This window comes from Amycolatopsis arida (genome assembly GCF_900115565.1).
GTDB lineage: Bacteria > Actinomycetota > Actinomycetes > Mycobacteriales > Pseudonocardiaceae > Yuhushiella > Yuhushiella arida.
Genome location: NZ_FOWW01000001.1, coordinates 1 through 112888, shown reverse-complemented (window position 1 = coordinate 112888; position 112888 = coordinate 1). Strand labels below are relative to the sequence as shown.

At 71.1% G+C, this 112888-nt stretch carries 124 protein-coding genes (1 of these 124 cut by a window edge); 69 read left to right on the top strand and 55 right to left on the bottom strand.

From position 1 onward, the window contains the following. The 4 genes in view from pucD to BM051_RS00575 are tightly spaced (each overlapping or abutting the next) and all read right to left on the bottom strand, a layout consistent with a single transcriptional unit that may run on beyond the window. Window positions 1-68, bottom strand: partial view of a xanthine dehydrogenase subunit D gene (pucD, locus tag BM051_RS00590; RefSeq protein ID WP_092526280.1) — the start only. 2263 nt of this gene lie to the left of the window's left edge; 68 of the gene's 2331 nt are visible here — the first part of the coding sequence; the start codon lies at window positions 66-68; the stop codon falls past the left edge of the window. Next, window positions 65-1417 (bottom strand): 8-oxoguanine deaminase, encoded by a 1353-nt coding sequence (locus BM051_RS00585; protein WP_092526277.1) that lies wholly within the window; start codon window positions 1415-1417, stop codon window positions 65-67. The genes pucD and BM051_RS00585 overlap by 4 nt, the downstream gene beginning before the upstream one ends. Further along, window positions 1414-1923 (bottom strand): (2Fe-2S)-binding protein, encoded by a 510-nt coding sequence (locus tag BM051_RS00580; protein ID WP_092526274.1) that lies wholly within the window; start codon window positions 1921-1923, stop codon window positions 1414-1416. Before BM051_RS00580 ends, BM051_RS00585 begins: the two co-directional genes overlap by 4 nt. Further along, window positions 1914-2801 (bottom strand): FAD binding domain-containing protein, encoded by an 888-nt coding sequence (locus BM051_RS00575; RefSeq protein WP_092526271.1) that lies wholly within the window; start codon window positions 2799-2801, stop codon window positions 1914-1916. Before BM051_RS00575 ends, BM051_RS00580 begins: the two co-directional genes overlap by 10 nt. Before the next feature lie 149 nt (window positions 2802-2950). Here BM051_RS00575 and BM051_RS00570 point away from each other — a divergent pair, with 149 nt between their 5' ends. Further along, window positions 2951-4480: a PucR family transcriptional regulator gene (locus BM051_RS00570; RefSeq protein ID WP_092526267.1), complete on the top strand. Its 1530-nt coding sequence runs from the start codon at window positions 2951-2953 to the stop codon at window positions 4478-4480. 290 nt (window positions 4481-4770) lie between these two features. On the opposite strand, the gene BM051_RS00565 is transcribed toward BM051_RS00570, so the two are convergent. Beyond that, window positions 4771-6009: a DUF6986 family protein gene (locus tag BM051_RS00565; RefSeq protein ID WP_092526264.1), complete on the bottom strand. Its 1239-nt coding sequence runs from the start codon at window positions 6007-6009 to the stop codon at window positions 4771-4773. 4 nt (window positions 6010-6013) lie between these two features. Beyond that, window positions 6014-7591: a malate synthase A gene (gene aceB / locus BM051_RS00560; protein ID WP_092526261.1), complete on the bottom strand. Its 1578-nt coding sequence runs from the start codon at window positions 7589-7591 to the stop codon at window positions 6014-6016. A 143-nt stretch (window positions 7592-7734) separates the two neighbouring features. On the opposite strand from aceB, the gene BM051_RS00555 reads away from it, so the two are divergent. Further along, on the top strand, window positions 7735-8517 hold the full coding sequence (locus BM051_RS00555) for an IclR family transcriptional regulator (RefSeq protein ID WP_092526258.1): 783 nt from the start codon (window positions 7735-7737) through the stop codon (window positions 8515-8517). Window positions 8518-8621: 104 nt separating this feature from the next. On the opposite strand, the gene ftsY is transcribed toward BM051_RS00555, so the two are convergent. After that, on the bottom strand, window positions 8622-10007 hold the full coding sequence (ftsY, locus tag BM051_RS00550) for a signal recognition particle-docking protein FtsY (RefSeq protein ID WP_092526255.1): 1386 nt from the start codon (window positions 10005-10007) through the stop codon (window positions 8622-8624). Window positions 10008-10170: 163 nt separating this feature from the next. Here ftsY and BM051_RS00545 point away from each other — a divergent pair, with 163 nt between their 5' ends. Then, on the top strand, window positions 10171-11397 hold the full coding sequence (locus tag BM051_RS00545; RefSeq protein WP_424923243.1) for an anhydro-N-acetylmuramic acid kinase: 1227 nt from the start codon (window positions 10171-10173) through the stop codon (window positions 11395-11397). Between the two features lie 9 nt (window positions 11398-11406). Further along, the gene (locus BM051_RS00540; protein WP_092526253.1) at window positions 11407-12915 is read left to right on the top strand and encodes a sodium:solute symporter; all 1509 of its coding nucleotides are present in this window, start codon (window positions 11407-11409) and stop codon (window positions 12913-12915) included. 116 nt (window positions 12916-13031) lie between these two features. On the opposite strand, the gene BM051_RS28860 is transcribed toward BM051_RS00540, so the two are convergent. From BM051_RS28860 to BM051_RS00530, 3 genes are all read right to left on the bottom strand, one after another. Further along, a complete protein-coding gene (locus BM051_RS28860) occupies window positions 13032-13178 on the bottom strand; it encodes a hypothetical protein (protein WP_166677600.1) in 147 nt (48 codons plus the stop codon). Between the two features lie 41 nt (window positions 13179-13219). Further along, the gene (locus BM051_RS00535; RefSeq protein ID WP_134045951.1) at window positions 13220-13426 is read right to left on the bottom strand and encodes a hypothetical protein; all 207 of its coding nucleotides are present in this window, start codon (window positions 13424-13426) and stop codon (window positions 13220-13222) included. A 145-nt stretch (window positions 13427-13571) separates the two neighbouring features. After that, a complete protein-coding gene (locus tag BM051_RS00530; RefSeq protein ID WP_134045949.1) occupies window positions 13572-14018 on the bottom strand; it encodes a hypothetical protein in 447 nt (148 codons plus the stop codon). 197 nt (window positions 14019-14215) lie between these two features. On the opposite strand from BM051_RS00530, the gene BM051_RS00525 reads away from it, so the two are divergent. The 9 genes from BM051_RS00525 to BM051_RS00495 all read left to right on the top strand — a co-directional run bounded on the left by BM051_RS00525 (window position 14216) and on the right by BM051_RS00495 (window position 20401). After that, entirely contained in the window at window positions 14216-14527 is a 312-nt protein-coding gene (locus BM051_RS00525; protein ID WP_092526244.1) for a helix-turn-helix domain-containing protein, read from the top strand. A gap of 20 nt (window positions 14528-14547) precedes the next feature. Continuing rightward, on the top strand, window positions 14548-14715 hold the full coding sequence (locus tag BM051_RS28855) for a hypothetical protein (RefSeq protein ID WP_166677599.1): 168 nt from the start codon (window positions 14548-14550) through the stop codon (window positions 14713-14715). Window positions 14716-15056: 341 nt separating this feature from the next. Next, complete coding sequence (locus BM051_RS00520; protein WP_092526241.1) at window positions 15057-15314, top strand: hypothetical protein; 258 nt, start codon at window positions 15057-15059, stop codon at window positions 15312-15314. A gap of 541 nt (window positions 15315-15855) precedes the next feature. Next, on the top strand, window positions 15856-16932 hold the full coding sequence (locus BM051_RS00515) for a YqaJ viral recombinase family nuclease (RefSeq protein ID WP_341770759.1): 1077 nt from the start codon (window positions 15856-15858) through the stop codon (window positions 16930-16932). Beyond that, window positions 16929-17765 carry a recombinase RecT gene (locus BM051_RS28850; RefSeq protein WP_243859356.1) on the top strand — a complete coding sequence of 279 codons (837 nt, stop codon included), beginning with the start codon at window positions 16929-16931 and terminating at the stop codon, window positions 17763-17765. Before BM051_RS00515 ends, BM051_RS28850 begins: the two co-directional genes overlap by 4 nt. A gap of 232 nt (window positions 17766-17997) precedes the next feature. Then, the gene (locus BM051_RS28260; RefSeq protein ID WP_134045946.1) at window positions 17998-18810 is read left to right on the top strand and encodes a hypothetical protein; all 813 of its coding nucleotides are present in this window, start codon (window positions 17998-18000) and stop codon (window positions 18808-18810) included. 95 nt (window positions 18811-18905) lie between these two features. Then, the gene (locus BM051_RS00500) at window positions 18906-19316 is read left to right on the top strand and encodes a hypothetical protein (protein ID WP_134045944.1); all 411 of its coding nucleotides are present in this window, start codon (window positions 18906-18908) and stop codon (window positions 19314-19316) included. Between the two features lie 97 nt (window positions 19317-19413). Further along, window positions 19414-19587, top strand: coding sequence for a hypothetical protein (locus tag BM051_RS28845; RefSeq protein ID WP_166677597.1), 174 nt, complete (start codon window positions 19414-19416; stop codon window positions 19585-19587). Further along, the gene (locus BM051_RS00495; RefSeq protein WP_134045942.1) at window positions 19580-20401 is read left to right on the top strand and encodes a hypothetical protein; all 822 of its coding nucleotides are present in this window, start codon (window positions 19580-19582) and stop codon (window positions 20399-20401) included. The genes BM051_RS28845 and BM051_RS00495 overlap by 8 nt, the downstream gene beginning before the upstream one ends. Window positions 20402-20459: 58 nt before the next feature. On the opposite strand, the gene BM051_RS00490 is transcribed toward BM051_RS00495, so the two are convergent. From BM051_RS00490 to BM051_RS00460, 7 genes are all read right to left on the bottom strand, one after another. Beyond that, window positions 20460-20870 carry a hypothetical protein gene (locus tag BM051_RS00490; RefSeq protein ID WP_092526229.1) on the bottom strand — a complete coding sequence of 137 codons (411 nt, stop codon included), beginning with the start codon at window positions 20868-20870 and terminating at the stop codon, window positions 20460-20462. Then, window positions 20870-21271, bottom strand: coding sequence for a helix-turn-helix domain-containing protein (locus tag BM051_RS29525; RefSeq protein WP_092526226.1), 402 nt, complete (start codon window positions 21269-21271; stop codon window positions 20870-20872). The genes BM051_RS00490 and BM051_RS29525 overlap by 1 nt, the downstream gene beginning before the upstream one ends. 105 nt (window positions 21272-21376) lie before the next feature. Continuing rightward, on the bottom strand, window positions 21377-21796 hold the full coding sequence (locus BM051_RS00480) for a hypothetical protein (RefSeq protein ID WP_092526224.1): 420 nt from the start codon (window positions 21794-21796) through the stop codon (window positions 21377-21379). Beyond that, on the bottom strand, window positions 21793-22230 hold the full coding sequence (locus BM051_RS00475) for a hypothetical protein (RefSeq protein WP_092526221.1): 438 nt from the start codon (window positions 22228-22230) through the stop codon (window positions 21793-21795). The genes BM051_RS00480 and BM051_RS00475 overlap by 4 nt, the downstream gene beginning before the upstream one ends. Next, complete coding sequence (locus BM051_RS00470) at window positions 22227-22463, bottom strand: hypothetical protein (RefSeq protein ID WP_134045938.1); 237 nt, start codon at window positions 22461-22463, stop codon at window positions 22227-22229. Before BM051_RS00470 ends, BM051_RS00475 begins: the two co-directional genes overlap by 4 nt. Then, entirely contained in the window at window positions 22460-22645 is a 186-nt protein-coding gene (locus BM051_RS00465; protein ID WP_134045936.1) for a hypothetical protein, read from the bottom strand. The genes BM051_RS00470 and BM051_RS00465 overlap by 4 nt, the downstream gene beginning before the upstream one ends. A 163-nt stretch (window positions 22646-22808) precedes the next feature. Further along, window positions 22809-23159: a hypothetical protein gene (locus BM051_RS00460; protein ID WP_092526212.1), complete on the bottom strand. Its 351-nt coding sequence runs from the start codon at window positions 23157-23159 to the stop codon at window positions 22809-22811. 274 nt (window positions 23160-23433) lie between these two features. On the opposite strand from BM051_RS00460, the gene BM051_RS00455 reads away from it, so the two are divergent. From BM051_RS00455 to BM051_RS00440, 3 genes are all read left to right on the top strand, one after another. Next, the gene (locus BM051_RS00455; RefSeq protein WP_092526208.1) at window positions 23434-24564 is read left to right on the top strand and encodes a DUF932 domain-containing protein; all 1131 of its coding nucleotides are present in this window, start codon (window positions 23434-23436) and stop codon (window positions 24562-24564) included. Between the two features lie 739 nt (window positions 24565-25303). Beyond that, complete coding sequence (locus BM051_RS00445) at window positions 25304-26041, top strand: adenine nucleotide alpha hydrolase family protein (RefSeq protein ID WP_208325854.1); 738 nt, start codon at window positions 25304-25306, stop codon at window positions 26039-26041. Next, window positions 26028-26414, top strand: a complete 387-nt coding sequence (locus tag BM051_RS00440; protein ID WP_092526205.1) for a hypothetical protein — start codon at window positions 26028-26030, stop codon at window positions 26412-26414. The genes BM051_RS00445 and BM051_RS00440 overlap by 14 nt, the downstream gene beginning before the upstream one ends. A 669-nt stretch (window positions 26415-27083) precedes the next feature. On the opposite strand, the gene BM051_RS00435 is transcribed toward BM051_RS00440, so the two are convergent. Next, window positions 27084-27389, bottom strand: coding sequence for a PadR family transcriptional regulator (locus BM051_RS00435; protein WP_092526202.1), 306 nt, complete (start codon window positions 27387-27389; stop codon window positions 27084-27086). Window positions 27390-27406: 17 nt separating this feature from the next. Between BM051_RS00435 and BM051_RS00430 the strand changes: the two genes are divergently transcribed. Both BM051_RS00430 and BM051_RS00425 read left to right on the top strand, forming a co-directional pair. Further along, a complete protein-coding gene (locus BM051_RS00430; RefSeq protein WP_243859271.1) occupies window positions 27407-27967 on the top strand; it encodes a phage terminase small subunit P27 family in 561 nt (186 codons plus the stop codon). Further along, window positions 27927-29618 (top strand): terminase large subunit, encoded by a 1692-nt coding sequence (locus tag BM051_RS00425; protein ID WP_243859270.1) that lies wholly within the window; start codon window positions 27927-27929, stop codon window positions 29616-29618. Before BM051_RS00430 ends, BM051_RS00425 begins: the two co-directional genes overlap by 41 nt. Before the next feature lies 1 nt (window position 29619). On the opposite strand, the gene BM051_RS28255 is transcribed toward BM051_RS00425, so the two are convergent. Beyond that, on the bottom strand, window positions 29620-30195 hold the full coding sequence (locus tag BM051_RS28255) for a hypothetical protein (protein WP_134045934.1): 576 nt from the start codon (window positions 30193-30195) through the stop codon (window positions 29620-29622). Window positions 30196-30239: 44 nt separating this feature from the next. Here BM051_RS28255 and BM051_RS00415 point away from each other — a divergent pair, with 44 nt between their 5' ends. The 9 genes from BM051_RS00415 to BM051_RS00375 all read left to right on the top strand — a co-directional run bounded on the left by BM051_RS00415 (window position 30240) and on the right by BM051_RS00375 (window position 36240). Further along, window positions 30240-31691: a phage portal protein gene (locus tag BM051_RS00415; protein ID WP_092526194.1), complete on the top strand. Its 1452-nt coding sequence runs from the start codon at window positions 30240-30242 to the stop codon at window positions 31689-31691. A 155-nt stretch (window positions 31692-31846) separates the two neighbouring features. Further along, window positions 31847-32824: a VG15 protein gene (locus tag BM051_RS00410; protein WP_134045932.1), complete on the top strand. Its 978-nt coding sequence runs from the start codon at window positions 31847-31849 to the stop codon at window positions 32822-32824. 88 nt (window positions 32825-32912) lie between these two features. After that, complete coding sequence (locus tag BM051_RS00405) at window positions 32913-33566, top strand: hypothetical protein (protein WP_092526188.1); 654 nt, start codon at window positions 32913-32915, stop codon at window positions 33564-33566. A 44-nt stretch (window positions 33567-33610) separates the two neighbouring features. Then, window positions 33611-34600, top strand: coding sequence for an SU10 major capsid protein (locus BM051_RS00400; RefSeq protein WP_092526182.1), 990 nt, complete (start codon window positions 33611-33613; stop codon window positions 34598-34600). Continuing rightward, window positions 34597-34824 carry a hypothetical protein gene (locus tag BM051_RS00395; RefSeq protein WP_243859268.1) on the top strand — a complete coding sequence of 76 codons (228 nt, stop codon included), beginning with the start codon at window positions 34597-34599 and terminating at the stop codon, window positions 34822-34824. The genes BM051_RS00400 and BM051_RS00395 overlap by 4 nt, the downstream gene beginning before the upstream one ends. A 1-nt stretch (window position 34825) precedes the next feature. Continuing rightward, on the top strand, window positions 34826-35188 hold the full coding sequence (locus BM051_RS00390; RefSeq protein ID WP_092526176.1) for a hypothetical protein: 363 nt from the start codon (window positions 34826-34828) through the stop codon (window positions 35186-35188). Next, on the top strand, window positions 35185-35520 hold the full coding sequence (locus tag BM051_RS00385) for a hypothetical protein (RefSeq protein WP_092526173.1): 336 nt from the start codon (window positions 35185-35187) through the stop codon (window positions 35518-35520). The genes BM051_RS00390 and BM051_RS00385 overlap by 4 nt, the downstream gene beginning before the upstream one ends. Next, on the top strand, window positions 35520-35837 hold the full coding sequence (locus BM051_RS00380; RefSeq protein WP_092526170.1) for a hypothetical protein: 318 nt from the start codon (window positions 35520-35522) through the stop codon (window positions 35835-35837). The genes BM051_RS00385 and BM051_RS00380 overlap by 1 nt, the downstream gene beginning before the upstream one ends. Window positions 35838-35847: 10 nt before the next feature. Beyond that, window positions 35848-36240, top strand: coding sequence for a phage tail termination protein (locus tag BM051_RS00375; RefSeq protein WP_424923242.1), 393 nt, complete (start codon window positions 35848-35850; stop codon window positions 36238-36240). Here BM051_RS00375 and BM051_RS28250 read toward each other — a convergent pair. Continuing rightward, window positions 36218-36832: a hypothetical protein gene (locus tag BM051_RS28250; protein ID WP_134045930.1), complete on the bottom strand. Its 615-nt coding sequence runs from the start codon at window positions 36830-36832 to the stop codon at window positions 36218-36220. The genes BM051_RS00375 and BM051_RS28250 overlap by 23 nt on opposite strands. 62 nt (window positions 36833-36894) lie before the next feature. Here BM051_RS28250 and BM051_RS00365 point away from each other — a divergent pair, with 62 nt between their 5' ends. From BM051_RS00365 to BM051_RS00300, 15 genes are all read left to right on the top strand, one after another. Next, the gene (locus BM051_RS00365; protein ID WP_092526161.1) at window positions 36895-37587 is read left to right on the top strand and encodes a phage tail tube protein; all 693 of its coding nucleotides are present in this window, start codon (window positions 36895-36897) and stop codon (window positions 37585-37587) included. An 88-nt stretch (window positions 37588-37675) separates the two neighbouring features. Next, the gene (locus BM051_RS00360; protein WP_092526158.1) at window positions 37676-37861 is read left to right on the top strand and encodes a hypothetical protein; all 186 of its coding nucleotides are present in this window, start codon (window positions 37676-37678) and stop codon (window positions 37859-37861) included. A 130-nt stretch (window positions 37862-37991) separates the two neighbouring features. Further along, window positions 37992-38183 carry a hypothetical protein gene (locus BM051_RS00355; RefSeq protein ID WP_092526155.1) on the top strand — a complete coding sequence of 64 codons (192 nt, stop codon included), beginning with the start codon at window positions 37992-37994 and terminating at the stop codon, window positions 38181-38183. Between the two features lie 98 nt (window positions 38184-38281). Continuing rightward, window positions 38282-38626 (top strand): hypothetical protein, encoded by a 345-nt coding sequence (locus tag BM051_RS00350; RefSeq protein WP_092526152.1) that lies wholly within the window; start codon window positions 38282-38284, stop codon window positions 38624-38626. A 106-nt stretch (window positions 38627-38732) separates the two neighbouring features. Next, window positions 38733-43334, top strand: coding sequence for an aggregation-promoting factor C-terminal-like domain-containing protein (locus tag BM051_RS00345; RefSeq protein ID WP_134045928.1), 4602 nt, complete (start codon window positions 38733-38735; stop codon window positions 43332-43334). Between the two features lie 13 nt (window positions 43335-43347). Further along, entirely contained in the window at window positions 43348-44295 is a 948-nt protein-coding gene (locus BM051_RS00340; protein WP_166677596.1) for a phage tail family protein, read from the top strand. A gap of 35 nt (window positions 44296-44330) precedes the next feature. Then, window positions 44331-44669, top strand: a complete 339-nt coding sequence (locus BM051_RS00335; RefSeq protein ID WP_092526143.1) for a hypothetical protein — start codon at window positions 44331-44333, stop codon at window positions 44667-44669. Between the two features lie 2 nt (window positions 44670-44671). Continuing rightward, window positions 44672-45865, top strand: a complete 1194-nt coding sequence (locus BM051_RS00330) for a hypothetical protein (protein ID WP_092526140.1) — start codon at window positions 44672-44674, stop codon at window positions 45863-45865. After that, the gene (locus BM051_RS00325) at window positions 45865-47001 is read left to right on the top strand and encodes a hypothetical protein (RefSeq protein ID WP_092526137.1); all 1137 of its coding nucleotides are present in this window, start codon (window positions 45865-45867) and stop codon (window positions 46999-47001) included. The genes BM051_RS00330 and BM051_RS00325 overlap by 1 nt, the downstream gene beginning before the upstream one ends. Then, entirely contained in the window at window positions 47001-47534 is a 534-nt protein-coding gene (locus tag BM051_RS00320) for a hypothetical protein (protein ID WP_092526133.1), read from the top strand. Before BM051_RS00325 ends, BM051_RS00320 begins: the two co-directional genes overlap by 1 nt. 82 nt (window positions 47535-47616) lie before the next feature. After that, window positions 47617-47877, top strand: coding sequence for a hypothetical protein (locus tag BM051_RS00315; protein ID WP_092526130.1), 261 nt, complete (start codon window positions 47617-47619; stop codon window positions 47875-47877). Then, window positions 47870-48385 carry a hypothetical protein gene (locus BM051_RS00310; RefSeq protein ID WP_092526127.1) on the top strand — a complete coding sequence of 172 codons (516 nt, stop codon included), beginning with the start codon at window positions 47870-47872 and terminating at the stop codon, window positions 48383-48385. The genes BM051_RS00315 and BM051_RS00310 overlap by 8 nt, the downstream gene beginning before the upstream one ends. Before the next feature lie 12 nt (window positions 48386-48397). Next, a complete protein-coding gene (locus tag BM051_RS28840; protein WP_166677595.1) occupies window positions 48398-48544 on the top strand; it encodes a hypothetical protein in 147 nt (48 codons plus the stop codon). Further along, complete coding sequence (locus BM051_RS00305) at window positions 48545-49207, top strand: peptidoglycan-binding domain-containing protein (protein ID WP_208325852.1); 663 nt, start codon at window positions 48545-48547, stop codon at window positions 49205-49207. Window positions 49208-49212: 5 nt separating this feature from the next. Beyond that, the gene (locus BM051_RS00300; RefSeq protein ID WP_092526124.1) at window positions 49213-49527 is read left to right on the top strand and encodes a hypothetical protein; all 315 of its coding nucleotides are present in this window, start codon (window positions 49213-49215) and stop codon (window positions 49525-49527) included. Window positions 49528-49598: 71 nt separating this feature from the next. Here the strand turns inward: BM051_RS00300 and BM051_RS00295 are convergent, their stop codons facing one another. The 3 genes from BM051_RS00295 to BM051_RS00285 are packed head-to-tail and all read right to left on the bottom strand — an operon-like array spanning window position 49599 to window position 50800. After that, window positions 49599-49886, bottom strand: coding sequence for a recombinase family protein (locus BM051_RS00295; protein ID WP_166677594.1), 288 nt, complete (start codon window positions 49884-49886; stop codon window positions 49599-49601). Between the two features lie 53 nt (window positions 49887-49939). Continuing rightward, the gene (locus BM051_RS00290) at window positions 49940-50383 is read right to left on the bottom strand and encodes a histone-like nucleoid-structuring protein Lsr2 (protein WP_092526118.1); all 444 of its coding nucleotides are present in this window, start codon (window positions 50381-50383) and stop codon (window positions 49940-49942) included. 15 nt (window positions 50384-50398) lie between these two features. Next, a complete protein-coding gene (locus BM051_RS00285) occupies window positions 50399-50800 on the bottom strand; it encodes a hypothetical protein (protein WP_134045926.1) in 402 nt (133 codons plus the stop codon). A gap of 289 nt (window positions 50801-51089) precedes the next feature. On the opposite strand from BM051_RS00285, the gene BM051_RS00280 reads away from it, so the two are divergent. The 8 genes from BM051_RS00280 to BM051_RS00250 all read left to right on the top strand — a co-directional run bounded on the left by BM051_RS00280 (window position 51090) and on the right by BM051_RS00250 (window position 56304). Further along, the gene (locus tag BM051_RS00280; protein ID WP_134045924.1) at window positions 51090-52301 is read left to right on the top strand and encodes a helix-turn-helix domain-containing protein; all 1212 of its coding nucleotides are present in this window, start codon (window positions 51090-51092) and stop codon (window positions 52299-52301) included. A gap of 615 nt (window positions 52302-52916) precedes the next feature. After that, on the top strand, window positions 52917-53321 hold the full coding sequence (locus tag BM051_RS28835; RefSeq protein WP_177216870.1) for a hypothetical protein: 405 nt from the start codon (window positions 52917-52919) through the stop codon (window positions 53319-53321). Then, a complete protein-coding gene (locus BM051_RS30565) occupies window positions 53318-53851 on the top strand; it encodes a RapZ C-terminal domain-containing protein (protein WP_424923241.1) in 534 nt (177 codons plus the stop codon). The genes BM051_RS28835 and BM051_RS30565 overlap by 4 nt, the downstream gene beginning before the upstream one ends. A 3-nt stretch (window positions 53852-53854) precedes the next feature. Next, on the top strand, window positions 53855-54166 hold the full coding sequence (locus tag BM051_RS00270; protein WP_092526109.1) for a helix-turn-helix domain-containing protein: 312 nt from the start codon (window positions 53855-53857) through the stop codon (window positions 54164-54166). Window positions 54167-54309: 143 nt separating this feature from the next. Beyond that, the gene (locus tag BM051_RS00265) at window positions 54310-54834 is read left to right on the top strand and encodes a hypothetical protein (RefSeq protein ID WP_092526107.1); all 525 of its coding nucleotides are present in this window, start codon (window positions 54310-54312) and stop codon (window positions 54832-54834) included. Between the two features lie 44 nt (window positions 54835-54878). After that, window positions 54879-55133 carry a hypothetical protein gene (locus BM051_RS00260; RefSeq protein ID WP_092526104.1) on the top strand — a complete coding sequence of 85 codons (255 nt, stop codon included), beginning with the start codon at window positions 54879-54881 and terminating at the stop codon, window positions 55131-55133. Continuing rightward, the gene (locus BM051_RS00255) at window positions 55130-55888 is read left to right on the top strand and encodes a DddA-like double-stranded DNA deaminase toxin (protein ID WP_092526101.1); all 759 of its coding nucleotides are present in this window, start codon (window positions 55130-55132) and stop codon (window positions 55886-55888) included. The genes BM051_RS00260 and BM051_RS00255 overlap by 4 nt, the downstream gene beginning before the upstream one ends. Next, the gene (locus BM051_RS00250; RefSeq protein ID WP_092526098.1) at window positions 55885-56304 is read left to right on the top strand and encodes an Imm1 family immunity protein; all 420 of its coding nucleotides are present in this window, start codon (window positions 55885-55887) and stop codon (window positions 56302-56304) included. Before BM051_RS00255 ends, BM051_RS00250 begins: the two co-directional genes overlap by 4 nt. Before the next feature lie 63 nt (window positions 56305-56367). Here the strand turns inward: BM051_RS00250 and BM051_RS28245 are convergent, their stop codons facing one another. From BM051_RS28245 to BM051_RS28825, 6 genes are all read right to left on the bottom strand, one after another. Further along, on the bottom strand, window positions 56368-56580 hold the full coding sequence (locus BM051_RS28245) for a hypothetical protein (RefSeq protein ID WP_134045922.1): 213 nt from the start codon (window positions 56578-56580) through the stop codon (window positions 56368-56370). 278 nt (window positions 56581-56858) lie between these two features. Continuing rightward, window positions 56859-58367: a recombinase family protein gene (locus tag BM051_RS00245; protein WP_166677591.1), complete on the bottom strand. Its 1509-nt coding sequence runs from the start codon at window positions 58365-58367 to the stop codon at window positions 56859-56861. 75 nt (window positions 58368-58442) lie between these two features. Next, window positions 58443-58790 carry a VOC family protein gene (locus BM051_RS00240; RefSeq protein ID WP_092526092.1) on the bottom strand — a complete coding sequence of 116 codons (348 nt, stop codon included), beginning with the start codon at window positions 58788-58790 and terminating at the stop codon, window positions 58443-58445. A gap of 76 nt (window positions 58791-58866) precedes the next feature. Then, entirely contained in the window at window positions 58867-62466 is a 3600-nt protein-coding gene (smc, locus tag BM051_RS00235) for a chromosome segregation protein SMC (RefSeq protein ID WP_092526089.1), read from the bottom strand. Window positions 62467-62612: 146 nt separating this feature from the next. Then, window positions 62613-62900: an acylphosphatase gene (locus BM051_RS00230; protein ID WP_092526086.1), complete on the bottom strand. Its 288-nt coding sequence runs from the start codon at window positions 62898-62900 to the stop codon at window positions 62613-62615. Continuing rightward, a complete protein-coding gene (locus tag BM051_RS28825) occupies window positions 62897-63055 on the bottom strand; it encodes a hypothetical protein (RefSeq protein WP_166677590.1) in 159 nt (52 codons plus the stop codon). The genes BM051_RS00230 and BM051_RS28825 overlap by 4 nt, the downstream gene beginning before the upstream one ends. A gap of 118 nt (window positions 63056-63173) precedes the next feature. Here BM051_RS28825 and BM051_RS28820 point away from each other — a divergent pair, with 118 nt between their 5' ends. Continuing rightward, entirely contained in the window at window positions 63174-63782 is a 609-nt protein-coding gene (locus BM051_RS28820) for a hypothetical protein (protein WP_166677589.1), read from the top strand. 7 nt (window positions 63783-63789) lie between these two features. On the opposite strand, the gene BM051_RS00220 is transcribed toward BM051_RS28820, so the two are convergent. From BM051_RS00220 to kdpF, 7 genes are all read right to left on the bottom strand, one after another. Continuing rightward, window positions 63790-64584 carry a hypothetical protein gene (locus BM051_RS00220; protein ID WP_243859267.1) on the bottom strand — a complete coding sequence of 265 codons (795 nt, stop codon included), beginning with the start codon at window positions 64582-64584 and terminating at the stop codon, window positions 63790-63792. A gap of 109 nt (window positions 64585-64693) precedes the next feature. Beyond that, window positions 64694-65407: a response regulator gene (locus BM051_RS00215; RefSeq protein WP_092526080.1), complete on the bottom strand. Its 714-nt coding sequence runs from the start codon at window positions 65405-65407 to the stop codon at window positions 64694-64696. Next, a complete protein-coding gene (locus BM051_RS00210) occupies window positions 65404-68031 on the bottom strand; it encodes a sensor histidine kinase (RefSeq protein ID WP_166677588.1) in 2628 nt (875 codons plus the stop codon). The genes BM051_RS00215 and BM051_RS00210 overlap by 4 nt, the downstream gene beginning before the upstream one ends. Window positions 68032-68079: 48 nt before the next feature. Next, window positions 68080-68664 carry a potassium-transporting ATPase subunit C gene (locus BM051_RS00205; protein WP_092528297.1) on the bottom strand — a complete coding sequence of 195 codons (585 nt, stop codon included), beginning with the start codon at window positions 68662-68664 and terminating at the stop codon, window positions 68080-68082. 17 nt (window positions 68665-68681) lie between these two features. Then, window positions 68682-70772: a potassium-transporting ATPase subunit KdpB gene (gene kdpB, locus BM051_RS00200; RefSeq protein WP_092526074.1), complete on the bottom strand. Its 2091-nt coding sequence runs from the start codon at window positions 70770-70772 to the stop codon at window positions 68682-68684. Further along, window positions 70772-72436, bottom strand: a complete 1665-nt coding sequence (kdpA, locus tag BM051_RS00195) for a potassium-transporting ATPase subunit KdpA (RefSeq protein WP_092526071.1) — start codon at window positions 72434-72436, stop codon at window positions 70772-70774. The genes kdpB and kdpA overlap by 1 nt, the downstream gene beginning before the upstream one ends. Window positions 72437-72482: 46 nt before the next feature. After that, the gene (kdpF, locus tag BM051_RS28240) at window positions 72483-72581 is read right to left on the bottom strand and encodes a K(+)-transporting ATPase subunit F (RefSeq protein ID WP_134045920.1); all 99 of its coding nucleotides are present in this window, start codon (window positions 72579-72581) and stop codon (window positions 72483-72485) included. A 407-nt stretch (window positions 72582-72988) separates the two neighbouring features. On the opposite strand from kdpF, the gene asnB reads away from it, so the two are divergent. The 3 genes from asnB to BM051_RS00175 all read left to right on the top strand — a co-directional run bounded on the left by asnB (window position 72989) and on the right by BM051_RS00175 (window position 76967). Continuing rightward, complete coding sequence (asnB, locus tag BM051_RS00185; protein WP_092526065.1) at window positions 72989-74830, top strand: asparagine synthase (glutamine-hydrolyzing); 1842 nt, start codon at window positions 72989-72991, stop codon at window positions 74828-74830. A 173-nt stretch (window positions 74831-75003) separates the two neighbouring features. Then, window positions 75004-76302, top strand: a complete 1299-nt coding sequence (locus BM051_RS00180) for an ROK family protein (RefSeq protein ID WP_092526062.1) — start codon at window positions 75004-75006, stop codon at window positions 76300-76302. A gap of 146 nt (window positions 76303-76448) precedes the next feature. Continuing rightward, on the top strand, window positions 76449-76967 hold the full coding sequence (locus tag BM051_RS00175; RefSeq protein ID WP_092526060.1) for a YflT domain-containing protein: 519 nt from the start codon (window positions 76449-76451) through the stop codon (window positions 76965-76967). 60 nt (window positions 76968-77027) lie between these two features. On the opposite strand, the gene BM051_RS00170 is transcribed toward BM051_RS00175, so the two are convergent. From BM051_RS00170 to rsmD, 10 genes are all read right to left on the bottom strand, one after another. Continuing rightward, window positions 77028-78146, bottom strand: coding sequence for a DUF1700 domain-containing protein (locus BM051_RS00170; protein WP_092526057.1), 1119 nt, complete (start codon window positions 78144-78146; stop codon window positions 77028-77030). Next, window positions 78143-78466, bottom strand: coding sequence for a PadR family transcriptional regulator (locus BM051_RS00165; RefSeq protein WP_092526054.1), 324 nt, complete (start codon window positions 78464-78466; stop codon window positions 78143-78145). The genes BM051_RS00170 and BM051_RS00165 overlap by 4 nt, the downstream gene beginning before the upstream one ends. A gap of 177 nt (window positions 78467-78643) precedes the next feature. Continuing rightward, window positions 78644-79513, bottom strand: coding sequence for a bifunctional DNA-formamidopyrimidine glycosylase/DNA-(apurinic or apyrimidinic site) lyase (mutM, locus tag BM051_RS00160; RefSeq protein WP_092526051.1), 870 nt, complete (start codon window positions 79511-79513; stop codon window positions 78644-78646). Next, window positions 79506-80261 carry a ribonuclease III gene (gene rnc, locus BM051_RS00155; RefSeq protein ID WP_092526048.1) on the bottom strand — a complete coding sequence of 252 codons (756 nt, stop codon included), beginning with the start codon at window positions 80259-80261 and terminating at the stop codon, window positions 79506-79508. The genes mutM and rnc overlap by 8 nt, the downstream gene beginning before the upstream one ends. A 13-nt stretch (window positions 80262-80274) precedes the next feature. Beyond that, window positions 80275-80457, bottom strand: a complete 183-nt coding sequence (rpmF, locus tag BM051_RS00150; RefSeq protein WP_092526045.1) for a 50S ribosomal protein L32 — start codon at window positions 80455-80457, stop codon at window positions 80275-80277. A gap of 90 nt (window positions 80458-80547) precedes the next feature. Beyond that, complete coding sequence (locus tag BM051_RS00145; RefSeq protein WP_092526042.1) at window positions 80548-81150, bottom strand: YceD family protein; 603 nt, start codon at window positions 81148-81150, stop codon at window positions 80548-80550. A gap of 161 nt (window positions 81151-81311) precedes the next feature. Beyond that, a complete protein-coding gene (locus BM051_RS00140) occupies window positions 81312-82034 on the bottom strand; it encodes a flotillin family protein (protein ID WP_092526039.1) in 723 nt (240 codons plus the stop codon). A gap of 155 nt (window positions 82035-82189) precedes the next feature. Further along, window positions 82190-82624, bottom strand: coding sequence for a guanyl-specific ribonuclease (locus BM051_RS00135; RefSeq protein WP_092526036.1), 435 nt, complete (start codon window positions 82622-82624; stop codon window positions 82190-82192). 91 nt (window positions 82625-82715) lie between these two features. Beyond that, complete coding sequence (coaD, locus tag BM051_RS00130) at window positions 82716-83198, bottom strand: pantetheine-phosphate adenylyltransferase (protein WP_092526033.1); 483 nt, start codon at window positions 83196-83198, stop codon at window positions 82716-82718. Between the two features lie 90 nt (window positions 83199-83288). Then, on the bottom strand, window positions 83289-83843 hold the full coding sequence (gene rsmD / locus BM051_RS00125; protein WP_177216869.1) for a 16S rRNA (guanine(966)-N(2))-methyltransferase RsmD: 555 nt from the start codon (window positions 83841-83843) through the stop codon (window positions 83289-83291). Between the two features lie 167 nt (window positions 83844-84010). Between rsmD and BM051_RS00120 the strand changes: the two genes are divergently transcribed. Both BM051_RS00120 and BM051_RS00115 read left to right on the top strand, forming a co-directional pair. Further along, complete coding sequence (locus tag BM051_RS00120) at window positions 84011-86173, top strand: HelD family protein (protein ID WP_092526030.1); 2163 nt, start codon at window positions 84011-84013, stop codon at window positions 86171-86173. Between the two features lie 195 nt (window positions 86174-86368). Beyond that, window positions 86369-87367: an LLM class flavin-dependent oxidoreductase gene (locus tag BM051_RS00115; RefSeq protein WP_208325851.1), complete on the top strand. Its 999-nt coding sequence runs from the start codon at window positions 86369-86371 to the stop codon at window positions 87365-87367. Window positions 87368-87449: 82 nt separating this feature from the next. Here the strand turns inward: BM051_RS00115 and BM051_RS00110 are convergent, their stop codons facing one another. Next, the gene (locus tag BM051_RS00110) at window positions 87450-88442 is read right to left on the bottom strand and encodes an RCC1 domain-containing protein (protein WP_092526027.1); all 993 of its coding nucleotides are present in this window, start codon (window positions 88440-88442) and stop codon (window positions 87450-87452) included. Between the two features lie 433 nt (window positions 88443-88875). On the opposite strand from BM051_RS00110, the gene BM051_RS00105 reads away from it, so the two are divergent. Both BM051_RS00105 and BM051_RS00100 read left to right on the top strand, forming a co-directional pair. Continuing rightward, window positions 88876-89535: a DUF6801 domain-containing protein gene (locus BM051_RS00105; RefSeq protein ID WP_134045918.1), complete on the top strand. Its 660-nt coding sequence runs from the start codon at window positions 88876-88878 to the stop codon at window positions 89533-89535. Window positions 89536-89665: 130 nt separating this feature from the next. Further along, on the top strand, window positions 89666-91090 hold the full coding sequence (locus BM051_RS00100; protein ID WP_092526021.1) for a DUF6801 domain-containing protein: 1425 nt from the start codon (window positions 89666-89668) through the stop codon (window positions 91088-91090). A gap of 71 nt (window positions 91091-91161) precedes the next feature. Here the strand turns inward: BM051_RS00100 and BM051_RS00095 are convergent, their stop codons facing one another. Beyond that, a complete protein-coding gene (locus BM051_RS00095; RefSeq protein ID WP_092526018.1) occupies window positions 91162-91761 on the bottom strand; it encodes a hypothetical protein in 600 nt (199 codons plus the stop codon). 463 nt (window positions 91762-92224) lie between these two features. Between BM051_RS00095 and BM051_RS00090 the strand changes: the two genes are divergently transcribed. Genes BM051_RS00090 through BM051_RS00045 form a run of 10 tightly spaced genes read left to right on the top strand, consistent with a single transcriptional unit; the run spans window position 92225 to window position 101715 of the window. Further along, entirely contained in the window at window positions 92225-93016 is a 792-nt protein-coding gene (locus tag BM051_RS00090; RefSeq protein WP_092526016.1) for an MlaE family ABC transporter permease, read from the top strand. Window positions 93017-93020: 4 nt separating this feature from the next. Continuing rightward, window positions 93021-93869 carry an MlaE family ABC transporter permease gene (locus tag BM051_RS00085; RefSeq protein WP_092526013.1) on the top strand — a complete coding sequence of 283 codons (849 nt, stop codon included), beginning with the start codon at window positions 93021-93023 and terminating at the stop codon, window positions 93867-93869. Next, window positions 93866-95164 carry an MCE family protein gene (locus tag BM051_RS00080; protein ID WP_092526010.1) on the top strand — a complete coding sequence of 433 codons (1299 nt, stop codon included), beginning with the start codon at window positions 93866-93868 and terminating at the stop codon, window positions 95162-95164. The genes BM051_RS00085 and BM051_RS00080 overlap by 4 nt, the downstream gene beginning before the upstream one ends. After that, entirely contained in the window at window positions 95161-96168 is a 1008-nt protein-coding gene (locus BM051_RS00075) for an MCE family protein (RefSeq protein ID WP_092526007.1), read from the top strand. Before BM051_RS00080 ends, BM051_RS00075 begins: the two co-directional genes overlap by 4 nt. Then, window positions 96165-97151 carry an MCE family protein gene (locus tag BM051_RS00070; RefSeq protein ID WP_092526004.1) on the top strand — a complete coding sequence of 329 codons (987 nt, stop codon included), beginning with the start codon at window positions 96165-96167 and terminating at the stop codon, window positions 97149-97151. Before BM051_RS00075 ends, BM051_RS00070 begins: the two co-directional genes overlap by 4 nt. Next, the gene (locus BM051_RS00065; RefSeq protein WP_092528291.1) at window positions 97148-98278 is read left to right on the top strand and encodes an MCE family protein; all 1131 of its coding nucleotides are present in this window, start codon (window positions 97148-97150) and stop codon (window positions 98276-98278) included. Before BM051_RS00070 ends, BM051_RS00065 begins: the two co-directional genes overlap by 4 nt. Further along, window positions 98275-99342, top strand: coding sequence for an MCE family protein (locus BM051_RS00060; protein WP_092528289.1), 1068 nt, complete (start codon window positions 98275-98277; stop codon window positions 99340-99342). The genes BM051_RS00065 and BM051_RS00060 overlap by 4 nt, the downstream gene beginning before the upstream one ends. Next, the gene (locus BM051_RS00055; RefSeq protein WP_092526001.1) at window positions 99342-100550 is read left to right on the top strand and encodes an MCE family protein; all 1209 of its coding nucleotides are present in this window, start codon (window positions 99342-99344) and stop codon (window positions 100548-100550) included. The genes BM051_RS00060 and BM051_RS00055 overlap by 1 nt, the downstream gene beginning before the upstream one ends. Further along, window positions 100535-101044, top strand: a complete 510-nt coding sequence (locus BM051_RS00050) for a hypothetical protein (protein ID WP_092525998.1) — start codon at window positions 100535-100537, stop codon at window positions 101042-101044. Before BM051_RS00055 ends, BM051_RS00050 begins: the two co-directional genes overlap by 16 nt. Further along, a complete protein-coding gene (locus BM051_RS00045) occupies window positions 101041-101715 on the top strand; it encodes a hypothetical protein (RefSeq protein ID WP_243859266.1) in 675 nt (224 codons plus the stop codon). The genes BM051_RS00050 and BM051_RS00045 overlap by 4 nt, the downstream gene beginning before the upstream one ends. A gap of 44 nt (window positions 101716-101759) precedes the next feature. Here the strand turns inward: BM051_RS00045 and BM051_RS28235 are convergent, their stop codons facing one another. The 4 genes from BM051_RS28235 to BM051_RS00030 form a co-directional block, all read right to left on the bottom strand. After that, on the bottom strand, window positions 101760-102299 hold the full coding sequence (locus BM051_RS28235; protein ID WP_134045915.1) for a hypothetical protein: 540 nt from the start codon (window positions 102297-102299) through the stop codon (window positions 101760-101762). A gap of 1234 nt (window positions 102300-103533) precedes the next feature. Further along, window positions 103534-104820: a PucR-like N-terminal domain-containing protein gene (locus BM051_RS00040; protein WP_092525995.1), complete on the bottom strand. Its 1287-nt coding sequence runs from the start codon at window positions 104818-104820 to the stop codon at window positions 103534-103536. A gap of 197 nt (window positions 104821-105017) precedes the next feature. Next, window positions 105018-106580 (bottom strand): adenylate/guanylate cyclase domain-containing protein, encoded by a 1563-nt coding sequence (locus BM051_RS00035; RefSeq protein ID WP_092528285.1) that lies wholly within the window; start codon window positions 106578-106580, stop codon window positions 105018-105020. 34 nt (window positions 106581-106614) lie between these two features. After that, a complete protein-coding gene (locus tag BM051_RS00030; protein WP_092525992.1) occupies window positions 106615-109989 on the bottom strand; it encodes a pyruvate carboxylase in 3375 nt (1124 codons plus the stop codon). Between the two features lie 400 nt (window positions 109990-110389). On the opposite strand from BM051_RS00030, the gene BM051_RS00025 reads away from it, so the two are divergent. After that, window positions 110390-110980: a TetR/AcrR family transcriptional regulator gene (locus tag BM051_RS00025; RefSeq protein WP_177216868.1), complete on the top strand. Its 591-nt coding sequence runs from the start codon at window positions 110390-110392 to the stop codon at window positions 110978-110980. 38 nt (window positions 110981-111018) lie between these two features. Here the strand turns inward: BM051_RS00025 and BM051_RS00020 are convergent, their stop codons facing one another. The 3 genes from BM051_RS00020 to BM051_RS00005 form a co-directional block, all read right to left on the bottom strand. After that, the gene (locus BM051_RS00020) at window positions 111019-111789 is read right to left on the bottom strand and encodes a GNAT family N-acetyltransferase (RefSeq protein ID WP_092525986.1); all 771 of its coding nucleotides are present in this window, start codon (window positions 111787-111789) and stop codon (window positions 111019-111021) included. A gap of 524 nt (window positions 111790-112313) precedes the next feature. Further along, on the bottom strand, window positions 112314-112529 hold the full coding sequence (locus BM051_RS00010) for a DUF378 domain-containing protein (protein WP_092525983.1): 216 nt from the start codon (window positions 112527-112529) through the stop codon (window positions 112314-112316). Window positions 112530-112565: 36 nt separating this feature from the next. Continuing rightward, a partial coding sequence (locus BM051_RS00005) for a DUF1259 domain-containing protein (protein ID WP_143095715.1) occupies window positions 112566-112888 on the bottom strand: 323 nt, incomplete at its 5' end.

Below are 112888 nucleotides of genomic sequence, written 5' to 3'. Positions count from 1 at the left end.
TGCGGGCTGGCGCCGACGCCACCGGCGGTGGTCGGCGCGGTGCGGTCGGTGCGGGTGGGTGCGCTCATCGGGTCTCCTCGGTCAGCCGGGCGCTCGCGGCGCGCAGGTCACGGGCGACGGCGGTGACGTCGGCGGTGCGCAGCTCCCCGTCCGCCACCACCGTCTCGCCACCGACCAGCAACAACGCCAGCTCGGGCTGGGGGCCCAGCACGAGCGCGGCGACCGGGTCGGCGATGCCGGCGTGCGCGAGGCCGTCCAGCCGCCACACGGCGAGGTCGGCGAGCTTGCCGGGTTCGAGCGAGCCGAGCTCGCCCTCGCGGCCGAGGCACCGGGCCCCGCCCATGGTGCCCAGCCACAGCGCCTCGCGGACCGCCAGCGCGGTGGGCCCGCCCCGCTGGCGGGCCTGCAGCAGGGCCTGGTGCAGCTCCTCGACCAGGCCGCCGGACTCGTTGGAGGCGGCGCCGTCGACACCGAGCCCGACCGGGGCACCGGTGTCGAGCAGTTCCCGCACGGGGGCGATGCCGGTGCCGAGCCGCCCGTTGGACGTCGGGCAGTGCGCCGCGCCGGTGCCGGTGGCACCGAGCCGGCCGATCGCGGCGGGAGCGAGGTGCACGGTGTGCGCGAGCCAGACGTCGTCGCCGAGCCAGCCGAGCTTGTCGGCGTACTCGGCGGGTGTGCAGCCCACCTCGGCCAGGCACTGGCGCTCCTCGTCCAGCGTCTCGGCGAGGTGGGTGTGCAGCCGCACGCCGCGGCGGCGGGCCAGCTCGGCGGCGCCGGTCATCAGCCGCTCGGTGACGGAGAACGGCGAGCACGGACCGACCGCGATCCGCACCCGCGCGTTGGCCGCCGGGTCGTGGTGGGCGTCGATGGCCGCCTCGGTGCCGAGCAGCGCCGCCTCGGTGTCCTCCACCAGGTTGTCCGGGGGCAGCCCGCCGGCGGACTCGCCGCGGTCCATCGAGCCGCGGACGAGGTGCAACCGCGGGCCGACCCGCTCCGCCGCGTCGACCAGGGCGGCGACCTGGTCACCGCCATCGGCCGGGAACACGTAGTGGTGGTCGGCCACGGTGGTGCAGCCGGTCAGCGCGAGCCGGGCGAGGCCGGCGGTGGCGGCGGCCGCGGTGACCTCGGCGTCCAGCCGCCGCCACACCGGGTAGAGCGCCACCAGCCACTGGAACAGCGTGGCGTCGGCGGCGAGGCCGCGGCTGGCCCACTGGTAGAGGTGGTGGTGGGTGTTCACCAGGCCGGGGGTGACCAGGCAGCCGCGCGCGTCGACCAGCCGGTCGGCCGCGCCCTCGTACGGCCCCGGCCCGACGGCGACGATCCGCTCGCCCTCGACCACCACGTGCCCGGTGACGTGCTCGGTGCCCGCGGCGTCCATCGTGGACACCGCGGCGTTGGTGACGGCGAGCCGGCTCATCCGGTGGCCCCTGCCGACTCGGACTCGGACCCGGACTCGGACTCGCCCCGCCGCTCGGCGGCCAGCCGGACGGCGTCGAGGATGTTCTCGTAGCCGGTGCACCGGCAGAGGTTGCCGGCCAGCGCCTCGCGGATCTCCTCGTCCGCCGGCCGCGGCACACGCTGGAGCAGGTCGTGCGCGGCGACCACCAGGCCGGGCGTGCAGAACCCGCACTGCACGGCGCCGGCGTCGACGAACGACTGCTGCACCGGGTCGAGCCGGTTGCCGTCGGCGAGGCCCTCGACGGTACGCACCTCGCGACCCTCCGCCTGCCCCGCGGCGACCAGGCACGAGCACACCGGCGTGCCGTCGAGGTAGACCGTGCAGGACCCACACTCCCCCTGCTCGCAGGCGTTCTTCGAGCCGGGGAGACCGAGCCGCTCGCGGAGCAGGAACAGCAGGCTCTCGCCCTCCCACACGTCGTCGGCCTGCCGGCGCTCGCCGTTCACGGTGACGTTCACGCGCACGTGCGCTCACCTTCCTTCCGGTAGTCGGCCCACACCCACGTCAGCGTGCGGCGGGCGAGCACGGACAGCGCGTGGCGGCGGTAGGCCGCGGTCCCGCGCACGTCGTCGATGGGGCTGGCCGCGTCGGCGACCAGCTCGCCGAACCGGCGGCGGACCGAGTCCCGCGGTGGCACTCGCGAGTCCCACAGCCCGGCGTCGGTCAGCTCCGCGGCGAGGAACCGCTCCGCCTCCGGAGCCCGGCGCGGGGTGGGCGCCGCCGAGCCGACCGCGGCACCGACCGCGCGGCGCACCGGGTCGAGCGCGACCGCGAACGAGCACACCGCGATCACCATGGCGTTGCGGGTGCCGATCTTGGCGAACTGCTGCGGGCCCGCCGCGGCGGGCAGGTGCACGGCGACGATCAACTCGTCCGGCTCCAGCGCGTGGCGCTTGACCCCCACGTAGAACTCGTCGGCCGGGATGAACCGGGGGCCGCGGGCGGCGGAGGCGACCTCCACCCTGGCGCCGGTCGCCAGCAGCACCGGCGCGGTGTCGCCGGCGGGTGAGGCGGCGCCGAGGTTGCCACCGACCGTGCCCCGGTTGCGGATCTGCGGCGAGCCGACGGTGCGCGAGGCGATGGCCAGGCCCGGCAGCGGTCCACCCAGCTCCTCGATCAGTCGGGTGTACGACACCGCCGCGCCGAGCCGGACGGTGTCGCCGTCGCGGGACCACTCGGCCAGCTCGGTCACCCGGTTCAGGTCGAGCAGCGCGGCCGGGCGGTGCTTGTCGAAGTTCAGCTCGACCATGACGTCGGTGCCGCCGGCGATGGGCACGGCGTCGGGCCGCTCGGCCTTGAGGGCGAGCGCGTCGGCGAGTGTGGTCGGGCGGAGGAAGTCCACCGGTGCTCCCTGGTGTCGCGGTCCGGTCGTGTTCTGGGGTGTGTCCTGGAGCACAAGTAGACACAGCGGGTGGCCGCACCGGCAACGGCGCCGACCCATGAAACCCGGGGCCGCCACGAGCACCGATTTTGTGTTTTCCTACAAGCACGATGACGCTGGTGAAATCGCTGCTCGCGATCCCCGAGCTCCGGCTGCGGCTGCGCACCGGTGCGGGGCGGCTGGACCGCGCGGTCAGCCGGGTCTACGGCACCGAGCTGCCCGACCCGAGTCGCTACCTCTCGCCCGGGGAGCTGGTGCTCAGCGGGCTGCTGTGGTGGCGCGGCCCCGCCGACGCCGAGCCGTTCGTCGCCGCGCTCGCGGCCGCGGACGCCGCGGCGCTGGCCGCCTCCGGCGCCGACACCGGCGGCATCCCGCCCGAGCTGGTCGAGGCCTGCGAGCGGCACGGCATCCCGCTGCTGGAGGTGCCGCCGGACCTGTCGTTCGCGGTGGTCACCGAGCGGATCATCCTCGAGCTGGCCGCGGACCGGGACACCACGTCGGAGGCGCGCAAGCGGCTGCTGGCCGCGGCGGCGGAGCGGGATCCGCTGCCGGCGCTGCTCCGGCACGGCGTGGCCGAGCTGGGCGCGCCGTGCGCGGTGGCCACCGGCGCGGGCCGGGTCGTCGCGCACGGCGGACCCGCACCGGAGGCGCCACGCGAGCTGGCCGAGCGGTTCCTCCGTGGCGGGTGCCGGGCGACGGTGCACGGTGGGGTCACCCTGCTCCCGGTCGGTGAGCGGGCGCTGGTGCCCTGGCTGTTGGTGGTGGGCGCCGACCGGGCGGGCTGGCCGGCGGGGCGGCAGGCGGTGGCCGAGGAGCTGGCCGGGCTGGTGGAGCTGGCCCGGGCGCGGGCCGGTGAGCTGCGCAGGGCCGCCGACCGGGTGGCCGAGCCGCTGCTCCGGTTGGTCGGCGGCGGCACCGCCGGCGAGGCCGAGCTGGCCGGGGCGCTCGGCGCGGCCGGGCTGCCGGCGGGCGCGCGGCTGCGGGTGGTGCTGGCCAGGGCCACCGGGTCCCCGCCGGGGCTGGCCGCCGAGCTGCTCACCGAGGTGCTGGCCGACCACCCCGGCCGGGCCGTCGTCGGCGAGGTCGGCACGGAGACCTGGGCGCTGGTGGACGCCCGCGAGTGGCCGGCCGGCTGGGCGGCGGCCGCGGCGAGCGCACTGTCCACGCTGGAACCGGCGCTGGCGGCCGACCGGGTGCTGCTGGGCATCGGCGGCCCGAGCACGGTGAGCGGGCTGCGCGGGGCGAGCGAGGAGGCCCGGCACGCGCTCGGCGTCGCGGCCCGCCGGGGGGACCGGATCGCCGTGGTGTCCGGCGACCAGATCGGCGCGCACCACCTGCTGCTCGCCGGCGCCCCGGACGAGCTGCGATCGTCGCTGCGGCAGCGGATCCTCGGCCCGCTGCTGGCCTACGACGAGGCGCAGCACGGCGACCTGGTGCGCACCGTGCGGGTGTTCCTGGAATGCTCCGGCTCGCCCGCCGCGGCGGCGAAGGCGCTGCACGTGCACGTCAACACGCTGCGGTACCGGATCGCCAGGGCCGGCGAGCTGCTTGGGCTCGATCTCACCGACTTCATCAACCAGGTGGACGTCTATCTCGCGCTGTGCGTGGAAGCCGACACCCACCAACCACGCCGGCCCTAGTCGAGAGTCCTGACAACGCGGCGCGCGGGGACCTGGCGGAAGATGTCAAGGCCGAGGTGTGGGCCGCCTTGGTTCTCCCCCGTCCCCTTCGTCCTTGCCGGCCTGTGCGGGGTGGGGCTCGGGTCCAGGGTGAGCGAAGCGAATCGCGCAGCGACGCCGAAGGCGCCCTTGAGGCGAGCCCCACCCCGTAACACACTGCCGGCCCAGAAGGGGGCGGGGGTGCACCCGAAGCCTCGAGGCTCATCCCGCCGCGCCGCGGCCGAAGAACCGACCACATCGAGCTCGCTCGGCTAGTCCTCCCGTCGGGCCAGACGGTCCAAACCGGACCGGTTCAGGTCGCTCGCCGTGGCCATCTCGGCCTCGGTGAGCGCCCCGCAGTCCAGGCCGCGGCACAGGTAGCGGGCCAGCGCCTGCGCCGTCGCCGGCTCGTCCAGCACCGCGCTGTCCGACCCGGCCCCGGCCGTGCTGGCCACGTAGGCCCGGAGCCGGTCGGCGGCCGCGGCGAAGCCCTCGCGGAAGAAGGCGTAGGTCGCGGCGAACCGGCTGGGCAGCTGGTGCGGGTGTAGGTCCCAGCCCTGGTAGAGACCGTGGGCCAGGGACCGGCGGATCAACCGTTGGTGCTCGGCCCACGCGGCGGCGATCACCGCGGAATCGCCGACCGGCAGCCGGTTGGTGGAGCCGTCGGACACCCGCACGCCCCTGCCGGCGGCGGCGAGCAGCATCACCTGCCGGGCGAAGTCGGCGGCGGGGTGGTCCATGCTCTGGTACGCCGCGCTGATGCCGAGGCCGGCGCTGTAGTCGTAGGTGCCGTAGTGCAGCCCGGCGCAGCGCCCGGCCGCTGCGGCGACGATCCGCGGCACGGCCACCGTGCCGTCGGCGTCGAGCACCGACTGGGGCGTCTCCACCTGCACCTCGAACCGCAGGGTCCCCGCCGGGAGGCGGTGCGCCGACTCCAGCTCGGCCAACACCTCAACCGCCGCCTCGACCTGCTCGACCGCGGTGACCTTCGGCAGGGTCACCACGAACCCCCGCGGCAGGCCGCCGGACTCGAGCACCGTGCCGAGGAACAGGTCGAGGGTCCGCAGGCCGCGCCGCCGGGTCGCCCGTTCCAGGCTCTTGAACCGGATGCCGACGAACGGCGGCGCCGTGCCGGCGGCGACCAGCTCGGCCACCGCGCGCGCGGCGCCCGCCGCGGTGGCGTCCTCCTCGGCGTCCCGGCGGTGGCCGTAGCCGTCCTCGAAGTCGATCCGCAGGTCCTCGATCGGCTCGGCCCGCAGCTTGGCCCGGACCCGCTCGGCCACGTCCGGGGTCATCTCCAGCGCGGCGCCGTGCTCCTCCTCGACCGCGCGCGCCCGCGCGCCCCACTCCTCCACCAGCCCCGCGGAGAACCGGTCGGCCGGCACGTACACGGTGTGCACCGGCTGCCGGCCGACCGGCTCACCGGGGTAGGTCGCCGCGACCCGTGCGTCCGCCGCCGCGAGCCGCGCGTCGACGCGGGCGTAGACCTCCTCCGGAAGCCGGTTGGTCACGCGGTCAGCTGATCCGCTCGTAGGCCGGCAGGGTCAGGAAGTCGACGAACCGCTCGGCCAGCGCGACCTCCTCGAACAGCTCGACGGCCGGTTCCAGCAGCTCGGCCGGCACCTGCCCGTCCAGCTCCTTGCGCACCTCGTCGATCATGGTCCGGACCAGCTCGGCGGTGACCCTCTCCCCGGTGTCGAGCTCGACGCCGTTGTGCACCCACTGCCAGATCTGCGAGCGGGAGATCTCCGCGGTGGCGGCGTCCTCCATCAGGTTGTGGATCGCCGCGGCGCCGTTGCCGCCCAGCCAGGACGCGATGTAGCGGATCCCGACGTCCACCGCGCCTCGAAGGCCGGCCGCGGTGGCCCGCCCCTCGGTGGCGGCGACGTCGAGCAGCTGGTCGGCGGTCACCGACACGTCCTCGCGGGTGCGGGCGAGCTGGTTCGGCTCGTCGCCGAGCACCCGGTCGAACTCCTCCTGGCACACCGGCACCAGGTCCGGGTGGGCCACCCAGGAGCCGTCGAAGCCGTCGCCGGCCTCGCGCGACTTGTCCTCGTGCACCTTGGCCAGCGCCTTCTCGGTGACCTCGGGGTCGCGCCGGTTCGGGATGAACGCCGCCATCCCGCCGATGGCGAACGCGCCGCGCTTGTGGCAGGTGCGCACCAGCAGCTCGGTGTAGGCCCGCATGAACGGCGCGGTCATCGTCACCGCGTTGCGGTCGGGGAGCACGAACCGGCTGCCGGCGTCGCGGAAGTACTTGATGACGCTGAACAGGTAGTCCCAGCGGCCGGCGTTGAGCCCGGAGGCGTGCTCGCGCAGCTCGTAGAGGATCTCCTCCATCTCGAACGCCGCGGGGATGGTCTCGATCAGCACGGTGGCCCGGACGGTGCCGTGCGGGATGCCCAGCCGCTGCTCGGCCCAGGTGAAGACGTCGTTCCACAGCCTCGCCTCGAGGTGGCTCTCCATCTTCGGCAGGTAGTAGAACGGGCCCTCGCCGCGCGAGGCGAGGAAGGCGGCGTTGTGGAAGAAGTGCAGGCCGAAGTCCACCAACGCGCCGACGGCGTCCCGGTCGCCGATCCGCAGGTGACGCTCGGGGAGGTGCCAGCCGCGCGGGCGGACCACGACCGTGGGGTGCGGGATGTCGCTGCGCAGCTGGTAGGTCTTCTCCGCGGTCCGCAGCTCGATCGTCCTGCGCGCGGCCTCGTAGAGGTTGACCTGCCCGGAGACGACGTTGCGCCAGTGCGGGGTGTTGGCGTCCTCGAGGTCGGCCAGCCAGACCTTGGCGCCCGAGTTGAGCGCGTTGATGGTCATCTTGCGGTCGGTCGGGCCGGTGATCTCCACCCGGCGATCGCGCAGCGCGGCGGGAGCCTCGGCGACCCGCCACTCCGACTCCCGGATCTCGCGGGTCTCCGGCAGGAAGTCCAGCCGGCCGGTGCGGGCGGCCTCCTCGCGCCGCCGGGTGCGCGCCTGGAGCAGCTCGTCGCGCCGGGCGGCGAACTCGTCGTGCAGGTCGCCGACGAACCGCAGCGCCTCCGGCGTCAGAATCTCGTCGCCACGCTCGACGGACTCGCCGAGCACCTGAACATCGGACATGCGAACACCCCAAAATAACGTCCATACGGTTTTACATCTCGGACTATAGTTTCTGCATAGCGGAAGCTCAACGTGAGCGAGCGGACCCTCGCCGCGGGGTCCCGGAGAACAGGGCCGAGCAGGGCGGACGAGAGGAGCCGGCGGTGGCGCCGCGGAAGGACGGTCGGGACGGAAGCGGGGGCGTGCAGTCCCTGCAACGGGCCTTCGAGCTGCTGGAACACCTCGCCGACACCGGTGGGGAGGCGAGCCTGTCCGAGCTGGCGGCCTCCTCCGGGCTGCCGATGCCGACGATCCACCGGCTGATCCGCACCCTGGTCGCGCTCGGCTACGTGCGGCAGAACGCCAACCGGCGGTACGCGCTCGGCGCGCGGCTGATCCGGCTCGGCGAGAACGCGAGCCTGCAGTTCGGCACGTGGGCCCGGCCGCTGCTCACCGAGCTGGTGGACGAGGTCGGGGAGACGGCCAACCTCGCCGTGCTGGAGCGCGACGAGGTGGTGTACGTCGCGCAGGTGCCCTCCCGCCACTCGATGCGGATGTTCACCGAGGTGGGGCGGCGGCTGCTGCCGCACGGCACCGGCGTGGGCAAGGCGATCCTCGCCACCCTGCCCCCCGAGGAGGTGCGCGCGCTGCTGGCCAGGACCGGCATGCCGGCCTACACCGAGCACACGGTCACCGACCCCGACGCGTTCCTCCGGCACCTGGCCACGATCGCCGAGCAGGGCTACGCGCTGGACGAGAGCGAGCAGGAGCTCGGGGTGCGCTGCGTCGCCGTGGTGATCGAGGGCTCGCCCACCCCGGCGGCGATCTCGGTGTCCGGCCCGGAGGGACGGCTCACCAAGGAGGCGGTGGACCGGATCGCGCCCGCGGTGCGCCGCGTCGCCGGCGCCCTGTCCGCCCAGCTGGACGCCCGCGGCCTCAGCGCCTGACCCGGCGTGTCCGCGCTCCACGTCCGCGTGTTGGCGTCGCACGGCGCGAACACGGTGACGCGGACGGCGAACACGTGCGCACAGGGCGCGGACACAGCAGGGTGTCAGGTGAGGAGGGCGTCGACGAAGGCTTCGGGCTCGAAGGGGGCCAGGTGGTCGGGGCCCTCGCCGAGGCCGACCAGCTTCACCGGCACGCCCAACTCCCGCTGCACCTGGAAGACGATGCCGCCCTTGGCGGTGCCGTCGAGCTTGGTGAGCACGATCCCGGTGACGTCCACGACCTCGCCGAACACCCGCGCCTGGGCCAGCCCGTTCTGCCCGGTGGTGGCGTCGAGCACCAGCAGCACCTCGTCCACCTCGGCCTGCTTCTCCACGACGCGCTTGACCTTGCCCAGCTCGTCCATCAGGCCGGTCTTGGTGTGCAGCCGCCCCGCGGTGTCCACCAACACGGCGTCCACCCCGGTGTCCACCCCGCGCTTGACCGCGTCGAACGCCACCGCGGCCGGGTCGGCACCCTCCTTGCCGCGCACGACCTCCGCGCCGACCCGCTCGGCCCAGGTCTGCAGCTGGTCGGCGGCGGCGGCGCGGAAGGTGTCGGCCGCACCGAGCAGCACCTGCCGGCCCTGCGCGACCAGCACCCTGGCGAGCTTGCCGGTGGTGGTGGTCTTGCCGGTGCCGTTCACCCCGACCACGAGCACCACGGCCGGGCGCTGCTGGCCGTCGACCGTGTGCGGCAGCGCGCGCACCGACCGGTCGGTGTCCCGGCCGAGCGCGTCGGTGAGCACCTCGCGCAGCAGCGACCGGGCCTGGTCGGCGGTGCGCACGCCACGGGCGGACAGCTCGGCGCGCAGCCGGTCGACGATCTCCGTGGTGGTGGCGGCCCCGAGGTCAGCGACCAGCAGGGTGTCCTCCACCTCCTGCCACGAGTCCTCGTCCAGGTCGCCGGCGCCGAGCAGGCCGAGCAGGCCCTGCCCGAGGCTGGAGCGCGACTTGGCCAGCCGGCCGCGCAACCGCTCGATCCGCCCGGCCGCCGGCTCGATCTCGGCCAGCTCCGGCGGCGCGGGCTCCGGGGTGACCGGCTCGGGCACCGCCTGCACCGGCTCGGGTCGCTCGGGCTCGGTCAGCGCCTCGGGCGCCTCGGGCGCGGGCTCGGGGCGAGCGGCCCGCTCGTCGGGGAGCCGGACGTCCACGATGCCGCGCCGTGGGGCGTCCCTCGGCACGGCGGCATCGTCGCCGACGCCGGGCTCGCCGTCGGTCTCGGTGCGCTCCCCGGCGGGGTGCGGTGCCTCCGGAGCCGGCTTCTCCCCACTGGGGGCGAGGGCTATCCCACCGCCGGCCTGGTAGCCACCGCCCTTCGGCGGGCCGGCGGGCCGTTCCCGCTCGGCGAGGCTGATCTTGCGCCGGCGGGCGAGGAACAGCCCGGCCACGAGCGCGGCCACCAGCACGACGACCGCGACGACGACGATCCAGAACCAGACGTTGGTCGACACACCGTCATCCTCGCATCCGACCAGGGCCCGACCCCGGGCCGGGGCGTACCCCGCGTGATCACCCGGACCGCGACGCGTGAAAGTTGCACGCCGGAGAACTCGGTTCGGACAAAAATAAACGAGATGCCTTGCGTCACAGTCCCGCGTGGACTAGACCACTGGCGTGGCGAACTCCTCGACCGCCGTACGTGTGCTGGGCCTGCTGTCCGGTACCTCGATGGACGGCATCGACGTGGCCGTCGCCGACCTGCGGCCCGGCGGTGGCAACCCCGATGAGCTGGTGCTCACCCCGATCGGCCACCTCGAGCTGCCCTACCCCGAGCGGCTGCGCGCCGACCTGGTGGCCGCGCTGCCCCCGGCGCCGTGCACCGCCGAGCGACTCACCCGACTGGACACCGGGGTCGGGCAGGCGTTCGCCGAGGCGGCCGCGGCCGGGCTGGACCGGCTCGCCGGCGGGTCCGCCGACCTGGTGGCCTCACTCGGGCAGACGATCTTCCACTGGGTCGAGGACGGCAGGGCCCGGGGCACCCTGCAGCTGGGCCAGCCAGCGTGGATCGCCGAGCGCACCGGGCTGCCGGTGGTCGCCGACCTGCGCGCCCGCGACGTCGCCGCCGGCGGCCACGGCGCCCCGCTGGCCAGCACCCTCGACGCCCTGTGGCTGCGCGCGCTGGCCCGCGAGAACGCCGCGCCGGCCGCCGCGCTGAACATCGGCGGCATCGCCAACATCACCGTCGTCCCCCCGGACGGCCTCGTCCTGGCCTACGACACCGGTCCCGGCAACGCCCTGCTGGACCTCGCGGCCGCACAGGTGACCGGCGGGGCGCAGACCAACGACGTCGACGGCGCCCTCGCCGCCCGTGGCACCGTCCGCGAGGATCTGCTGGCCCGGCTGCTCGAGGACCCCTACTACTCCGCGCCGCCGCCGAAGTCCACCGGCAAGGAGCACTTCCACGCCGAGCACCTGCGGGCCGCGCTCGCCGGGCTGCCCGAACCCGAGGGAGCCGACCTGCTGGCCACCCTCACCGAGCTGACCGCGGTCACCATCGCGCGGGAGTGCCACCGGCACGGCGTGCGCACGGTGGTCGGCTCCGGCGGCGGCATGGCCAACCCGGCGCTGCGCCGGGCGCTGACCCGCCGGCTCACCGGCGGCACGCTGACCACCAGCGACGAGCTCGGCCTCCCCGGCGGCGCCAAGGAGGCCTACCTCACCGCCGTGCTCGGCTGGCTCACCTGGCACGGCCTTCCGGCCAACGTGCCCGCGGCGACGGGGGCGCGTGGGTCCCGGCTGCTGGGCAGCATCACCCCCGGCGCGGGGCCGCTGGCCCTGCCCGAACCCCGAAGGACGCCGATCAGCCGCTTGCGGGTAGCGGCGGAGACCGATTACCGGTAGGAGATATCAATGCGCGCACTCGACCTCGCGATCATCGCGGTCTTCCTGGTGGGCACACCGCTGCTCGGCGTCGCGCTCAGCGGCAAGCAGAAGACGTCCAACGACTACTTCGTCGGCAGCCGGCAGATCCCGTGGTGGGCGGTCACCTTCTCGGTGGTGGCCACGGAGACCTCCACACTGACGGTGATCAGCGTGCCGACGGTGGCCTACCTCGGCAACGTGACCTACCTGCAGCTGGCCATCGGCTACCTGATCGGCCGCGTGCTGGTGGCGTTCGTGCTGCTGCCGAAGTACTACGCCGGCGAGCTGGTCAGCGCCTACGGCTTCCTCGGCAAGCGCTTCGGCACGAGCATGCAGGGCACCGCCTCGGTGACCTTCCTGCTCACCCGGCTGCTCGCGGACGGTGTCCGGCTGTTCGCCACCGCGATCCCGGTCAAGGTCATGCTGGCGGCGTTCGGGATCGACGCGTCGTACTGGATGATCGTCGCGGCGATCGCGCTGGTCGCGGTGATCTACACCTACCTTGGCGGCATCCGCGCGGTGATCTGGGTGGACGTCGTGCAGATGGGCATCTACATCCTCGGCGCGGTGTTCGCCGTGCTCATTCTCGCCGGGAAGCTGCCGGACGGCTGGCTCGGCGCGGCGTTCGACGCCGGCAAGTTCCAGCTGTTCGACTTCTCCTCCGGCATCCTGACCTCGCAGTACGCGTTCATCACCGCGGTGGTCGGCGGCGCGCTGTTCGCGATGGCCTCGCACGGCGCCGACCAGCTGATGGTGCAGCGCCTGCTGGCCTGCCGGAACGTGCGGGACAGCCAGAAGGCGGTCATCGCCAGCGGTGTGGTGGTGTTCTTCCAGTTCGCGCTGTTCCTGGTGGTCGGGGCCATGCTGTGGGCGTTCTACCGCGGCGTCGCGCCGGCCGACATGGGCATGGCGTCGAAGGACGAGCTGTTCCCCACGTTCATCGTCAACGAGCTGCCGTCGGGACTGTCCGGGCTGCTGGTCGCCGGCATCCTGGCCGCGGCGATGAGCACGATCTCGTCGTCGCTGAACTCGCTGTCCACCTCGACCGTGAGCGACCTGTACCGCCGGTTCACCAAGCGCACCCTCCCCGATGCCACCGTGCTCAGCCACGCGAAGGTGTGGACGCTGGTCTGGGCCGGGGTGTTCGTGCTGTTCGCCTCGATGTTCACCACCACGGACCAGCCGGTGGTCGAGGTGGGGCTGACCATCGCGAGCTACACGTACGGCGCGCTGCTCGGCTCGTTCTTCCTCGGCATCCTGGTGAAGCGGGCCCGGCAGCTGGACGCGATCGTGGCGTTCCTGTGCACCATCGTCGTGAACGCGGTGTTCATCCTCGGCGTCGAGTTCACAGTGGACGGTGAGCAGAAGCCGCTGGCCTTCCCGTGGTACGTCCCGCTCGGCGTGGTGGTGACGCTGGTCATCGGCGGGCTGCTGTCACTGCGCCACCGCACCGACGACCCGACCCCCGAGGAGGCGGCCGCGGCCAAGGCGGCGTGAGTCCCACGGTCGGCTGACGGGATCCGGCGGCCACCTCGCTCGGCGCGGGGTGGCCGCCGGATCCGCGTTCGGTGGCGGGCCCGCCGGCGTCGTGCTCGGTCCGGGGGTTCGGTGGCTCAGTCCCCGGTGGGCACGCGCTCGGCGGCGCTGCGGAGCACGCAGAACTCGTTGCCCTCCGCAAGTGTCGACTTGTGACACATTTCCACTCCCGGGTTGTCGCTGACGCGGAAGTCGTTGTGCGACAGGGCTTTCGCGTCGTTCAACAGACTCTACCGTCGGTCCGAACAGGCCGTTTGGGGCCGAGCTATGCGCTGGCGGCTGGGCCATCGGAGTCTGCCTTCTGGCGTTCGGCGATCTTCCGGACCAGCGCTGCGCGCACGTAGGCGTCGATCTTCCAGCTCGGTATCGAGTGGTCGGCCAGCACCTCGTGCGGGCCTTGCTCGCGGAGCCGGATCATGATCACCTGGCATCCGTCCAGATCGACTCTCGTCACGGTGTACTCATCGGTCACCCGTACGGCCTCCCCCATACCAGTGAACGGTCTACGGCCTGTCTTCGGCCGACGACCAGCGGTAACCCCCAACTGGACGGTAATGGTGGGACGACCGCCCTACCACTCGGTTACGTCTGGTGGCGCGGGCGTCTAGATGCTGCCTCTAAGCAACTTCGTCGGGTGAGACGCCCGGATCCTTCCGCACGACAACGCGCAGGTCAGGCGCCTTCTGCAGGTAGTCAAGCAGGTCGTCGGACGTCTCGTCGTCCGGCGTGATCATGATCCAGCGTTCACCCGGTTGGCCCTGTAGTTCGGGGCCGGTATCACCCTTATGGACGCGCGCCTGCTTGACCTGGACTTCGACCTCGTTACGCGGGCGTAGGCCGAGCGACTCCAGAGCGGCTGCGGCCACGACGTCCGGGTCGACTTCGAGCGCCGCAGCGAGACCGAGGATCGTCTTCGTTCGCGGGAAGTCCTGGAGCGGCTTGTTCGCGAGGTAGAACAGGCCGGTGGGGACGGGCGCCCCCTTCTTCCGCGCACGGTCGGTCAGCTCTCGCCAGCTCAGGCCGTCTCGCTCCTTGACCATGTAGATCAACTCGCTGAGATCCACGGCACCGCCCCCGACCTGACTCATACGACAGGAATTAAAGCACGTTTAACTGAGCGTAGCCGTTGACCTGGGTGTTGAAACGAATTTAACGTTGAGGGCAGGCAAGATCGCCCGGCGCTGACCAGGACGGACGGCACGGGTGCCCGGCAAGGGGTCCGTGCGGCTCGTCCTGTTCGATCACCCACAGGAGTTACCTCGTGCCCACTTACGTGCGAGCGTGCAACACTCGCGCACTCCGCGAGCTGGTCGAGGCCACCGGTCGGCACGCCGACGTTGCGTTCCGCGCAGGCATCTCACCGGTGCGGCTGAGTCAGGTCCTCAACGGCGCGGCGCCCGTGATTCCGCTCCAGCAGGCCGCCAAGCTCGAAGACGTTCTCGGCGTCCCGCACGGCACGTTCTTCGTGCTGGATGACCCGGCTGCCAGCCCCGAGCTGATCGGCCCGTACCTGGCCAGCGCGGAGTCCGACCAGGGCAATGAGGGTGACGACGATTCAACGGGGGCGGCGTGACAGGCCGGTCCCCGGGCCGAGTGGTTCTGTCCGACGCCGACTTGGAGCGGCTGGGGATCAGCCGCGAGATCGCCGACTACGTTGCCGATCTTGCTGACGAGCACGGCGCGTTCACACCGGCGCAGCGTGATCGCTTGGTCGTTCTGCTGCGTCCCGATTCTGCTGAGGACCTGGCCCATGGCGCCTAGCGGACCAGGGAGCTGGCCGGCGTGTGCCCCGACTTCTCGCCGGCCGGCTTCCACCTTCAACACCGACAGGGGGAGCGTAACGATGACAGCTCGACAGGCTGAGCGGCTCGTCCGCGACGTGCGGTTTCGTTCCGAGTCCGGGCGGGCCGGGTGATGGCGACCCGTCTACTGGCTCCTGTGCCGACTGGGCGGCACGCCCGGCTGACCCAGGTCGATCGGCTCCGCCGCGCTCTGCGTCGGCTAGCGGCAGCGGTGCGCCCCCTTCCCCGAGCGGTGGCCGGTCTGGTCACCGCGGGCGCGTGCCTGTGCTTCGCGGCCGGCTTCGCGATGGGAGCTCTGCTGTGAACGACGCGCAGACCGAGAAGGACTCGATGACCGCGCAGCGACCCGCCGAGCAGGGTACCGACGCCGCCGAGCAGGAACAGCCGACGACCTCCGCGCTGCTGCGACCGCATCCGGACACGCCGATCTTCAACGAGACCTGGGACGCGCTGCGCGACCGACTCCCGACGTTGGCCAACGAGGAGCCTGCGGGCAGCCCGGAGACCGGCGACGAGACCGAGGACGATTCCGACCGCGGTGGCGGTGAGCAGGACTGACCGCGACACGACGACGGATTCGACGGCGCACGCACGACTGCCCGGGCGGCTGCGGGCGCCAGGTGCAGCCCGCCTTCTTCGCGTGCCGTACCTGCTGGCAGCGGCTACCAGCGTCGCATCGTCAGGCCATCACGGCAGCGAACAAGCGGAACACCACGGCGCACTCGGTCGCGATGTACGACGCGCACGAGTGGTACCGCGCCAATCCCCTACCCGTTCGGCCCGGTGATGCGTGAGTGCCCGCCGCCTTCTACCACTTCACCTGTGCCCACTGTGCCCCCGGGATCGAGCGAAGCGGCACCCTGCGGCCTCACCTACACCCGATGCTCGGTGCGGCGCTGGTGTGGCTGACCGACCTCGCCACGCCGGACCGGTGGAGCCTGGGCCTGACCTCGAACTGGATCACCTGTGATCGAACGGCTGTTCGGGTCTCCGTCCAACCGGACCCGGCCATCCTGCGATGGTCCGACTGGGCACGACAGCACAGGGTGCCACGCTGCCTGGCCGAGCTGCTGGAAGACGGAGGACGCCCTGACCACTGGTGGGTAAGCGAATCCTCCCTCCCGATCAGCACCATCACCAACACCCCCTCTCCACGTCCAGCGCGGAGGCGGCCGTGACCCCGGGCGCGACCGCTACGCCGGTGGTGCTGCCGGCCGGCGCTGATCGTGACCGTTGGGAGCGTGCTCGTGCCGCGGGGCTCGGCGGCTCCGATGTGGCTACCGCCTGCGGGTTGAACCCGTGGCGGACCCCGTTCCAGCTCTGGCTGGAGAAGACCGGCCGCGTCGGTGCCGCCGAGTTCGACGCCACCGCGGTCGAGCGGCTCCGCTGGGGTCAGATCCTGGAACCGGTGCTGTTACGAGAGTGGGACGACCAGCACCCGGAGTACATCCTGACCGGCGGCGCCGGCATCTACGCCGACCGCGACCACCCCTGGATGCTCGGCAACGTCGATGGACTGGCCTGGGACTACTCCGGAGCGTTGGCCGGTGTCGTGGAGGTCAAGACCGGCGGCCACCGCGCCTGCGCCGAGTGGGCCGACGACCACGTGCCGATCCACTACGTCTGCCAGGCCCAGTGGTACCTGCGGCTGCTCGACGCGCCCCGCGCGTTCGTCGTCGCGCTACTGGACACCAACACCTACCTCGAACGGGTCATCGAGCGCGACGACGACCTCATCGCCGACCTCGTGGACGCCGCAGCCGAGTTCTGGGGCTACGTCCAGCGGGACGATCCGCCACCGGCCGACGCCTCCGATACCACACGCCGCGCGCTGGCGCGCTGGCCCGCCATGCCGGGCGAGACGGTGGAGTTGGACCCGCTGTGGCACAAACACCTCGCCCGCCGCCGCGAGCTGAGCGAGCAGATCAAGGCGCTGGAGGTCGAGCGAGCCGGGATCGACAACCGGCTGCGGGCCGCGATGGGACCGGCCGAGCAAGCGCACCTCAACGGCCACCGGGTGGCCAGCCACAAGGCGCCATCGAAGCCGGTCCGCTCACTGGACTACGTCCGGCTCGCAGCGGAGCACCCGGACCTCTACGCCACCTACGTCATCGAGCGGCCCGCCGGCCGCCGCCTCACGTTCTCCACCCCAACAGCCGGGAGGGATCAGGCATAAGCAATGCCACCACCAAAGCCGCGCTCGCCCAGCGCAAGACCGCCAGCAGCGGCGACAGTGCCGATCTCCGCCAGCTCATCGAGCGGCAGAAGCCCGAGATCGCCCGGGCCTTGCACGGCACCGCCCTCAACCCGGAACGCTTCACCCGCGTCGCCCTGACCGTCATCCGGCAGAGCGCCGACCTGCAGCGGTGCCGCCCCGAATCACTGCTCGGCGCGCTGATGACCTCCGCGCAGCTCGGCCTGGAGCCCGGCCCGCTCGGTGAGGCATACCTCGTCCCCTACGGCGATCAGGTGACCTTCATCCCCGGCTACCGCGGCCTGATCAAGCTCGCCTGGCAGTCCGGGCAACTCCGCCACATCTCCGCTCGCGTCGTCCACGAGGGCGACCGCTTCTCCTACTCCTACGGCCTGCACCCGGACCTGATCCACCAGCCGACCCGTGGTGACCGCGGGCCGATCACCGATGTCTACGCTGCCGCCACCCTGATCGACGGCGGCGTGGAGTTCGAGGTGCTCGACGTTGCCACGGTCGAGACCATCCGCGCTCGCTCGCGCGCCGGCCGCAAGGGGCCGTGGGTGACCGACTGGGAGGCGATGGCCCGCAAGACGGCCATACGCCAACTCGCGAAGTGGCTGCCAATGGCCACCGTGATGTCCCGCGCGATCGCCGCCGAAGGCACGGTCCGCACCGACCTCGACGCCGACGCGCTCGATGACCTCACCGCCGACCCCGGCCCCGAGGTCCTCGACGCCGATCCGGCCTGGGACGGCCCGGAGCCGCCCGGCGACCAAGCCCGAAACCAAGAACCCACGACGCAGGGAGACGCATGACCAGCACCCGCAGCCAGGCTCCGGCTCAGCACGCGGCGCCGCTGGGCTGTACGCCGCCGCTGCATGCCCGCTAACCCGCACACCCACGCATCCTGACGGGGAAAGGCTCTCAGTGCCCCGTATCCGCACGATCAAGCCGAGCTTCTTCCGCTCCGAGGACGTCGCCGCGCTGCCGTTCCGGGCTCGCCTGACCTGGATCGGCCTGTGGACCCACGCCGACGACGCCGGTCGCGTGAAGGACAACGCTCGGCTGATCAAGGGCGACATCTGGCCGCTGGACGACGTGTCCCTGGCCGACATCGAGCAAGACCTGGAAACGCTGGCCGCCCACGGGCGCATCGTGCGCTACCACGTGGGCGGCCGGCGGTATCTGGAGATCGTCGGCTGGCACGACCACCAGAGCATCCAGAAACCCACTCCGTCGAAGATCCCACCGGTGTCCGAGGGCACCCCATTACCCGTCCCGGACCCGCCGGAGAGGGGTCTAGGAAGCGTCTCGGACCCCGACGGGAGGGCTCCGGTAGCCCTACCGGAGAAACCAGCCAGTTATCCACACTCCGCAGGTAGCGAACCTCCGGTAGCCCTACCGGCAGCCTCCCCGACGACTACCGCGGGGAAAGGAAAGGAAGGGAAAGGAAGGGAAGGGAGCGCGCGCACGCGCGCGAGCACCCGCGCGGACCCTGGCAACTCCGAGCAGCGCCCACCCGACCGCTGCGTCGACCACGAGGACGACCCCGCCCCACCACCCTGCGGTGTCTGCGCCCGAGCCCGCGAAGCCGCCCAGCGCTGGGACGCCGACACCGCCGCACGCGCCGCAGCCCGGCGCGCCGAGAACCAGCGAGCACGCGCCGCCGACCGCGACCGCGCCATCGCCGCCTGCCGCTTGTGCGACGAGCGCGGCTACGTCGGCACTCGGCTCTGCCACCACGATCCCGACGCCACCGGCCGTGCCGCCCGCGGCATGCAGCGGGTCCGCGCCGCCCTCGCCGAGCGCCACGACACCACCGACCCCGACACCACGACCGCCAGGAGGGATCACCCGTAGCCAGCCGAACCACGCTCCGCAGCCCCGCCGAGATCGGCCGCGCCAACCGCGCCAAGGGCATCCGCGCCGAGCGGGACGTCAGCCGCTACCTGCGGGTGCACGGCTGGCCGGCCGCCGAGCGCAAGCCTGACAACGGCTGGCGCAGCGTCGATCGGACCAGCGCCGACCTCGGCGACATTCGAGGCACCCCCGGCCTGGTGTGGCAGGTCAAGGCGCGCAACCCGCTCTCCTCCAGGGAGATAGCCACCGTGCTCGACGAAACCGCACAGCAGGCAGTCGCCGCTGGTGCGGACTACGGCATCCTCGTCCAGCGCCGCGAGCGCCGGGCCGACCCGGGCACGTGGTGGGCCTGGTTGCCCGCTGGGGACCTCGCCGCGCTGATCGAGGCCGCCCGCGACCCGGAAGTCCTGCGGGTGTCCGGTCCCGAGCTGTCCGTACCGGTGCGGATGGAGCTGGCCGACCTGGTGCCGCTGCTACGCGCGGCCGGCTATGGGGAGGTGGCGTGAACCACCGCCAGCCTCCCTCGTCCTGGCCCGAAGCGCTCTACGTCGCGGTCTGTCTGGTCTGTCTGGCGCTGCTCGTCGTGCTCTGGCTGGTGGTCGCGTGAACCCGCGAGCAGCCCTGCCCCGAACGGGAGCGGTCGGGTTCACGCTGCTGCTGGCGTCCGTCGTCGCCAGCGTGTGGACCGGCGACTGGAAGTGGCTGGTGGTCGGTGTGGCCGCACTGCTCGCCGCCGCCGTGTGGTCGGCCACCGAAAGCGGTGGTCCCCGTGGCTGAACGCCCCTGCGTCACCGGCTGCGGCAAGCCCACCGGCGACATGCTGTGCGCGGCTTGTCTCGGGGAACTCGTCGCTGCGCTCCGCGCGCTGCTCACCGACGGCGCTGGCGGGCCGGGCCTGCTCGCCGAGCTGAACACCACCCTGTCCCGCCAGCACACCACCTCGCCCGGACCCGGGGTGGTCGGACAGGCGGCAGCCCGCCCGATGCCCTACCACGAGGCAGCCAGCGAGACGAGCTGGGTGTTGGCGAACACGATCACGACCTGGGCGCGTGAGGTGCACGCGTGCAATCCGCACCTGCTCCCGCCGGCCGGGTCCACCGCGGCCGCGGCCGCCTGGCTGGTCGGCCTCCCCGGACTGCTCGCACTGCACCCGGCAGCCGACGAGCTCCACGACGAGATCACCCACGTCGTCGCTCGGGTCCGCCGGGTCATCGACCGCCCACCGGACCGGATCTACGCCGGCCCGTGCGACGCACCGATCGAGGGCGAGAGGTGTCCCGATCACCTCTACGCCCACCCCGGCGCGAACCGGGTGCAGTGCGGCACCTGCGGCACCGAGCACGACGTGACCGAGCGGCGGAACTGGATGATCGACTACGCGGCCGGCCTCCGGGTCACCGCCACCGTGGCCCTGGGCTGGGCACGGTTGCTGCTCGACAAGACGATCCCACGCGGAACCTGGGACTCCTGGGTCAGCCGGGGCCGGATCGTCCCGCACGGCACCGACGGACGCGGACGGCCCGTCTACCGCTTCGGCACCGTGCGCGACCTCGCGCTGGCGCACGTGAGTAAGCCCCGACACACCCGGTGACCTTGCGAACCGGCCAGCACGCGTGCAAGATCGGTGACATCACCGTCCGGCAGTGTGGCTACAGCCCCCGGACCCCCCTCCCGTAAGTCCCGTCTAGCAGGCTTTCCAACCTTTCCAGCAGGGTTGGGACCTCGCCGTAGCGGATCTCCACCACGGATGCCCTCTGCCACTGCCCCTCGCGGTGCGCGCCGTAGGTGATCACCGGGATGTGCAGGCATGCTCGACCGGAGTCGAGCGTGATCGCGCAGGAGCCGCTCGGCCGGCGCTGGTTCTCCTGGTAGGCCCGGGTGCCCGCGACCAGCTTCAACGAGGCGACGAGACTGGGCAGTGCGTGTTCGGGGCAGGAGAATCCGATACCTGGGTATGCGCCCAGGTCGTCGGCCTCACCCCGATGCAGGTAGAAGCTCTCACGCCGGATCTCGACCTGCCACGAACCCGCCTCCGGCGGCATCTCCTGGATTGCGCCCATCAGCTCGCCGCCTCGACATCCACGGTCTTGACGGCCAGGGTCTTGCCCTGGTTGTCCAGCAGCTCGACCCGGTACAACTCGCCCTCGTTGCCGCCGATGTCCTCCAAGCCGAAGCGGTCCGGCAGTTCGTAGTCCGGCGCCACCGCCCGCCGGTCAACGGCCACCCACCCGTCGGCGTCCTCGTTGTAGCGGAAGATCGCCAGGACCGACGGGAAGCCGAACCGCTCGCCCGCCTTGTACCGGAGCACGGTCTCCTCGGCGAGCACGATCGTGTTGCCTGACCACGCCCCCGGCAGCTTGCCCTCGGTCACAAGCTGGTGTACGCGCGAGCGCCTGAGCCCCAAAATCTCGGCGGCCTCGGGGACCGAAACCAGCCGAGGGATCAGTGGGTCGCGTACCATCCGGGTGTCTCCCTGCTGTCTTGCTGACACGAGGTTGCAGGAAGACACGATAGCGCCGGCCGCGTCGCGACCGGCGCTATCGCCTGTTACGGGGGTGCCCACGTCCTACCCGATGAAGACCGGGATGCGGGATGCCTTCTCCGCGTACGGCGTGAGCAGGTAGGTCGGCAGGTGCTCCCGACCCTCCTTACGCGCCCGGTAGACCCGGTGCCATCCGTCGATCACGATCACGCCGTTGTCGCCCTTCTCGGGCGCGACCGGCGCGACGATGATCGGCTTGGCCAGATTGGTCTGTGTCATCGCGTAGTCGTGATCGATCTCGATCACGATCAGCCGCATGAAGCCCGGCCGAGCCGGCTCCAGCGGGAGAAGCGGATCCAGGGTCGTGATGCCGCCCTTGGGATAGAAGGTCGCGGCAGCCTCCCCGTCGGCGCGGATCAGCTCCTCAGCGGTATCGAGGCACCACTGCCAGGCCGCGAACCGGAAGGTCTGGCAGCTCCGATGCGTCGGTGGGTGCCTCCTCACTGCTCACCTCCGATCGGCCGCAGTGAGCCGCTGATGTGCTTGCGCAGCTCGCCGTAGAGCGCCCGGACAAAGGTGATCCGCAGTTCGTCCGGCGGGACGCCATGCAGCTTCTCGTGTCCGGCCGCCGCCCGGCGGGCCAGCTCGTTCCACCGGTTCGAGTCGATCAACATGGCGCAGAACGCGCACGCCGCCCAGTCGCCGATGCTCATCTCGTTGTCGTGGTGCGGCACGCGGAAGTCCCGAGCGGGCAGCAGGAACTCCGGCTTCTCCGCGGAGCAGAAGTCGCACCGGCCCCGCCAGTCCGGCGGGGCCTCGACGGGCACCGGCTCGTGGTTCGTCGGGTCGTTGAAGGTGTGGATGTAGGTCACGCCGTCGTCGTCCACGTAGCGATTGAGGGCGCGATCGCAGACCTTGCAGATGATGTGCTTGCTCACGACCAGCCCTCCTCGTCGGCGATCTCGAACAGCAGGGCGGCCACCGTGCCGTCGCCCTCGTTCCAGTCCTCGACCAGATCAGCGGCCGTCGTGTCGGCGAGCGCGACGACCTCCGGTTCGGTGTAGTCCACCCCCGAACGCGGGTTCTCCTTGCCGGCTAGCTCGATCGCACGGCCGCCGAACAGTGCGGCGATCTTCCGGCGGATCTCCTGCGGGTCCACAAGTTCGCTCATCGGTCGTCCTTGGTCTTGAGGGTGGCGGCGAGCGCCGCAGACATCGCCCGGAGGGCGTCCGCGACGTCGCCAAGTTGGTCTTGGGTGGCGCCCCACTGGAAGCAGGACGTCGGGGTGATGCGCACGAGGTGGGTCCGCCCGTCGGCGAACACCACCACGCCGTCAAATCGGACCGGAGCCATCACGGCTCCCGGGGGAAGTGCGCGGCAACCTTGTCGTCGCGGCTGACCATCCTCACGCGTCCCCCGCACACACAGCACAGACCCCGAATCGTGTGGCCGAACACGTAGTACCCCTTGGCAGGCATGAACGAGCCCGCGCACCGGTTCTTCTTGGTGAGAGCCATCAGTCTTCTCCCTTGGGTAGGTGCGCGATTGCACTGGTGGAGAGCTCGCGGATCGAGATTCGACCGCCCGGGTCGGTTTCGCGGCGCTCCTGCGGCTGGTCAAGGAACCTGGCCCGCACCATCTCGTGCCACGCGCGGACGCTGTAACGGTCGGGCCGACCTTCCGGCGCGAGCTGCCATTCCAGGATCTCGACTGGTCGATCGACGCGCGTAACGACGATCGTGCAGCCCTCCTCGGAGAGCTTGCGGAGTGCCCAGCGCTTCCCGAAGACCCACATGTCCAGGTCGTCGGATTCACGCCATGCGGCGACAAAGTCTGAGATCAACTCGCCGCCGGTCCGCAGGTCCATTCGCCGGTACGGTCGGTACACGTCACCCAAGATCGCATCCGCAGAGGACCGATCAGAGGATAGCTCCGGTTTCACCGATCGGCCGACCGGTTCGCCTAATTCCATCGAAGTTGTCTCCCTGCCTTGCTGTCTCGCTGACAAGTCAAGAATTCAGCCCTGGTTGGACATAAGTCCATCAAAAGTGATCTGTATCACAGTCACTGGACAATAGTCCGATATCCTGTAGTGTTGTGGGTGTCAGCAAGACAGCAACCACAACCAGGGAGACCCGCAAATGCCCCATGAGCTTGAGAAACTGGCCGATGGCAGTACCGCTTTCGCTGCCGCCCGGGAGCCCGCTTGGCACCGACTGGGGACCGTGGTGCCCGGTCCGATGACCGCTCAGGAAGTGCTGGACTTGGCCCAGCTTTCCGGCTGGAACATCCAGAAGTCCCTTGGCCTTACCGCTGTCGTCCCCTCCGGCCGGTGCCCGGAGTGCCGTAGGGCCGAGGGTGCCAAGCACACACAGAAGTGCCCCGTTCCGAAGGAAGTCGACCGTCCGGAAGGGCAACATGTCACCCCGGAGGACACCGCAACCCTCTTGGAAGTTCCTGGCTGGTACAGCACCTATCGCACCGTGCCCGTGTCCGGTGAGCTGCAACCGCTGGGTATCGTCTCCGGTGAGTACCCGATCATTCAGCCCGAAGAGTTCGCAGAGTTCATGCAGGCCATTGTGGACACTTCCGGTGCCGTATTCGACACCGGGGGATCGCTCCGGGGCGGTCGGGACATCTTCTTGACCATGCAGCTCCCGGAGTCGATCAAGATCGGTGGCACCGATGAGATCGGACTGTACCTGGCAGGGTTCAACAACTACTCAGGACAGGGCAAACTCCGGGCCGTCACCACCCCGGTCCGGGTGGTGTGTGCCAACACCGAAAGGGCTGCTCTCCGGAACTTCCGGAGTGAGTACACCTTCCGGCACAGCAAGGGACTTACTGGCAAGATCCAGGAAGCCCGAGAGGCACTCAAGATCAACTTTGACTGGGTTGAGGTATTCCAGGCCGAGGCTGAGAGCATGATCAACACCAAGATGAACACCGACCAGTTCGGTGATTTGATCAAGGCTGTGTGGCCTGAGAAGTTCACCAAGCCGTCCGAAGGCTGGAGGAAACCGGAGGAGGAGCAGTGGGAGACCCTGACTGCCCTGTTCAAGTCGGCCGACACCCAGGAGAACATCCGGGGCACCGTGTGGGCCGGATACAACTCGCTGACTGAGTACCTGGATTGGCTGGTGCCGGTGACCGGTGACCGGACCCCGGATGAGGTGGCTACCGCTCGGGCCGATCGGAGTTTCTCCGGTCAGTACAATGACTTGAAGCACAGGGCTTTTGCCAAGTCGCTCGACTTCGTGGCTGCCCAGTGAGTCCGCACCCACAGGGCCCCCTGCCGCTCGGCAGGGGGCCCTGCCCGTTCCAGGCACCGGGTCCCTGTGTGCCCGGTGTCGTGTGGCTTCGTGGCTGCCCTGTGGGGCCGGTAGGGGGTTGGCCATGCCGTACCGTGCCTCGGCACCGTGCACCATGCCCGGGTGTGGGGAACCATCCTGCCGGGGTGGTCGCTGTGCCGAGCATGCACAGGAGACAGCTACCCGCCGTAGGCTCGACCCAGCACAGCAGGCATACCGGTCAGCCGGACACCGTGCCTTCCGTACCGCTGTGCTCACCCGTGACCCGGTGTGCCGGTGCCCGGACACCCGCTGTCCGACCCATCCCGGTCGACCCTGTGGGCAAGCTTCCACTGTGGCCGATCACTGGCCGATCCCTCGCCGGAAGTTGGCTCGACAGGGACTCGACCCGAACCGACCCGAGCATGGCCGAGGGTTGTGCCAGTGGTGCCACAACCGGCACACCGCTCGGGACCCAACCACCCGAGGTGGTAGCCGGTGAGCCTGACACCGCCGCGCCGGCCGAGCCCGAGCCGGACCGGCCAGCCGGCCGCCGCTCGGTCACCGAGCCCCGTCCAGTGCCGGCCGCTGGGCATGTGAGCCGGCACCTCCAGGGGGTTACCCCTCCCCCGGCCGGTCAGAGCTGGTCGTCAGCCAGGCCCGGGGGTGTGCCGACACATTTCCACACCGATCCGGGCACGTTGGTCGGGGGTGATGGCCGATGGTGATCAACCCTGCCGCCGACCAGACTGCACCGATCGTCATCGAGGGAGTGCAACCGTCGGCCGAGATCCGGGCGGAGCTGGCACGCCAGGGCGCCCCGGTGCTGCTGGCGTTCAGCCGAGGCAAGGACTCCATCGCCTGCTGGCTGGCACTGCGGGAGGCCGGCGTGGAAGTGCGGCCCTTCCACCTCTACCTCGTGCCGGGTCTGGAGTTCGTGGACGAGTCGCTGGCGGAGTTCGAGCGGTACTTCGGGGTCGCGATCCCGCAGCTTCCCCACCCGAGCCTGTTTCGCTGGTTGAACAACCTGACGTTCCAGGCGCCGGAACGGCGGCTGATCATCGAGGCTGCGCAACTGCCCGAGCCGGACTACGTGGACATCTCCCGGCTGCTGTGCACCGAGGTCTACGAGCTCGACCCGGCCACCACCTACACCGCGGACGGTATCCGCGCCGCGGATTCCCCGAATCGGCGCACGGCGATGAAGGGGCACGGGCCGGTCCGCGAGCACGTGCTCAAGGTGAGTCCGGTGTGGGACTGGCGCATTCGGCACGTCCGGTCGATGCTCGCCGAGCACCGCTGCCCGCTCCCGATCGACTACGAGCTGTTCGGCCGATCGTTCGACGGGCTCGACCTGCGCTTCCTCCAGCCGCTCAAGGAGCACCGGCCGAGCGACTACGACCGCATCCTGGAGTGGTTCCCGCTGGCGGACTTGGAGCTGTTCCGTGCCGGACTCTAACGACGACCTGCTCGCGCGGCTCTCGGCCCAGGCCGCGGTCGGCGACCAGCAGTCGAACGACGACATCCTTGCGCAGCTCAACGCGGAGCCCGAGCCGGACCCGCTCGCTGACGTCGAGTACACCGGAGACCTACCGGAGGACTCCCGGAGGGAGCTCAACGCCCTCCAGCAGGGGTTCCGGGACCGGGCACGGCGGGAAGCCGAGCGCTTCCGCCTGGCCACGGACTCCGAGTACTGGATCGCGGTGTGCTTCAAGTCGCGCGAGGACAAGGAGCGCTTCCTGCGCAACGCCGGGCTGCTCGCGATCGGGGACAAGTACATGGATGGCTACGCCGTGGCCCGCGTGCTCGGCGTGCCGATGGATGACCAGTAGGGAGAGGAGGGGACATCATGCGTCGGATCACCAACGTGTCGAGCGCGATGGTCCGTGGCGCGGCGCGCCGGCTCGGCATCCGCTCGCCGGGCGCCGGCCGTGGCCGCAGCTCCGGGACCTGAGCGAAGGTTGTGCGATGATTCGCCGTCCCAGTACTGACGGGTCGTCGCACAACCTCGCCTTAACCGTTGTCACGTCTCACGGGAGATTGCTTGTGGACGTACGTTACCAACCCATTTGTGGTTCGCCGACGCATGCGAACGTAACCATTTCGACGGAGCACCCACATCAGTCCATACTTGTGAGCAAACTCGGGTAGTCTCTCTGTCATCTTATCGATGTCGTTATATAAACGCTCTCTAGCCGGGCGATGCCGAGGATGCAAAGGATGCGAAACTACTATCGCAGCCCTTTTTTGATTGCGTCTCCGTTGCCGAATTCGCGTTCCAAGTCCGTCAAAGATTGCCGCCTCAATCTGTTCGGCGACCCACCATGGACGCATGAGGCGCGGGACCGCACGTAGTTCAGCCATTAGTTCGCGACGACGGGGGTCCCCATGCGGGTACAACATCACTATGAAGCGCAGCAACAGCCCCGGCAGCAGGCCGAATACCACTACTGAGGTCAGCAAGACCCCGAGCGTGGCACTCCCCCCAATCAGCTCACCAATCACGCCAGCCTCCAGCTCAGGCCGCGGAATCGCGCGTCGTGCTTTGCGGCGTGAAGAATGGCGCCAATCTCTTGTTGTCCCTTTTCGGTCAAGGTGTAGTAGCGTCGAGGTGGTCGCTTCCCGATGTCCTCCGCTGACTCCCAGCCGTCGACCAGCCACCCCTCTTCCAACATTCTGCGCAAGATCGGGTACAACACGCCGGATCGAACCCCGGACTCCTTGCTCAGGTCATACCCCCAATGCTTCGCGTCCGGGGACGCCATGATCGCGATCGCGACCTGTACAAGCGCATGGGTGGTTCGCATAGCTCGTACTCTACATGGTGGGCACGTGGATCTGGCGGTACCCAGCACGGCGCCTGTCGGCGTCCGGCTTCCACGAACGGGATGGGCGGGTTCAGCGCTACGAACAGCAGGAGGTGGCAATGGGAGCGCGCGGGGTAAAGCCGAAGCCAACGGCTCTGAAGGTCCTGCACGGCGACCGGCCCGACCGGATCAACCACCACGAGCCGATCCCGCCCGAGGGAGAGGTGACCGCGCCGGCTGATCTCTCCGAGGACGCGCGGGTCGTGTGGGACCGGCTCGCCCCGAGCCTGATCGCCGTCGGCGTGCTCACCCCGTGGGACGTGGACGCCTTCGTGATCGTCTGCGAAGCGCTCGCCCGCTACCGTCAGGCGACCAAGCTGGTCAACGGTTCGGCGCTGCTGGTGCAAGGCCCGAACGGGTTCGTGAAGAACCCCGCGCTGGTGGTCCAGCGGGAGGCGGAAACCACCTTCGCGCAGTACGGCGCACGGTTCGGCCTCACCCCGTCCGACCGCACCCAGCTCAAGGTGGACGCGCCGGGTGGCGCCACGCGGCCGAGCGCCGAGCGACTTCTCTCGTAGGTCGAGGCTGCCGGAGTGCGGCTTCACCCTCGACGGCAAGACCTGCCGCAAGCGCGGCGACCACGTCTGCCGCCCGCGCGCCGCGCACGCCGTGGCCTTTGCCGCCGAGCTGTGCGTCCACACCAAGGACAAGTGGGCACGCCGACCGTTCGTGCTCGCGAGCTGGCAACGCCGCGACATCATCGAGCCGCTGTTCGGCGAGGTCACCTGGGACCCCGAGTGGGAGTCCTACGTCCGCCGGTATCAGATCGCCTGGATCGAGCTGGCGCGCAAGAACGGCAAGAGCGAGCTGCTGGCGTTCATCGCGCTCTACCTGCTGGTGGCCGACGGCGTAGAGGGCGCGGAGATCTACGGCTGCGCGATGGACCGAGGCCAGGCCGCCAAGGTCTTCGACGTCGCAGCCCGCATGGTGGCGCTCTCGCCGGTCCTGTCCGCGCGGCTCGTGGTGAAGAACCACATCAAGCGGATCCTCGATGAGCGCACCGGCAGCTACTACGAGGTCGTCGCGGCCGACGCCGCGGGCAACCTCGGCCATAACCCGCACGGCGTGGTCTTCGACGAGGTGCTCACCCAGCGCGACTCCCGGCTGTGGGACGCCATGCGCACCGGCATGGGCACCCGTGCCCAACCGCTCATGGTCGCCGCCACCACGGCCGGCGACGACCCCGCCTCCTTCGCCCGATCCGAGCACGACGAGTGCGTGCGAATCATGGACGACCCGGACCGCGCGTGGCACCGCTTCGCCTACATCCGCAACGTCCCCGAGGACGCCGACCCCTGGGACGAGCGGAACTGGCCGTTAGCCAACCCCGCGCTCGGGGACTTCCTCTCGATCCGGTCGCTGCGCCAGGAAGCCGCCGAGGCGAAGAACGACCCGAGCAAGGAGAACGCGTTCCGGCAGTACCGGCTCAACCAGTGGGTCCAGCAGTCCCACCGCTGGATGCCGATGCACCTGTACCGGCAGTGCGCCGGCACCGTCGCCCCCGCCCCAGACTGGTTGCGCGCCGAGCTGGCCGGCCGCCGCGCCTACGGCGGACTCGACCTCGCCGCCAAGCTCGACCTGACCGCGTGGGCGCTGCTCGTGCCCGACGGCCTGGACGGCGTGCCCTCGATGCTGTGGCGCTTCTGGCTACCCGAGGCGGCCGTGACCTTCCTCGACAGCCGGACCAACGGCCGCGTGTCGCAGTGGGCCGACGGCGGCTGGATCACCGTCACCCCCGGCGACGTCATCGACTACGACATGATCTACGCCGACATCGCCGCCGACTCCCACACGTTCAAGGTCATGGCGGCCGGCTACGACGAATGGTCCGGCGAGCCCGTCCGCCAGGAGATCGTCAAGAGGACGCGTCTGGACCTCGCCCCGATCCCGCAGACCTACCGCGGACTCACCTGGGGCATGACCGAGCTGATGGCGCTCACCAAGTCCCGGAGCTGGACCCACCACGCCAACCCGGTCGCCGAGTGGTGCTTCGACACGGTGGAGGTCCGCCACCCGGCCGGGGACGCCGACCAGCTCCGGCCCGACAAGCCCGACCGCAACGCTGTCGCCAAGCGCATCGACGCCGTACCGACGGCCGCGATGGCTATCACCCGATGGCGCGAACTAGCACAGAAGCACGCGAGATCCGGCCGCATGATTGTGCGGTGAGCTACGCGATCTCTCGCCACCGACCTCGCCCGACGCCGAGGTCACGTCGGCAGGCGAGCACGAACGCCCGACGGGCGCTTCCGTATACGTCGAGCTGAGCTCCGAACGTTTCCAGCTTGCCCTCGACGCCATCGTCATCCGTCACAGTCCGGGGCATTCCGCGATCGACCGTATCCACCAGCGCTTGTGCAGCAGCGACGCACCTGGCGCTGCCGATTAGTTCCAGCTCCTCCATGCGGTAGAGAAGGGTCTCGATCGACTTGGCGGCACGAATGACCGCCTCGCCGTCTTCCTCATCCTCCATCCTGATACCTGCTTGCACGAAGGCATCTGGAAGGTCGCCCGAGGAGGCACGGCGCTGTGCCTTGAGCCGCGGCTCGAATCGCCGCGCCAGCTCGCCCTTTGCCTCTAGTGCTTCCCGCGCTGCGTCCAGGAGAGCTGCAAACGCCTTACGCGCGGACTCTCGACGCCATTGCTGGACCTGAGTTCCTCGGGCAAATCGGCCCGCGAGCACGACATTGAGGATGCTGAAGAGCGCGGCGGCTACGGCCGCGCCAGCGGTGATCGTGTTCGTCACGTGGCCAGTGTCTCCCACCGTCTGATGGTTCGAGGGGGCAGACCTTGGCGATCGGCGATGTACCCAGTCAGGTCGAGAGGCAGTGGATCACGCGGCTAATCCATCGGCACAACGCCGAGCTGCCGGAGCTACGCCGCTTGCTGGAGTACTACGAGGGCCAGCAGCGGCTGTCGTACATGCATCCGGAGCTGATGGACACGCTGGACGAGCGGGTTCGGCAGGTGGTGATCAACTGGCCGAGGTTGGTCGTGGACGCGTTGGAGGAGCGGATCGACTTACAGGGGTTCCGACTCGGTGGCCGACCGGAGTTGGACGCCGAGCTGGATCACGTGGCGCAGTACAACGACCTGGACGCGGGGTACCAGCAGGCGCACGTCACCGCGATGGTGATGAAGCGGGCGTACGCGATCGTCGGGACGAACCCTCGCGTCGCCGACGAGCGGTACCCGCTGGTCACGATCGAGTCGCCGTTGGAGGTGCACGTCGAGCTGGACCCGGCGACCCGACGGGTCGCCGCGGCGATCAAGCGGTGGCACGACCTGGCACCGGATGGGGAGACGCAACGGTTTGTCACGCTGTACCTGCCGGAGTACACGGTGACCTATGTCCTGTCGTCGGAGCGGGGTGGGTTCATCGAGGTGTCCCGGGATGACCACGCGCTCGGCGAGGTCCTGGTGGTGCCGATCGTGAACCGGCCGCAGTTGTGGGCGCCGCTGGGCACCTCGGAGCTGGACGACGTGATCCCGCTGTCCGACGCCGCCTGCAAGATCGCGACGGACATGATGATCAGCGCGGAGTTCCACGCCATGCCCCGGCGCTGGGCGCTCGGGTTCGACGAGGACGACTTCACCGACGCCGACGGCAAGAAGGTCTCCGTCTGGCAGACGATCGCGGGCAAGATCTGGTCGACCTCGAAGACGAAGAAGGACGACGGGGTCGAGGTCGGCCAGTTCAACGAGGCCGACCTGACCAACTTCCACAACACCCTGCGGGCGCTGGCCGTGATGGTCTCCACGGTGTCCGGGCTCAGCCTGCACAACCTGGGCTACTCCAGCGACAACCCGGCCAGCGCCGATGGCATCAGGGCCGCAGAAGCCCGGCACGTCAAGCGGGCCGAACGGCGGATCAAGGGCTTCGAGACCGCCTGGGAACGGATCATGCGGTTGGTGATGCTCGTGCGGGACGGAGCGGTGCCGGACACCGCGCGCTGGATGGAGACGGTGTGGGCCGACGCCGCGACGCCCACCTTCTCACAGCGGTCCGATGCGGTGGTCAAGCTCTACCAGGCTGACCGGTTGGTTCCGCGCCGGATGGCGCGCCGCACTCTCGGATTTACCCAGAACCAGATCGCGGACATGGAGCGCGAGGACCGCGAGGATGTGACTCGCGCGGTCTACGACCCGGCTGGCGAGTACGGGGTCAAGCCGGCGGCCTCGGCGGACGAACCGGAGGCTCAGCAGCGGGCGGCGGAGCCGGTTGGTGCCAGCCTGCGATAGCCGGATCGCTAGGGTCTGGCTGCGCGGGGGACTCGGTGACGGGCGGTTCGTACTCGGGCAGGGGCCTCCACTGGTCTTCCATGCTCCCAGCGTCCCTGTCCGGTCCGGCGCTGTCCTAGGAACGCGCTGAGGTTCGCCCGATCCGGGGGTGGTTCGTGACCACGCCGACCCGAGCTGGCCGGGCTCACCTGGACGCCACTCAGGCCGTCGTCCGTGGCAAAGCCGCCGAGATCCAGCGCGCCTGGCGTCAGGGGTTGGACCGGGGAGGGTTGCAGGCCAGCTACGTGGCGCGGGTCGCCCCGGTGCTCGTCGCCGCGATCAAGGCCGGCCAGACCGAGACGGCCGCGTTGGCGCCTTCCTACGTCGCGGGCGTCCTGGGCGTCGAGCCACCCGAGCAGGCCACACCCACCGTGGTTCCAGCGGCGTTCGCCGGGTTCACCACGACTGGCCTGCCACTCGCAGGGCTGGCGGACCTGCTGATCATCCGGTTGCTGGCCGACCTCGGCGCGGGCATGTCCGCCACCGACGCGATGCTCATCGGACTACGGCGCGCTCTGACCTACACCGCCACCGAGATCACTGACGCCGGCCGCACCGCGACGCAGGTTCAGCTGATCGCCGACCGGCGCGCGGCCGGCTACGAGCGGGTGGTGAAGCTCCCGGCGTGCGATCGCTGCATCATCCTGGCCGGCCGCCTGTACCGGGTCTCCCAAGGCTTCCGGCGGCATCCCCGGTGCGACTGCCACATGGCCCCGGTCACCCGAGAGCAGTGGCGGGAGTCCAACCCGGACCACCATCCGCGGGCGCTGTTCGAGTCGATGAGCGAGGCCGAGCAGAACACTCGCTTCGGCACCGGCAACGCCGCCGCGATCCGCGCCGGGGCTGATCCGGCGCAGGTCGTCAACGCCCGCCGCGCCGCGATGCCGGTGGCCGGGCGGTGGACCACTACCCAGGGCACCACCTCGCGCGGGCTGGTCGGGCAGCGACTGGGCGAGCTGGCCACCTGGCCTGGCCATCGCTACCAGCGCTCGCGCCTTGCCCGACCCACGGCCGGTCAGCTCGTCGCCGACCTTTCCGGCCGCCCGCGCGAGGAGCTGATCGCCGCGCTCCGCCGCTACGGCTACCTCCTTTGACTCGCGCCGCACGGCGCACCACCACCCCTTCACCACCGGCCCGGCGCACGCCATCGGCCGGAGATCCCGCACGGGAGGAACCCAGTCCATGACCGACACCGACACCACCGCTGACGCGCCCACCGACGGCGAGGCCGACAACGCCACGCGGCAGCCCGACTCCACCGGCAGTTCGCAGGCCAGCTCACCGGCGGACGACAGGTCCGCGCAGGAGGAGCAGGAGAAGGACTACCGCAAGCTCTACGAGCAGGTTCTCGCGCAGTCCCGCAAGTGGGAGTCCCGCGCCAAGGAGAACAGCGCCAAGGCCAAGCGACTGGACGAGATCGAGGAAGCCAACCGGACCGAGGCCGAGAAGCACCAAGCCCGCGCCGAGCAGGCCGAGGCCCGCGCCCGGGCCGCGATCACGTCCGCGATCAACGCCGAGATCCGCGCTGCCGCGCACGGCTGGGCCAACCCCGCTGACGCGCCCCGCTACCTGGACGACAAGGACCGCTACGTCGGCGACAACGGCGAGATCGACCTCGCCGCCATCGCCGAGGACGTCGCCGCCGTGCTCAAGGACCGCCCCCACCTGGCGGCAGCCGAGGCCGGCCGGCGAGGACCGAACCCGGACCCCGGCCAGGGGCATCGGGGCGGGCTGTCAATCAGCGACCAGATCCGTGAGGCGGAGCGCAAGGGCGACCACCGGGAAGCGCTACGGCTGAAGACTCAGCAGTTGCTCGCCCGCCACGACGGCCGCTGAGCGGTGCAGGCGTGTCGGCGTCGTAGCCCATCAGGAGCCACACAATGCCCGGCATCACCGAGATGCTCACCACATACAACTCACCCAACTACGTCGGCCAGCTCTTCTCGCTTACACCGACCGACACCCCGCTGCTGTCCTCGATCGGCGGCCTCACCGGTGGCCAGGCCACCGACAGCACGATCTTCACCTGGCAGTCCTACGACCTGCGTGATCCGGACGCGAACCGCCAGCGGGTCGAGGGCGCGGACGCGCCCCCGCCCGAAGCCCGGGTCCGCCAGAACGCGTTCAACGTAGTCGAGATCCATCAGGAAGCGCTGTCCATCACCTACACCCGCGAGGCGGCCAACGGCCAGTTCGCCGGCACCGGATCGGCGGTGCCGACCTCGGCCGCCGTCACCGGCACCAACCCCGTCGGGGACGAGCTGGTCTGGCAGACCCAGCGACACCTGGAGCAGATCGCCCGCGACATCGAGGTCAGCTTCATCAGCGGTCAGTTCGCGCAGCCGGCCGACAACACCCAGCCCCGCCGGACCCGCGGCCTGCTGCAGGCGATCCAGACCAACGTGATCACCCACGCCACCCCCACGCCACTGTCCGAGGAGACGGTGGTTGACCTGCTCCAGCAGACCTGGGAGAACGGCGGCCTGACCGTCTCGGAGACCGCCACGCTGATCTGCAACGCCTTCCAGAAGCGGCAGCTCACCAAGGCGTTCATCGCCGACAAGGGCTACCGCGAGCAGACCCGCAACGTCGGCGGGGTCGCGTTGCAGACCGTGGAGACCGACTTCGGGCGGCTCAACATCATGTTGAACAGGTACATGCCCGCCGACACCGTGGTGGTCGCATCGCTGGACGAGCTCGCACCGGTGTTCCTGCGCATCCCGGGCCGCGGCTTCCTGTTCACCGAGCCACTGGCCAAGACCGGCGCGAGCGACCGGTACCAGATCTACGGCGAGGTCGGCCTGCGCTACGGCAACGAGCGTTCCCACGGCAAGATCACCGGGCTGACCACCGCTCCGCAGTCGGCGTGACCACTCGCGAGCAGGAAGGCGGCACGGTGAAGTTCGTCAGCCAGCACTACCCCGGCCTGATCGTCCGCGACATCGGAGTCAGGTTCAGCGACGGCGTGGCCGATGTCGACCCGAAGACGGCGGCCGAGCTGCGCAAGCTGCCGACCGAGCTGGGCGTTCGCGAGGTCGGTGGCGGGGCCGCCAGGGACGAGCCGGCCAAGCCACGCCGGGGCCGAGCCGAGTAGCGTGGCCGAGCTGTTCACCGCCGCCACGCTGTCCGCGCTGGCGGGCCGGCCGGTCAGCGACGAAACCGCCGCCGTAATCCACAGCTGGGTCGCAGCGGCGATCGCCGCGGAGATCGGCGCGCTGCCGGACGAGGTGCCGCCGGGCGTCGCCGCCGTGGCCCTGGAGCTGGGCAAAGCCGCGGTCCCAACGCCCGGCGGCGCGACGTCGACCACGATCGGGCCGTACTCGGCCAGCTACGCCGCCACAGGCACGAGCGGAGCGCCGCTGAGCCGGGACCAGCGGTTGCGGCTGCGGCGTGCGGTCGGGCAGAAGACGGCGTTCAGCGTGGACACCGCCACCACGTCCCCTTCAGGCCACCGGTGACACCGGAAGGGCTGATCGGCCACACGGTCCGCGTCTCGCGGCCGGCCGGCACCAACCGGTACGGCGACCCGCTGCCGCCCACCGAACACGACATTCCCGGCTGCGTGCTCGCGCCGGCCGGCTCGACCGAGCAGACCGACCGCGCCGATCAGGTCACCACCCGCATGACCGTGTACGCCGGTCTCGACGCCGACGTGCTCGCGACCGACCGGGTGGTGCTGCCCGACGGCACCCGGTGGGCAGTGATCGGCGAGCCCCAGCGCTACCGCAGTCCGTTCACACCCGGCGCCTCCGGCGTTTGCGTGATCAACCTCGAAAGGGTGACCGGCTGATGGCCGACGTGGAGTTCGTGCTCGATCACCGCGGGCTCGCTGCGCTGCTACGCGGTCGGGAGATGCACGACCTGATCATGAACCGCGCCCGGGGCGGAGCCGAGTTCGCCCAACGCATCGCCCCACGCCGGAGTGGCCAGTACGTGGCCGGCCTCCGCGCCGAGGATGGCGGCCTCGGCGGGCGGCGCAGGGACCGGCCCGTCGGGCTGATCGTGGCGAGCGCCCCGCACTCGGCGGCCGTCGAATGGGGCAACGACCGCCAGGCCCACCCGCACCACGTGCTCGCACGCACCCTCGACATCGTGGAAGCGGGCTAGCCCCGTGGGCATGGTGCTACCGCCATTTCCCGACGCCGAAACCGTGGTGATGACCCTGCTGGAGCACCTGGCCCCCACGGTCACCGCGACCCCGGCCGAACTGAGCCCGCCCCTGATCCGGGTGCAGCGAGTCGGCGGCTCCGACGACGGCATCACCGACCACCCACGCATCGAAATCGCCTGCTACGGCCGCGACCGCGCGCAGGCATGGCAACTCGCCGAGCACTGCCGCCAACAGATCCTCGGCAGCGTCCGAACCCGCGCCAGCGGCGTGCTCATCGACGCCGCACGCACCGACAACCCGCCCACCCAGGTCCCCTACCCGACCACCGAGGACATCCGCCGCGTCCTGGGCTACTACCGCCTGTCCTGGCGACGACCTACTTCCTCACAAGCAGACTGACGAGCAGGCAGGCACGTATCACCGCGCAGGAATTGGGGCGATCACGTAGGGCAGCAACACCGAACCCGAGTAGCGCGCTCGCAATCAGCATTGCCATGGAGCCGCCAGCAATTCTGTCTAGGACAGGAAGTGTTTGGCCTGGATTATTTGGGTCGGTACCATTGACGAAAATGCCGACTCCCCCGGCCAGAAAGAAAATTCCTATCACAAAAAGTGTGGTTGCCCTAAACGCCTGATACCACGACAGCGGCGTGGGCCGCAGACTAGTGGCGCGAGGACGAGCCCAGGACGTGTAAAGGTCCTCGCACGTGTCCGGGTCGCCGAACACGTGCGCCGAGGTAGGCGTGAGGTGTACCTCCAGTGTGCTGCCTTTGACAGCGAGGTGTTGCAGTTCCAGGTCGGACAACGTCCGGATGTCTTCCGGCTCATCGAACGTGCCACCGTTGAACTCCAACTTCGGCGGCTCATTACCTCCGTCCAACCGAGCGACCTCATCCCGCAGCGCGCGGAAGTCATCGATCGTCACCAGCACCCGCCCCAGCGGGCGATCTTCCTTCGGCTTCAAGGCCGACCCGCGTCTGTGTACCGCCATGACGACGAAGAGTAGCGAGCACCCGTGACAACCCGGCGCGACGTGCAGAAGAAGGAGACATCTTGACCACTCCCACGACCACGACCTATGACGCGCTCAAGCGGAAACAGTCCGAGTTGATCCGCAAGGCGTTGGAGGGCTCGATCTTCATCGCCGATCACACTGCGGACCTGCCGACGGCTCTGACCTCCGGGGACGCGGCGGGCCTGCTGCCGTTGCCTGCGGGGTACGAGGACATCGGTTGGGTGGACAAGGGTGACGGTGCGACCTGGAGCCGGTCGGTCGACACCGCGGAGGTGGACTCCTGGGGCGCTGTCGAGCCGACCCGCACCGACATCACCAAGCAGACCGACGGGTTGAAGTTCACGGCGCAGGAGACCAAGCGCAAGACCTTGGAGCTGTACGAGGGTGTCAACCTGGGCAGCGTGGTGCCGGACCCGACGACGGGTGAGGTGCGGTTCGACCGGCCGGCGCGGCCGGCGACACGCTACTTCCGGGTGTTCGGCCTGTTCGTAGACGGGGTCGGTCCGGACACGATCTACGTGGCCAAGCTCGCCCCACGGGCCACGGTGACCGACACCGGGGACCAGAAGTGGTCCGACGACGACGATCCCGTGGGCTACGAGGTCACGCTGACCGCGAAGTACGACGAGGATGCCGGCACGGCGATGCGGTTCTTCTTCGGCGGGCCGGGCTGGAAGGCGCTGTTGGCCGACATGGGCTTCCCCGCCCCAGCGCCTGGCGGAGCGGCCTGACGTGGGGTGACGCTCGCGTACCAGGGTGGCCGCGGGCGCCACGCCACGCCGTCGACCCTGGCCACCCGCTCTGCCGGAGGAGGTTCCCATGCCGACCCTGCGCGCGCCCGATGGCCGCCGCTACCGCACCGACGACGAGCGCGAGATCAACACCCTGACGCTGGGGCACGGCTACACGATCGAGCCCGACCCAGTGGAACAGCCCAAGGCCGCGAGCCCGCGGCCCCGCAAGGCGCCGCCCGCGGCCGAGCGCGCCGAGTCCGACGACCGTTGAGGAGAGCGATTCACCGCTGAGCAAGACCTACAAGTGGGACCGCTACGTCCGTGAGGCCAAGGCCGACCCGTTCGTCCTGGCGCTGGACGACGAGCGGGAGATCCGCATCCCGGCGCCGGACGGCGACACGGTGCTGGAGATCGAGGAGTCCCGCAGCTCGCGGCGCACCCTGGAGCTGCTGACCGGGGAGCACTTCGCCGAGGTCTTCGAGCTGGTGCGCCACCAGCCGGCGAGCGTGCTCAACGCCGTGGTCGCCGACATGGTGGACCACTTCGGGTTGTCGGCGGCGCCGCCGGGGGGTTCGCGGGCCTCGTCGCGCTGATCGAGCAGTACGGCGAGGCGATCGAGTACGACCTTCAACACGAACTCGGGCTGAATCTGCTGGCGTTCTTTCGGGCAGAGCGGCCATGGGGACAGCTCGTGCGGCTGGTCGAGCGCTTGCCCGATCACAGCCACTACAAGGTCGCCATCCACGACGACGACGAGTTGGCCCGCCGCCAGCAGGACGCCGAGCGCGCCGGGGCGAAGCGGCCTGGCCGCACGCGCGCGGTCGACGCGCACACCTGGACGCCGGAGCGGGCCGCGCTGACCGACATCGGCGACATCCTGCTCGGCATCCGGGCGTCGTTGGAGGCTCAGCGCACCGGGCGGCGTCAGAGGGTCACGCCCCTGCCCCGGCCTCGACTGGCGCGGGATCGCCTGGAGGCCGCCGACAGCTACCGCCGACACCGCGACCGGGTTCGTCTGATGCTCGGCAGGGGGTGAGCCCTTTCTGCCCTACTCGGCCGGCACCGCCTACATCCAGGTTCTGCCGACGCTGCGGGGGTTCGGCTCCGCCGCCGCGTCGCAGATCAACTCCCAGCTCCGCGGGGTGGGTGCGCCCGCGGGCCGGCTCGTGGGGCAGGACCTCGGCGGCGGCGTTGAGTCGGGTCTTTCCGGCACGTTGACGCGGCTGCGCGGCCGGTTCACTGAGGTCAGCCGGGACGGCTCGGACTCGATGCGCGTCCTCGCCCGCGGCACGGCGCCGGTGCTCGATCAGCTCGCGAGGGTGAGTCCGGTCCTGGGCCGGGTCCGGGACGGGTTCCGGTCGGGCGAGGCCGCCGCGAGCGCGTTCTCCGGCGCGGCCGGCACGGTCGGGGGACGGCTGCGGACGGTCGCGGACACCACCGGTCGAGTCGGCGCCCAGTTCGGGGCGATGGCCACCCTCAGCGAGTCGGCGCTGCACCGCACCGGGTCGGCGATCAGCCGGGGGCTGCTGGCGCCGGTTCGGGGTGCGAGCAGCGTGCTGGCCGGATTCGGCCTGACTGCCGGGACCGTGTTCACCGGCGCGGGGGTCGCCGCGGCGGGGATGGGTGTGCGGTTCGCGGCCAGCCAGGAGCAGGCCGAGATGGCGTTCACCACCATGCTCGGCAGCGCCCAGGAGGCGCAGCGGTTCGTGGCGGAGCTCCAGGACTTCGCCGCGCAGACGCCGTTCGACCTGCCCAGTGTGACCACGGGCGCGCAGCGGCTGATGGCGTTCGGCTTCGCCGCCCAGGACGTGCTGCCCACCCTGACCGCGATCGGCGACGCGGTGGCCGGGATGGGCGGTTCGGCCGAGCAGATCAATCAGGTCGTGCTGGCGGTCGGGCAGATGTCGGCCAAGGGCAAGGTCCAGGGCGACGAGATCCTGCAGCTCACCGAGGCCGGCATCCCGGCGCTGCGCATCCTGGCGAACCAGTACGGCGTCACGACCGCCGCGATGCAGGACATGATCAGCAAGGGGCTGGTCGCCAGCGCTGAGGCGATTCCCAAGCTGATGTCCGGCATCGAGCAGGGCACGCGTGGCGCGGCCGGGGAGACCCAGGCGTTCGCCGGGATGATGGCCAACCAGGCCACCACGGTGACCGGCATCTGGTCCAACTTCACCGACAACCTCAACAAGGCGCTGGGCCAGCTCGTCACGCCCGTCCTGCCGTTGATCAAGTCCGCGCTGGGCGGCGTGACCGACGGCCTGGGCGCCCTGCCGGAGCTGATCACCCGCTTCCACGAGGCCGCGCGCCCGGTCGCCGCCGTGGTCGGCGCGGCGTTCCGCGACGTCGGCGCGTTCCTCACCGGCTCGGTCATCCCGGCATTGCGCAACCTCTGGACGGCCGTGCAGCCCGTGGCCGCGCTCGTCGGCGGCGCACTGCTCGCGGGACTACGCGCAGCGGGTGTCGTGCTGCGTGAGGTGGTCGGCCCTGCGCTGGTGGCGGTTACCGGGTGGCTGCAGCCGCTGATGCCGCTGGTGGTCGGCGTCGCGGCGGCCTTCGCCGCCTGGTATGGCATTGCCGCCGCGGTCGGCGCCGCGACCAGGGCGATCGGCCTCGTGCGGGGAGCGCTCCTCGCGGTCCGTGTGGCCTGGGTGGCGTTGAGCCTGGCCTTCACTGCCTCACCGATCGGGTTCGTCGTCGCGTTGGTCGCCGGCCTGGTCGCAGCGATCGTCTACGCCTGGAACAACGTCGAGGGGTTCCGGGCCGTCGTGGTCGCGGTCTGGCAGGCGATCCAGACTGCCGCGCAGTGGGCGTGGCAGAACGTGCTCAAGCCGGCGTTCGACGGCATCGTGGCCGCGGTCCGCGCCGTCGGCGCAGCGGCAAGCTGGCTGTGGCACAACGTCTTCTCGCCGGTGTTCGCCTTTCTCAGCAGCGCCGCCCAGCATGTCGCCGCGATCCTGTTCACCGTCCTCATCGGACCATCGATCATGCTGTTCCGCGCGCTCGGGGCGGCCGTGATGTGGCTGTGGATTCACGCGGTCCAGCCGGCGTTCATGTTCATCGGCAACGTGGTCGCCTGGGTGTGGGGCACGATCCTCAAGCCCTACCTCGATGCCTGGGTGTGGGTGCTCACGCAGGTCGGCGCCGGCTTCGTCTGGCTGTGGAATGCTGCGATCAAACCGGCCTGGGACGGCATCACCGCGGCGATCTCGTGGGCGTGGTCCGACGTGCTCCGCCCGGCCTTCGACGGGCTCGGCCGCGCGGTCCGCGCCGTGGGGGGCTTCTTCGTGTGGCTGTGGAACACGGCGGTGCGGCCGGCGTGGAACGCCCTGACCGGGGCGCTGCAGTGGGCGTGGGAGCACGTGATCAAGCCGACCTTCGACTGGTTCAAGAGCGCGGTCGACAAGATCGGCAGGGCGTTCACCGTCATGAAGGATGTCGTGACGGGCGTCTTCGACTCCGTGGTGGAGTTCGTCAAGAAGCCCATCCAGCTCGTCATCGACATCGTGTGGAACAACGGGCTGCGCAAGGTCTACAACACCGCCGCGGACCTGCTGCCCGGCGTCGATCCGCTGCCCGAACTGCGCCTGGCCGGCGGTGGCGTGCTGCCCGGCTACGCCCCCGGCCGCGACACCGTGCCGGCCCTTCTTTCGCCCGGTGAAGCGGTCCTCGTGCCCGAGCTGGTACGCGCGATCGGTGCCGAGCACATCCTCGCGGCCAACGCGGCGGCCATGCGGGGCCGGGCCTACGCGCGTGGCGGCATCGTCGCCCGGTTCGCCGACGGCGGGGTTGTAGGCTCCGTGCCGTCGACGGCCGTCACGCTCGCCCCCGTTTCCGTGGCAAGCGATCAGGCCACGATGGAGGCCACCGAGGCTGCGGCCAAAGCGCTGGCGGCCACGCTCACCGGGGTGCTCGCCCCGGCGCTCGTGGCGATCGAGGTGCACATCGGCACGCACCTGGTCACAGCGAACAGCGCTCTCGCGGCGAGCACCCTCGCCCTGCGGGACGAGCAGGGCCGGGCTTGGGCCGCGATCGCGGCCGGCATCGCGGCGAGCAGCACCACCATCACCTCGCGGCAGGCCAGCCTGTACGGGCAGCTCAATCAGACGTGGGCGGGCATCGCCGCGTCGGTGTGGGCCTCGGTGGACCGGCAGAACAGCGCCTTCGGCGCGCTGCAGACCGGCTTGAGCGCGGTCCGCGCCGCCGTGGCGGCCACCGCGGTGTGGGTGCGCGACCGGTTCGGCGAGATGCAGGGCCACGCCGCGTCCCCCGTTCGCTGGATCTTGCAGTGGCCGATCAACGCCGGGCTGGTCGCCGCGTGGAACAAGCTGAACGCCGACTTCGCGCTGAACAAGGCGATCGGCCCGGTGCCGCTGGCGTTCGCCACCGGCGGGGCCGTTCCCGGCAGCGGCAGCGGCGACACCGTGCCGGCCCTGCTCACCCCTGGCGAGTACGTGCTGCCGGTGGAGGTGGTTCGGCGGTGGGGGCTGGACAACATCCGCGCCGCGCACCTCGCCTCACTCCGGGGGGACTTCCCTGGGCTGGAGGGCCTGTTCGGCGCCGACCTGCGCCGCGCGCAGCACGTCCGCGGCTACGCCGAGGGCGGCTTGGTCGCCGACACCGGCTCGGCCGTCAATGCCGCCGTGCTGCGGGCACAGCAGTTCGCCCGGCAGTTCCACGGCCGCCGCTACCAGTGGGGCGGGGTCGGCCCGGGCGGGTTCGACTGCTCGGGGTTCATGTCGGCGATCGTGAACGTGCTGCGCGGCGAGTACCCGTACCGGCGGCGGTTCACCACCGCGTCGTTCGCCGCGGGCCCGATCGACGGGTTCGTCCGCGGCCTGTCCTCCGCCTTCGCCATCGGCGTGACCCAGGGCGCTCCCGGTCACATGGCCGGCACGCTCGGCGGGGTCAACGTCGAATCCGGCGGCCGAGCGAACCAGACCAGCTTCGGACCCCCGGCGGTTGGCGCGGACCACCCGCAGTTCCGCCAGCGCTTCTCGCTGCCGGTGGTCGGCGGCCGGTTTGTCCCCGGGGGAGGCGGCGGCCTCGACGTGAGCCAGCTCGTCGCCGACGCCTTCGCCGCCACCTACCGGATGATCGCCGAGATTCCCGGCCGGTTCGGCGGCAACACGATGGGTGTGCTCGGCGGCGGGATCGCCACCCGGGGCGCCGACCGCGTGAAGGAGCACGCGCTGGAGGCGATCAACGCCCTCTACGCCACCACCGCCACCGGAGCCGGGGCGCCCGAGGTCGTGTCGGCGGTGCGCGCGGTTGCCGCCCGCTACGGCTGGCACTCCGGCCCGCAGTGGGACGCGCTGAGCTGGATCATCGGCCGGGAGTCCAGCTGGGACCCGCGGGCGGCCAACCCGAGAAGCAGCGCCCGGGGCCTGTTCCAGAAGCTCACCAGCGTCCACGGTGCGATCGAGGCGACTCCGGCGGGGCAGGCCGAGTGGGGGCTGCGCTACATCCAGTCGCGCTACGACGACCCCATCGGGGCGCAACGGTTCTGGCAGCGCCACGGCTGGTACGACCGGGGCGGCTGGCTCCCACCCGGGGTCTCCACCGTCTACAACGGAACGGGCAGGCCCGAGGCGGTGTTCACGGCCGAGCAGTTCGACGCGATCGGACGCGCCGCCGATCGACCGGTGCAGCCGCACATCACCGTCTACGCCCGCACCGACGCCGATCCCGAGCACATCGCGCATGTCGTGGACCGCCACCTCGCTCTGCGGGCGCGCCTGTGAAGGAGGGCTTGTGATGTCACAGGGCGCGCACGTCTGGACGCTGGACTGGCTGACGCTGCATCCGGACGGCAACGTCCGCGACGACGCCGGAGTGCAGTGGATCCTCACGAAGGAGAACGGGTTCTGGGGATCGCCGGGCACGAATGCGGCGTTGTCCTCCCGGCTGGCACGCCACGGCGTCTACCGCTCACCCGGCTGGAAGAAGCAGCGCACCATCACCCTGACCGGCCGCGCCTACGCTCACGACCACACGGCGCTGCGGCAGGCCGAGGCCACCGTGCTGGGTCTGCTGGCGGACCCCACCCAGCCGGGGGCGCTGACCTGCTACTCCGAGATCGGCGCGCTGACCTGCGACGTGCACTTGGACGACGAGATTCTGTGCACGCCAGTCGAGGTGGCCAGCGAACCCGGCTTCGAGTTCAGCCTCCAGCTCGTCGCGCCGGACCCGGCCAAGTACTCGATCGAGCGGCAGGAGATGTCCACCGGGCTCGCGCGCGACGCGGGGGACGGGCTCGACTTCACGCGGGTCGTCCAGCCGGACAGCAACCAGGGGCTCTACTTCGGTGTCGGCGCCGACGACGATGGCCTGACCTTCGGCACCTCGAACGCGTCGGGGTTCATGCGGCTGACCAACCGGGGTACCGCGCCGAGCATCCCGATCTACATCCTGCACGGGCCGCTGACCACCCCCACCATCACCGCGGGGACCGCGACCCTGCGCTACAACGGCGCGCTCGCCCCGGGAGAGTACGTCGTCATCGACCCCGCGGCACCCTCGGTGCTGCTCGGCGGTACCGCCGAGCGTCGCCACCTGCTCAACCCCGCCCAGTTCAGCGGGTTCGCCATCCCCCCGGCCAGCGCTCAGGGTGAACCCGGCGTGCTCACCGTCGGCCTCACGCACAACGGCCCGGTCCTCGACAGCGGCTACGTCACCGCGTCCTTCCGCGCGGCCTGGTTCTAACCCGCGGTCTTCCCTGCGTTGAAAGGAGGTTCGGTGTGGGCGTGTACTCCGACGAACCCGATCCACCGGTCTACTACCAAGCGGTGGACGCGGCCGACTGCGTGCGCTACACCGACGTCAGCCAGGCCAAGTGGTTCCGCGACCGCATCAACTTCGCCTTCGGCGGACAGCGGTCCACCAACGTCCGGATGGACGCCGACGGCACCACCATCCGCTGGTTCGGCTACTACGTCCTACGCCTGGGCGACTGGCTGTACCGAGGGAACACGCCGATCACCGACGAGGTGCTGCGCGCCTCCGGCCTGCGCCCGGTCACCACGAGCTGGCCCGAGGACAGCACGGTGCAGCAGTCGCGCGCGGGATCGGGGGCGTAGACGTGGTGTCCCTGGGCGCGTCGGCGACCTCGGCCTACGACCCGTGGGCGGTGCAGTCCCGGGTCGGGCTCACCGACGCCCGCCTCGCGCTGGACAGCGTGCTGATGCCCCGGCCGAACCTGAGCTACATCGACTACCGCAGCGGGGTCATGGCCTCCGGCGACACCGGCGGGCAGGGCGGCAGCTCGCACATGGCGATGCGCGTCCGGCCCGCCTCCTCCGGGCTCGCGGTCACCGTCGAGATGGGCAACGCCGTGATCAACACCCCCGGCATGGGCGCGTACATGTGCGCGCTCGACTCGCGCAAGACCCTGACCCTCGCACCGTCCAGCGCGACCACCAACCGCGTCGACCTCGTGATCGCCCGGGTGTACGACGACCTCAACCCCGTCATCGCGTCCGCCCCCGGCGAGCGGAAGTTCGTGGTGGAGGTCTGGCAGGGCGACCCCGCGACCGGCACCCCAGCCGTGCCCACCCCGACCCCCACCGACGGATGGACCCCACTGGCCGCCGTCACCGTGGCCAAGGGCGCCACCGCGATCACCACTGCCAACATCCGTGACCTACGCGGCCCCGGGCTCGTCGCCCGCGGCGGCATGCGCGCCCTCTACGGAGAGGACGCCCGGCCGACCTCGGAGGCGTTCCAGGAACCCGGCGCCTACCCCGGCGACCAGCGGTGGGTGCACAGCGCCGGCTTCCAGCACCAGGTCTACTACGGGGCCAACGCCGACGGCGACCGCTCCGGCTGGCGGGGCGTGTTCAACGCCGTCCGCTACACCGCGAACCCGCCGTCCAGCGGCTACATCTGGACCGCCGGATACGGCGCGACCCGCGAGCTGTGCCGGCTCACCGTGCGCTATCCCGGCACTCCCTACATGATCTACGCCAGCGCCCGCGGCTTCCTCACGCTGTCCCCGGGCAGCGCGGCCGACCTGCGCATCAACATCGGCAGCCACACCGGCCCGGACGTCAACTGGACGAGGTTCACCAACTACGGCACAAGCGGGGACAAGGACTGCGTCCCGAACGTCGCACCGATCATGTACGGCGTCTTCACCGGCGACGCCACCGTGGTGCTGAGCTGCGGCATGCGGGACAACGAGAGCATCCACAGCGGGTTCGGCTTTCGTGGCAACGACCAGACGATCTTGACGGTGGTGGCGTTCCCGTCAACCATCCAGCCGCCGGAGCTGTAGTGGACAGCTGGCGGGTTCTGGTCGCCGACACCATCAGCGGCTCCCTGCTCGCCGACATCACGCCTCGCGATCTGCCCAGCTTCACCCGCAAGATCACCGATCGGGGCCAGTGGACGGTCAACGTCGTGCCGGACGATCGAGCCAACGCCAGTCTCGACCTGCACTCACTCACCGACGTCGGCCGCAGCACCTGGGCCATCGTCTACGGCACGGTGGTGGTCCAGGCCGGGCCGACCTGGACCCACTCCTACGACGAGACCACCCGCACGCTGTCGGTGTCCGGCACCGGCATCCAAGGGCTGTTCGACCGACGCGTGCTGCGAGCACCAGTGCCCTACACCAGCATCGTCAACCCCTCAGAGGACGTGATCATCTCCGGCCGGTCCCTGCGCGGGATCGCGCGGGAGATCGTCGCGACGAACCTCGCGCAGAGCGGGTACGGCCTGCCGATCGACCTCCCGGCGCCGGAGACCGGAACGCACACCCGGACCTACCAGGGCTACGACCTCGCGATGGTCTGGGACCGCCTGGACGACCTGTCCAAGGTCATCAACGGCCCCGAGGTCGACTTCATGCCCTACCTGGTGCCCGGCCAGAACCGGCTGCGCTGGCACATGCTCACCGGATCACCGCTGCTCGGCGACCAGCAGACCGCAGCCGTGTGGGACTACGGCGGCGCGCTGTCGGCCATCGACCTCGATTCCAACGGCGCGGCCTCACCGTGCACCCGCGTGTGGGTCCGGGGCTCCGGCACCGAACGCGGCCTGCTGGTCGGGTATGCCACCGACCCCACGCTCATCGGCCTCGGGTTCCCCCCGACCGACTACGTGAACGGCGACCACACCTCGGTGACCGAGCAGAAGACCCTGGACGACTACGCCGTCGCCGCGCTCACCCAGTTCAGCGCACCCACCGAGACCTGGAGGTGCTCGATCCGCATCGACGGGGCCACCGCCGCAGGTGTCGAAGTTTCCCCCGCGCTCGGCGCCTGGTCCCTCGGCGACGCCCCGACCTTCGGAGTATCCGGCCACCCGTGGATTCCCGACGGGCAGTACCGGCGACGCATCCTCGGCTTCCGCGACAACGACGAGACCTCGGTCCAGCTCGACCTTGAGCCGACCCCGGCGGCGCTGTGATGCTCCGACCTCCGGGGTCCGGAACACCGGCCGACCAGCTGCGCGCCCTGCACAAGCGCATCGAGGAACTCTCCCGCACCAGGCCCGCTCCACCGACCTGCGTCGTCCGGCTGACCGCCGACGCGAACCTCCCCGCCGGGAAGGACACCTTCGCCCAACTCGGCTGGGCCGCGTCCTACGACCCCCTGGGCATGTTCACAGCCGGAGCGGCCGGCGTGCCCGCCTCCATCCACATCACGCGCCCCGGCTACTACCGGGTCCACTACCACTGCGCGGTCACCGGGCCGAGCGCAGTCGCCGGGGCCAAGGTCTCGCTCAGCAGCGCCAGCATCACCAACTCCATCGCCACCGACGCGCGGCCGATCAACCAGCAAGGCTCGGACGGCGCGGTGCTCGACGCTGTCCGCTCGCGGGTCTATCTCGACACGGGCCGGATCTACTGGTCGAACTGGTGCTCCAACGCCGCGACGCTGCGGGCCGTCATACACGGCGTCCCCACCGAGATCACCGTCCAGTACGACAGCGCCCAGTGACCAGCGGCAAGGAGCAGCATGACCACGCCCACCACGGCCGCACGCCTCGGCGACCGGCCTTACCCGCTGCGGTGACGCTGACGTGCTTCCCCGACCTCTGGTCACCGCGCTCACCATCCTGATCTCCGTGGCCTGGGCCGGCAACGTCGTCGTCGGCTTCCTCGCCCCGGACCGCCACGACCCCATGATCAACGCGATCTTCGCCATCGTCGTCGGCACCGTCTACGCCCTGGGACACCAACGATCGGCCAAGGTCCGAGAAGCCCGCCGCAAGCTGGCCGAGCTGATCGCCGGTGAGCACGGCGACGCCGACCCTGACGAGCAGGACAGCACCCATGCATGAGCTGTGGATCTACGCCGTCGAATCCGCCGGGTGGGCGCTGCTCGGGTTCATCGTCGGCTACCTGGTCGGCCGCGCCATGCGCGACGTCCACCACATGGCCACCGCAATCCCCACCGAGAACACTGACCCCGATCCTCGCCGCGGGCAGGACCGGTCACGGGTGCCACCCGGGCAGGTCGTCCTCGGCGTGGTGATCCTGCTCCTCGGCGGCCTGACGGTGACCCAGGGGATCATCAGCCACAGTGCCACCCGCCGCGTCGCTGACTGCCAAGCCACCTACAACAACAGCTTCGCCGACGCCCTGGACGCCCGGTCCAACGCCACGGCCGACGCTCAGGCCGCGCTCGACGAGCTGCTGAAGACGGTCAGCGGGCACCTCGGCCAGCCGCCCGTCCCGCTCGACCAGGTACGCGCCGCCATCGACCACTACCTGATCGAGCGCGCCCGGGCCAACGCCACGCGCGACCAGCACCCCTACCCGCCGCCCCCACGAGACCTGTGCCACTGACAGGAGGACCGAATGATCGAACCCGGATCACCCACCGACGAGCAGCCTGCCACCACAGCAGGCGAGCAGTCCCACGAGGACATCACCGTCTTCGTCGGCGACGAAGCCGACGCCCCGCAGGACACCGGACAACCCGACGACAAGGAAGGTGACGCCTGATTGGCGTGGCGCCTCGCCCAAGCACTCATCGACCTACGCAACGAGGTCAACACCCGGTGGCCACACCGGGACAAGCGCAGCGACGGCACGATCGGCGACGCGGCGCACGCCAGCCGCGCCAGCGACCACAACCCCTGGGTCAAGGACGCCGCCGGAGTCGGCGTGGTCCGAGCGCTCGACATCGACATCGACGGCATCGACGCCGCCTGGCTCGCCGAACACCTCCGCCAGCACGGCCAGCGCGGTGACCGACGGCTGACCAACGGCGGCTACGTCATCTTCAACCGCCGAATCACCAACCCCAACTTCTCCGGCTGGCACGCCTACACCGGCCGCAACCCCCACACCAGCCACGTCCACGTGTCCTTCTCCCGCACCGCCTACGACGACCGCGGCTCCTGGGGCGTCCTCGGCGGAGGAGGGGAAGGACCGGCCCCCGCACCGTCGGGCCGCCCGACCCTACGCGCCGGCTCGACCGGACAGGCCGTCCGCGACCTCCAAGCGTTCCTGAACCGCGTCTACCCGGCCTACTCACGCCTGGCCGTCGACGGCATCTTCGGGCCGAATACCACCGCGGCGGTCAAAGAGTTCCAGCGCCGCTCCGGCCTCGCCGTCGATGGCATCGTCGGGCCACGGACCTGGGCCAAGCTCGGGTTCCGGTGAGGCTCATGGACGTACCCGACCGCCGACCTCGCCCGATCCGGGACACGATCCGCAGCGGCGGCGCCTGGAGAACCGCCATCGGTGCCCTCATCACGGCCGCCGTGTCGTTCGGCCTGCTCAACACCGAGCAGGCCACCCTGGTGGACAACATCGTCGCCACGCTCGCCACCCTGATCACGCTGGTGACCTCGCTCATCGCGCAGTTCCACATCCTCGGCCGCGCCGAGCCACAAGTCACCCCCGTGTCCGACCCACGCGACGACCACGGCGCTCCGCTCGTGCCCGCCCCGCCACCACCCGACCCCCCACCCGCCGGGTAAGTCGCCAGCACCAACGCAACATGGCCCCTGTCTGTCTCTTGAAGACAGACAGGGGCCATGTTTTTCTTTGCTCAGCAGGCGTCCCGGACCGGCCAGTCCTCATCATCTGCGTAGGTCGGGTAGTAGGGGACCTCTTCCCGCATCACCACCACGAGCACGCCTCGGCGCTGCAACAGCTGCGTCGAGTGCCGCGCGTGGGAGCGGGTTGGACCGAACATCTCAATGGCCGGCACACGCACCTCATCGCCGGGTCGGACCAGGGCCAACAGCTGGTCGAACCCGGGCGGCCGATCCGGCCCCTGCCACACGTCGGCGATCACCTCAGAGCAACCGAGGAAGCGCATCCACCAGGTCAACATCCGAGTAGTGCCAGCGACGGCCTGCGGACGCACTCGCACGTACCCGAACACGGTCATGTCAGCCCCACGGCGGCCGGGCCGGTCGGCAAGCCCTTCTTCCGAAGGTGCTCCTCGTAGGCGTGGTAGACCTCGTCGGCAACAACGCCGCGCTGACCGACCTTGTACCCGTTCTTGCGCCCCCACTCCTTCACCCGATCGCGGTACTCCTTCTTCGCCCGTTCGACCTGCCGGCTCCCGGACCGGTCGGACTTGTACCAGGACCTTCCGTTGCTCGGCGGCGACGACCGGCTCGACGCCGCAGACCTTGCACGCCGCTCGGGCTTGAACCTGCCGATCCGCGTCGCGACCTTCTGGTACGGCGCGATCGCCGCACGCAACTCCTCGGCGTGCTCCTCGCTGAGGTCGATCGACCACGCCTCCCCATCCAGCCCGAACACCACCGTCTCACTGGCCGGCTCACCGTCGAAGTCGTCGACCAACACGATCTTCTTCGCCATCAGCGCTCCCTCATCTCAGGCGGCGACATGGGTGGGCCGGCGCCGACGCTGCCCACGCTGCCGACGGGTCGACATGCGCTTCCCCATGTGCCTCTCGGCCAGGAACTGACGGATGTGCTCCCGCGCCACGGGGACCTGCGCAAGATAGCCCTCCACCTCGGGATAGAGGATTCGGCGAGCGCCGATCCGCGCCATCGTCCACGGCTCGCAGAGATCCACACCCGGCAGCCCACACCGAGCGCACACAAGCTCCTGCCGCCACACCTCGTCCGGCCGCCCCTCGTTCTCCACGAAGTAGGTACCGAGCGGGTGCGTGAGATCCCAGTTGTGATGGAACAGCCGGCACCGAAGGAACGCCTCCGGCGCGGACTCCAGGTACTCACGAACCTCCGGCGGTATCCCGGACGCGTCGGCCATGCGGACCATCCCTCTCCTGCACGTGCTCATCCTGTTGAAACGGATTTAACACCTTCGACCGCACCGTCGGCAACACCCCCACCTCGGAGAAGGCGCGTTTCGAGCCAGTTGGCCGAGTCGAACAGCGGACAGCAGTACGTCCTAGTAGCGGTGGTCTCGGTCGCCGATCATGTTCAGCCGGTCGGGGAGTGGCTACCCTGGTGGAGGGCCTCTTCGCGGAGGGAACGCCCCCGGCTGATCACCGGGGGCACGCGAAGAGGTCGACTCCGCGACGAGGGTGGTGTTGCACGTGAGCATTGACGAGGCACACATCGGCAGGCGGGTCCGCGAGATCCGGGCATGGCGCGAGATGAGCCTGGCCGAGGTCGCCGGGCTAGCAGGCATTACGGCGGCCTACCTCAGCATGATTGAGCGAGGACAGCGCTCAGTGACGAAGAAGCAGACGGTTCACGCCTTGGCGGACGCTCTCCGGGTCGCACCCAGCGAGCTGCTCGCCGACCCAGTGCCCCACGCGGACCCCGTCACCAGCGACGCTCATGGCCACATCGAGCACATCGGCATCGTGCTCGCCCACAACCGCCTCGGAGCGCCATACCGAGAGCATGCCCGGCCGTGGCCTGAGATCCAGGCGGATCTCGACACGCTCCTTCGTGATCTGGTCCCGGCGTGTGACTACGTTGCTCAAGCGGCAATGCTGCCTGACCTTATCGAGGACCTGTACGCCGCGCACGCTATGGACTCCGGGCATAGGCGCGAGGCTTTGATCGGGCTGATGTACGTCCTACAGCACGGCGCCGCGTTGTTGAAGAACCTGGGCGCCCATGGGATGCCATACCTCGCGGCCATGCACATGCGGTATGTGGCGGAGGAGCTGGGCGAACCCGCGTGGATTGGTGCGGCGGACTGGCGCGTTGGCCAGTCCTCGGCGGGAGACCGACAGCGCATGCTCACTGTGTCATTGCGCGCGGCTGATGCCCTGTCAGGTCAGACCGCCCCCGAGGCACGTCAGGTGTACGGCATGTTGCACCTGAATGCAGCGCTGGCCTCCGCCACGCTCGGTAAGCCTGATGACGCGCTGGCGCACCTGGCGGAAGCGAACGAGATGGTGGCCGCGACCGCTGGTTTCGACGGCGACTTTGTCGACATGCACTTCGGGGAGACGAACTGGGGAATCTGGCGCGTCGCGGTTGGCGTCGAGCTGGGCGAGGGACCGAAGCTCACCGAGCATGCGCGGTCGGTGGACGTGTCCGCGATTCCGGCAGCCGAGCGACGCGGCATGTTCTACGGCGACCTCGCACGCGGCTTGGCCCAGGACCGATCCCGGAGGGACGACGCGATCGAAATGCTGCGCCGAGCGGAGGACGAAGCACCTCAGAGGATCCGCAGCAACCCGTACGTCCGTGAGACCGTAGCGGATCTTCTCCGACAGGCGCGTCGGGAAGCAGGTAGTCGCGAACTGCGCGGGTTGGCCTGGCGACTGGGGCTTGCGCCAGCCGGGTGATTCCGACCTTCTACTTAACAACTAGTTAATAACCACCCCCACGGCCGCCCTTAGCGTCACTTCTCAGTTACGGGAGGTGATGGAAAGTGGGCGCACGGATAAACCTGCCGAGACCGGCAGGCCAGGGGCCGGTAGCCCCGGTGACGGCTGACCCCGCCTGGTTGGCACAGCGGGACCAGGTGCTGGCGGAGCTCTCACGATCGACGTTGTGGACCTACGGCGAGTCGGCCACAGTCGCCGCCGAGGCGCGCCGGTGGGGTGAACACCGGTGACGGCGCCGATCTTCGATGGAGCTGCGTGGTGGGCTTCCCATCAGGGTGACGGACGAGGTGGCCGACCCCGCCCAGGGACGCGGGTTCGGTTGCGGCGAGGCACATGGGCCGGCACATGGGGTGCGGTAGGCCATTACGAAGGCCAGTGGGACAGCTCCACGTTCCCGGTGCAGTTGGAGGCCACGGGGCACACGGTGCTGTGCACCCGGGAAGACGTCGACACCGCGCCGGGTAGACGGGTGTGCACTGCTCGGCCGCATTCGCCCCAGTGCTCGCGGTGAGGCTGCCCGGATGGCCGCCGTTGACCCGGGAACGGCTCGGCGACCCACCCACGGTGGAGTGGTTGAGCATCGCCCCGACGGGCCGGGTAGAGGTGTGGACCAGCGACAACCTGCTGGGCTACGCGCCGGCGCACGACGTCTGGGTGCAGTGGCAGCTGATCTACGACGTGTACCTGCTGATCTGCCCTGCCGGGTACGGGCACATCCGAGACGTGCGCTCAGTCCATTCGCCCCACGGAACGGTGATGTCCCCGCGGCGGCGAGCCGACGACGACCGGACTTGGCCGCTGAACCGAGTCGCGACCGGCATGGCCGAATCGCTGGACGTGCCCTTGGCCGGCGAGCCGCTGTACGGCACCGTGGCCTGGCTCGGCGAACTGACCAAGCCCGACAGGTTGCACGTGAGCCTGGACAACCGACGCATCGAGCGGCTGGGCGCGCTCGCCGAATCCCTCCGGGCACTGTGATTGTCGGCCTCCAACACAGCGCGTGCTGTTACCCGGTCACTCCCTGGCCACCGTGGACATTCCCTCCAGAGTCCCCGTGCCAGCCGGGTCCCACGTTTTGCCAGTTAATCGCGAGGAGAACTGCTGTGACGCTGCCCACGTACATCCACATCTGTAGTTACGGCAGCAACCACCGCATTATGCCGGAAGCACATGCTGCGTTCGACGTGACTTGGTTACCGAACCCGTTCAAGCATCCGTCTCTTAAAGACTTGTCTGGATTAGACGGACCGGTTCAGCAGTACTTGCTCGACCATGAGGACACCGAAGCCTGGCTCCACGGGGTTCTCCTCACGCTGCGGCCGCACATCCGACGCTCTGAGCGACTTGACGGGCCGAGCGCTGTGTACGTAGCGGTCGGCTGCCGGGGTGGTCACGACCGCTCGGTGGGAATTGCGGAGATCCTTGCCGGCCGGCTCCGGCAGCAGAGCGAGTACCCAGTCTCCGTCTCCACCGCGCATCTGGACCTCCATCGGCGGGGAGGCCGGTGAGGTATGCCGACCGAGCTAGACGTGATCATACGCCGCCTCGGCCTGCGATTGGAGTTGACGCGCAGGATGCAGAAGCGATCCCGTCAGGAAGTTGCCGAGCACCTCGGCGTGAATAAGCAGACGCTGGGCAACTACGCGCACGGCAGGTCCTCGATGACGATCCCGCGGCTGATCGTGCTGTGCCGTCTACTGAAGCTGGAGCCCGGGCGGACGCTGCAGGAGGCGTGCATGGACCCGCCGCTACCCACCAAGGCGCGAATCCGGACAGTAAAAGATCCAACCGCCGACCACCTGATCGACCCATGCGGCGTGTGACCGTGCTCGGCCGTTGCTCGAACACGATCAGCCAACCTCTTGATCCCCCGGCCGGTGCGGGCGTCCATTTCCGCCAACCGGGCGGAGTGCCCCCCGAGGCCCCGCACCGGCCGGGTTCCACAACCACAAACGGAAGGAAGTCCGTGCTCAACGTGCTGGCCCGCGTCGGTCACACTGGCCTTATCCTCTACCCGGCCTTCATTGCCCTCTACATCGGCTTGGATCTCGCCGTCCACGGTGGTGTTCACCCGAAGATCACCACCGGTGTGTTCCAGATCGCCCTGTTCGTGGTCCTCGCTGTTGCGGTTGCTCACGTGTTCGCCCACCGGCGCGAGCGGTGCCGCTCGTGCCAGCTGGTTCCCCTGCCTGACCGACGTAAAGCGATCATCCGGCACGCTTCGGCGGTTCGTTGGTTCCACCGACGGTTCCTCGCCAACGCCGTCCTGGCAGTCGGCGTCGCTGTGTTCCTAGCGTCCTACTGGGTGTTTATCGAACTGGACCTGAACGGCCATGTCCACCGCTGGTTGAACATCGCCGGATTCGCCCTCACGTTCGGCAGCCTGCGGGTGGAACTCGTACACGAAACCCTTCGGCCCTGGTGCCCGCACTGCGCCGCCCAGCGTTCTGAAGCGGTGGTCGACGCCGAATCCAAACCTGCAGAGATTTAGTCCCCCATTCCCGGTTCCACGCAGTCACAAGGAAGGGAAATCAGATGTCGATCCAGGAACAGGCTCAGCAACTCGCGGCGCTCGCCGAGCGGGTGCCGGACGGCCAGGCCCAGGCGATCAGCAGTGACCTGGGGAACCTCCAACAGCAGGTCCACGAAATCCTCGGCGACACCAGCGGAGCGCAGGAGATCCAGGGAGTCGTCAACCAGGCGATCGAGCAGGTCAACAACCTCGCGGCAGCACTGGAGCAGGTGAAGCAGACAATTGCCACGAAGGCGCAGTACCACCAGCAAGGATGACCATCGAGGAGGAGGCCAACCGCCTCCGCGACCTCGCCAACGTCGTCCCGGTGGACGCTCTCGGTCAGCTCCTCACCCAAGTCGAACAGCTCGGGAACGAGGCTCAACAAATCGTCGGGTACGACGACGAGCTGATGAGCCTGATCGGCGACGTCACGCAGACAGCGCAGGACGCCGCGGCCACGATGACACGCCTCCAGCAGGTAATGCGCTCGGTCGCCGCTCGGCACCTCGGCCAGGTAGACGCGTCGGACATCCCACTGGCTACACCCCAGGTGGCTTCCACACAGCCGCCGGCACCACGATCCGCTCCGGCGGTGACGGCTCCGGACGGTTCGAGATATCCCGAGCAGGGGGCGTGGTGCGCCGACCTCTTGCCGCCACGGGTGCGCGTCGGGCAGGGCGACCGGACCATCGGGTACGTTGACGGCTCTTACCACCAGTTCACATCGGGGCTGGACGACACGTATTCGCCACAGATCTGGCGCCGGCTGATGGAGAAGGGGGTTCAGGAAGCGGCCGCGACCTTCCTCAGCACCCACGTCGAGTTGAAGGTGGCTACCGACATGATCATGAGGGGGAAGACAGACAGCGAGCTAGTAATCAACCACCAACCCTGCCGGGCACGATCGCCCCTTCGCCCGGGGTGCGACGATGTCCTGGAGCAGTATCTTCCTCCGGGCTACACGCTGACCGTGCATGGGACCACAGACGAGGGTGAGCCGTTCACCCGGACCTATCGAGGGAAGGCATGAGCACGAAACCAGGGATCGCCCGCCAGGACGCCTATGACATCACCAAGATCAGGGAAGCGAACGACCTGCTAGCCATGATGAAGGCTGTGAACGAGGAGCGTGAGAAGCCCGACGCTGGGGTCGTCTGGTGGCTGTACGCCGGAGCTGACGCGGTCTGCGCGCTCATCGCCGGGGTGCGCGGGGAGCGGGGTGCCCTGCTCTGGTCTGAGCCCACCAAGTCGTTCATCCCCGAGGCAGGCATCAACGACAAGCACGTGGACTACTTCACCTGGGAAAGCCACCACCACCCACAGCGGCCCGGCAGCGAAGTCCCAATCGACCTCATGTACCGGGCTGTCACCGAGTATGTGGCGACCCAGGAGCGCCCCACGTGCGTGAACTGGATCGTCGCCCCGGACCCGTACTCAGGGCACTAACGACAGCCGAGCAGTCTCGTCCGATGAGAGGACCCCGCGCCGGTGCGCCGGGGTCCTCTCCACCTATGCCGCGACGTGGTTTCCGAGCGCGGTCAGTATCCGCTGGATGCAGTCCTGCACGTCAGCCAGGTCGTCTCCAAGGGTTGCTGTGGGAGGGCTGTCTTTCCATACGCGGCTGATGTACTCGATGTTCCGTTCCACGACTTCTGCGTCCTCGTGATGTCCCGTGCGTCGCAGTTCCTGAGCGGCCTTCCTAACCTTCTCCTCCAGGGTCATGCTCGCCTCCCCCCATGCTGGTGATGGAGCGTTGGTACGCCGCTCTCCGACTTCACGGGGTTCGGTCAGGTTCCGAGGTCGGTCCGGTCGTGCACCTTCGGGTGATCTATGTATCCAGCTCGGGCCAGTGGCCTCTTGTGCTGAATCGCCGCCTTGCCGCTCCTCGCGCCACCGTACGTGACCGAGGTGGAGCCTTCTCATGTCACTCTCGTACTGCTCCAGCGTCTCCGTGATGCCGGCCTGCAACCGCTCCACGGCTGAGGGTTCGTTCCGGCTGGTCATGCGGCGTCCTTCGTCTCGATGTGTACGCGATCGCGGTAGTCGTCTGCCAGGTGTCGGGGCTTGCGGCCCTTGTTGCCGGGCAAGATCGTCACAGTCGCCAGCGCGTCGACGATCGCCCGCTTGCGCTCGATCGGCGCCGCCAGGTACACGTCCGGGGGGTTGGGGGCGTCCGCGACGCCGGCCAGCACGCGGTTGGTGGCCTGCGAGGCCAACTCGGTGTTCACTGCGTCGAGCTTCGACATGATCTTGTCTCGTTGACGCAGGAACGCGGTTCGGCTTAGCTCGCCTTCGCCGAGCATGTCCTCCAACTCGCTGATCCGAGCGCGGAGCGAGTTGGCCTTCGTCCGGAGATCCACCGCTTCGCTGCCGCGAACCTCGATCAGGTCCGCGCCGTGCTTGGCCAGCCTGGTGCACACGTAGGTGTTGACGATCGCGTCGATCGGGTCGGCGCGCACTGACAGGTGCAGCCCGTGCTTGCACCGGTATGCCGCGTGTTTGACGCCTCCAGCGCCTTCCGAGGAGATTCCTGCCGAGCGCATCTGCGCCTCGCAGACCGAGCAGATGTAGAGGTTGGTCCCCAGCCACTTGAGCGAACGGCTCCCCCGGTAGGTCGTCCGGTGGTCCTCGTTCAGGATCGCCCGGACCGCGTGGTACTCGTCCATGCTGATGATCGCGGGCCAGATCGCCGTGACGCCTTCCAGGACCTCGCCTCTGTGCTCGACCAGGCCGGCATTGCGCGGGCGCGTGAGGATGCGCTTGAGGGTGGACGGGAGCCACCTCTTCGAGCCCCGCGGCGTCTCGACGCCCATCGCCGTCCACTCCTTGCAGATCGCGTACAGCGACTCGCCAGAGATCACCCGTCGGACCGCCTTCTTGATCAGGGCAACCTCGTGCTCAACGAGCTTGACCCCTACCTCTTCGCGGTTGATCACGTTCCCGTAGGGGTCCCGGATGGCCCCGACGTACCCGAACGGTCGAGCGCCACCGATCCACTCACCGCGACTCAAGGCGGCGAGCTTCTGTGCGCAGATCCGCTCGGACATGTGTTCGACCTCGTACCGGGCGGCTGCCCCGAGGTTGCGAGCCACCAGCCGGCCCGCGGGCGTGGTGAGGTCCAGATGGCCGGCCTTGACGCAGTAGGTCGCAACCTCGCGCGGTTGGCAGACGTTGATGTAGTGCTCCAGCTCGACCGGCGAGCGGTGCAGCCGGTCGGTGTGCCACGCCAGGACCAAGTCGCCCCAGCCCCCACGAAGATCGCCGAGCATCCGGAGGTAGTTCTTGCGCGGCTTGCCGCTGTACGCGGACATGTCGTTGTCGACGTAGACCTCGGTCACCACGACACGCTTGCCCAAGCTCTTGCTCAGCATCGCGGCAAGCTCTCGGCAGTCACCTTCCTGCCGTTCAACTCCGAGGCCGGCGCCCTCCCGGTCCTTGCTGATCCGGACGTAGATGAAGGCGCGGATCACATCGCTGGCGAGTGCCTTGTTCCGGGACCGGCGGGTCATCCGCACCACCTGGAGCCCTCTGACCAGCATGTACCTGACTTGGTGTGGACTACTGTTGAACTCACTTAAACAGTGTCACACAGGAGGCAATCCCTCCGGGTCACCGAGGACGGCCCAGCCGGTGCCGTCCGGCTCCCGGTGGTCCTCCAGCAACGTCGCGCCGAGGCCGACCAGCCGCTCCACCTCGGCGTCCCGGGTGCGGTCGTCCGGCCGCAGGCACACGTGCACCCGGTTCTTGCCCCGCTTGGGCTCGGGCACCCGCTGGAAGAACAGCACCTCGCCGTTGTCGAGCAGCACCTCGCACTCCGGGTCACCCGGAGCGTCGTGCGGGTGCAGCGGGGCCCCGGTGACCTCGCTCCAGAACCGGGCCAGCTCGTGGGGGTTCGCGCAGTCGAACGCCACGTTGCGCAGTCGCGAAGTCATTCCGCCTCCTCGTGCGACACCACGCGACACACTGGCGTTACCGGCGACCCCTGTCGACCGAATTACCGGGACAGAGTCACACCGGGGCGGGCTCGGGCTCCTCGGAGCGCAGCCGCTGCGAGATCACCTTGGTGATGCCGTCGCCCTGCATGCTCACGCCGTACAGCGCGTCGGCGATCTCCATGGTCGCCTTCTGGTGGGTGATGATGATCAGCTGCGAGTTCTCCCGGAGCTGCTCGAGCAGGCCGATCAGCCGGCGCATGTTGGTGTCGTCCAGCGCGGCCTCAACCTCGTCCATCACGTAGAACGGCGAGGGCCGGGCCCGGAAGATGGCCACCAGCATCGCCACCGCCACCAGCGACTTCTCCCCGCCGGACAGCAGCGACAGCCGCTTGACCTTCTTGCCCGGCGGCCGCGCCTCGACGTCGACGCCGGTGGTCAGCAGGTCGTCGGGCTCGGTGAGCACCATCCGCCCCTCGCCGCCGGGGAAGAGCACCGAGAACACCGTCTCGAACTCCCGCGCCACGTCGACGTAGGCGCTGCTGAACACCTCGAGGATCTTGTCGTCGACGTCCTTGATCACGGTGAGGAGGTCCTTGCGGGTGGCCTTGAGGTCCTCGAGCTGAGTGGACAGGAACTTGTAGCGCTCCTCCAGCGCGGCGAACTCCTCCAGCGCCAGCGGGTTGACCTTGCCCAACAGCGCGAGGTCCTTCTCGGCCCGCCTGGCCCGCCGCGCCTGGGTGTCCCGGTCGTACGGGATCGGCTGCGGCGCGACGACCGTCTCCCCGCGCTCCTTGGCCGCCTCGTACTCGGCCAGCTCGCCCGGCCCCGGCGGCACCGGCACGTCCGGGCCGTACTCGGCCACCAGGTCGTCCAGCCCCATGCCGAAGTCCTCGGCGATCTTGTTCTCCAGCTGCTCCAGCCGCAGCCGCTGCTCGGCCCGCAACACCTCGTCGCGGTGCACCGCGTCGGTGAGCTTCTCCAGCTCGCCGGTCAACTCGCGGACCCGGTTGCGCACCTGGCCGAGCGCCTCCTCGCGCCGCTGCCGGCGCTGCTGCGCGGCGTCCCGCTCAGCCGCGGCCCGCTGCAGCGACACCTCGATCCGATCCAGGGCCAGCTCGCCACCGCGAACCACCGCGCCGGCGATCTCCGCGCCGCGGGCCCTGGCGACGCGGGCCTTCTCGGCCCGCTCGCGGGCCTGCCGCTCGGCCTGCGCGGCGCGGCGCAGCGCGTCGGCCTTGCCGGCGATGCCGCGGGCCCGCTCCTCGGCGGTGCGCAGCGCCAGCCTGGCGTCTACTTCTTCCTGCCGGACCACGGCGAGCGCGCTCGCCGCCTCGTCCCGCGCGGAGGTGTCCGGCTCGGCGTCCACCGGCTGCTCGGCCACCGCGGCCAGCCGCTCCTCCAGCTCGCTGAGCTGGGCGAGCGCCTCCTCGCGGCGCTGCTCGACCTTGGCCCGCTGGGTGCGCAGCCGCTCCACCTCGGCCTCCGCCGAGCGGGCCGCCTGCTCCATCCGGCTCAGCCGCTCCGCCGACCGGGCCCGGCGCACCCGCGCCTCGCTCAGCGCCTCCTTGGCCTTCGCCACCTCCTCCCGGCGGGCCTGCTGCTCGGCGCGGGCGCCCTCGAGCTCGGCGGCGGCGCGCTCCAGCGCCCGCTCGGCGGCGAGCATCCGGTCCTGCGCCTCGTCGACGGCGGCCTGCACCTCGATCACGCTCTCGTCGCGGGCGGAGCCGCCGGTCACCCAGTGCGCGCCGACGACATCGCCGTCGCGGGTGACCGCGCGCACCTCCGGGCAGGCCAGCACCAGGTCCTGCGCGGCCGCAAGGTCGGCCACGACGGCCACCCGGTCCAGCGCCCGCTCCACCGCGGGGCGCAGCGCGTCGGGAGCGCTCACCACCTCCCTGGCCCACCGGGCACCGCTGGGCAGCGCCGGCCAGCCGGTGGTGTCGACGGCGCCGGCGCGGTCGGTGGGCACCAGGCCGGCGCGGCCGGCGTCGTGGCCCTTCAGGTAGCGCAGCGCGGCCACGGCGTCGTCGCCCTCGGCGACCGCGACGGCCTCGGCCACCGGGCCGAGCGCGGCGGCCAGCGCCACCTCGTAGCCGGGGTCGACGGTGAGCAGCGCCGCCACCGAGCCGAGCAGCCCGGGCAGGTCGTCGGCCGCGGCGAGCAGCGCGCCGGCGCCGTCCTTGCGCTTCAGGCCCATGGACAGGGCATCCACCCTGGCCTTCTCCGAGGCGATCTCCCGCTCGGCCGTGCGCTCGGCACGGACCAGCTCCTCGACCCTGGCCTTGGCGGCGTCGTTGGCCCGCACCGCCCGGTCGTGCCGCTCCTGCAGCCCGGCGTCGTCGGACTCCTCCACGCCGCCCTCGGCTCGCGCCTGCTCCAGCTCCTCGACGGCGACCTCGGCCCTGGCCGCGGCCTCCTCGATGCCGACGGTGAGCCGCTCGATCTCCTCCGCGGTGGCGCCGGTCTTGCTGCGCAGCGCCTCGACCTGGCCGGTGAGCTTGGCCAGCCCCTCCCGCCGGTCGGCGATGGCCCGCACCGCGGCCATGTGCTCCTTCTCCGCGGCCTGCAACCGGCGTTCCAGCTCCTCGCGGCGCTCCACGGTCGCCGACAGGGTCGCCCTGGCCTCGGCGACGGCGGCGGTGAGCTCCTCCTCCCGCTCGGCGACCCGCTCGGCCTCGGCGAGCAGCTCCTCCGGGTCGCGGCCGCCGGTGGGGGCCTGCACCTCCGCGGAGAGGTGCCGCTCCCGCTCGACGGCCAGCCGCACCGTGCCGCGCAGCCGCTCGGCCAGCGCGGACAGCTTGTACCAGGTGTCCTGTGCGGCGGCCAGCCGCGGCGCGTCCTCGGCGAGCGCGTCCTCCAGCTCGGTCTGCTCGGAGGTGGCGACCTCCAACGCCTGCTCCACCTCGGCCCGCCGGGCGCGGGCGGCGTGCTCGTCGGCCTCCTCCCTGGCCAGCTCGGCACGCTGGGTCACCAGGTCGTCGGCGAGCAGCCGCAGCCGGGCGTCACGCAGCTCGGCCTGCACGGCCTGCGCCTTGCGGGCGATCTCGGCCTGCTTGCCCAGCGGCTTGAGCTGGCGGCGCAGCTCGGCGGTGAGATCGTTGAGCCGGTCGAGGTTGGCCTGCATCGCGGTGAGCTTGCGCAGCGCCTTCTCCTTGCGCTTGCGATGCTTGAGCACGCCGGCGGCCTCCTCGATGAAGGCCCGTCGCTCCTCCGGCTTGGCCTGGAGGATCTCCGACAGCTGGCCCTGGCCGACGATCACGTGCATCTCGCGACCGATGCCGGAGTCGGACAGCAGCTCCTGGACGTCCAGCAGACGGCAGCCGTTGCCGTTGATCTCGTACTCGCTGGCGCCGTCACGGAACATCCGGCGGGTGATCGAGACCTCGGAGTAGTCGATGGGCAGCGCGCCGTCGGCGTTGTCGATGGTGAGGGTGACCTCCGCACGGCCGAGCGGCGCGCGCCCGGCGGTGCCGGCGAAGATGACGTCCTCCATCTTGCCGCCGCGCAGGTCCTTGGCCCCCTGGGTGCCCATCACCCAGCGCAGCGCGTCCAGCACGTTGGACTTGCCGGACCCGTTCGGGCCGACCACGCAGGTGATGCCCGGCTCGAAGCGCAGCGTGGTGGCCGAGGCGAAGGACTTGAAGCCCTTCAGCGTCAAGCTTTTCAGGTGCACCTGGTGCTGACCTCTCCGCTGCCGGTGGGCTGGGTTCCAGTCGGCGGAGTCTACCCGCCGGGCTCCGCCGAACCGGGGACCTGTACCGACATCAGGGGTTGACGCGTCCGGGGTGGGGCGCCTGGCCGGGCGTGCCGGGTGCCTGATCAGCGCTCGACGAAGCCCTGGATGCCGCCCTTGGCCGGTGACCAGCGCTCGACGACGTGATCCACCCGACCGGGTGATTCTCCGGAGCGCAGTGCCGCCAGCAACCGCGCACAGTTGTCCTTCGGCCCCTCGGCCACCACCTCGACCCGCCCGTCGGGAAGGTTGGTCGCGCTGCCGGCGAGGCCGAGCTCGAGCGCCCGGCTCCGCGCCCACCAGCGGAAACCAACACCCTGGACGTGTCCGTGCACCCAGGCGGTGAGCCTGGTGCCCCCAGTCGTGTCGCTCACGCCCCCTCCTCGCTGGCGCTCGTCGGACTGCTGTGTTGCATGGCGTCGAACGGCGTGCTCGCCAGCTCGCCCGCGTCCCCATGGTGCCGGCAGGGACGACGGTCCCGCATCCAGCCCGACTCGTTGCCCTGGGTGAGCGGTGCGGAGGCACTCACTCGCCCTTCGTGACCCTTTGGTGATAGCGTGCCGCCGGGGTCCGCCACCCGAACGGGTGCCATCACACCCACCGCACGACCTCCCCGCGCAGACCTGTCACTCACCGAGGAGCGTTGCATGACCCCCTCCCCCGGGTCGCCCCAGAGCCCCCGGACCGTGTCCGCCGCGGCCGCCCACCGGACCGAGACGGGGAAGCTGCAGCGCAGCGGCTACCTGATGCTCGCGGCCAGCGGGGTCGCCGTCGCCACCGCCTTCGCCGGCATCGCCCAGCTCAGCGGCGGCACGACCACGGCGGGTGGACCGCCGCCCGCGCACGGTCCCGCCTCCTCCGGCGGTGCCCAGCTGGTGCCCGGCCACGGCGTCCCCGGCGAGGACACGGTCGTGGTCAGCGGTGTCGCGTCGGCCGGTGACCTGACCACCCCGCCGACCGCGACCACCGTGGTCACCCTCGGCCCGGACGGCACACCCACCACGACGGTGCTGCCGCCCCCGCCGCACCAGCCCGGACAGCCGAACGTCCCGCGCCCGACCGGCTGGCCGGGCCCGACGCCGCCGAACCCCGGGCCCAGCGACCCGGGTAGTCCGAGCCAGCCAACGGATCCGGATCCCGATCCCTCGACGGACCCCAGCACGCCCAGCACGTCACCGAGCGACCCGCCCGACTCCACGGGGCCGACCGAGCCGCCGACCTCGGGCGGCTCGGGCACCTCGACCACGAACCCCTGAGCGCCCGCTACCCCTCCGGGGCGAAGAAGAAGGCGAGCACGATCAGCACGATCGTGACGACCAGCCAGCGCAGGGCACGGTTGCTCGGCCGCGGACCGGAGCGCAGGAGCTGGATCCCCAGCGGCACGAACGCCACGCACAACCCGCCGACCGCGATCAGCGACTGCGGCGCCTCGGTGCCCTTCAGGGTGCCCAGTATCAGACCCGACATGAGCCCGAGCGCGACCGCCCGCACCGGCCCCAGCGCACCGGAGAGATAGGCGCCGACGGCGAGCACCACCCATCCGATGAGCACCGTGACGGCCGGGAACCGGAACACGTGCCACGCCTGGTAGGAATCGGCCACCGCGTCGGTCGCCGGGGCCAGCCCCCGCACGTCGACCAGCTGGAACGCCAGGTGGTCGATGCCGCCGTGGAAGGTGCGGGTGAACAGGCCGAACATCACGAGCGCCCCACCCCACACGGCCCACGTGGGCCGGGTGGCGCCGATCATCCTGGCCAGTGTGAGCACGGCGGGCCACAGCAGGACGTTGCCCGCCACGAAGCAGGCGTACGCGGCGGTCATCAGCGCGGGGTGCCGGTCGTAGGCCGCGAGTTGCTGCGGGAAGAAGAAGTGGAACGGGATCCGCAGCAGCAGGCCGGTGAGCATCAGCGGCGGCCCGAGGACCAGCGCCGTGCCGCCGACCCAGCGCCCGGGAAACCAGAACCGCCCCGACCAGAATCCGCCTTCTCGCAGGGCCGTCGCGTTGGCCGCCCTGCGTTCCGCTCCCACCCCGCGCCACCCGCGGTTCACCTTGGTCATGTGGTCCAGCGTCGGCGTTCCGCCGCGTCCGCACATCGGACCCGGGGCCGAACATCGGCCTCCACCCACGGTCGGACCCGGCGGCTCGACCACGGCCCCGAGAACGGGCCTACGGCTCGAAGCGGTAGCCCATCCCGGGCTCGGTGAGCAGGTGCCGGGGCCGGGAGGGCTCCCGCTCCAGCTTGCGGCGCAGCTGCGCCAGGTAGACCCGCAGGTAGTGCGACTCGGTGTCGTACGAGGGGCCCCACACCTCGTGCAGCAACTGCTTCTGCGCGACCAGCCGGCCGCGGTTGCGCACCAGCAGCTCCAGCACGCCCCACTCGGTCCTGGTGAGGTGCACCTCCTTGCCGTCCCGGATCACCTTCTTCGCGACCAGGTCCACGGTGAACGAGCTGGTCTCCACCACCGCGTCGGCGTCGTCGGCGGCGGAGGTGGCCGAGCGGCGCACCGTGGCGCGCAGCCGGGCGAGCAGCTCGTCCATCCCGAACGGCTTGGTGACGTAGTCGTCGGCGCCGGCGTCGAGCGCCTGCACCTTGTCCGTTGAGTCGCCGCGGGCGGAGAGCACGATGATCGGCACGGTGGTCCACCCGCGCAGGCCGTTGATCACCTGCACCCCGTCCATGTCCGGCAGCCCGAGGTCGAGCACCACCACGTCCGGCTTGGTCTCGGCCACGGCGCGCAGCGCGGCCGCGCCGTCGTGCGCGGTGATCACCCGGTAGCCGCGGGCGGCCAGGTTGATCCGCAGGGCGCGGACGATCTGCGGCTCGTCGTCGACCACGAGCACCGAACTCCCGGCGCCCTGGCCGGCCGGTTTCGCGTTCATGCCAGCTGCTCTCCCGTCTGCGTCGTGGACGTCGCCGTGGAAGTCGCCGTGGGCGTCGCCGAGGGCCTCACCGTGGGTGCCACCGGCAGCGAGATCACCACGGTGAGCCCGCCGCCCGGGGTGTCCTCGGCGCGGATGCCGCCGCCCATCGCCTCGGTGAAGCCCTTCGCCACGGAAAGGCCGAGCCCGACTCCGGGCGCGGCGCTGCGGTCGCCCAGCCGTTGGAACGGCGCGAACGCCGAGTCCGCGGTGCCCTTCGGCAGGCCGCGGCCGTGGTCGACCACCCGCAGCTCCACCCACCCGGAGTGGACGCTGGCCCGCATCGCCACCGGCCGCGCCCCCCGGCCGTGCCGCAACGCGTTGTCCAGCACGTTGGCCACCACCCGCTCCAGCAGGCCGGGGTCGGCGAGCACGGCGGGCAACCGGTCGTCCACATCCACCCGCACCGACTCCGTCCCGTCCACCTCGGCCAGCGCCCGCGCGACCACCTCGTCGAAGCCGACCGGCCGCAGGTGCGGACGCACCGCGCCGGTCGCGAGGCGGGAGGAGTCGAGCAGGTTGTTCACCAGCCCGGCCAGCCGGTCGGCCGACTCCTCGACGGTGGCCAGTAGCTCGGCGGTGTCGGCCTCGGACAGCTCGATGTCCCCGGCGCGCAGGCTGCCCACCGCGGCCTTGATCGAGGTGAGCGGGGTGCGCAGGTCGTGGCCGACGGCGGACAGCAGCGCGGTGCGCAGCTCGGTGGCCTCGGCCTTGCGCTCGGCGCGCGCGGTGGCCGCGGCCATCCGCTGCTGGCGCAGCGCGAGCAGGGCCTGCCCGGCGGCCGCCTCCAGCACCCTGCGGTCCGCGGCGCGCAACGTCCGGCCACGCAGTGCCAGGTGCACGTCCTCGGTGACCGGGACGTCCATGTCGGCCTCCCCCGGCCCCGCGCACGGGTCGGCGCCGGACTGCGCCACCCGGTGCCAGCGCCCTTCCCGCCGCTCCAGCAGCGCCACCGAGCCGAGCCCGAAGTTCTCCCGCACCTTCTCCAGCAGGCGCTCCAGCGGCCGGGGATGGGTGAGCACGGTGCGCGCGTAGGAGGCCAGCAGCGCGGCCTCGGTGCGGGCTCGGGCCGCCTGCCCGGCCCGCCGCGCCGCGCGGTCGACCACCAGCGCCACCAGCACGGCCACCACCACCATGGCGACCAGCGTGACGACGTTGCTCTGCGCGTACACCGTGAGCGTGTGGTAGGGCTCGGTGAAGAAGAAGTTGAGCAGCAGCCCGGACAGCACCGCGGCGAGCAGCGCCGGCCCCAACCCGCCGACCAGCGCGACGATCACCCCGGCGAGGAAGTAGTCGACCACGTGGGTGGACAGGTCCAGCTCGGCGCGCAGGGCCACGCCGAGCGCCGTGGCCAGCGCCGGCAGCAGCACCGCGAGCACCCAGCCGAGCCACCGCCGGGACGCGGCGAGGGAGCTGCCACCGAGCTTGCGGCGCAACCGCCCGCCGGCCTCGTCGTGGGTGACCATGTGCACGTCGATGGGCCCGGACTCGTGCACCACGGCCGCGCCGATGCCCTCGTCGAAGAACCGGGCGATCCGCGACCGCCGGGAGGTGCCGAGCACGAGCTGGGTGGCGTTGACCCCGCGGGCGAAGTCGAGCAGCGCGCTGCGCACGTCGTCGCCGACCACGGTGTGGAACGTGGCCCCGATCTCCTCGGCCACCCGGCGGCAGCCGGCCAGCGAGGTGGGCTCGATCGGCAGCGGGCCGTGCCCGGCCAACCCGTCGCCGCGCAGCACGTGCAGCACGAGCAGGTCGGCGCCGGCGCGGGCGGCGATCCGGCGACCGCGGCGGATCAGCGTCTCGCTCTCCGGCCCTCCGGTCACCGCCACCACGACCCGTTCCCGCGCCTCCCAGGTGTCGGTGATCCGCTGCTCGGCCCGGTACCGCTGCAGCGCGACGTCCACCTGGTCGGCCACCCAGCGCAGCGCGAGCTCGCGCAGCGCGGTGAGGTTGCCGGGACGGAAGTAGTTGCTCAGCGCGGCGTCGATCCGGTCGGCGGGGTAGACGTTGCCGTGCGCCAGCCGGCGGCGCAGCGCCTCCGGCGTGATGTCCACCAGCTCCACCTGCTCGGCGCGGCGCACCACCTCGTCCGGGATGGTCTCCCGCTGGGTGACCCCGGTGATCCGCTCCACCACGTCGTTGAGGCCCTGCAGGTGCTGCACGTTCACCGTGGACAGCACGTCGATGCCGGCGTTGAGCAGCTCCTCGACATCCTGCCAGCGCTTGGGGTGGCGCGACCCGGGGGCGTTGGTGTGCGCGAGCTCGTCGACCACCGCCACCTCCGGCGCGCGGGCCAGCACGGCGTCGGTGTCCAGCTCGGTCAGCTCGTGTCCACGGTGGACCACCCGACGCCGGGGGACCACCTCCAGGCCGTCGAGCAGCTCGGCGGTGCGCCGCCGGCCGTGCGTCTCGACCAGCCCGACGACCACGTCGGTGCCCCGCTCCCGCCGCCGGTGCGCCTCGCCGAGCATGGCATAGGTCTTGCCCACGCCGGGCGCGGCCCCGAGGTAGATCCGCAGCTCACCCCGGCGACGCCGGGTGCCCGGCTCCGCCGCGCCCTCCGGGACGGGCTGCGCTGTCTCCACGATGCCAGTGTGCCTCGCACGCACGACCTTCACCGCCCGGGCTCGCGTCTACCGGCCCACCGCGCCGGCGACCGCGAGGTTGAGCGGCAGCACGGTGACCACCGGCTGGCCGATGCCGGCACCGCCGGTGTGCCGGGCGACCAGCTCCCGGACCCGCTGCTCGGGCAGCCCGGTGTTGCGCGCCACCCTGGGCACCTGCAGCTCGGCGTAGGCCGGGCTGATGGCGGGGTCCACACCGGACGCGGAGGCGGTGACCGCGTCGGCGGGCACCGCGCCGGGAGCGACGCCCTCCCGCGCGGCGACCAGCTCCTTGCGCTCGCGCACGGCGGCCACGAGCTCGGGATTGAACGCCGACTGGTTGCTGCCGCCGCTGGCCGCGGGCCCGCCGACCGACGGCCGGGTGTGGAACCACGGGTCGGCGGTCGGTGGGCCGGTGAACACTGGGTCGACGCCGATCAGTGCGGAGCCGGCCGGCCGCCCTTCGTGGACGATCAGCGAGCCCTCCGCCGAGTGCCGCAGGCCGGGCAGCCGGGACACCGCCCACACGCCGAGCGGGTAGCAGACGCCGAGCAGGACGGTGAGGACCAACAGGACCCGCAGGCCGGCCCTGGTTTGCCGGAGCAGTGCTTTCAGAGGTGGTGCGCTCATGGTCATCCGATTCCGGGAACGAGCCGGACCAGCAGGTCGATCAGCCAGATCGCGAGGAACGGCGTCACGACCCCACCGAGTCCGTAGACCAGCAGGTTGCGGCGCAGCAGGGCGGCGGCGGTGCTCGGCCGGTACCGCACTCCGCGCAGGGCGAGCGGGATCAGCGCCACGATGACCAGCGCGTTGAAGATCACCGCGGAGAGGATGGCCGACTGCGGCGTGGCCAGCCGCATGACGTTCAGCGTGGACAGCTGCGGGTGGATGCCGGCGAACATCGCCGGCAGGATCGCGAAGTACTTCGCGAGGTCGTTGGCGATGCTGAACGTGGTCAGCGCGCCGCGGGTGATCAGCAGCTGCTTGCCGACCGCCACGATCTCGATCAGCTTCGTCGGGTCGGAGTCGAGGTCGACCATGTTGCCGGCCTCCTTGGCCGCCGACGTCCCGGTGTTCATCGCCACCCCGACGTCGGCCGCGGCCAGCGCGGGCGCGTCGTTGGTGCCGTCCCCGGTCATCGCGACCAGCCGGCCGCCCTCCTGCTCGCGTCGGATCAGCGCGAGCTTGTCCTCCGGGGTGGCCTCGGCGAGGACGTCGTCCACCCCGGCCTCCTCGGCGATGGCCCGCGCGGTCAGCGGGTTGTCCCCGGTGATCATCACCGTGCGGATGCCCATGGCGCGCAGCTCGGCGAACCGCTCCCGCATCCCCGGCTTGACCACGTCGGACAGCCGGACCACGCCGCGCACCACCGCGGCGCCGGTGCCGCGCTCGGCGACCACCAGCGGGGTGGCGCCCTGCCGGGCCACCTCGTCGGCGATCCGCTCGACCTCGTCCGGCAGCGTGCCACCGGAGTCGGCCACCCACGCCCGCACGGCGGCCAGCGCGCCCTTGCGCACCTGCCGGTCTCCGGCGTCGGCGCCGCTCATCCGGGTCCGCGCGGTGAACGGCACCGGCAGCACGACCTCGGCGGTCCGCCCGCCGAGGTCGAACTCGCCGGCACACAGCTCGACGATGCTGCGCCCCTCCGGGGTCTCGTCGGCGAGGCTGGCGAGGTGCGCGGCCCCGGCCAACTCCGTGATCGTCGAGCCGGTCACCGGGACCAGCTCGGTGGCCCTGCGGTTGCCGTGGGTGATGGTGCCGGTCTTGTCCAGCAGCAGGGTCGACACGTCGCCGGCGGCCTCCACCGCCCGGCCCGAGCCGGCCAGCACGTTGCGCCGGACCAGCCGGTCCATCCCGGCGATCCCGATGGCCGACAGCAACGCGCCGATCGTGGTCGGGATCAGGCACACTAGCAGCGCGGTGAGCACGATCACCGACTGGGTGCTGCCGGAGTAGGCGGCCATCGGCTGCAGCGCGAGCACGGCCAGCAGGAAGATGATCGTCAGCGTGGACAGCAGGATGGTCAGCGCGATCTCGTTCGGCGTCTTCTGCCGGCTCGCGCCCTCCACCAGCCCGATCATCCTGTCCACGAAGGACTCGCCGGGCCTGCTGGTGATCCGCACGACGATCCGGTCGGACAGCACGGTGGTGCCGCCGGTGACCGCGCACCGGTCGCCGCCGGACTCGCGGACCACGGGGGCCGACTCGCCGGTGACGGCCGACTCGTCGACCGTGGCGATGCCCTCGACGACGTCACCGTCGCCGGGGATCACCTCGCCGGCCGACACCACCACGAGGTCGCCGATTCGCAGCCGCGCGCCGGGCACGGTCTCCTCGGTGCCCTCCGCGGTCAGCCGGCGGGCCACGGTCTCCCGCTTCGCCCTGCGCAGCGTCTCCGCCCGCGCCCTGCCCCTGCCCTCGGCGACCGCCTCGGCCACGTTGGCGAACAGGACCGTGCACCACAGCCACACCGCCACCAGGACGCTGAACACGCTCGGCTGGGCGACCGCGAAGGCGGTCACCAGCGCCGAGCCCACCCACACCACGAACAGGACCGGGTTGGCCAGCTGGTGGCGCGGGTGGAGCTTGCGCAGCGCCGCCGGCAGCGCGGCGAGCAGCTGGCGCGGGCCGAACCCGCTGGCCCCGCCGCGGGAGGGGTGCTCGGCGGGCTCGGTGGGCTCCGGCGTGGCGCAGCCCGGTTCCTCCCTCAGCAGCGTCATCAGGCGAGTGCCTCCGCGATCGGGCCCAACGCGAGGGCTGGGACGAATGTCAAAGCCGCGACGCCGGCGACCGTGCCGGCGAGCAGCGCGCCGAACAGCGGGCTCGTCGTCGGCAGGGTGCCGGAGGTCTGCGGGACCCTCCGCTGCGCGGCCAGCGAGCCGGCCAGGCACAGCACGGCCAGGATCGGCACGAACCGGCCGAGCAGCATCACCACGCCCAGCGACGCCTGAAACCAGTCGTTGGTCACGGTGAGCCCGCCGAACGCGCTGCCGTTGTTGTTGCCGGCCGAGGCGTAGGCGTAGAGCACCTCGGAAAGGCCGTGCGGGCCGGAGTTGGTCAGCGCGGCGGCCAGCTCGCCGCGCCGCAGCAGGGTCGCCCCGGTGCCGAGCAGCACCAGCGCCGGCATCGCCAGCATGGCGACCGCGGCGCAGGTCACCTCCCGCCGGCCGAGCTTCTTGCCCAGGTACTCCGGCGTCCTGCCGACCATCAGCCCGGCGAGGAACATCGCGACGACGGCCAGCACGAGAATGCCGTACAGTCCCGCGCCGACCCCGCCGGGCGTCACCTCGCCGAACAGCATGTTCAGCAGCGGCACGCCGCCGCCGAGCCCGCTGAAGCTGTCGTGCCACGAGTTCACCGCGCCGGTGGACGTGCCGGTGGTGCTGGTGGCGAACAGCGCGGAGGTGCCGAGGCCGAAGCGGGCCTCCTTGCCCTCCGTGCTCGCGCCGGCCAGCAGCGCGGCGGGACCGTTGGGGTGGGTCTCGGCCCACCAGGCGACGGTGAGCATGAGCCCCCAGATCGCGCCCATCACCGACAGCAGCACGTAACCCTGCCGCGCGTTGCCGACCATCCTGCCGAACGCCCTGGTCAGCGAGACCGGGATGACCAGCAGCAGGAAGATCTCGATCAGGTTGGTCCACACGTTCGGGTTCTCGAAGGGGTGGGACGAGTTGGCGTTGAAGATCCCGCCGCCGTTGGTGCCCAACTCCTTGACGGCCTCCTGGCTGGCCGCCGGAGCCAGCGCGATCGTGCTGCTCGTACCGTCCACGTTGGACACGTCGACGCCACCGGACAGGCTCTGCACCACGCCCAGCGCGACGAGCACGATCGCGACGACGAACGAGATCGGCAGCAGCACGCGGACGACCCCGCGGGTCAGGTCGACCCAGAAGTTGCCCAGTCGGTCGGTGCGGGCCCGGACGAAGCCGCGGACCAGCACGACCGCGACGGCCATCCCGACCGCGGCCGAGACGAAGTTCTGCACGGTGAGACCGGCCATCTGCACGGTGTGCCCGAGGACCTCCTCGCCGGAGTAGGACTGCCAGTTCGTGTTGGTCACGAAGCTGACCGCCGTGTTGAACGCCATGCCCGGCGGCACCGCACCGCGCCCGAAGTCCAGTGGCAACAACGGTTGCAGCCGCTGCAGCAGGTACAGCAGCGCGACGGAGACGAACGAGAAGCCGAGCACACCCATCGCGTAGGTCGTCCAGCGCTGCTCGGAGTCCGGGTTCACCCGGAACGCCCGGTACAGCACCCGCTCGACCTTCCAGTGCCGTGGGGTGGTGTAGACGTGCGCGAGGTAGTCGCCGAACGGCCGGTGGACCGTGGCGAGCGCAGCGAGAAGGAGGCCGACCTGGATCAGGCCGGCCGTCAGATCGGTCATCAGTGGTTCTCCCCCAACGAAATCTCCCCCGGTGGGCCGGAGCGCATCAGAACCGCTCCGGCCGGATCAGCGCGACGACGAGGTAGCCGATCAGCCCCAGCGCCAGCACGGCGCCGACGACGTTGGCGACGGTTCCGGTCGCCATGCCGGTTGTCATGTCGGTTGTCACAGCCTGGCCAGTCCGCGCAGGGTCAGCGCGAGCGTCAGAAACACACCGATCACGAGGACGGCGTAGAGCACATCGGCCACGTCGACGAACACCTTTCCGCTGAGTTGGACACTCGGGTAGTGGCGACCGGTCTCGTATCACCCGTTCGGGAGAGCCCGGCCGACCACGAGCGTGCGCCCGCGACCCTGCGTCACTCGCCTCGACTGACGTCCCCTTGACGGGGTCGCCCGCCAGGTTTACGTGTTCTTGATGCCCCGTGAAACGGGCCACATGCGGGGCGAACATCGGGCGGAGTGGGCAATCCGGGCAGCCAAGCCGGCCGGTTCGCGTTACAAAGAGATCGTCAATAGTTGTATATGCCAAATAACTGGGAGGTAGCGCGGATGTGCGGAATCACCGGCTGGGTTTCCTTCGACTCCGACCTCACCGGGCGGCGCGCGATCGTCGAGGAGATGACCGCGACGATGGCCTGCCGGGGCCCGGACGACAGCGGCGTCCGGCTGGACACCCACGCCGCGCTCGGCCACCGACGGCTGGCGGTGATCGACCTGCCCGGCGGACGCCAGCCGATGACCGCCGACACTCCGCGCGGACCGGTGACACTGGTGTACAGCGGGGAGACGTACAACTACACCGAACTCCGCGAGGAGCTGCGCGGGCGCGGGCACCGCTTCACCACCGAGAGCGACACCGAGGTGGTGCTGCGCGGCTACCTGGAGTGGGGTGAGCGGGTGGCCGACCGGTTGGGCGGCATGTACGCGTTCGCCGTGTGGGACGCGCCCGAGCGGCGACTGGTGCTGGTCCGCGACCGGATGGGGATCAAACCGCTCTACGTCTACCCGACCCGGGACGGTGTGCTCTTCGGCTCCGAGCCCAAGGCGATCCTGGCCAACCCGCTGGCCGAGAAGGCGGTGGACGCCAACGGGCTGCGCGAGCTGGTCGCGTTCACCAAGGCGCCGGGCTGGTCGCTGTGGAAGGGGATGCGCGAGGTCGAGCCGGGCACGATCGTCACCGTGGACGTCGAGGGGCTGCGCGAGCGGACGTACTGGCGGCTCCCGGCCACCCCGCACACCGACGACCGAGAGACCACGGTGGAGCGGGTGCGCGAGTTGCTCACCGACATCGTGCGTCGGCAGCTGGTGGCCGACGTGCCGCGGTGCGTGCTGCTCTCCGGCGGCCTGGACTCCAGCGCCATCACCGGGCTGGCCGCGGCCCACCTGGCCGAGCGGGGCGAGCGGCCGCGCACGTTCGCGGTGGACTTCCTCGGGCAGGAGGAGAACTTCCGGCCGGACGAGATGCGCGACACGCCGGACGCGCCCTTCATCCGGGACGTGGCCACGACGGTCGGCTCGGCACACCGCGACGTGGTGCTGGACCCGCGGGACATCTCCGACCCGGAGGTGCGCAGGGCGGTGGTGGCCGCGCGGGACATCCCGGCCGGGCTCGGCGACCTGGACACCTCGCTGTACCTGCTGTTCAAGGCCATCCGGGCGGAGTCGACGGTCGCGCTGTCCGGCGAGTCGGCCGACGAGGTGTTCGGCGGCTACCGGTGGTTCTTCGACGACGCGGCGGTGGCCGCGGAGACCTTCCCGTGGCTGGCGTTCACCAACGCCGTCACCGACGACCGCGACGCCGCGCTCCGGCCGGACGTGCGGGCACTGCTGGACATCGACGCCTACACCGCGGACCAGTACGCCACCGCCGTCGCGGCCGTGGAGCACGTGCCGGGCGCCGACGAACGGGAGCGGCGGATGCGGATCATCTGCCACCTGCACCTGACCCGGTTCGTGCGGATGCTGCTGGACCGCAAGGACCGGACCTCGATGGCCGTGGGGCTGGAGGTGCGGGTGCCGTTCTGCGACCACCGGCTCGTCGAGTACGTGTACAACACGCCGTGGGCGCTCAAGACGTTCGACGGCCGGGAGAAGAGCCTGCTGCGGCACGCCACCGGGCACGTGCTGCCGCGGTCGGTGTTCGAGCGGGTGAAGAGCCCGTACCCGTCGACGCAGGACCCCGGGTACGCGGTGGCGCTGCAGCAGCAGGCCAAGGAGGTGCTCGCCGAGCCGGCCCACGACGTGTTCACCCTGGTGGACCGCGACTGGCTCACCGAGGCCACTCAGACCGACGCGGCCACCATGCCGGGCGCGGTACGTCAGGGCATCGACCGGGTGCTGGATCTCTACCACTGGTTCGACATCTACCGGCCCCGCGTCCAGCTCGACTGACAGACGCGAGCCCGAGGTGGCCTTCGGTACCGCGGATGTCCCAAGGCCACCTCGGGCTCGCACAACCTCCTCACTCTTCTGACTGATTCGTCGCGGCTAATGTTGATTCCAAGCGTAAGTAGTGTCGCGGCGGGTATATGCTCGGATCGATCGCACAGAAGAGGAGCGAGTGGATGGGCGGCAGGCCGGACCCCGAGGTCCCCAACGCGGAGCTGCTGGTCAGCTACACCCGACTGCTCGACCTCGTCCGCACGGGCGCTGCCGAGACCCGGCCGGCGTTGAGCCTGCGCACCGGGCTCGGTCGCACCGCCATCACCCAACGCACCAGCACCCTGCTGGACGCCGGCCTCCTCGAGGAGGGCGACCTCAACCCGTCCACCGGCGGCCGGCAGGCCCGCACGCTGCGGTTCCGCAAGGACGCCGGCCGGATCCTCACCGCCGAACTCGGCGCCACCGGGTTCATGGCCGGCATCACCGACCTGATGGGCACCGTCCTCACCCTGCGCACCCGCGACGGCGACATCGCGCGCGGCCCGGAGCCGGTGCTGGCCGAGGTCGAGGCCACCCTCGACGAGCTGATCGCCGAGACCGGCACCATGGCGGCCGACATCTGGGGCGTCGGCCTCGGCCTGCCCGGTCCGGTGGAGTTCGCCACCGGCCGCCCCTCCGAGCCGCCGATCATGCCCGGTTGGAACAACCACCCCGTGCGCGACCGCCTCGCCGCGCGCTACTCGGCGCCGGTCTGGGTCGACAACGAGGTGAACCTGCTCTGCCTCGGCGAGCTGCGCACCCCGGGCCTCCCGCTCGGCGGCGACCTGCTCTACATCAAGATCGGCACCGGCATCGGCGCCGGCATCAGCAACAACGGCCGGCTGCACCGCGGCGCCCAGGGCTGCGCCGGCGACATCGGGCACGCCGCGGTGTCCGACGACAGCACGGTCGTCTGCCGGTGCGGCAAGACCGGCTGCCTGGAGGCGCTCGCCGGCGGCGCGGCACTGTCCAGGGACGGCGCGGAGCTGGCCCGCTCGGGGGAGAGCTCGGCGCTGGCCGCGGTGCTGGCCGAGCGGGGCACGGTCACCGGCGAGGACGTCACCGACGCCGCCCGCTCCGGCGACCACCACGCCGTGCAGTTGCTGATGCGGGCCGGCCGCCGGATCGGCACCATGCTGGCTACCATGGTCAACTTCTACAACCCGTCGACCATCCTGCTCGGCGGCAAGGTCGCGGACGCCGGCGATCTCTTCCTGGCCGCCATCCGAGAGACCATCTACCGCCGATCGCTGCCGCTGTCGACCCGTGAGCTGCGCATCGACCGGGCCCGGCTCGGCGAGGAGGGCGGGCTGGTCGGCGCCGCGTTCATGGTGCTCGACGAGCTGTTCTCGGCGCACCACTTCGCGCGGTGGCTACCCGCCGGCTCGCCGGCCGGCATGCCGGAGCTGCCGAGCACCAACGGCCACGTCCCCGTCGGCTGAGCCCCGGCGGGCGGCACGACCGATCCTCAGAGTCCGCCGATCCTGAGAGTCCAGTATGAACCTTGTCCCGCCGGGCACATCGCCACCGGGCCGTGCGTTGTACAGGGTAAGACGCACAGTTCCACCACCTACCGAGGTGAGCCGAGATGACCACAGCCTTCAGCCCCGCCTTCGGCCGGCCCACGCAGCTCCCGGCGCTGCCGACCATGCCGGAGGGCTGGCCGATCGGCTCCTACGACACCTACGAGAGCGCGCAGCGCGCGGTCGACCACCTCGCCGACAACGAGTTCCCGGTCCAGGACGTGACGATCGTGGGCGTCGAGCCGCTGGTCGTCGAGCGGGTCTCCGCCCGGCTGACCTGGGGCAAGGTGTTGACCAGCGGCGCACTCTCCGGCGCCTGGTTCGGCCTGTTCGTCGGCCTGCTGCTGACCCTGTTCACCCCCGGCGCCGGGATGTTCCCGCTGCTCATCGGCCTGCTCACCGGTGTCGCGTTCGGACTCGCGTTCTCCGCGATGAACTACGCCGCCACCCGCGGCCGGCGGGACTTCGTGTCACGCAGCCAGCTGGTCGCGCGCCGCTACGACGTGCTCTGCCTGCCGCGCAACGCCGAGGCCGGCCGCGACATGCTCGCCCGGCTCGCGATGAGCGCGCCCGAGCGTCGATGACCCGGGGGAGCGAGCGGCCCCCGACACCACTCGCTCCCCCGGTCTGCCGGGTCGAGCGGTTCACTTGCCCGCCGGCGGCTTGGGGACGGCCACGGTGAACGGCACCTCGTCCACTTCCCTGCAGTACGGGCGGTAGCCGTTGTACCCGTTGCGGTTGCCCTGGTCGTCGAGAGCGCCGTGGTCGAGGTACGGCCGGGGGAACCGGTTGTCCTCGCCCTGTGGCACCTGGCCGCCCCCGACCGGGTCGCAGCCGTAGCGCGGCAGGAGGATGGGGCGGCCGTCCTGGTCGTAGAGGTAGACGTCGGTGAGCGGCTTGCCCTCGGCGTCGAAGAGGTAGACGTTCTCGACCGGCTGCCCGCGGTAAAGCAGGCCGTTGTCGACGTAGCCGGCGGTGGCGTACCGGTCGGTGTAGAGATCGGCCCGGTCCACCGCCTCGACGAGGTGGCCGGCCATGCCGGCGAGCGCGCCGAGCGCGAACGCCGACACCGGCAGGCTGATCCAGAGCAGCTTGCGATCCTTTGTGGACTTCGGACCGAGCCACAGCATCGCCACCCCGACCACGAGGAACACCGGCAGCACGAGCAGGGTGATGCTCTTGACCAGCAGCAGCACGGCGAGCACCACCAGCGCCAGCGCGCACAGCAGCCACCACGCGGGAACCAGGGACCGCAGGTACCCGACCACCCCGCGGTCGTCGGCGGAGGCGAGCGAGCGGGCCCACCGGATCTCCGGTAGCGACTCGACCGGCCGGAGTCCGTGCCGCAGCACGTACGCCCCGCTCGCGATGATCACGGGCGCCAGCACGAACAACGCCAGCAGGTGGTCGTCGGTGAGCTCGAGCGCGATCAGGTATCCGGCCGCGGCGGTCCCCACCAGCGCGAACGCGAAGCTCCACACCACCAGCCTCGGCAGCGAGCGGCCGGCCGCTCGACGTTCGGGCGCGTCGGGCGCCGGGTAGTCGCCGGCCGCGCGCAGCTCGGCGGCGTAGCTCTCCGGGGCGCCCAGCCGCTCGACGAGTTGGTCGAGCCGGGCGTTCTCGCCCAGCTCGGCGCCGATCTCGGCCAGGTGCGGCCGGACGTCGTCGACGATCTCCTCGACCTCGGCGTCCGGCAGGTCGGACAGGGCGGTCCGCATCCGGGCGAGGTAGTCCCGCACGGCGGCCGGCGTCTGCGAACTCATGCTGTGTCTCCCAACAGGCTGTCCAGGGTCTTCGCGAAGGTGCGCCAGGTTCCGGTGGCCTCCGCGAGCCGCTGGCGGCCTCGCTCGTTCAGGCTGTAGTACTTGCGGTGCGGCCCTTCCTCGCTGGGCACGACGTAGGACGTGAGCAGGCCCGCCTTGTAGAGCCGGCGCAGCGTTCCGTACACGGACGCGTCCCCCACCTCGTCCAACCCGGCCTGTCTGAGCCGGCGGAGCACGTCGTAGCCGTAGCCGTCGTGCTCGCGGAGCACGGCCAGCACCGCGAGATCGAGCACGCCCTTGAGCAGCTGACTGATTTCCACGGGTCCTCCAGTTCGGCACCGGAGACTACCATGCAATGCGCAGTACTGTGCAACACTCACACCCCTCCACCACAGGATGGCCGGCGAGTACCCCAGCCACGTCGGGTGCCGCACCCGGATCACGGCCCTCGGCCCGAACGGGCAACCCCTTTGCCCCGTGCCGGCGGGGGACAAGTCCTAACGGGCGAACCGGGTGCGGGGTCTCGGCTGGCAGCGGGGGCAGGAGAACGACGAGCGGTTCATGAAGGGGTCCCGGCGGATGGGCGTGCCGCAGCGTCGGCACGGCCGGTCCACCTGGCCGTACACCGCCAGCGAGCGGTCGAAGTATCCGGACTGCCCGTTGACGTTCACGTACAACGTGTCGAACGACGTGCCACCGGCGGCCAACGCCTCCGCCATCACCTCCGCCGCCGCCGCCAGCACCGCCCGACCCTGCGCTACGCTCAGCCGCTCGGTCGGCCGCGCCCAGTGCAGCCGCGCCCGCCACAACGCCTCGTCCGCGTAGATGTTGCCCACCCCGGACACCAGGGTCTGATCCAGCAGCGCCCGCTTCAGTTCGGTGCGCCGGGCCCGCATCGCCCGCACGACCCGGTCCAGGTCGAACGCCGGGTCCATGGGATCACGCGCGATGTGCGCGATCGGCGCCGGGACGGTGTCGCCGTCCACCTCGACCAGCTCCCCCAACGCCAGCCCGCCGAACGTGCGCTGGTCGACGAACCGCAGCTCCGGGCCCTCGTCGGCGAAGCGCATCCGCACCCGCAGGTGCTTCTCGTCCGGCACCTCCGGCCGCTGCACCCGCAGCTGACCGCTCATCCCGAGATGCCCGAGCAACGCGCTGCCGTCCGACAGCTCCAACCACAGGTACTTGCCCCGCCGCCGCGCCGCGTCGATCCGCAGGCCGACGAGCCGGGCCGAGAAGTCGGCCGCCCCTGGCACGTGCCGGCGCACCGCCCGCGGATGCCGCACCTCGACCTCGGTGATCGTGCGCCCGGAGACGTGCTCCTGCAGCCCGGCCCGGACCACCTCCACCTCGGGAAGCTCAGGCACCCGGGCTTTCCACCGGCTTGTCGGCGTCCAGCTCGGCGGACAGCGCGCGCCACGCCGCCTCCGCCGCCTTCTGCTCCGCCTCCTTCTTCGTCGTGCCGTCGCCGTGGCCGAGGTCGCGGCCGGCGACCAGCACGATCGCGGTGAACTCCTTGCGGTGGTCGGGTCCGGTGTCCTCGACCTTGTACTCGGGCACACCGAGTCCCGCCGACGCGGTGAGCTCCTGCAGGCTGGTCTTCCAGTCCAGGCCGGCGCCCCGCAGCGGCGCCTCGGTGAGCAACCGGTCGAACAGCCGGTGCACCAGCTCCCGCGCGGTCTCGATGCCGTGCTCCAGGTAGGCGGCCCCGATCACGGCCTCCAGGCCGTCGGCGAGGATGCTCGCCTTGTCCCGGCCACCGGTGAGCTCCTCCCCCTTGCCGAGCAGCAGGTGCGCGCCGAGCCCGCCCTCACCGAGGCCGCGGGCGACGCCGGCGAGCGCGTGCATGTTGACCACGCTGGCCCGCAGCTTCGCCAGCTGCCCCTCCGGAAGCTCCGGGTGACCACGGTAGAGATGGTCGGTGACGACCAGGCCGAGCACCGCGTCGCCGAGGAACTCCAGCCGCTCGTTCGGCGGCAGGCCCCCGTTCTCGTAGGCGTACGAGCGGTGGGTCAGCGCGAGCCGCAGCAGCTCGGGGTCGAGGTCGACCCCGAGCGCGCGGAGCAATGGGGAAGGATCGGCGGCCGGACCGCCGACGGGTGTCTTACCCCCCATGTCGGGTCGGCCCTCAGGCGGGCTCGACGACCTGGCGACCGGCGTACTGACCGCAGTTCGGGCACGCCACGTGCTGCGGCTTCGGCTGCCGGCACGCGCGGTTCGAGCACGGCACCAGGTGCACCGGGCTCGCCTTCCACTGGGCGCGGCGCGAGCGGGTGTTGGAACGCGACATCTTCCGCTTCGGGACGGCCACGACTGGTTCTCCTCATCAGGGTCTGCTCGCGGGCGCGAGCGTTACTCGTCCGCCTGGTCGCCGGGCTGGCTCACCCAAGCGTTGCCTTACTCAAGCGTTGTCGTCGGCACCGCTCGCCGGCGTCTCGTCGTTCGCGAGACGCTCGACCAACGCGGCCCACCGGGGATCTATGGTCTCATGCCCGTGGTCGGGCTCGAGATCGGCCCACTTCACGCCGCACCCCGCGCACAGCCCACGGCAGTCCGCCGAGCACAGCGGTACCAGCGGCAGGGCGAGCACCATCGCGTCGCGGACCACCGGCTGGAGGTCGATCAGGTCGTCGACCAGCCGGCTGACCTCGTCCTCCTCGGTCGTGGCCTCGGTGGTGGAGTCGGGGTAGGCGAACAGCTCGGTGAGGTCGACCGTGAGCTCGCCCTCGATCGGGTCGAGGCAGCGGGAGCACTGGCCGGCGGTGCGCGTCGTGGCCGTGCCGGTCACCAGCACGCCCTCGACGACCGACTCCAGCAGCAGGTCGAGCTCGATCTCCACGCCGGAGGGCACGGTGATCACGTCGGGCACCCCGAGCGTCACGTCGACGGCGGCCGTCCGCCGGAGGGTACGGCTCAACCCCGCGCGCCGGCCCAGCTCGCGGGTGTCGACGATCCACGGACTGCGGACGTCGAGTCGGTCTGTGGTGAACTTGTCTTCGGACATCGGTCTCTCTACCAAGGAGGCCGAAAGTAGCCAACCCACGGTGGCGGCCTGAACTGGCGACACCGCCTACTTTCGGTCGGATTGGTATCTACTGGCACTGTAACGCGCGGATGGACACGGATATGCCCGGGCGGGGGCAACCGTTCCAGGGTACGCGAACCTCACGGCTGGAAGTCGTAGACCGGTGTCCTGGCGTTGTTCACCGACGCGGGGCCGCGCAGGTGGTTACGGCCGGAGTCGACGGTGCGCAGGGTGGTGGCCAGCAGCTCGGCGAACTCGGCCAGCTTGCCGTCGACGTAGGCGTCGCAGTCGGCGCGTTGCCGATCCGCCTCGGCGTGCGCCTCGTCCACGATCCGCGCCGACTCCGCGTGCGCGGCCTGCACCACCTCGGTCTGCGACACCAGCCTGGCCTGCTCGGCGCGGCCCTCGTCGACGGCGCGGTCGTAGGCGTCCCGGCCGGCCTGGATCATCCGCTCCGACTCGACCCGAGCCCGCTCGGTCAGGTTCTGGTACTCGGCCTGCCCCGCCGCCACCGCGCGGTCGGCCTCGGCGTGCGCGTCGGCCACCAGCTGCTCGGCCCTGGCCCGCGCCTCGGCGACCATCCGCTCCGCCTCCTCGTTGGCCTCGGCGAGGAGGCGCTCGGCCTCGGCGTTGGCGCCGCCCACCGCGGCCTCGGCCTCGCCGCGCGCGGTGTTGACGATCTCGTCCCGCCGGTCCAGCACGTCCTGCGCGTCGTCGACCTCGCCGGGAAGGGCGTCCCGCACGTCGTCGAGCAGTTCGAGCACGTCCCCGCGGGGCACGACACAGCTCGAGGTCATCGGCACCCCGCGCGCCTCTTCCACGATCGTGACGAGCTCGTCGAGCGCTTCGAACACCCGGTACACGGCAACTCCCTCGTGGCCACACATCCCCTTCGGCTGCCCCTCAGTGTGCCCGCATCGGCGGTCGATCGGGGGAAGGCGCGGCACCGGGCGTGTCCGCCGGTCCACCCGGACCGGCGGACCCACCCGGAGCCGGAGCGGCGCCGGTCAGCGCCGGATCAGCCGCGGATCAGCACGAAGCTGCGGTAGTGGTCGGCGGTGTAGAAGTGCTCGCCACCCGACCCGGTGACGATGCGCCGCGCGCCGCGGTCCGGGCTGCCCGGCGTGGGCACGGTGTACTCCCGGTAGTACCCGGTCTCGCACAGCGGCAGCAGCCGCTCCCGGTTGGCGAACACCGAGCCGTCCTTCTCCGGGTACGGGAACGGTCCGCCGCGCTGGATCAGCCGGTACGTCTCGCCGGCCTCGGCCGGCAGGTCCGCGAGCGGGACGACGCGGAAGCCGGTGGTGTCCCCGCACTCGGCCGCCACGGTGAGCGGGGATGTGGCGGGCGTGGCCGCTGCGGTGGCGGCCTGGCCGGTCCCACCCAGCAGGGTGACCACCACGGCCACCAGGAGCGCGGTCAGGTGACGGAGTGGCTTGGTGTGGTCGACCATGACGGGACGGTAACCCCGCCAGGTGATCATGGAGTGGAAGCCGAGTGAACTTCCCGGTCAGCGAGTTCGCCGACGCCCGGCGCGGGGCCGCTCAGCGGGTGTCGGTCAGTCGGGCGGTGAGGCGCTCGTGGACCAGCGCGGGCACGAGGTGGGAGACATCGCCGCCGTAGGTCGCGACCTCCTTGACCAGGGAGCTGGACAGGAAGCTGTACTCCGGGTTGGTGGACATGAACAACGTCTCCACCCCGGACAGCTGCTGGTTCATCTGCGCCATCTGCAGCTCGTAGTCGAAGTCGCTGACCGCGCGCAGCCCCTTGGCGATGGCGGAGATCCCGTGCTCGCGGCAGTACTCGACGAGCAGGCCGTGCCAGGAGTCCACCCGCACGTTGGGCAGGTTCGCGGTGACCCGGCGGAGCATCTCCATCCGCTCCTCGATGGAGAACAGGCCCTTCTTGCTCTTGTTGATCAGCACCGCCACGACGACCTCGTCGAACAGGCGGGACGCCCGCTCGATGATGTCCACGTGGCCGTTGGTCGCAGGGTCGTAGGAGCCGGGGCACACCGCACGCCGCATGGCGCGGACGCTATCAAGCCGTACCCGAACCCGCGCGCTTTGTGACCAACAGCGCTGTAACGATCAACACCGCGACGGTGTCGGGAGCGGTCACTCGGTGTATTCGGCCCGGAACAGCGCCGTGTCGCCGTAGCGGCGTGCCCGCAGCGCGGTGAACCCGGCGGGCCATTCCGGCTCACCGGTCCGCCGGTCGCGCTCCACCACGACCAGCGCGCCCGCACCGACCCAGCCCCCCGCGGCGAGGTCGGCGAGCACCGCGGTGAGCTGGGCGCCGGCCAGCGCGTACGGCGGGTCGGCCAGCACGACGTCGAACGGCGCCGGCGCCGGCCCGGCCACCACCGCCTCCACCCGGCCCTGCCGCACCGTGCCGCCCAGCCCCAGCGCCGCGACGTTGCCGCGGAGCACCTCCGCCGCGGTCCGGTCGGCCTCGACGAACAGCGCGTCGGCCGCGCCACGGGACAGCGCCTCCAGGCCGAGCGCCCCCGACCCCGCGTACAGGTCGAGCACCCTGGCGCCGGCCAGCTCCCCCGCCGACTCCAGCGCGTTGAACAACGCCTCCCGGACCCGTTCCGACGTCGGCCGGGTGCCCCGGGACGGCACCCGCAGCCGCCGGCCGCCCGCCCTGCCGGCCACGATCCTGGTCACCGCCCCATCTTGGCGCACCACCTCCGACCAGGGCCGCGGGCGTTCGAAGGGCGTCGGTGGGCACTGTGTTCTTCGTCGTGTTTTCGGTCGGTCACGGATGAACCGGAGCGCCGAGTTGCGTATTGTCGTTCTTCCCCTTCCCGGCGATCGAGCTGCTAGGAGCCTGCGTGACGGAACCTCGGGTCAGACGGGCCGAGATCGCCATCGAACAGCGCCACGTGGACCGGGTCTACACCCGCCTCGCGGAGCTGCGCGCGCAGGCCGAGGCGATGCGCTCCAAGGGATACGAGATCGGGCACGGCGCGCAGCGCGAGGCCGTGTTCGAGCAGGCGTCGATGCTCTTCGAGCGCGACATGATGGTCTTCCACGCCAACCAGACCCTGCAGACCCTGGACGCGGAGTACGAGGGCCTCGTGTTCGGCCGGCTCGACCTCGTCGACCAGGACGGTGCCGGCTCCGACGGCACGGGACCCGACGGCCGGGAGCCGGTGTACGTGGGCCGGCTGGGCATCCGGGACGCCGACTTCGACAACCTGGTCACCGACTGGCGCGCGCCCGCGGCCGCCGCGTTCTACCAGGCCACCGCCGAGGAGCCGATGGACGTCGTGCGCCGCAGGGTGATCCGCTGCTCCGGGCAGGCGGTGCTGGACGTCGACGACGACGTGCTGATGCCCGACGCGGTGCCGGAGGACATGCGGGTGGTCGGCGAGGGCGCGCTGCTGGCCGCGCTCGGCCGCGCCCGCGGCGAGAAGATGCGCGACATCGTCGCCACCATCCAGCGCGAGCAGGACGAGGTGATCCGCGCGCCGTGGCGGGGCGTGACCGAGATCACCGGCGGACCCGGCACCGGCAAGACCGCCGTCGCGCTGCACCGGGCCGCGTTCCTGCTCTACCGGCACCGCCGGCAGCTCGGCCGCGCGGGCGTGCTGGTGATCGGCCCCTCCGGGGTGTTCACCAACTACATCTCCCGGGTGCTGCCGTCCATGGGTGAGACCAATGTGGAGCTGCGCGCGCTCGGCCAGGTGCTGGACGGCGTCGAGGCGACCCGGCAGGACCCGGCGCCGCTGGCCGCGATCAAGGGCTCGCTGCGGATGCGCAAGGTGCTGGCGAGGGTGCTGCGGGACACGCCGCCGGACGCGCCCACCGAGATGCGCATCGTCTACCGCGGCGAGGTGCTCCGGCTGGGCGCCAAGGAGCTGGAGCGGGTGCGGCGCAGGGTGCACACCCAGGGCGGCCCGCCGAACCGCTCGCGGGTGCGCGCGGCCGAGACGCTGCTGGAGGCGCTGGCCGACAAGGCCGAGGAGTACGCCGAGGCCGACGGCCGCTCGATGGACCGGGCGGAGCTGATCACCGAGCTGGGTGAGCGGATCGACTTCCACCGGTTCCTGGTGGTGTGGTGGCCGGTGCTGTACCCGGCGGAGGTGCTCGGCTGGCTCGGCGACGAGCGGCGGCTGGCCAGGGCGGCCAAGCAGGTGCTCGACCCGACCGAGGTTCGGCTGCTCGCCTCGTCGATGGTCGACCGGTCGAAGGGCTGGTCGGTGGCCGACGTCGCGCTGCTGGACGAGCTGCGGGTGCTGCTCGGACCGCCGCCGAAACGGCGCCGACGCGGGCGGATCGAGCTGGACGCGGCGCCGGTGCGGGACCGCGACGGCGCCGGGCGGCCGGCCCGCCCGGAGCACTACGACGAGTACTCGCACATCGTGGTGGACGAGGCGCAGGACATCTCCCCCATGCAGTGGCGGATGGTCGGCCGGCGGGGCCGCTACGCGAGCTGGACCGTGGTGGGCGACCCGGTGCAGAGCTCGTGGCCGGACCCGGCGGAGGCCGCGCTGGCCAGGGACGCGGCGTTCGGCGCCCGCACCGCGCGCCGGCGGTACACGCTGCGCACGAACTACCGGAACTCGGCGGAGATCTTCGACCTGGCCGCGCGGGTGGTCGCCGGGCACGCCGAGGCCGACGAGCTGCCGAACGCGGTGCGCACCACGGGCGTCGAGCCGCGGATCGAGCCGATCGACCCGGCGTCGGCGGCCGACGCCGTGCGGGCGGCCGTGGGAGAGATGCTGGGCGCCGTCGAGGGGACGGTCGGGGTGATCTGTGCGATGTCCAGGATCGGCCAGGTCGAGCGGTGGCTGTCCGGGCAGGCCGACGAGCGGCTGAAGGTGGTCGGCAGCCTCGACGCCAAGGGCCTGGAGTACGACGGCGTGGTGCTGGTGGAGCCGACCGAGCTGATCGAGGAGTCACTGACCGGGCGCAGGGTGCTCTACGTGGCGCTCACCCGCGCCACCCAACGCCTCACCGTCCTCGCCTCCACCCCCGACTGGCTCCCCTGACCACGAGATCTACGTCCGGGACCTCGAGTTCCACCCTCGCGACGCGTGTCCGCGGCCTGTGCACACGTGTTCGCGCCCAGTGCACGCGTGTTCGCCGCTCGCGTCGGCGCGTTGGCCCGCGGCGGCGGGACGCGGTGGTGAGTGGCGCCGGCGACACCGGGAAGACCGTGCGGCGGGCACGCGTTGGCCTCCGATGTGACCGACCTGTCGACCGTGCCGCTGTCCGTGCTCGACCTCGCCCCGATCTCCCAGGGCATGGACGCCGCCACCGCGTTCCACAACACCCTCGATCTCGCCCGGCACGCCGAGGCGCTCGGCTACCACCGGTACTGGCTGGCCGAGCACCACAACATGCCGGGCATCGCCAGCGCGGCCACGGTGGTGCTGATCGGGCAGGTCGCCGCCGCCACCGAGCGCATCCGGGTGGGCTCGGGCGGGGTGATGCTGCCCAACCACGCGCCGCTGGTGGTCGCCGAGCAGTTCGGCACCCTGGAGGCGCTGTACCCGGGCCGGATCGACCTCGGCATCGGCCGCGCCCCCGGGACCGACCAGCGCACCGCGTTGGCCCTGCGCGGCTCGGCCGCGGCGTTGGCCGCCCGGGAGTTCCCACAACAGCTCACCGAGCTGATCGACTACTTCGAGCCGGACGAGACCCGCGCGGTGCGCGCCCCGGTCGCCGAGGGCCGTCGCCCTCCCGTCTGGCTGCTCGGCTCCAGCGGCTTCAGCGCGCAGCTGGCCGGCATGCTCGGGCTGCCGTTCTCCTTCGCCCACCACTTCAGCGCGCGCAGCACCGAGTCGGCGCTGCGGACCTACCGGCAGGCGTTCCGTCCTTCGGCCACGCTCGCCGAGCCCAGGGTGCTGCTCGGCGTGGCGGTGATCTGCGCGGAGACCGACGAGCGGGCCCGGTGGCTGGCCGGGCCGAGCGAGCTGGCGTTCCTGAGCCTGCGCCACGGTCGGCCGATCCCGTTGCCCTCGCCGGAGGACGCCGCCGCCTACCCCTACACCGAGCTGGACCGGGAGTTCCTCGCCGAGCGGGCGAGCAGCAGCGTGGTGGGCTCGCCGAAGATCGTGCGCACGGAGCTGGAGCGGTTGCTCGCCGACACCGGCGCCGACGAGCTGGTCGTGACCACGATGGTGCACGACCACGCCGACCGACGACGGTCCTACGAGCTCCTCGCCGGGCTCACCCGCTGACCGTCGCGCCAACGCACCCGACGCGAACGGCAAACGCGTGCACAGGGCGCGGACACGCGTGCACAGGGCGCGGACACAGCGGTTATTTGAGGACTACGGTGAAGCGTTCGTGGGCGGCTATGGCGGAGACGCCGGAGGACCAGGCGGGTGGGAAGGCGAGGTTGTTGCCCGCCGCGTAGCCCCAGCCGATGACCCTGCCCTCGTGGGTCAGCGCCACGTTGTGCACCCAGCCGGCGTCGATGGCGACGATGCCGGACGACACGGTCGGCGGCGGGGTGGCGCGGCCGAACTCATCGTTACCCCAGGCGAGCACCCTGCCCTCCGCCGTCAGCGCCACACTGGTGTTCCAGCCCGCGGAGATCGCCACCACGCCCGACCGGGCCGCGGGCGGCACGTCGGTCTGCCCGTGGTCGTTGTTGCCCCACGCGATGACGCCGCCGCCCTTCAGCGCGAGGTTGTAGTCCCCGCCGGCGGCGATCGCGCTCACCCCGGACCGCGCCGCCGGTGGCACGTCGTCGCGGCTGCCCCAGCTCACCACGCTGCCGTCGGCCCTGAGCGCGAGGCTGTGGAACCCGAACGACGACACCGCGACGACCCCCGACCGGGCTTGCACCGGCACGTCGGTCTGGCCGAACCAGTTGTTGCCCCACGCGACCACGCCGCCGTCCACCACGGCCAGCGCGTGCCCCCACCCGGCGGTGACGGCGGTGGCACCGCGCACCTCCGCGGGCACGGTCTTCTCCCCGTAGAGGTCGGTGCGGAAGGTCTGGTGCTGCCCGACGTGCACGCTGCCGTCCGCCTTCAGCCCCACCGAGTGCAGCGCGCCGGCGTCCACCGCGACCACCCCGGACCGTAGCTCCGGGGGCACGAAGATGTCCCTGGGGTCGTTCCACACCATCATCCGGCCGGGTACCCCGGGGGCATCGACCGGCGCGACCGGCGTCGGCTCGCCACGGTAGGGCCCCTGCTGGGCGGCGGCCGCGCTCGTCGCGACCAGCAGCGCCAGGACGGGCACGACCATCGGCGCCCTGGCCAACAACCGGCGCGCCCGGCGCCGGGCGATCTCCCGCGGCACGGCACCTCCGAATTCCCGGCGAATTCCCGTTGGGCCGTTCGCCGCAGCACGTTCGACCATTCGAGGCAACTCGTTTCGGGCGCTGCCCGAAATGATCTCGACAGATGATGCCGGCACCCTATCCCGATCCGCGGGCCGAGCACCACGAAAAGGCGCCGACATGGTGCGGTCCTTGTCGGAGGGTGACAAGCCAGAGAACGGTTTTGTCGCTTCCATGACAAAGGAAGGACATCGAATTCGGCAATTCGTGACGGTCCCTTGTTCCGCCCGACGCGACGGACCTAGTCTACTGACTGGTAACCGGATGTTACCCCGGCGCCGGGCAACCCGGGACCGGCGGGAACCGATCGGATTCGCCGGCGGATCGGCAGCTCCCGCGCTCATCGAACCCTGCGTACGCGCAGGCTAGTGGATCGCTAAGGAGATTCCAGCAATGGCGCGAAGAATTCGAAACCTACTGGCCGGCGCGGCGGCGGCCTGCCTCGCCACGACGGTGACCGGCGTGCTCGGCGCGGGCACCGCACAGGCGGCCGAGGTGACCTACGAGAGCCAGACGTTGCGCTACATCTGCACCTATCCGTTGATCGGCAACGACATCCTGGACGTCAAGTTCCAGTTCCAGGCGCCGGAGTCGGTGCCGTCGGGCGGCACCGTGCAGCCGCACGACATCGTCGCGACCGCGACCGTTCCGGCCAGCGTGGTGAGCCTGCTCTACTACGTCGGCGGGATCGACGGCGTGCGCGGCACCGCCGACGGCGGGGTCACCGTCACCAACGGCAGCCCGACCGACGTCGACATCAGCGACCTGCGGATCGACGAGCAGTTCGTCAGCGACCCCGACTCCGACTTCACCGTCATCGCGCACCAGGACGCCGGCACCGTCGTGCCGACCATCACCGCGGGTGAGCCGGGGACGCTCGGCGCCGACATGGGCAGCTTCTTCGCCGCGACCGTGGACTTCCACTACATGAACACCAACCCGCCGAGCTGGCAGGGACCCGAGTCGTTCGAGTGTGACCTCGACACCTCGATCCCGCAGGACACCAGCTTCACGCCCGACATGACCGTCACCCCACCAGCCACTCTGGACTGACTGGACCGAGCTGAACCGAACTGAGTGCCGGCCCGACCACGGTACGGCCGGAGCCGAGGACGCCCGAAGCCGGTCCGCCTCCCGCAGGCGGGCCGGCTTCGGCCACGCGAACGACGTAGGAGAGAAGCCCATGAACGGCACGCGCGGCCGAGCCTCCCGAGGGCCGGCGACCGGAACGGCCGTGCTGGCACTGGCCGCCGGCCTCGCCGGCGGCCTGACCGGGGCCGGCTCCACCGCCAGCGGGCAGGCCGACCCGCCGACCGTCACGGCGCTGGACTACGCCTGCGACGCGACCGGCGGCGCGGAACCCACCGGCACGAAACCCACCGGCACCGAGCCCACCGGCGATCCCGCCATGGGCGAGCCCGCGGGCGACCTCCCCGGCGGCGGCCCGGTGCCGGTGCGCATGACAGTCACCGCCGGCCCGCTGCCGCCGAGCGTCCCGGCCGGGCAGCCGGTGCGCCTCGACCGGTTCGCCGTGCGACTGGCCCTCCCGGAGGAGGCGTGGCGGGGGATCACCGGTCCGGCCACCGCCACGATCGACGGCACCGCCACCGTGCCGCTCGCCGTGCGCCGGGACGACGAGCCCGACCAGGTACCGGTCGACCTCGTGCTGCCGGCCACGCCGGCACCGGAGTCGGGTCCGCTGACCCTCGCCGGGGAGGGCGCCGTGCCCCCGCTGCACACCGGGGCCGCGGCGCTGCTGGAGCTGGCCGTCGAGCCGCCCACGCTCGCGCTGACCCCACGCGACGCCGAGGGCGACCCGACCGTCGCGCACCCGGTCGAGCTGCGCTGCCGGCCCCACCCCGACCATGACCCGCGACTCGGCGCGGTCGCGGTGGAGCTGGCCGGACCCGGCACCCCGGCGCCGAGCACCTCGCCACCCGGCGAACCAGGCGAATCCGGCGCCGCGCCCGACAGCGCGACCCCCCACGCCGGTCCCGAGGCACTGGCCGGGGCCGCGCGGGACCCTCGGGGCGATCCCCGCGCGCTCATCACCCCGCAGTTCATCGTCGGGGAGAGCACGGTGGCCAAGCTCAACGAGACCTTCGCGCTCGGCACCGGGATCTTCGTCAACGGCGGCCAGTTCCTCCCGCCGCCGTACATCCGCGGCAGCGCCGGCATGCCGCCGGCACGGACGCCGTTCGCCGCGTTCGGGTTCATGCCGACGACCGGGAAGGCGGAGTTCCTTCCGGCGGACCAGCCCGACGGGAAGTTCGTCACCTTCGGCGGGCCCAACCCGATGAACGTCCTGGAAGGCCAGATGCGGGTGATCATCAAGCTCGGCGACGTCGCGGTGAACGGGGTGCCGCTGGACGTCGGGCCGAACTGCCGCACCGCCGCACCGGTCGTCATCGACGTGATCGGCACCTACTTCATCTTCTCCGGCGGGACGCTGGGCACCGACCCGGAGGCCGAGCAGGAGAAGCACCGCGGTTTCACCATCCCGCCGTTCACCGGGTGCGGCGTGACCGAGTCGCTGGACCCGCTCGTCACCGGGCTGGTCTCCGGGCCGGACAACCAGCTCACCCTCACCCTCACCACCGTTCGCTGAGCCACCACGACAGAAGGGACCGGCCGCCGCCGAATGGCGACGGCCGGTCCGATCGAGGGACGGTGGCGGGATCAGTCGGTGATCGGCGTCGCGCGGCCGAGCTCCAGGGTGATGGTGTTGTCCGGGCCGGACACCAGCGAGCTGAGCAGCGGGCCGAAGATGGTGCAGTTGCGGAAGTCCGGAATGGTGTAGACGCCGGACATCGTGCCGCCGTCGAAGATGGTGAAGTCGCCCTCGGAACGCAGGTCCATGGCGACCGGCCGCTCCGTCCGGCACTCGTTGCCCACCGGCGTGTAGATGACGCCGGCCACCCAGATGTCGCTGAGCTGGATGTGGGCCTCGGAGCGCGCGTCGACGACGCCCTGCACGATCTGCCCGGTCACCGGCGTGGTCGGGATGACGGTGACCGTCGCGCGCACCGGGATGAAGCCGGCCACCGTGAACGACGACTTCGCGGGCGGCAGCTCGAGGTGCCCGGTCAGGTCCGCACCGCCGGTGCGGGTCTCCACGGTGGTGCGCAACGTCCCGGGGCCGAGCTCCAGGGTGCCTCCGGTCTTCTTGATCACCGACTGGCCGGTGACCGGGTACTGCACCTTGATCGTCGCGGCCGACGCCGGAGCTGCGGCGAGCACGCCCGCGCCCAGCGCGGCGGCCAGCACGGCGGCGAACACGCCGCGGTGAGCGCGGGAAACAGCTCTCCGCGGACGCTGCCTTCGAAAACACTGTGCCATGGCTTGCTCCTCGATTCCACGAGTGACGGGGAAACGAAACGTTACCGGCGAGTACCGCACGATCGGAAGGCGGTGGAGCCAACACCTTTCCCCGTTCCGGAGAGTTTGTCACCGTCCTCGCGTTCTCGATGATCGTTTCATCATCGCGGTACAACGCCACCATTCGGCGCAGTCCCGGTTGCCTCGTTCGGTGGACAGCCGGGGACGCATACCCGGACAAATCTCGACGGCTCCTTTGTCCAGCGATGACAAAAAGTCCACCGGTTACCAGGACGTGACCGACAGGCCGCAGGAAACGCCTTGTCGGAGCGCATGGCCGGGATTAGCGTACCGACCGGTAATAGACGTCGAAGGGGGCCGGAACAGCACTTCCTCCTCCGCCCGAGAAATCCGGACGGTCGCGATGACGAGCACGCGGACGGCGTCGTTTCCCGGCGCCGGCGCCATCCGGGAGACCGGCCGCCTCTACGCGCTGGGCCTGGACGTGGCGCGCTGCCTGTTCCGCCGGCCGTTCCAGGTCCGGGAACTGGTGCAGCAGTTCTGGTTCATCGCCAGCGTGTCGATCCTGCCCACCGCGCTGGTCTCCATCCCGTTCGGTGCGGTGATCGCGCTGCACCTCGGGTCGCTCACCAGCCAGATCGGCGCCCAGTCGTTCACCGGCGCGGCCAGCGTGCTGGCGATCATCCAGCAGGCCAGCCCGATCGTCACCGCGCTGCTCATCGCCGGCGCGGGCGGCAGCGCGATGTGCGCCGATCTCGGCTCCCGGACGATCCGCGAGGAGATCGCCGCGATGGAGGTGCTCGGCGTCTCGCCGGTGCAGCGACTCATCGTGCCGAGGGTGCTCGCCGCCATGGGCGTCGCGGCGTTCCTCAACGGCATGGTCAGCGTGGTCGGCGTGCTCGGCGGCTACTTCTTCAACGTGGTCATGCAGGGCGGCACGCCGGGCGCCTACCTGGCCAGCTTCTCCGCGCTCGCGCAGTTGCCGGACCTGTGGATCAGCGAGATCAAGGCCGTGGTCTTCGGCTTCGTCGCCGGGATCGTGGCCGCCTACCGCGGGCTGAACCCGCGCGGCGGGCCGAAGGGCGTCGGCGACGCGGTGAACCAGTCGGTGGTGATCACCTTCCTGCTGCTGTTCCTGCTCAACCTGGTGCTCACCACGCTGTACCTGCAGCTGGTGCCGCCGAAGGGGATGTGACGCCATGACCGTCCCCGACACTCGCACCCGGCGCGTGCTGCGCACCGTCGACCGGCCGTTCACCGTCCTGGACGCACTCGGCGACCAGATCCTGTTCACCGTCCGCGCGCTGGCCTGGATCCCGCGCGCGGTGCGCCGCTACACCAGGGAGATCGTTCGGCTGCTGGCCGAGGTGAGCTTCGGCAGCGGCGCGCTGGCCGTCATCGGCGGCACCATCGGCGTGATGGTCGGGATGACGGTCTTCACCGGGACCGTCGTCGGGCTGCAGGGCTACTCGGCGCTCAACCAGGTGGGCACCTCGGCCTTCGCCGGGTTCATCTCCGCGTACTTCAACACCCGCGAGATCGCGCCGCTGGTCGCCGGGCTCGCGCTGTCGGCGACGGTCGGCTGCGGGTTCACCGCGCAACTCGGTGCCATGCGGATCTCCGAGGAGATCGACGCGCTCGAGGTGATGGGCGTCCCGAGCGTGCCGTACCTCGTCACCACCCGGATCGTCGCCGGCTTCCTGGCGATCGTCCCGCTGTACGCGATCGGCCTGCTCACCTCGTACGTGGCGTCCCGGCAGGTCACCGTGTGGTTCTTCGGCCAGTCCGCCGGCACCTACGACCACTACTTCAGCCTCTTCCTTCCGCCGATCGACGTGCTCTGGTCGTTCGGGAAGGTGCTGGCGTTCAGCGTCGTCGTGGTGCTGGCGCACTGCTACTACGGCTTCCGGGCCAGCGGAGGGCCGGCCGGGGTGGGCGTCGCGGTCGGCAGGGCGGTGCGCACCGCGATCGTCGCGATCAGCGTGCTCGACTTCTTCCTCAGCCTGGCGATCTGGGGCGCCACCACGACGGTGAAGGTGGCCGGATGACCCGCCGGACGGTGCTGCGCACACTCGGCCGCCGCACGGCCGGGCTGGCGTTCCTGCTGGTGCTGGCCATGCTGGTGACGCTGTCCGTGCGGATCTACCAGAAGGACTTCGTCCCCGCGGTCATGGTGACCCTGGAGACCGACCGGGTGGGCAACCAGCTTCGGCCCACCGCCGAGGTCAAGGCCCGCGGGGTGGTGGTGGGCGAGGTGCGGGAGATCCGCGGCCGGCCCGGCGGGGCGGCGGTGGTCCTCGCGCTGGACCCACGCTGGGTGGACCGGCTGCCCAAGGACGTCTCCGCGCTGCTGGTGCCGAAGACGCTGTTCGGCGAGCGCTACGTTCAGCTGTCCATTCCGGACTCCCCGACGCTGCCGCCACTGGCCGAGGGCGACGTGATCGGCCAGGACCGCTCGGCCAACGCGATCGAGCTGGAGCGGGTGTTCGACAACCTGCTGCCCGTGCTGCGCGCGGTGCGGCCGGAGAAGCTGGCCACCAGCCTCACCGCCGTGGCCACCGCGCTGGAGGGCCGCGGCGAGCAGCTCGGCGACACGCTGGCGGCCGCCGCCGACTACCTGGAACGGTTCAACCCGAGCCTGCCGCGGCTGCACGAGAACATCCGCGACCTGGCCGAGGTCAGCCGGCTCTACGGCGACATCGCCCCCGACCTGCTCGACTCGCTCACCGACACGGCCGTGACCCTGCGCACCGTCACCGAGCACCGCGCCGGGCTCGACGACCTCTACGCCAGGGTCACCGGATCCAGCCAGGACGTGACCACGTTCCTCCGCGCCAACCGGGACAACATCGTGCTGCTCACCGCGAACAGCCGCGCGCCGCTGGAGCTCGCCGCCCGCTACTCGCCCAGCTTCCCGTGCACCCTCGCCGCCCTCGACGAGTTGCGCGGCTCGATGGACAGGGTGCTCGGCGCCGACCCGGGCGACGACCGACCGCCCGGCATGCACATCGAGGCCGCGGTGACCCCGGACCGGGGCAAGTACCTGCCGGGGGTCGACGACCCGGCCTACACCGCGACCGGTGGGCCGCGCTGCTACCCCAGCGGGGTGCCGCCGACCTCCGGGGTGGCCGCGGCGGCGCCCGGCGACGCCGGCGCGGTCGCGGCCATGCCCGGCGGGAACCTCGGCCTGCCCAACTCGCCCCAGGAGCGCGAGCTGCTGGCCACCCTGCTCGCGGTCGAGCTGGGCGTCCCGCCCGCGGAGGTGCCCGCGTGGGGCGGCGTGCTGGTCGGTCCGCTCTACCGGGGCACCGAGGTGACGCTGGAAGGGGAGCCGCCACGATGAGGGGCTTCGTCGCGCCGTTGCTCAAGGGCCTGGTGTTCGTCGTGGTCACCGGGCTGGCCACCGCCGTGCTGGCCCTCTCCATCGGCAACACCGGGGTCGGCGGCACCGCCGGCTACAGCGCCCGGTTCACCGACGTCACCTCGCTCACCGTCGGGGACGACGTGCGCATCTCCGGCGTGCGGGTGGGCCAGGTGGACGGTATGGAGATCGTCGACCGGCACCTGGCGCTGGTGCGGTTCTCGGTGGACCGCGCGCACCGGCTGCCGGCCAGTGTCCGGGCGACCATCAAATACCGCAACATGGTGGGCCAGCGCTACATCGCGCTCGACCCCGGCGACCCGCGTGCGACCGGCACCCTGCCCGAGGGCGGGGAGATCCCGCTCGACCGGACCGCGCCGGCGCTGGACCTCACCGAGCTGTTCAACGGGTTCAAGCCGCTGTTCCAGGCGCTGTCCCCGGACGAGGTGAACCGGCTCTCCGGCGAGATCGTGCAGGTGCTGCAGGGCGAGGGCGGCACGGTGGAGAGCCTGCTGGCGCGCACCGGATCGCTCACCGCCGCGCTGGCCGACCGCGACCGGGTGATCGGCGAGGTGATCGGCAACCTCAACACCGTCCTGCGCACGGTCAACAGCGGGGACGACCGGCTGGCCACGCTGGTGTCCACCCTGCGGCGGCTGGTGTCCGGGCTGGCCGAGGACCGCTCGGCGATCGGCGAGGCCATCGGCGGCATGGCCGCGCTGACCACCGCCACCGCCGGGCTGTTCGAGCTGGCCCGGCCGCCGCTGAAGGACAGCATCGCCGGGCTGGACGAACTGTCCACCAATCTCGCCGAGCACGAGGGCGACGTCGAGCGGTTCCTCGAGCTGCTGCCGGCGAAGTTCGACGCGGTGGGCCGGCTCGGCTCGTACGGCTCGTGGCTGAACTTCTACCTCTGCGAGGCGACGCTGGTCACCGACCCGCCGCGGCGCGCGCCGCTGCCCCCGAGCGAAAGGTGCCAGGCATGACCTCGTTCCGGGAGCGCAACCCGTTCACCATCGGCGTGGTGGGCACGGTGGCGCTGGCCGCGGTGCTCACCGCGACGTTCCAGTACGAGGAGCTGCCGATCGTCGGCTCCGGCACCACCTACCGTGCCGAGTTCGGCGAGGCCGCCGGGCTGCAGCGGGACGACGAGGTGCGGATCGCCGGCATGAAGGTCGGCGAGGTGACCGACGTGGCGCTGGCGGAGGACCACGTCGTGGTGAGCTTCCGGGTGAAGGACGCCTGGCTGGGCGACCGGACGTCGGCCGAGATCAAGCTGAAGACGTTGCTGGGCCGCAAGTTCCTCGCGCTGCGCCCACACGGACAGTCCACCCAGGACCCGAACGTGCCGATCCCGCGGGAGCGCACGGTCACCCCCTACGACGTGACCGAGGCGTTCAGCGGGCTGGCCGACACCGTCGGCGCCATCGACACCGACCAGCTCGCCGAGAGCTTCCGCGTGCTGTCCGACACCTTCGCCGGTGCGCCCGAGCACGTGCGCACCGCCCTGGACGGGCTGAGCGCGCTGTCCACCACGATCGCCTCCCGGGACGCCGAGCTGGCCGAGCTGCTGGCCAACACCCGCGCGGTGAGCGCGACGCTGGCCGGGTCCAGCGACGAGTTCGAGCGGCTCATCGACGACGGCAACCTCCTGCTCGCCGAGCTGGACCACCGGCGCGAGTCGATCTCCGCGCTGCTCACCGGCACCCGGCGGCTCGCCGAGCAGCTGTCCGGGCTGGTGGCGGACAACCGGGAGCGGCTCGAGCCCGCGCTGCGCCAGCTGGACACGGTGACCGATGTGCTGCGCCGGCAGCACGCGAACCTGCAGCAGGGCCTGCGGCTGGCCGGGCCGTACTTCCGGCAGCTGAACAACGCCGCCGGCAACGGCCGCTGGGTGGACAACTACCTCTGTCGGCTGGTGCGGGAGGACCGGGAGGAGTGCACGCCGCCGAGGGGAGGCACGCCGTGATCGACACCAGGCTCGGCGACCGGATCGCCCGGCTCACCGTGGTGCTCGTCGTGCTGGCGCTGGTCACCGCGGCCGGGCTGTGGTGGATCTTCTCCGGCGACGGGAGCAAGCGGGTGACGGCGTACTTCATCCGCGCCGTCGGGGTCTACGCCGGGTCGGACGTGCGCGTGCTGGGCGTGCGGGTCGGCGAGGTCGAGTCGGTGACACCGCGCGGCGCCGAGGTGGAGGTGGTGCTGCGGGTCGCCGGCGACGTGCCGGTGGCGGCGACGACCGGCGCGGTGGTGATCGCGCCGAGCGTGGTGGCCGACCGGTACGTGCAGCTGTCCGAGCTGAGTCGTGGCGGGCCGCGGATCGCCGACGGCGCGATCATCCCCGCCGCCCGCACCGCCACCCCGGTGGAGCTGGACGAGCTCTACGCCAGCCTCAACGACATCGCCGTCGCGCTCGGGCCGGACGGCGCCAACGCCGGCGGCGCGCTGTCGGAGCTGCTGGACGTGGGCGCGGCGAACCTGGCCGGCAACGGCAGGGCGATCTCCGACACGCTGCGCGACTTCGCCGACCTCAGCCGCACGCTCGGGGAGAACCGCGACGACCTGTTCGGCACGATCGACGAGCTGAGCCGGTTCACCGCCATGCTCGCCGGCAACGACAGCCAGGTGGCCAGGGTGAACCAGCAGCTGGCGTCGGTGTGGCGGACGCTGGCGGCCGACCGGGAGGAGCTGGCCGCCGCGCTGGACACCCTGGGCAGGGCGCTGGGCGAGGTGCAGGCGTTCGTCCGCGACCACCGCGAGCTGATCCGGTCCAACGTGGACAAGCTCGCCGGAACCACGCAGGCGTTGGTGGACCAGCGGGGCTCACTGGCCGAGGCGCTGGACACCATCCCGCTGGCCGGGTCGAACGTGCTGAACGCGTTCGACCCGGAGTCGCGCACGCTGCAGGGCAGGACGTTGATCGACTACTTCATGGATCCGGACGAGGCGTGCCCGGTGCCGCTGGTCACCACCGGCACCTGCCCACCGGACGGCACGGAACCGAACGCGGCGCCGGCACCGTCGGCACCGTCGGCACCGCCGTTGCCGCTGCCGGCCGCCGGCCCGGTGGTCGCGACCGAGGGAGGCTCCCGGTGAAGGCACGCGGATCCCTGGCCGCCGTGGTGCTCGGCGTCGCGGCGGTGCTGGCCACGTCGTGCTCGGCCGGCGGGTTCACCGGCGTGTATGACCTCCCGCTTCCCGGGGGCGCCGACCTCGGCGACCGGCCGTACCGGGTGACCGTCCAGTTCGCCGACGTGCTCGACCTGGTGCCGCACGCCGCGGTGAAGGTGGCCGACGTCCCGGTCGGCCGGGTGGAGACCATCCGGCTGGGCGGACACGACGGGTGGACGGCCGAGGCCGTGCTCGCGGTGCACGGCGAAGTCGAGCTGCCCGCGGACGCGGTGGCCCGGCTGCGGCAGTCCAGCCTGCTCGGCGAGAAGTTCGTCGAGCTGGCCCCGCCGGAGCGGTCGGACGGTGGGCGGCTGGTCGACGGCGCGGTGATCCCGGTGGCACGCACCGACCGCAACCCCGAGGTCGAGGAGGTCTTCGGCGCGCTGTCCCTGCTGCTCAACGGCGGCGGCATCGGCCAGCTGCGGACCATCAACCGGGAGCTGGCGGACGTGATGACCGGCAACGAGCAGCGGATCCGGGCGTTCCTGGGCAACGTCGAGCACCTGGTGTCCAGCCTGGACGACCACCGCGACGAGATCACCGCGGCGCTGGACGGGCTGAACTCCCTGTCGGCCACGCTGGCCGAGCGCACCACGCAGATCGACGGCGCGCTGGACGACCTCCGCCCCGGCCTGGCCACGCTCGCCGACCAGCGGGAGGCGCTGGTGACGATGCTGCGGTCGCTGGACGAGCTGTCCGCGGTCGCCGTGGACACCGTGCACCGGACCAGGGACGACCTCGTCGCCGACCTCACCGCGCTGGCGCCGATCCTGCACCGGCTCGCCGACGCCGGACAGCATCTGCCGAAGGCGCTGGAGATCCTGCCGACGTTCCCGTTCCCCGACTCGGTGCTCGACGCGGCGCGCGGGGACTACCTCACCGTGTTCCTCACCGTCGTGCCCGCGCCCGGCGTGGAGTTGCCGCCACCGCCCGGCGACGACCCGGCGCTGCCGCTGCCCGGGGTCGCCCAGCCGGGAGGTGCTCGCTGATGCTCACCCTGCGCGTCCGGGTCCAGGTGATCGCGTTCGTCGTGCTGGCGCTGGCCGCGGTCAGCTACATCGGCGCGAACTTCGCCGGCGTCGACCGGCTGCTCGGTGCCGGCGGGTACGTGGTGCGGCTGCAGCTCGCCGAGGGCGGCGGCCTGTTCACCAACGCCGAGGTGACCTACCGCGGAGTGGCGGTCGGCCGGGTGGGTGAGCTGCGGCTCACCGACGTCGGGATGGAGGCCGACCTGCACATCGACGACTCGGCCCCGCCGATCCCCGAGCACGCGCGGGCGGTGGTGGCCAACCGGTCCGCGGTTGGCGAGCAGTACGTGGACCTGCAGCCGCGCGCGGTGACCGGGCCGTACCTCACCGAGGGGTCGGTGATCCCGGTGGAGTCGACCCGGCTGCCGCTGTCGGTGCCGACCGTGCTGGGCAACCTCAGCGCGCTCACCGAGTCGGTGCCCACGGACTCGCTGCGCACCGTCGTCGACGAGCTGCACGACGCGCTGCGCGGCGCGGGGCCGCACCTGCAGGTGCTGCTGGACACCTCGACCGCGGTCACCGACACCGCGCGGCGGCACCTTCCGCAGACCACGGCGTTGCTCGACGACGGCGCGACCGTGCTGCGTACCCAGCTGGCCTCGGCGGAGGCGTGGCGGTCGTTCAGCCGGGACGCCAGGCTCTTCGCCGCGGAGCTGGCCGCCGCCGACGGGGACCTGCGGGAGCTGATCGGGACGGCGCCGGAGGCGGCGACGCAGCTGTCCGCGCTGCTCAGGGACAACGACCCGGAGCTGTCGATCCTGCTGGCGAACCTGCTCACCACGGCGGACCTCTTCCGCACCAGGACGGCCGGGATGGAGGAGCTGTTCGTCACCCTGCCGAAGGCGGTGGCGGCGACGTCGACGGCGATCACGCCGGACGAGGGAAGGCTGTCGATGGCGTTGACCTTCTACGACCCGCCGCCGTGCCGGCACGGCTACGAGGGCACGCCGTACCGCAGCGGTGAGGACACCTCGGCGGCGCCGTGGAACGCCGGGGCGGCGTGCACGCTGCCGTACGGCTCGCCCAGTTCCGTGCGGGGTTCCCAGAACGCGCCGCGTGGCGGGGTGCCGCCGGCGGCGGTGCCCGGCGCGTTCCGGAGCCCGCTCGAGGTGGCCGCGCTGCCGGACGTGTCCCGGTCGTTGGGGGAGTTGCTGTGGCCGCCACGGTGAGGGCCGCGGCCGGTGCGGTGGTGGTCGCGGCGGCCTTCGCCGCCTGGGCGGCGTGGTCGTGGGTCACGGCCGCCGGCGATCCGGCGGTGACCGCGGCGCGCGCCCGTGACGAGGCGCTGCGGGCCGGCACCGAGCACGTGGCGGTGCTCAGCTCGCTGGACCACCGGAGGGTGGACGAAGGGATCGCGCGGTGGCTGGCGGTGTCGACCGGGCCGCTGCGGGAGAAGCTGGCCGCCACGAGCGAGGAGACGAAGCGGGCGCTGCGCGCCGACCGCACGGTGGCCACGGCGACGGTGCTCGACGCCGGGGTCGGCGAGCTGGGGCCACGCGGGGACAGCGCCACGCTGCTCGCGTCGGTGGAGACGTCGCTGGCGCGGGAGGGCCAGCCGCCGGCGAGCACCCGCAACCGGTTCCTGGTGCGGATGCAGCGCACCGACGCCGGGTGGCGGGTGCGGGAGCTCGAACGGATCCCAGTGGCAGGAGGGACGCCGTGACGGCGGGATCGGACGTGGCCGAGGGCGCGGTTGGCGAGCCTGGCGGTGAGCGGCCGCCATCTCCGGAAGCGCACGAGTCCGACGTGGACCGCTCCGGGCAGGTCGGTGCCGGGAACGCCTCGCTCCCTGCCGAGCGTTCGCGGTGGCCCTGGCGGTCTTACCGGGTGTCCTGGCGGCGGCCGGTGGCGCTGCTGCTGGCGGTGGCGCTCGTGCTGGTCGGCCTGGGCACGTGGTTCACGCTGGAGGCGCATTCCCTGCGCACCGGCGGGCCCGCGGCGAACCGTGCGCTGGCCGACCCGACGGCGACCGCCGAGGTGACCGCCCAGGTGACGAGGGCCGTGCAACAGATCTTCTCCTACTCGCCGGAGCGCATGGGCACCACCGAGCGGGACGCGGCGGCCGTGCTCCGCGGCCCGGCCCGCGAGTCGTACGACCGGCTGTTCGGCCAGGTCCGCCGGCGCGCGCCCGAGCAGCGGCTGACGCTCACCACCCGCGTGGTCGCCTCCGCCGTGCGGGAGCTCACCCCGAAGCGCGCCACGCTGCTGGTGTTCTGCGACCAGGAGGCCGTCCGCGGCGACACCGGCACCACCAGCACGGCCGCCGCGCAGCTCACCATCACCGCCGAGCACCACGACAACCGCTGGCTCATCGTCGACCTCGCCCCCCGCTGAGCTTGCGCAGGTCGGGTCGGAAACTTCATCGCATGGCGGCGAACTCAAAAGGAAGGATGCGGCGGAGCCACCTCGAGGTCACCCCCACACTCCACATGTCCCGCAGCAGCCTGCGTGCATTTACCGCCCGCTGGCAGCATGGGCGACCAGTACACCGGGGTGACACTGCGCAGCTGCCACTCGTCGCCATCATGCCGAACGCCCACTACAGTGAACTCACTGAAATAGGTGGTGCCGTCCGGGTATTTTCCCTCGAGGTGCAAGGTGAGCCTGTCATCACTTGGCCGGGTTACGTAGACAATCCTGGGCGCACCCCCCCATTGCGAAAGTCCTCTTTCGCGAGCTGCCTCGAGAAGGAAATCGCAGGTTCTCGAGTTGAGAGCGACAGACTGGCACAGGCCAGCGTAGTCGCCAGCCTGTGCCAATCTTACCGCTTCACCCAGGAGATTTTCCGCCGAACTCACCGATATCGTAGCCGCATGATCGCCATCGGACCCCTGCACAGAGGTGAGGACACCCGCCGTGACAAGCGCGACGAACACCGACACCACAACACCGGTACGGGCAGCAGGACGCTTGGTCATCACAACCTCCTCCACACTGCCCCGAACTCGGCGTGTTCAGTGTAGCCACTGTCCTAGCTGCGTCAACCGCACCAGGGAAAGCCTGCCCAACTACATTCAGCGTAGAAGTATCCGAAACTGGGCTGAATAACTGCTTGCGCCCCGTAGGCAACTCCAATGCTAACGATTTGCCCAGTTTCGCGGACTTCGTCTTTCCAGTATGCGTCTCCGACCCAACGAGTACGCATGTCCGCAGGGTCCACTTCTCTCTCCGGTATCAGCTCTTCGCACGTCGAAACCGTGGCGCCGCCAGTCACAGGACCGACGCCGACCTGGAGTTGAACCTGACCACAACCACCTAGATCGACTGTAGATTTCGGCGACCAATCATTCCAAACCAGCGGAGCTGAAGTCGAGTGCCTCACAGAGTCGACATAACACTCTTTTAGCTCGTAATAGTCCGCTTCACCTGGTTTGCAGGTAGCGTACATCCGGAAAGCAAAGTTGGCCCGCGAGGCGCCACTGTAGTTCATATCGCCCCACTGCCAGCAAGCGTCCATCCACCCTGCATCCTTGGGGTCGGTCAAAGGTGGGTTGTTGTTACTCCAACACTCAGGCTGATACCAGGCTATTCCTTGCTGGACAGTGACTTCGCCCTGATCTACCTGGATCTTGGCTTCAGTAGGAGTTGGAGGACTACTCAAACCAGGACTGAAACTCTTCTCCAACCTCGGCTGATCTCCACTGGCCCGATGGCCTAGCTCAGTCGACCTCGTTGCCGTTACCGGAGCCCCCTTGCGAACAATGTATACGGCCTGACCATGGTTTCTTGTCTCGTAGTCACTGCCATCGACCACAAGACCGAACCTTTCATGAATCCGGTCCACAAATTCCTCGATAGCCTCCGACTCCGAGCGAAACTCGCCGGCAGTAGCCCACGCAGGCGAAGCCGCGATTAGCAACGCGACACCGGCCGCAAGGCACACGCCGATACGTCTCAATCTTTTTTTCACCACAGATTCCTCCCCTGCTCAGATTCGCGACACTCACCAGCCATCAGTGATGTTAACGATGCCCCCGACTACCAATGACGTGGCGATCCCCCAACATAGTGCTGCACTGGAGGGGATTCGCACCGCCATTCGAGTGATTCGAGCAGCAAACACGAGAGCTAAGAGACAAAATAGCCTGATCAGGCGAGGAAGAGATGATCGACTACCCGCACGAGGGCGAACGTAGTGATAGACAGCCAGCCTCAGCGGCGCAGGCCGACGCTGTTGGCGCGCGTGCCGTGCTGGCGGGGGCGGGGCAGGAGGTTCGCGACGCCCTCCGTGGGCGAGGTCACCGAAGGCCCCTCCACCGATGGCTGGGCGCGCAGCACCAGCTCCAGCTCGAAGCGGACCGTGGGGTCGTCGAGCCGCGCGCCGAACGCGGCGTGCAGCCGGCGCATCCGGTAGCGCACCGTCTGCGGGTGCACCCCGAGCACGGACGCCACGTCGAGGACGTTGCCCTGCGCGGCCAGCCACGCCCGCAACGTCTCCACCATCCGCTCCCGCTGCCGCGGCGTGAGGTCGGCCAGCGGCGCCAGCAGCCGCTGCCGCAGCTGGTCGACCAGCCCGACATCGGCGTGCAACAGCAGTGTCGCCAGGTGCCCGGCCACGAACGTGACCGGCCGGTCCGGCAGCACCCCCTCCCCGACCAGCAGCAGCGCCCGCCGCGCCCACCGCAGCGAGTCGGCCGCGGCCGGGGGCGGCACCGGCGGCCCCACGGCCAACCGGCAGCCCGGCAACGCCGCCCGCAGCTCCGCCAGCCGCTCCGTGGTCAGCTCCCCCGGCACCAGCAGGTGCGGGTCGAGCCCACCCAGCTCGGCCAGGATCTCCGGCTCCAGCACCGGATGCCGCCGCCCGGCGCCGGGCGGGTACTGCACGGCCACCGGCGCCACCCGCTCCGGCACCACCCAGCCGACGAGCTGCGCCAGCTCGGCGATCGCCTCCGCCGGCGCCGGCGGCCGCTCCAGGATCAGCTGCAGCAGCCGGCGCCGCCACGTCTCCCTGGCGTCCGCCGTGCTGGCCTTCGCCTCCAGGTACCCGTCGAGCGCCACCGACGCCAGTTCGTCCATGAACGCCAACATCGCGTCGGCCAGCTGGGACATCACCGCCGACGACAGCCCGGCCCGCCGCCCCACCCGCATGATCCGCCGCCACGCCACCCGCGCACCCACCCGGTACGCGGCCTGCAACGCGTCCAGGCTGCGCCCCGCCCGCATCTCGTTCTGCCCGAGCTTGCGGTGCACCTCGTGCGAGTGCGCCTTCGACGTCGCCGGGTCGGCGATCTGCTCCACGAACAGCGTGATCGCGTGCCGCACGCCCGACCGAATGGACCTGCCGTACGGCCCGTCCATCGGCCGCGCGTACGCCGGGATCGTCGCCCGGATCTCGTCGACGATCTCGGCCGACAGGCTGGCCAGCTCCGGTCGGAAGATGTCGGCGAGCTTGCGGGGCAGTGCCGCCGGCGCCCGGTCGAGCCCCTGTCCGACCGTCATGGAAGCTCCTTTGCTCCACCCAGATCCATCCGGTCTCCCGCCCACCCCGACGACCGCGCGACGGCCGGACGTGACACCTGACACATCGAAAACTTAGCGCTTCGTGTGCCACCGACCCGAGAGGCAACCGATTTCTTGGCACCCCGGTGACAGTTTCACCACTCCGGCCTGTCCATGGTTGACAGGGTGCCGGCCATTCAGCCGAGCGCCTCCTCGACCGGAACGGCGATCCGAGTCGGCTCGGTGCGGCCGCGCAGCGTGGTCTCCTCCACCACCCGCCACCGCGCCGCCTCCCCGGCACCCGCGCGCTCCACGGCCCGCATCGCCGCGACCACCCGACCCGGCGCGCTCTTGGCCACCTCGGTCAGCCGGGCCGCCTCGTTCACCGGATCCCCGATCACCGTGTACTCGTACCGGTGCTCGGCCCCCACGTTGCCGGCCACCGCCGGCCCGGCGGCCACCCCGATCCCGGCCGCGCACTCGGTCACCTCGTCCCGCAGCCGCCGCCCCATCGACCGGGCGGCCGCCAACGCGGTCCCCGCCGCGTCCGGAAGGTCCGCCGGCGCCCCGAACACGGCGAGCGCCGCATCGCCCTCGAACTTGTTCACCACCCCGCGGTGCGCGTGCACCTCGGCCACCACCACCGCGAAGAACCGGTTGAGCAGGTCCACCACCTCGGTGGGCGGCCGGGTCGCCGCCAGCGTCGTCGACCCGACCACGTCGACGAACAGCACCGCCACCTCGCGCACCTCACCGCCCAGCCCGGACCCGCGGGCCAGCGCCTCCCGCGCCACCTCCTCGCCCACGTGCCGGCCGAACAGCTCGCGGATTCGCTCCCGCTCGCGCAACCCCTCCACCATCCGGTTGAACCCGGCCTGCAACAGCCCCAGCTCGGTGCCGTCGAACACGACGACCTCGGTGTCCAGGTCGCCGCGCTCCACCCGGCCCAGTGCCACCCGCACCGTCCGGATCGGCGCCACGGTCGCCCTGGCCATGAGCAGCACCAGGAAGAAGCCGACCACGAGGGTGATCGCGCCGAGCACGAGCACCGCCACCGCCAGCCCGTCGGTGGACACGTCGCGCCGGAGCAGCGCGAAGCCGGCCACCAGCATCAGCCCGGTGACCGGCACCCCGGTGCCCAGCGCCCAGGCCATCAGCACCCGCACGGTCACCCCGGCCACCAGCCGGCGGCGCGGCGGCGGCCCGGTGGACAGCGCCCGCGCGGCGATCGGCCGCAACGCGAACTCGCTCAGCAGGTAGGCGTTGGCACACACGACCAGTCCGGAGAGGACGACCGTGAAGGCGATCTTGAACACCGCGTCCGGCAGCACGAATGCGTAGATCGTGGTGAACACCACCGCCCCGCCGAACCACAGCACCGCCTGCAGCACGAACAGCCGCAGCGGCACCCGCAGGGTGGCCTTCCGGTCGCGCTCGGCGGGCTCGCGATCCTCGATCGCCCAGCGCAACGCGCGCAGCGCCCGCCGGGTGCCACGGACCACCCCGATCGCCAACGCGAGCAGCACGTACGCCGGCACCCCGACGAAGTGCACCAGCACCAGCTCGGGGACGAACACGCTGGGCCCGGGGATCACCACGGTCACCAGCGCGATGACCGCGGCGATCCCGATCAGGTTGGCGATCACGACCGAGCCGGTCAGCAGCGTCTGCACCCGCAGCCGCAGCAGGGAGTTCCGTTGCTCCCGCGGGCCGAGCAACCACGAGCCGAACGGCGCGCCGCGCTCCCGCCACGGCCTCACCGCGACCCGCCCCACGGCGCGCCCCGCCGCTGGCTCACTCGAGCACGACGAGCAGGTCGCCGCCCTCCACCTGCTGCACCGAGGTGATCGCCAATCGGCCCACCGTGCCACCCACCGGTGCGGTGATCGCCGCCTCCATCTTCATCGCCTCGATGGTGGCGACCGTGGCGCCGGCCTCGATCTCGTCGCCCTCCTTCGCGGACAGGGTGACCACCCCGGCGAACGGCGCGGCGACGTGCTTCGGGTTGCTCTTGTCGGCCTTCTCGGTGGCCGGGATGTCCGAGGCGACCGACCGGTCGCGCACCTGGATCGGTCGGAGCTGGCCGTTGAGCGTGGCCATGACCGTGCGCATGCCGCGCTCGTCGGCCTCGCCGATCGCCTCCAGCTCGATCAGCAGCCGCACCCCGGGCTCGAGGTCGACCGCGTGCTCCTCGCCCGGCCGCAGCCCGTAGAAGAAGTCCTTGCTCGGCAGCACGCTGGTGTCGCCGTAGGCCGCGCGGTGCACCTCGAACTCCTTCGTCGGACCGGGGAACAGCAGCCGGTTCAGCGTGGCCCTGCGGTCCTGCGCCAGCGCCTCGAGGTCCTCTTCGGACAGCTCGGCCGGCGGCTTGGCCTGCGCCCTGCCCTCCAGCGCCCTGGTCCGGAACGGCTCCGGCCAGCCGCCGGGCGGGTCGCCCAGCTCGCCGCGGAGGAAGCCGATCACCGAGTCGGGGATGTCGTACTTGTTCGGCTCGGCCTCGAACTCCTCCGGCGACACCCCGGCGCCGACCAGGTGCAGCGCGAGGTCACCGACCACCTTGGACGACGGAGTGACCTTCACCAGCCGGCCGAGCATCCGGTCCGCCGCGGCGTACATGGCCTCGATCTCGGTGAACCGGTCGCCGAGGCCGAGCGCGATCGCCTGGGTGCGCAGGTTGGACAGCTGCCCGCCGGGGATCTCGTGGTGGTACACCCGGCCGGTCGGCGCGGCGAGCCCCGCCTCGAACGGCGCGTAGACCTTGCGCACGATCTCCCAGTAGGGCTCCAGGTCGGCCACCGCCTGCAGGTCCAACCCGGTGGGCCGGTCGGAGTGGTCGGTGGCGGCCACGATCGCCGACAGCGACGGCTGGGACGTGGTGCCCGCCATGGAGGCCACCGCGCCGTCGATGGCGTCCGCGCCGGCCTGCACGGCCGCCAGGTAGGTGGCCAACTGACCGCCCGCGGTGTCGTGGGTGTGGATGTGCACCGGCAGGTCGAACTCCCTGCGCAGCGCCGACACCAGCCGTGCCGCGGCCGGGGCGCGCAGCAGGCCGGCCATGTCCTTGATCGCCAGCACGTGCGCACCGGCCGCGACGATCTGCTCGGCCAACCGGAGGTAGTAGTCCAGTGTGTACAGCTTCTCCGCGGGGTCGGACAGGTCGGCGGTGTAGCACAGCGCCACCTCGGCCACCGCCGAGCCGGTCTCCCGCACCGCCTCGATCGCCGGGCGCATCTGCCCGACGTCGTTGAGCGCGTCGAAGATGCGGAAGATGTCGATGCCGGTGGCGGTGGCCTCCTCGACGAAGGCGTTGGTCACCTCGGTCGGGTAGGGCGTGTAACCGACGGTGTTACGCCCGCGGAGCAGCATCTGCAGGCAGAGGTTCGGCACCGCCTCGCGCAGCGCGGCCAGCCGCTCCCAGGGGTCCTCGGCGAGGAAGCGCAGCGCCACGTCGTAGGTCGCGCCGCCCCAGCACTCCAGCGACAGCAGCTGCGGCGCCGTGCGCGCGACCACCGGCGCCACGGCGAGCATGTCCTTGGTGCGCACCCGGGTCGCCAGCAACGACTGGTGCGCGTCGCGGAAGGTGGTGTCGGTGACGCCCACTGTCGCCGACTCCCTCATCCACCGGGCGAAGCCCTCCGGCCCGAGCTCGGTGAGCCGCTGCTTCGACCCGGCCGGCGGCTCGCCGGCGGGCACCGGCGGCAACTTCTCCAGGGGGTTGATCAGCCGGGGGCGCTCGCCGTGCGGCTTGTTCACCGTCACGTCGGCCAGATAGGTCAGCAACCGGGTGCCGCGGTCGGCGGAGTGCCGCGCGGTCAGCAGGTACGGCCGCTGCTCGATGAACGACGTGGTGACCCTGCCGGCCTGGAAGTCCGGGTCGTCCAGCACCGCCTGCAGGAACGGGATGTTCGTCGCCACCCCGCGAATGCGGAACTCCGCCAGCGCCCGGCGCGCGCGCCCGACGGCGGTGCGGAAGTCGCGGCCGCGGCAGGTGAGCTTCACCAGCATCGAGTCGAAGTGCGCGCTGATCTCGGTGCCGGCGAACGTGGTGCCGCCGTCCAGCCGGATGCCGGACCCGCCGGGCGAGCGGTAGGCGCTGATCATCCCGGTGTCCGGGCGGAAGCCGTTGGCCGGGTCCTCGGTGGTGATCCGGCACTGCATCGCGGCGCCGCGCAGGTAGATCTTCTCCTGGGAGAGGCCGAGGTCGGCCAGCGTCGCGCCGGCGGCGATCCGCAGCTGTGACTGGACGAGGTCGACGTCGGTGACCTCCTCGGTCACCGTGTGCTCGACCTGGATGCGCGGGTTCATCTCGATGAAGACGTGGTTGCCGTCGGCGTCCAGCAGGAACTCCACCGTGCCGGCGTTGCGGTAGCCGATCTCCCTGGCGAAGGCCACGGCGTCGGCACAGATGCGGTCGCGCACCTCCGGGTCGAGGTTCGGGGCCGGGGCCAGCTCGATCACCTTCTGGTGCCGGCGCTGCACCGAGCAGTCGCGCTCGAAGAGGTGGATCACGTTGCCCTCGCCGTCGGCCAGGATCTGCACCTCGATGTGCCGCGGCTGCACCACCGCCTTCTCCAGGAACACCGTCGGGTCGCCGAAGGCCGACTCGGCCTCGCGGGAGGCGGCCTCGACGGACTCGCGCAGGTGTCGAGGGTCCTCGACCCGGCGCATGCCGCGGCCCCCGCCGCCGGCGACGGCCTTGACGAACAGCGGGAAGCCCAGCTCCTCCGCCGCGCGGACCAGCTCGTCGACGTCGGCGGACGGCGCGGACGAGCCGAGCACCGGCACGCCGGCGGCGCGGGCCGCGGCGACCGCCCTGGCCTTGTTGCCGGTCAGCTCGAGGATGTCCGCGCTGGGGCCGACGAAGGTGATGCCGACCTCCTCACAGGCCCTGGCGAGGTCGGGGTTCTCGGAGAGGAAGCCGTACCCGGGGTAGACCGCGTCGGCACCGGCCTCGCGGGCGGCGCCGACGATCTCCTCGACGGAGAGGTAGGCGCGCACCGGGTGGCCCGGCTCGCCGATCTCGTAGGCCTCGTCGGCCTTGAGCCGGTGCAGCGAGTTGCGATCCTCGTAGGGGAACACGGCGACGGTTCCGGCGCCCAGCTCGTAGGCGGCGCGGAACGCGCGGATCGCGATCTCACCGCGGTTGGCGACGAGTACCTTTCGGAACATGCCCGGTCCTTCCTGGTGTTCGGATCGCCTGGCGTGGGCACGTTACCGCGTTGCTCCCGATCTCCGGGAGTTCAGTACCAGGTGATGGACGTCATCGACGTCCCGCGACCTGGGACTCGCCCTCGTCGAGAAGGTTGCTCGACGGCGGGACGTCCACCCCGGCGCGTAGCGGCCCACCACCGGGCCGGTGTTCGACTCCTCCGACGCGGTGTCGGTCTCATCCGGCGCGGGGCGAGGGTGTTCGCCGCGCCGCCGCCGTTGTCGCCGTTGTCGTCCAGCACCCGCACCTGCAGCCCGAGAGCCATGGACACCGGCTTACCTCGTGCCCCCGATGGCGGCAACGCGGAACCACGATCGGGTGGTTTCCGGCAGTGTGCCGGGCAGCCGGTTATCGTGCGGTATGTCCGAAGGTCGCCGGCCGGGTGGCCGCACCGAACGCACCAGGGTGGCCGTGCTCGACGCGACGCTCGCCGAGCTGGCCGAGCGGGGCTACCCGGCGCTGACCGTGGAGGCGGTGGCCGCGCGGTCGGGGGTGCACAAGACGACGATCTACCGCCGGTGGGGCTCGGCCGACGGGCTGCTGGCCGCCGCGCTGGAGCGGGAGACGGGAGCCGGCTGGACGCCGCCGGACACCGGCTCGCTCGCCGGCGACCTGCGGGAGCTGGTCACCGAGCTGGTCGCCACGTTCACCGACCCGGCGCGGGCGGCCCTGCCCATGGCGGTGCTCTCCGCGGCGTTCCAGTCCCCCGCCGCGGCCCGCGCGCTGCGCGCCTTCTACGCCGACCGCCAGGGCCGGGCCGCCGACATCGTCCGGCGCGCGGTGGCACGCGGCGAGGCGCCGGCCGGCACCGACCCGGTCGAGGTGGTGCGCGCCGCCTGCGCACCGGTGTTCTACCGCCTGGTCGTCACCCGGGAGCCGGTGGACGCCGCGGTCGCCGAGCGCGCCGCGGCCGCCGCCGTCCTCGCCACCCGCGCCGCCACCTTCACCTGACCGCGAGACCTACGTTCGGGACGGGTGCGAGCTACAACTCACCTCGCGGTGCGGTAGTGGTAGGCGCAGATCTCGGCGAAACCGGCCCGCTCGTACAGCCACAGCGCCGGTGCGTTGTCGGGCTCCACCTGGAGGTAGACGTGGTCGGCCCGCTGGTCGCCGGCCCAGCGCGCGAGCGCGGCCAGCACCGAGCGGGCGGCACCCCTCCCCCGCGCCGCGGGACGGGTCGCCATGCCGAACATCCCCGCCCACCCGGTGTCGGCGACCACGCGACCCACGGCGACGACGTCGTCCCCGAGCATCGCGCGGGCGTAGCCGCTCGGCCGCTCCACGCGGTCGAGCACGTCCCACTCGGCACGGGGGTCGCCGCCGCGGCCGTGCACGGCATACCAGGCGTCGAACCACCGGCGGGTCGGGCCGTCGTCCACGACGACCCGCAGCGGCCCCGCCGGCAACCACTCCAGGACCCGCGCGGTCGGTGCCACCCGCAGCGACATCGGGCTCTCCCGGCGGTAGCCACGCTCCGCCAGCAGCGGGTCCAGCCCTGCGGGGCACGCCCCCGGGCTGATCTGGAACCGGGCGACCGCGCCGTGCTCGGCGTAGAACCGCTCCGCTCCGGAGACCCTGTACACCAGCTCGTCCGGCCCCACCGCGCCGTGCGGCAGCACCGATCCCACCCACCAGGCGGCACAGCGAGGGGCGTGGCGCAGCCACCACCCCTCCGCGTCCTCGACCCGCTCCGCGGGCAGCGCCCGCGCCGCCCGCTCCTGCAGTTCCCTGATCATCTCCGAGCCGGTCATCGCGGTCATGGCCCGGCATTCTCCGGACACCGGGCTCGCCCCGGTACCGGATTTCCCGTCACCAGGCCCCTCTCCGGGTACCAGGCCTTCTCCGGGGGCTCAGCAACCCCACGGGAAAACCCAGGACACCCCCTGTGTCGACCTCGCGCACACCGGCCACCGAGCACCTCGGGTCGGGGTGGCGCGCCTACACACCGGCAACGCTGACGGCGGCTCGGAAGCCATCTCGCCGGCCCGAACGATCAGGTCCTCGACCTGATCGACGGCACCAGCAACCGGCCGCACGGCCGACCAGGGCCGATTGATCGGCGTGGATGTCGTCGGCGATCCAGTCGAGGTGTTCGCGGGTGCGCGCGTCGGCGGCAGCGTGACCAGCCCGTCGCTTGATCTGGGCCACGCCGAGGCGTTTCAACTCGCGCCACAGGGTGATGCGCGGGGTGGACGGTTCGCGGGGCATCGGTAGGACACCAATACCCACTGTCCCGCACGCGGTCCCACGCCCTGCGGCACCCGTCGTTGATCGGCGGGATCGGTCACCGGCGGGGTGCTCGGTCGCCGACCGCCACGCGGCCGATCCAGTACAGGCCAGCGAGGCCGATCAGCACGAACACGACATCGTCGAGCGGGTCGGCGATGGGTTCCAACGCGCGGTCCAGCACGTTGACGTCGGTGACGAACGCGGCCCAGGCGAACGCGCCGACGAGCAGCAACACAAAAGCGATCCAGTCCAGAACGGTGCGTGGCCGCATTGCGTGCTCCTTCCGTTGATGCGATCTTTCCGGTCGTCAGCCGGCCGGCTTGACCTTGTGGGCGTCGACCGCGTCACGCAGCGTCGTGGCGAGTTTGGCCGCGTCGTCGTGGGCCCAGAAGTGCATGTAGAACAGCCGCGGCTCATCGTCCAGGGCATGGTTGTGCACCTCGACGATCTCGATTCCGCCAGCGCGCAGCGCCTGGATCACGTTCTGCACCTCGTCGGCGGTCATGGCGAAGTCACCGTTGATCGCGGCCCGGCCACCGCCGGTGGGTTGGAAGTTGATCGCGGTGGTGACCCCCATGGCCGGGGGAAGAGCCTTGCCGTGCACCGAGACGGTCTCCTGACGGGCGAAGG

Coding starts and splice junctions, on each gene's coding strand:
- BM051_RS00585 (WP_092526277.1), bottom strand. CDS start 1,417: ATGAGCCGGCTCGCCGTCACCAACGCCGCGGTGTCCACGATGGACGCC.
- BM051_RS00570 (WP_092526267.1), top strand. CDS start 2,951: ATGACGCTGGTGAAATCGCTGCTCGCGATCCCCGAGCTCCGGCTGCGG.
- aceB (WP_092526261.1), bottom strand. CDS start 7,591: ATGTCCGATGTTCAGGTGCTCGGCGAGTCCGTCGAGCGTGGCGACGAG.
- BM051_RS00540 (WP_092526253.1), top strand. CDS start 11,407: ATGCGCGCACTCGACCTCGCGATCATCGCGGTCTTCCTGGTGGGCACA.
- BM051_RS00490 (WP_092526229.1), bottom strand. CDS start 20,870: ATGGGCGCAATCCAGGAGATGCCGCCGGAGGCGGGTTCGTGGCAGGTC.
- BM051_RS29525 (WP_092526226.1), bottom strand. CDS start 21,271: ATGGTACGCGACCCACTGATCCCTCGGCTGGTTTCGGTCCCCGAGGCC.
- BM051_RS00470 (WP_134045938.1), bottom strand. CDS start 22,463: ATGAGCGAACTTGTGGACCCGCAGGAGATCCGCCGGAAGATCGCCGCA.
- BM051_RS00465 (WP_134045936.1), bottom strand. CDS start 22,645: ATGGCTCCGGTCCGATTTGACGGCGTGGTGGTGTTCGCCGACGGGCGG.
- BM051_RS00460 (WP_092526212.1), bottom strand. CDS start 23,159: ATGGACCTGCGGACCGGCGGCGAGTTGATCTCAGACTTTGTCGCCGCA.
- BM051_RS00455 (WP_092526208.1), top strand. CDS start 23,434: ATGCCCCATGAGCTTGAGAAACTGGCCGATGGCAGTACCGCTTTCGCT.
- BM051_RS00445 (WP_208325854.1), top strand. CDS start 25,304: ATGGTGATCAACCCTGCCGCCGACCAGACTGCACCGATCGTCATCGAG.
- BM051_RS00435 (WP_092526202.1), bottom strand. CDS start 27,389: ATGCGAACCACCCATGCGCTTGTACAGGTCGCGATCGCGATCATGGCG.
- BM051_RS00405 (WP_092526188.1), top strand. CDS start 32,913: ATGACCGACACCGACACCACCGCTGACGCGCCCACCGACGGCGAGGCC.
- BM051_RS00400 (WP_092526182.1), top strand. CDS start 33,611: ATGCCCGGCATCACCGAGATGCTCACCACATACAACTCACCCAACTAC.
- BM051_RS00380 (WP_092526170.1), top strand. CDS start 35,520: ATGGCCGACGTGGAGTTCGTGCTCGATCACCGCGGGCTCGCTGCGCTG.
- BM051_RS00375 (WP_424923242.1), top strand. CDS start 35,848: ATGGTGCTACCGCCATTTCCCGACGCCGAAACCGTGGTGATGACCCTG.
- BM051_RS28250 (WP_134045930.1), bottom strand. CDS start 36,832: ATGGCGGTACACAGACGCGGGTCGGCCTTGAAGCCGAAGGAAGATCGC.
- BM051_RS00360 (WP_092526158.1), top strand. CDS start 37,676: ATGCCGACCCTGCGCGCGCCCGATGGCCGCCGCTACCGCACCGACGAC.
- BM051_RS00340 (WP_166677596.1), top strand. CDS start 43,348: ATGTCACAGGGCGCGCACGTCTGGACGCTGGACTGGCTGACGCTGCAT.
- BM051_RS00320 (WP_092526133.1), top strand. CDS start 47,001: ATGCTCCGACCTCCGGGGTCCGGAACACCGGCCGACCAGCTGCGCGCC.
- BM051_RS00310 (WP_092526127.1), top strand. CDS start 47,870: ATGCATGAGCTGTGGATCTACGCCGTCGAATCCGCCGGGTGGGCGCTG.
- BM051_RS28840 (WP_166677595.1), top strand. CDS start 48,398: ATGATCGAACCCGGATCACCCACCGACGAGCAGCCTGCCACCACAGCA.
- BM051_RS00300 (WP_092526124.1), top strand. CDS start 49,213: ATGGACGTACCCGACCGCCGACCTCGCCCGATCCGGGACACGATCCGC.
- BM051_RS00295 (WP_166677594.1), bottom strand. CDS start 49,886: ATGTTGACCTGGTGGATGCGCTTCCTCGGTTGCTCTGAGGTGATCGCC.
- BM051_RS00290 (WP_092526118.1), bottom strand. CDS start 50,383: ATGGCGAAGAAGATCGTGTTGGTCGACGACTTCGACGGTGAGCCGGCC.
- BM051_RS00285 (WP_134045926.1), bottom strand. CDS start 50,800: ATGGCCGACGCGTCCGGGATACCGCCGGAGGTTCGTGAGTACCTGGAG.
- BM051_RS00270 (WP_092526109.1), top strand. CDS start 53,855: ATGCCGACCGAGCTAGACGTGATCATACGCCGCCTCGGCCTGCGATTG.
- BM051_RS00260 (WP_092526104.1), top strand. CDS start 54,879: ATGTCGATCCAGGAACAGGCTCAGCAACTCGCGGCGCTCGCCGAGCGG.
- BM051_RS00255 (WP_092526101.1), top strand. CDS start 55,130: ATGACCATCGAGGAGGAGGCCAACCGCCTCCGCGACCTCGCCAACGTC.
- BM051_RS00250 (WP_092526098.1), top strand. CDS start 55,885: ATGAGCACGAAACCAGGGATCGCCCGCCAGGACGCCTATGACATCACC.
- BM051_RS28245 (WP_134045922.1), bottom strand. CDS start 56,580: ATGACCCTGGAGGAGAAGGTTAGGAAGGCCGCTCAGGAACTGCGACGC.
- BM051_RS00245 (WP_166677591.1), bottom strand. CDS start 58,367: ATGACCCGCCGGTCCCGGAACAAGGCACTCGCCAGCGATGTGATCCGC.
- BM051_RS00240 (WP_092526092.1), bottom strand. CDS start 58,790: ATGACTTCGCGACTGCGCAACGTGGCGTTCGACTGCGCGAACCCCCAC.
- BM051_RS28820 (WP_166677589.1), top strand. CDS start 63,174: ATGACCCCCTCCCCCGGGTCGCCCCAGAGCCCCCGGACCGTGTCCGCC.
- BM051_RS00220 (WP_243859267.1), bottom strand. CDS start 64,584: ATGACCAAGGTGAACCGCGGGTGGCGCGGGGTGGGAGCGGAACGCAGG.
- BM051_RS00215 (WP_092526080.1), bottom strand. CDS start 65,407: ATGAACGCGAAACCGGCCGGCCAGGGCGCCGGGAGTTCGGTGCTCGTG.
- kdpB (WP_092526074.1), bottom strand. CDS start 70,772: ATGACGCTGCTGAGGGAGGAACCGGGCTGCGCCACGCCGGAGCCCACC.
- kdpA (WP_092526071.1), bottom strand. CDS start 72,436: ATGACCGATCTGACGGCCGGCCTGATCCAGGTCGGCCTCCTTCTCGCT.
- kdpF (WP_134045920.1), bottom strand. CDS start 72,581: ATGGCGACCGGAACCGTCGCCAACGTCGTCGGCGCCGTGCTGGCGCTG.
- asnB (WP_092526065.1), top strand. CDS start 72,989: ATGTGCGGAATCACCGGCTGGGTTTCCTTCGACTCCGACCTCACCGGG.
- BM051_RS00180 (WP_092526062.1), top strand. CDS start 75,004: ATGGGCGGCAGGCCGGACCCCGAGGTCCCCAACGCGGAGCTGCTGGTC.
- BM051_RS00175 (WP_092526060.1), top strand. CDS start 76,449: ATGACCACAGCCTTCAGCCCCGCCTTCGGCCGGCCCACGCAGCTCCCG.
- BM051_RS00170 (WP_092526057.1), bottom strand. CDS start 78,146: ATGAGTTCGCAGACGCCGGCCGCCGTGCGGGACTACCTCGCCCGGATG.
- rnc (WP_092526048.1), bottom strand. CDS start 80,261: ATGGGGGGTAAGACACCCGTCGGCGGTCCGGCCGCCGATCCTTCCCCA.
- BM051_RS00145 (WP_092526042.1), bottom strand. CDS start 81,150: ATGTCCGAAGACAAGTTCACCACAGACCGACTCGACGTCCGCAGTCCG.
- BM051_RS00135 (WP_092526036.1), bottom strand. CDS start 82,624: ATGGTCGACCACACCAAGCCACTCCGTCACCTGACCGCGCTCCTGGTG.
- coaD (WP_092526033.1), bottom strand. CDS start 83,198: ATGCGGCGTGCGGTGTGCCCCGGCTCCTACGACCCTGCGACCAACGGC.
- BM051_RS00105 (WP_134045918.1), top strand. CDS start 88,876: ATGGCGCGAAGAATTCGAAACCTACTGGCCGGCGCGGCGGCGGCCTGC.
- BM051_RS00100 (WP_092526021.1), top strand. CDS start 89,666: ATGAACGGCACGCGCGGCCGAGCCTCCCGAGGGCCGGCGACCGGAACG.
- BM051_RS00090 (WP_092526016.1), top strand. CDS start 92,225: ATGACGAGCACGCGGACGGCGTCGTTTCCCGGCGCCGGCGCCATCCGG.
- BM051_RS00085 (WP_092526013.1), top strand. CDS start 93,021: ATGACCGTCCCCGACACTCGCACCCGGCGCGTGCTGCGCACCGTCGAC.
- BM051_RS00080 (WP_092526010.1), top strand. CDS start 93,866: ATGACCCGCCGGACGGTGCTGCGCACACTCGGCCGCCGCACGGCCGGG.
- BM051_RS00075 (WP_092526007.1), top strand. CDS start 95,161: ATGAGGGGCTTCGTCGCGCCGTTGCTCAAGGGCCTGGTGTTCGTCGTG.
- BM051_RS00070 (WP_092526004.1), top strand. CDS start 96,165: ATGACCTCGTTCCGGGAGCGCAACCCGTTCACCATCGGCGTGGTGGGC.
- BM051_RS00055 (WP_092526001.1), top strand. CDS start 99,342: ATGCTCACCCTGCGCGTCCGGGTCCAGGTGATCGCGTTCGTCGTGCTG.
- BM051_RS28235 (WP_134045915.1), bottom strand. CDS start 102,299: ATGACCAAGCGTCCTGCTGCCCGTACCGGTGTTGTGGTGTCGGTGTTC.
- BM051_RS00040 (WP_092525995.1), bottom strand. CDS start 104,820: ATGACGGTCGGACAGGGGCTCGACCGGGCGCCGGCGGCACTGCCCCGC.
- BM051_RS00030 (WP_092525992.1), bottom strand. CDS start 109,989: ATGTTCCGAAAGGTACTCGTCGCCAACCGCGGTGAGATCGCGATCCGC.
- BM051_RS00025 (WP_177216868.1), top strand. CDS start 110,390: ATGTCCGAAGGTCGCCGGCCGGGTGGCCGCACCGAACGCACCAGGGTG.
- BM051_RS00020 (WP_092525986.1), bottom strand. CDS start 111,789: ATGACCGCGATGACCGGCTCGGAGATGATCAGGGAACTGCAGGAGCGG.
- BM051_RS00010 (WP_092525983.1), bottom strand. CDS start 112,529: ATGCGGCCACGCACCGTTCTGGACTGGATCGCTTTTGTGTTGCTGCTC.